This window comes from Dyadobacter jiangsuensis, from assembly GCF_003014695.1.
In the GTDB taxonomy this organism is placed as follows: Bacteria; Bacteroidota; Bacteroidia; order Cytophagales; family Spirosomataceae; genus Dyadobacter; species Dyadobacter jiangsuensis.
On record NZ_PYAS01000011.1, the window covers coordinates 115,344 to 230,686 of the forward strand.

Here is a 115,343-nt window from a genome sequence, read left to right on the forward strand (position 1 = left end):
TTTCAATGCGTGTCAGTTGCCGTTGGGAAACGGCCTTTTCCTGATGGCTGAGGTATTCGAATGCCGTCACAGTCCCCATCCATGTCCGGAAATCTTTGGCTGAAAAATTGGCGCCCGTGTGCCGGCGGATGTAGTCGTTTACTTGCTGGGCATTCAGAGAGCACCTTCCGCCTGTTTCGGTGACGTATTGAAAAAGCCTTTTTCCGGGCATTTCCTTGCATTGCTTGACCAGCCTCGCCAATTGCTTGTCGCGCAGGGTTATGTCCTGCCGGATTCCTTTTTTACCCTTGAATGCAAACCGGATGCGGCTGCCGGTGACGGTCGCGCAGCGCGCGTCGAGCGTGGTGATGCCCGACGACCCGTGCAAAACCTTGTAACGTTGGTTCCCTACCCGCATGCAGGTTTTGTCCATCAGTTTAATCACCAATGCAATGGCTTTGGAGAGGTCGAAATCACGTTTTCGGAGATCGTGCTCCACCTGCTCCCGTAATGCGGGCAAAGCTTCCGAAAACATGAGTAACTTATAATACTTGGCCTGGTTCCTGACGAGGTTCCAGAACGGATGATAACGATATTGCTTCCGCCCGGCGGCGTCGATGCCCGTGGCTTGCAAATGAGCGTCGGGATCGGCGCTGATCCAGACGTCGGTCCAGGCGGGCGGAAGTACGAGCGACTTAATTCGTTTGATAGCCTGAGGATCCTTGCAGCGCTGGCCGTGGTTGTCGGTATAGTAGAACCTGGGTGCTTTTCCCTTGCGGGTGTAGCCTGGTGCGTCCGCAGATTGGACGTAGTGAAGACCGGCCGCTTCGGCTGTCAATGCAGGATTCTTTCTTAGTTTTTTGAATTGCCGGGCCGTAAGTACAGGCTCGTCGGAGGTTATTTCAAGAGCTGCGGCTGCTGACATGTGGTTTACTATTAGTTGTTCCGCAAGTCATAACAATTTAATACCAATCCACAGCATGCCATCAAAACGCATAAAAAATCCCCAGCCCTGCCGGATGAGCAGCTGAGCTGAGGAACAATATACTCAGGGGATCCGGCCGTTACGCAACGGGAAAGTACAGAGTGAATACCGAACCCTCCCCAAATACGGATTTCGCACCGATAAACCCTTTATGGTTCTCCATGATCTTCTTGCATATCGCCAGGCCAATGCCGGTTCCCGGGTACTTATGGGCGGGATGCAGGCGCTGGAAAATGTCGAATATCCTGCTTTCATATTCAGCCTCGAAACCGATGCCATTATCGTGGAAGGCAATGGCATGGTAGTGACCCACAGCATTCTTTTCGGTCGGAATGGCTGCCGCGTCGACCATGCTTGCGGTTATGCTGATGTCCGGGCGTTCATCGGCTTTCACGAATTTAAGTGCATTGCTGATCAGGTTAATAAAAAGCTGATGTACCTGGAACGGGATGATTTCCAGGGAAGGCAGTTTCCCCGCACGGAGCACAGCACCTTTTTCATCGATATTATCCTGTAATTCAGCAATTACATCCCGCAGCACTTCATTCAGGTCGGTCAGTACGAACACCTTGTCCATGCTGCCGGCTTTCGAATAGGTGAGTATATCCTCGATGAGCATTTGCATCTTTTCGGCAGCGAAACGCATTCTTTCGACGGAATCTTTCACCTGAACGGACAGGTCCGGATCTTCACGGTCGAGCACTTTGGAAGCGAAAATCTGAATTTTCCGCAGCGGTTCCTTCAAATCGTGGGTCGAAATCCAGTTCAGGTTCGAGAGCTCTTTGTTTGCGAGGCGCAGCTCTTCGTTGAGGCTCCTGTTTTGATCTTCCTGTGCCCTGATCACACGGTAATTGATGTGCTTCTGCAATGCATACGAAAAGCTAGAAGCTGCATTAATCTCTGATTTTCGCCATGGCGAGCTTTTATCCTTCACAATCTCCATCCAGAGCTCGAACGACTTGCGCGGGGAAAGCCGGACGCCGTCTTCATTCTGCAAAACAGCCTTGTCGGGATTGCCTGCCCAGTTGATTGTCTCGATTTTCTCCTGTCTCAGCCATAGTATACCGTCATGTTCGCCAGACACCATCGAGTGGTAGATCACTCCCGCGGCATATTTGGAAATGTCTTTCGCAGAAGGATAAACGTCGGAAAGATGATCGGTTTCAAACGTCTGGTTGGGGTACGCATTGGACAGAAATGCAAACAGTTCGATCAGCTCGGCATCCGAAGGAACCAGGCCATTGGTATACAATATGCCCTCATGGTAAATAGCGGCGCCTGTGGCATTCGCAAGTTTCAGCAACCATGGTGACTGATGGCTCGCTTCCGTGAAATTTTCGGTCTCGTGCAGAAGCGTGAGCGCTTCCGTGAGGGCCTTATCGACCTCTTCGCTGATGTTATACTCCTCTGCAACTTCACGCACCGCGATTTGGGATGTCAGGAAATGTCCCTGTAACAATGCGGAAAGACGCGTATAGTGCGGCAATAGCTTGGGCGCATAGTGATGGCAGGCTATGAGCCCCCACAGCTTTTGGTTTTGCAGCAGCGATATAGTCAGCGTGGCGCCAACACCCATATTTTTCAAATATTCGATATGCATGGGTGATACGCTCCGCAGGATCGACAGGCTCAGATCGAGGGAATGATTACTTTTATCGGCCGAATCGTCGATTGTGAGCAATGGTACCGGCGTGTAATTAATGTCCGCGATCATCCGGAGCGGATTGCGGATGTAGAGCTCACGCGCCTGCGCGGGGATGTCGGTATGCGGATATTTCTGGTTGGCAAAAGAAACCAGGTCTTCGCGCCGGCTTTCTGCGATTACTTCTCCATTATATTGTTCGTCGAACCGGTAGATCATCACCCGGTCGTAGCCGGTAATGCTGCGGGTTTCGTCGGCGATTTCCTGGCAGAGATCGAGCAAACCGCTCGATTTCTCCATGATCGACACGAAGTTGCGCGTCTGGTTGTATAAGTTGGGCAAATGCAATGTCCCGTCCGGGAACGGTTCGAGTTCCAGGATTACATTACTGCCGCTTCCGTGAACGGTGGTATTGAACGAGACGCCGTTTAATGTAAACACAAACGGCTTCGCGGAATCGATGGCTTCCGCGCCTGCGTACAACGCAAAGCGCGAGGCCTGTTCTTCCGGGAAAACATCGGAGATTTGTTTGCCCAATAGCTTATCCGGGGCAATACCGATAAAATCAGCGCTGTTTGCACTGCAGAACTCGATTCTGGAAGCTCCTTTTTGTATCCCCAGCAAAAAGCCGTGGGGCTGGATGCTGCCGGGTATGTGTATGGGTTCACTTTCGCAATTTGTCAGATTGACAATGTCGCGGTTCACAATGTCCTTGATATTCATTCCTGCTGACCAGTTACGACCGGCCGGTTTGTCCGAGCCAGTTGTCAATGATGGTAAAAGTTTTTTTTGCGCTGCCGATCACACCGTCCCGCTCCTCCCGCTCGTCGACAAATTGGGTAAGGGAGGAGATGAAACTTTTCCACAGATTTCCGGTTTGCGCGCCATATCCCCAGAAATAGGAAGCACCTTTTTCGGGCGTGAGGCCGAGCACTTCATGAACGTGCCGGTACAGAATTTTCCCTCCCAGCGTGGAGCCTTCCAGCACGTACATGATTCCCAGGGCCTCGGCAACGGTCGAAAATTCGAAACGGTATACCGGCAACGCATCTATTTCAGCTTCCGAAAGGCCGGTGGCCAGGAGGTCATCGATAATCAGCCGCGATTTGTAACGGTCTGGCAAATCTGTGATAACGTGTGAAATAGCAGGGAATACGTGATCTTCGCAGGCAATGGTCACCCCGAAAAGGGCAGCCAGGTAGGTCTGATAGTCCTTAACCGAAACGCACGGGGAGAGTATCGCTTTCGAAAGCGGATTATCTTCCAGTTTCTGGTGGCTTTCCGCCGTTTCTTGCCTTAATCGTTTGAAAAATAATTCTTGCTCTGTGTCGAAAGCAGTTACTTCACTCATACTGAATGCGAATTGAAACCTGTAAGACTAGTTGGTTATCAAAAATTGTTCCACCCCCTCGGGCGTCGCCGTACCTGCCCTGTCGAGCAGGCATTTTTTAAGGATTTCTATCAGGCTATTAAAGCTGTTCGGTTTCTGAATATACAGGTTGGCCCCATTGCGGTAGGCCGATTCCCACAGATGTTGTGAGACCGAGGTCGACAATATCACAATCGGTACCTGCTCGTATCTGGCCGTTCCCCGGATTTCTTCCAGGCATTCGAGCCCGTTTTTGACGGGCATATTCATGTCCAGGAATATGATGTCGGGCCTGTTGTCCGTGTCTTTTAATATTTGGAGAAGTTCCACCCCATTTTCAGCGATAGAGAGGTCTGTTTCCAGAGGGATTTGTTCCAACGCTTCCCGAAAAAGAAAGGTATCGTCATGGTCGTCGTCGGCCAGCATGATCCGCAAAGGGGCAAAAGGGCTCATTAAATAGGGATAGAGGTAGGTTTGGAAAATGGCAGAACAACCCGAAAGACGCTGCTTTTGTCGACGGATAACTACAAAAATATCCGTTTTTCTGTCGCGATGGCATAGTTTTTTAATTTTTACGGCTCAAATCATCAAAAAATGAAAACCTATTATGAAAAAGATCGCATGGAGTATCCTCATGGCAGCCACTGTGGTGACGTTTACGAATTGTAACAACACCAAGACGGAGGATAGTAAAGAAGTTGCAGAAGAGCAGAATGAAGCGAAACTCGATACCACAGCATTGGAAGACGATTCCGAGTTTGCAGTAGCCGCCGCCGATGGCGGACTAATGGAAGTGCAACTCGGGGAGCTGGCACAAAAAAACGCTGCGAGCGCCGATGTTAAAAAATTCGGGGAAATGATGATGAAAGATCATTCGAAGGCCGGCGAAGAATTGAAAACGCTCGCCGCTCAGAAAAACATCACGCTTCCCGCGATGCTGAGCGACGATAAGCAGAAAAAGTATGATGACCTTGCAGGCAAGAAGGGCAAAGATTTTGACAAGGCCTATATCTCTTTTATGGTAGACGACCACAAAGAGGACATCAGCGAATTTGAAGAAGCTGCGAAAGATGCCAAAGATCCCGATGTAAAAGCGTGGGCGGAAGGAAAACTTCCGACTTTGAAACACCATCTGGAAATGGCGCAGGCCATTGATAAGAAAACCAAATAACCTGAACGGTACAGTCGGAGAGCCCGGGGCGAAGTATTTGCTCCGGGCTTTTTTGCTTTTAAAACACAGGATAGTGAAAACAAATCATCAATTTGTAATTTTAAACCCGGCGGAAAACCGGTATTGCAAAGTAATTCCGGTCAAACGCTTGCGAATTGACTTCGCATAAGTTTATTTTGTCTACCTATTATATAGAGTATTTCATGTTTGCTATTCTTACCCATCCTGCGAAGTTGACTTTAAAGGCCTTATGCGGCCTGATTGTGCTGGTTTTGTCGGTTACGACGAGCCAAGCCCAGACAGCCCAGAGACCGAACATCATTTTCATTTTTTCCGATGACCACGCTTACCAGGGTATCGGAGCTTATGGAAACCAGATTGTTAAAACGCCAAATATCGACCGCATTGCCCGGGAAGGTGCGTTGCTGACCAATAACCTGGTGACCAATTCGATATGCGGCCCGAGCCGTGCGACATTGCTTACCGGCAAGTACAGCCACCTGAATGGTTACAAACGCAATGACCGGACGAAGTTCGATACGAGTCAGACATTGCTGTCCGAAAAGCTGCGCAACAATGGCTACCAGACGGCCTGGATCGGTAAAATGCACCTGAATAGCCTGCCGGCGGGCTTCGATTACTGGAATGTGTTGCCCGATCAGGGACATTATTATAACCCGGAATTCATCGGTCAACCGAACGACACGACCAAATACACCGGCTATGTTTCAGACCTCATTACCCAGTTTGCGACCGGCTGGCTCGAAAAACGAGACGATAGCAAGCCCTTTTTCCTGATCGTCGGCCACAAAGCCACCCACCGCGAGTGGATGCCTGATTTGCAGGACCTGGGTGCATACGATAATGTGACTTTTCCGCTGCCATCGACATTTTATGACGATTACAAAGGCAGAAAGGCTGCTGCCGACCAGGATATGACCATCGACAAAACCATGCGCATGAAGTTCGATTTGAAAGTGGGTGTGGATTATGAAAAGGATTTCCTCTACAACCGACTCAATGCGGAGCAGAAAAAGGTTTTCAAGGCCTATTACGACAAAGTATCCAAAGAAGTAACGGATAAAAACCTGAGCGGGAAGGCATTGGTAGAGTGGAAGTTCCAGCGTTACCTGCGCGATTACTTCTCGACTGCCAATTCCCTGGACCGGAACATTGGCAAGCTCCTCGATTACCTGGATAAAAGCGGTTTGTCCAAAAATACGGTCGTGATTTATGCCTCCGACCAGGGCTTTTACCTCGGCGAGCACGGCTGGTTCGACAAGCGGTTTATTTATGAAGAATCACTGAAAACGCCGTTTGTGATCCGCTATCCGGGCGTAATCAAGCCGGGTACGAAAGTGAACGACCTCGTTGTGAATATCGACTGGGCGCCGACGGTACTGAATATCGCGGGTGTGAAAACGCCAGCCGATATGCAGGGCAAATCGTTCCTGCCTTTGCTGAAAGGCCCCCAAGTTGCCGCGAAGACACCTTGGAGAAAAGAAGCATATTACCATTATTACGAATTCCCGCAGCCGCACCACGTATATCCACATTTCGGATTGAGAACGAACCGTTATAAGCTGGTCTATTTCTATAATGGTGCCGATTCGTGGGAGTTGTATGATTTGCAGAAAGACCCGAAAGAGGTTTCCAATATATACGGAGCAAAAGGAACAGAAAAGCTCGCCGCTGATCTCAAAATCAAGCTGAAAGCTTTGATGGACGAATATAAGGACGACGAGGCACTGAAAATCCTCGCGACTGCGAAACCCTGATCAGTGTGGCAGATATCCGAAATCCCGAATACGATGCAATAGTGGTTGGTTCCGGCCCGAACGGGCTTGCAGCCGCTATTACTTTACAGGAATCGGGACTCTCGGTGTTGCTCATCGAAGGGAAGAAGACAATAGGAGGCGGTATGCGCACAGCGGAACTAACGCTACCGGGTTACCGCCACGACATTTGCTCGGCAGTGCATCCAATGGCTTTAATGTCGCCGTTCTTTGAAAGGTTGCCGCTGGCCGATTTTGGATTGGAATTTGTTCAGCCCACGCACGATGCCGCGCACCCGCTGGATGGTGGTCGCGTGGCGGTACTGGACCGGTCTGTGGAGTCGACCGCCCTGCAACTGGGTGCGGATGGAGATACCTATCGCAACTGGATGGGTAGTTTGCTGGAATCCGTTCCCAGGCTGCTGCCCGATTTGCTCGGTCCATTACAATGGCCGGGAGAACCTTTCCGGCTCGCGGGCTTCGGGTTGCAGGCACTGCCACCCGCCACCTGGACGGCCGGAAAATTTAAAACAGCGGAGGGACGGGCATTGTGGGCCGGAATGGCCGCGCATTCGATCCAGCCGCTGAGCAATATCGCGACATCGGCCTTCGGTATTATGCTCATGGCGGCGGCGCACATTAAAGGATGGGTGATCCCGGTGGGCGGCAGCCAGCGCATTGCGGATGCATTGGTGGCTTATTACCAATCGCTCGGAGGTAAGATCCAGACGGGCTGGATGGTCGGCTCGGTGAACGAACTGCCTTCCGCCAAAGCGATTTTAATGGATGTGACGCCAAAACAGCTCGTGCGCATTGCTGGCGATCGGCTGAGTTCTTCCTACAAAAGACGTTTGGAAGCCTACCGGCAGGGACCGGGGATTTTCAAGGTCGACTGGGCACTGGATGAGCCGATCCCGTTTCAGCGCGAAGAATGCCGGGGAGCGGGTACGGTGCATTTGGGCAACACATTCGAAGAGATCGTGCGGTACGAACGGAATGTGGGGAATGGAAAGCGGGGCGAGAAACCCTTTGCATTGGTAGCGCAGCAAAGCCTTTTCGACAAAACCCGGGCACCCGAGGGCAAGCATACGGCATGGGCCTATTGCCACGTGCCGAATGGCGACGACCGCGACATGACCGACGCCCTCGAAAGCCAGATCGAGCGGTATGCACCGGGTTTCCGGGATGTGATCAAGGCCAAACACATTACGAATGCGAGCGCATTTGAACAATATAACCCCAACTACATCGGGGGCGATATCAATGGTGGTATTCAGGATGTGTGGCAGCTGTATTCGCGGCCGGTGCTGAGCATTTCGCCTTACCGGACGTCAGCAAAGGGCATTTACATCTGTTCGTCGTCCACACCTCCGGGCGGGGGCGTACATGGGATGTGCGGGTACCACGCGGCGCGGCAGGCGTTGAAGGATGTTTTTAAAGTGAGTTAAAAAAAGCGTAATCGAGTTTTCAGGAATATGGAGTTTTCAATGAAAGGATTTTGCGGGTTGGCGGGCATATTAGCCGTGACTTTATGGAGCTGCGGAAGCAAACAAACCGCCGAGGAGAAACGCAAAGCCGACAGCCTCGCGGCCTGCATTGCCGACGGCATGCCGTCACGCGCATCCGCGATCCGTAATGCAAGCCTGGTGACGGAAGGTGCCGGCGACAGTACAGGAATGGTGTGGATACCCGGCGGCAAGTTCCTGATGGGCGCCGACGAGTTCCCCGACTCCCGTCCGATGCACGAAGTGACCGTGAATGGCTATTATATCGATGCCCACGAAGTGACTAATGCCGAATTTGCGGCGTTCGTGAAAGCAACCAATTACAAAACCGTTGCCGAACGCCCATTGAACCCGGCCGATTACCCCGGAGTACCAGCCGACAAGCTCGTTCCCGGCTCGGCGGTGTTCACGCCTACGCCTGCACGCGTGAGCCTCGATAACCCCCTGCAATGGTGGAATTACGTGCCGGGCGCCAACTGGGCGCATCCGGAAGGTCCATCGAGTTCGACCAAAGGCCGTGAAAACTACCCGGTCGTGCATGTGTCGTACGAGGATGCCGCCGCTTATGCGAAATGGGCTGGCAAAAGGCTTCCTACCGAGGCAGAATGGGAGTTTGCGGCACAAGGAGGGAAAGGGAACCATACCTATTATTGGGGTGACCAGCTGAAACCGGGCGGGAAATGGGTGGCCAACATTTACCAGGGCAGCTTCCCTGACAGGAATACCAAAGAGGATGGCTATCTTACCGCCGCACCGATCAAATCTTTCCCAGCCAATCCCTATGGGTTGTATGATATGGATGGAAACGTGTGGGAATGGTGCGAGGACCTTTATCGTCCGGATTACTACCAGAAAAGCCCCGCTGCGAACCCCAAAGGACCTTCGGATAGCTATGATCCCGACGAGCCGGGCGCTGTGAAACGCGTTCAGCGCGGGGGCTCTTTCCTTTGCAGCGACGACTATTGCATTCGCTACAAAGCCGGCAGCCGTGGCAAAGGAGAAGTGACCAGCGGGAGCAACAATCTCGGTTTCCGGTGTGTAATGGACAAAAAATAATATGATTACCAAATCGATACTATTATGAGTGTGCGCTTTCTGACCGTACCGGGGCTGGCGAGCTCAGGCCCGCAGCATTGGCAGACTATCTGGGAAGAGCAATATCCCGACCGTTTCGACCGCGTGCAGCAGGCAAACTGGGACTGGCCCGTGAAGCAGGACTGGGTGGCTCAGCTGCAAAAGCAGATCAGCGAGCTGACCGAACCGACCATTCTCATTGCGCACAGCCTGGGATGCATTACCGTGGCGCATTGGGCACAGGAGCACAGTTCCGAGCTGATCAAAGGTGCATTGCTGGTGGCCCCGGCGGATGCGGAGCTTTCCAAACGGTTGAATTTTGTGGTTGGCTTTACGCCCATACCTGTGCGTACGATCCCTTTCAAAACGATTGTGGTAGCGAGTACGAACGACATTTATGCTACCATCGGCCGATCGAAAGTGTTTGCCGCCAACTGGGGAAGCGATTTTGTGAATGTGGGTAAAAAGGGTCATATCAATGCCGTGTCGGGGTTGGAAGATTGGGTCGATGGCAAGAAGATATTGGAGCAGTTCGAAGGGGTGAAATTGCTGGAAGGCGAAGCAACGCGCTCCTGACAACCGACGTATGGGATTGTTAAAGCCTGTTAATGATTTGTTAAGTGCTTTTTATTCTTTATATCTTTCAAAACAATTCTTCTACACTTTAAACGATTGAAATTATTATGAAAAGAATGTTTGTACTCGCAGCAGCTGGTTTGCTTTTCAATGTTGCGGCTATTGCCAACGGTCCTGGAAAGAATGCTGCCGACAAAACGCTGAAGGTGGATCCCAAAGCAAGTACCATCAACTGGGGCGCTAAGAAAGTAACAGGAACACACGCGGGAACTGTACCTCTGGAAAGCGGTACGCTCGTGGTGGATAACGACAAGCTCAAAGGAGGAAGTTTTGTAGCCGATATCAAATCCCTGGTGGTAACCGACGTAACCGACAAGGAAATGAATGGTAAACTGACCAATCACCTCAAAAGCGATGACTTTTTCTCGGTAGAAAAACATCCGCAGGCGAAACTGGTGATTTCTTCTGTAACACCGAAGGGCGGCAATGCCTACGACGTAACCGGCAAGCTGACAATCAAAGGAATCACACAGGATGTGAAATTCCCTGCGACTATAACAGCTGATGCCAAGAAGGTAACTGCTAATGCAAAAGTGGCTATCGACCGTACCAAATACGACATCAAATTCCGTTCGACCAACTTCTTCGAAAACCTTGGAGACAAGGCGATCGACAACGACTTTACACTCGATGTGAGCCTGGTAGCGAACAAATAATCAGCGAATATTTAGAAGATATAAAATCCGGTCTGAGCAATCAGGTCGGATTTTTTTGTGTGGTGGAGAATGCCTTGCCACGAAGATTCTATCAATGCGTAAATAATCTATATTTGAAACCATGATTTGATAACTGATAGAAAATCTATGAAAAATTTCATCGCGGGCCTCGCTATATGCACATCGATCTTCACCGGACAAGCATTTGCCCAAACTGAAAACAAGTTGCCCGAATGGGCATTCGGCGGTTTTAAACGGCCTGCCGGTGTGAACCCGGTCATTTCCCCCGACAGTACTTCCCGGTTTTTCTGCCCCATGAACAAGCGGCGCGTCGACTGGGAATCGAACGATACTTTTAACCCAGCCGCGACCATGAAAAACGGCAAGATCGTGGTGCTGTACCGCGCCGAAGACAAGGCCGGCAAGGCGATCGGCATGCGCACCTCGCGCCTGGGTTACGCCGAGAGCGAAGACGGGATCCGCTTCAAAAGGAGGAAGGAGCCCGTGCTATTCCCTGCTGAGGATAGCCAGAAAGCCAACGAATGGCCCGGCGGCTGCGAAGACCCGCGTGTGGCAGTAACCGAGGATGGCCTGTACGTAGTTGTTTACACGCAATGGAACAAAGACAAGGCGCGGCTGGGAGTAGCCACCTCCCGGGATTTGCTCAGATGGGAAAAATACGGTCCGGTTTTCAGGGAAGCTTATCATGGTAAATTCAATAATATATGGACAAAATCGGGCTCCATTGTGACCAAATTGGTGGGAGATAAGCAGGTGATCGCAAAAATCAATGGAAAATACTGGCTCTATTTCGGCGAAGCCAACGTCAATATCGCTACCTCCACAGACCTCATCAACTGGGAACCGGTGGTGGATAGCAAGGGCGAACTGGTCAATCTGATCTCTCCCCGAAAAGGCTATTTCGACAGTAACCTCACCGAATGCGGTCCGCCGGCCATTCTCACAGACAATGGCATTGTATTACTTTACAATGGCAAGAACGACAAAGGCGAAGACGGCGACAAGCGCTTCACGCCCAATAGCTACTGCGCCGGACAGGTGTTGTTTGATAAAAACGATCCCACCAAAGTTCTTGCCCGCCTCGATACCCCCTTCTTCCGCCCGATGGAGCCGTTTGAAAAGAGCGGGCAATATGTAGCAGGAACCGTTTTCATCGAAGGAATGGTGTATCATAAGAAAAAATGGCTGCTCTACTACGGCTGCGCCGATTCGCGTGTAGGGGTGGCTGTTTACGATCCCGCGCAAAAAGTACCGGGTGATCCGTTGCCATAGCAGGTTAGTACAGGATAGTGTACCAGATATTTTTAGGAATTTTTGGATATTAATTTCTGCTTTTTTAAGAGAAGTTAATGTCCAAATTGCCCTTGCAATAAGGGAAATCAGTTGTTCAGGAGTCACTAAACCTATAAATGCGATCAAAATGAGTTTCAGATTTATTAAGGCCGGAATGCTCATGGCCGCCGTGATGACCCTCACCAGCCAGGTCGACACTTTTGCCCAAAAAAGTGAAAAAGGCTTCAAATCCATCTTCGATGGGAAAACACTCAAAGGCTGGGACGGCGATCCGAAATACTGGCGCGTTGAAAACGGCTCGCTCGTCGGCGAAATCACTCCTGAAACACTTTTGAAAACCAACTCATTTATTATTTGGCGCGGAGGTGAACCTGGCGATTTTGAGCTGAAAGGTTCCTTCAAGATTGCAACAGCAGGCAATTCGGGTATCAACTACCGCAGCGAGCAACTTACCGACGTCCCTTTCGCACTGAAAGGCTACCAGGCCGATATCGATGGTAAAAACAACTACACCGGCCAGAATTACGAAGAACGCAAACGCACCACTTTGGCCTACCGCGGCCAGAAAACGGTCATTAAAGAATACACTGGCGAAAAAACACCGGAAGGGGTGCGCAAAAATGTATCCAAGAACGCCTGGACCGGTTTTGAAGTGGTAGGGTCCCTCGGTTCTTCCGATTCTTTGAAGACATTGATCAAAAGCGAAGACTGGAATACATTCCACCTCATTGTGAAGGGAAATCACCTGCAGCACTACATCAATGGCGTCCTGATGAGCGATGTTACCGACAACGACACGGTAAATGGCGCCAAAAAAGGCCTTTTAGGGGTACAGGTACACGTAGGCCCGCCTATGAAAGTGGAATACAAGGACCTGCGCATCAAACAATACTAGTTCACCAAACATCGGCGGTCGGCGGTCGGCCGTCCGCTTAATGCCCATTATGAATAAAATCGGATTTAATGTGCTGGCCTGGACGGCGGCAGTTTCGGACGACTTGTTTCCGATCATCGAAAGACTGAAAACGATTGGATACGACGGTGTCGAGTTCTATTTAGGCCCCCAGGAAGCTACGGCTTACCAGCGGATGGGCAGTTTTGTAAAAGACCTTGGCCTCGAAACCACGGCGGTAATGACGCTCGGTGCCGACGAAAACCCGGTGAATGAATCCGCCGAAGTACGCGGAAGGGCATTGGACAAAATCAAATGGGCCGTGGATCGTGCGTATGACCTCAATTCGAAAGTCATTTGCGGGCCGTTCCACTCGGCGCATACCGTTTTCGTGAACCGTCCGGCCGACGACCGCGAATACGCATTGGCAGGGGAGGTATTGCATGCAGCTGCCGACTATGCCGCGCAAGCCAATATCACATTTGCATTAGAAGCACTTAACCGATTCGAATGCTACCTGTGCAATACGATGGAGCAGCTGCTCAAACTCGTCAAAGCGGCCGATCACCCGAATGTACGTGCGATGTTTGATACGCACCATTCCAATATCGAGGAGAAAAGTTACCTGGGTGCGTTGCAGACCATCGCACCCGTGCTCGCACACGTGCACATCAGCGAGAACGACCGCGGTACGCCGGGAACGGGCCAGGTAAAGTGGGACGATGCCTTCGCCGCATTGGCGGCCATCAAATACGATGGCTGGCTGACGATCGAGGCATTCTCGCGTAACGATCCCGGTTTTGCGAATGCGATCGGCGTTTGGCGGGAGTTCAACGAGCCGTGGGACATTGCCGAAAACGGCTACAAGTTTATCCGCGAAATGAGCCTGAAACACGGCCTCTGATCAATCCACCTTTTTCAGTCCGCGTTTATGAAAAATCTTTTGAAATCAATGCTGGCGATCGGCATTGCGCTGATCACTTTCGGCTCCAAAGCACAGGACGATCCTGCGAAACACCGCGTCGTGTACAAGGGCGACAAGGGGCCGGGTGTGGGTAAGAATATTGTTTTTATTGCCACCGACCACGAGTACCGCGGCGAGGAATCGCTGCCCGCACTGGCGCGCATTATGGCCAAGCGTTACGGGTTCACATGTACGGTCGTGTATGCGCTCGACTCCAACGGCTACATTTACCCCGGCAGTTCGAATGTGAAAGGCCTGGATGTGCTCGATAAAGCCGACCTGATGGTGCTTTTCATGCGTTTCGCGCATTTCAAGGACCAGGAAATGCAGCATTTCGAGAAATACCTCAAACGCGGCGGGCCTATCGTGGCATTCCGGACTTCGACCCACGCATTTGATATTAAAAATGACCCGAAATGGGAGCATTATACCTGGAACTACAAAGGCCCTAAAACAGCCTGGAAAGATGGTTTCGGCGAGTATATCCTGGGTGAAACCTGGGTATCCCATTACGGAACGAACCACAAGCAATCTTCCAGAATCGTCATCGACGAGGCGCAAAAGAACCACCCGATTATGCGGGGCGTAAAAGATATGTGGGTTCAATCGGGCGGCTATACCGCTGCTCCCAAAGGAACTGTACTCGCAAAAGGCCAGGTGCTGAATGGTATGACGGCCGATTCACCTGCTGATCCGACGAAAGAGTTGCTGCCCGTTGCGTGGATCCGCGACTATCAGATGGAGGGCGGCAAGAAAGGCCGTGCATTCACCACAACGCATGGTGCTTCCGAGGATTTGCTCAATGAAGGTTTCAGAAGAATGGTCGTGAATGCGATGTTCTGGGGTTTGGGGCTTGAAAGCGCTATTAAACCGACCAACGACATTGCCTTCGTAGGACCCTACAAACCTACCACGTTCAATTTCAGCGGCTATAAAGCGAATGTGAAACCGTCTGATCTGGCCGGCTGGGATTCGCTGATCATGCCGGGCGAGGTCGTTAAGAAGAAGAAGTCGAAGTGATTTTTATATAATTGAAAATAAACTTTTTAATGTCTCAGCAACTTCCATTTCGCTTTGGATCAGAGGTTTACACCTGGTTCATGAGCAACAGCGGCCAAACACACCAGGGCCGGTTAGGACACATGATCGAAGTCATCGCGAAAGCGGGTTTTACCGGGATCCAGCCAATTTTCACCTGGATGGGTGATCTCCAAGATCCCGATAAACTCGAAGCCAAGCTCAAAGAGCAGGGCATAGAGCTCGCCGCATTGGCGCTTGCACTGGACTGGAACGAAGCCGAAGAGACAGAACGCGAACGCGAAGTGGCCGACCACGCCATTCGTGTGGCGCAGCGCTTCCCGGGCGCGGTACTCAACACCGTGCAAATCCCGACGGGCAGACATAACATCGAGGAACGCCAGAAGCGCCTCGTCAATATCGTCAACACGGTTTCGCGCCGCGCGGCTGAGAAGGGTGTGCCTTGCAGCTACCATCCCAACTCCCCGCATTCGTCGATCATCCGCACCGAGGAAGATTACAAAATCGTACTCGAAGGCCTGGACGCGTCCGTGACCGGTTGGACGCCTGATGTTGGCCACATCATCAACGGTGGCATGGATCCGCTCGCGAAAATGAAGGAATACCAGTCGCTGATCAACCACGTGCATTACAAGGACTGGGACGGCAATCCTGAATTCACCTTGATGGGTAAAGGCAAAGTAGATCTGCTAGGCGTAACTCAATGGCTCAAAGACATTAATTATAAAGGCTGGATCATCTGCGAAGACGAAGGCGAAGAAGCCCTCTCAGAACCCGATTTCGTGACATTACACGACGGGAAGTGGATTCAGGAGGATTTGATTCCGGCGTTGAAGTGATGATGACCGCCGACGGCCGACCGCGGACTGCCGATGGGTTGGACGGTAAAGAGACTGTATAAAAGATTAAAGAAATTGACCACCGCCGGCCGACCGCGGACAGCCGATGGGGGGTAATGTAAAGAGCCCGTTCAAAGAATTAAGCAATAAACAATCGGCGGTCGGCCGTCAGCGGTCGTCGGTCAGCAAACAAACGAAGCATTCCAGTAACATGCCAACCATCAAAACCAACGGTATCAACTTTTACTACGAAGAACGCGGTTCCGGGGAGCCTTTGCTGCTCATTATGGGCATTACTGCGCCCGGAGCGGTGTGGAATGTGCATGTAGCCGACTGGAAACACCATTTCCGGTGCATTATCGGCGATAACCGCGGCGTAGGGCTTACCGACAAACCTGCCGGACCGTATTCGACCGAGCAAATGGCGGATGATTACGCCGGCTTGCTGGATTCGCTCGGTTTGGAGAATGTCAATGTGGTTGGTTGTTCGATGGGCAGTACCATTGCCCAGCAGCTCGCGATCCGGCATCCGAAAAAGGTGAAATCGCTGGTGCTAATGTGTCCGTGGGCGCGTTGTGATAACTACGCCAAGGGCCTTTTTCAGCACATTATGAATGCGAAGGCCCGTTTCCGGCCGGAGGAATTCAGTTTGTACATCCAATTGCTGATTTTTTCGAAATCGTCGTGGGACGATGCAAAACAGCACGAAGATCTGGAAAATGGCAGGCGGATCGACGCATTCAATCCGTTTCCACAGCCGCTGCACGGATTGGAAGGGCAGGCTGCTGCCTGCATTAATCACAATGCATTACCCGATCTCGGCAAGATCAGTGTGCCTACATTGGTGATAGGAGGCAGGGAGGATATTTTCACGCCGGTATGGATGGCCGAAGAGGTCGCCAACGGCATTCCGGGCGCCGAACTCTTTTTGTACGATAAGCTAGGACATGCATTCCATTTTGAAAATACAGAGGATTTCAATGCGCGTGTAAGAAACTGGCTGGCAGCCGTCCCGGTAGCCTGATTCCGCATTTTTGGAGTTAAAAGCATTAAAATGAGGCATTTTGCGCCTTTTTCAGGTTTAGATAATTACGAGTTTAATTAAGATATAATGGAGACCGGCAATTCGAAACGGACCGAACAACAGGCCACAGACTGGAAAACAAAAGTGTCGAACCACGTTCAGGTGGGAGGCATTGAAACCTCCGTGCTGGATAATGGTGCCGGGCGTGGTACCCGCATTGCGTGGATCAACACAGGCGGTGGTTTGCGCTTTAAAGTCGTGATAGACCGGGCGATGGATATTGCCGAGGCTTTTTACAATGAGCACAGTCTGGCGTGGATCAGCCACGGTGGCGTTACTTCCCCGCAGCCATTCTCGGATAAAGGCATCGACTGGCTCCGCACATTCGGCGGCGGCTTGCTCACTACCTGCGGCCTCTCGCATGCGGGCGGGCCCGAGTCGGACAGCTTCGGCGACCGCGGTCTGCATGGGTTAATCGGTAACCAGCCTGCGGAAATCGTTTCGATCATTCAACCCGACCTGCGCGCCGGTAAATACGAGATGAGCATTACCGGTATTATCCGCGAAACACGGCCATTCGGCCCCAGTTTGGAATTAAAAAGAACCATTTCGGCGACTTTGGGAGAAGCAAAACTGCGCATTCATGATGAGGTGATTAATAAAGCCAATACTGCTGCACCGCATATGCTGCTGTACCATTTCAACTTCGGCTGGCCGATCGTCGATGAGGGCACCGACATTCTGTGGAATGGCCAATGGCGTCCGCGGTTCGAGGAGAATGCGAAGATTTTCAAGGAAGGTAATGCATTCAAAAAGGCCCCGGCGCCGCTGGAAAGCCACTTGGGGAGCGGAGAAGAAGTAGCACTGATCGACGTGGACGCGGACATTTTCGGGGATAGCATTTGCGGTTTGCATAACGAGAAACTGGGTCTGGCCGTCGCATTGAAATTTAAAAAGGAGCAATTACCCTGGCTCGCCAACTGGCAGCATTGGGGCAAAGGCGAATATGTGACCGGCATCGAGCCGAGTACGCACCCGCTGTCGGGGCAGGCAAAGGCGCGCGAAGACGGAACTTTGATTTTCCTTCAACCGGAGGAAACCAAAGAATATGACCTCGAATTGAGCGTATTGACGGCGAAAGAGGAGATCGAAGAATTTGAATTAAAGGTGAATGTATCGTAGGAAAAAACGATTCTTGCGGTGCGCTGGACCAGGCAAAATCGTCAAGGTGCAGTGCACCGCAAGATTTGTAACGAAAATAACCGGTGCGACGCACCACCATATTTATAACCAAAACCAATTCTTTAATACAAAAACAATGGGACTTTCAAGTATAGCTGAGAAGGCGTTGGAGCAGGGGAGGGGAATTTTGCGCTTAGCACCGACATGGGTGCCGCGTTCATTTTGCGTTCCCGGCCGCAGGATCAAATTGCACCCCGACGATTACTACATACTGGGTGGAGAGCGCGGCGGTATCGATGAGCGTTGGTTGTCATCTACAACTCCTGCGGAAAATGGACCGCTTACAGGCGAAAATGAAGGTTTGAGCCAAATCGTTTTGGAAGATGAGTCAGGGGTTCAAAAAGTGACATTGCGGGACGCGGTAGCAGAGTTGAAAGGTCAGATCATAGGCGACAGACTTTGGGATCAATACAAGAGCTGGCCTATGTACTCCAAGTTTTTTGACAATATGGGGCCGCTTCCGCATCATATTCACCACAGAGATGAGCACGCCGCCATGGTGGGCCAGAATGGAAAGCCGGAAGCCTACTATTTCCCGCCGCAATTGAACAACCACGGTGGTGATTTTCCATATACATTCATTGGTATTGCTCCCGGTACGACCAAAGAGCAGATCAAAGAATGTCTGATGAACTTCACCAAGGGCGATAATAAGATTACCAATTACTCCCAGGCGTTCCGTCTGGAGCCAGGAACAGGCTGGGATGTGCCTCCCGGCATGTTGCACGCGCCAGGCAGCTTGTGTACCTATGAGCCGCAAAAAGCATCAGATATTTTTGCGATGTACCAATCTCTTGTTAACGAGGCGGTTATTCCGGAGGAATTGCTTTGGAAAGGAACGCCGAAAGACAGAATCGGCGACTATGACTTGCTGATGGAAGTGATCGACTGGGATTTGAATGTGAATCCTAATTTGATGGAAAAACATTTCATGCGCCCGAAACCGGTAAAAGATGTTGCTGAAATGGCGGCAGAAGGATACAGCGAAAACTGGATTTGCTACAAAAACGAGGCTTACAGCGCCAAGGAATTGACGGTTTTCCCAGGTCAGACTGTAACCATTAAAGATGGTGGCGCATACGGAATGATTGTGATGCAGGGCCACGGCAAATTCGGTGTGTGGGATATCGAAACCCCTGCATTGATCCGCTACGGACAGCTCACCAACGATGAGTATTTTGTAACTGAAAAAGCGGCGACCGAAGGGGTAGTAATCAGCAACCCGTCGAAAACCGATCCGATCGTGATCCTGAAACACTTCGGTCCAGGTAACCCTGATTTGATATTGTAAAAAATCTAAAATTCTTAAACCATGCCTGAAAATAATTTCCCCAAGCTTCACAACGCCACATGGCCTGGCATCGTGGGCAAAGGTTCTGATTCAGAGCCGATCATTCCTTTTGATACACTTTTGGAAAAAACCGCTGCTGCGGAAGTGGATGGTGTGAAATTCGACGGTGTCGACATCGGCCTTTTCGATGAGCACATCGGTGAATACCTGAACGGTGCAGATGGCGGCAAGCGCCTGGCTGATAAGCTGGCAGGTTATAATCTTGAAGCAGGCAGCCTCGTAGCCAATGTATGGGCAGGTTCGGCCATGGGTAGCAAGGATGCCCGCGATACATTTGTGGAGCAGGTACGCAAGGCATGTGAATTCGGCAAGCAATTGCGTGATGCGGGTATCCGCCATGGTGGTGTGATCCGGATCGATTCGGCAGCTTCGCCGGAAGCGTGGTCGGCTGATCCGAAAGGCAATACCAAACAAATTGCCGAGACTTTCAGACGTGCTGCTGACGTCGCCGCCGATTTCGGTGAAAGACTGGCTGCCGAAGGTGAGATTTGCTGGGGCGGTATGCACAGCTGGAAAGCGATGATCGATACGCTCGAAGCGACCGATCGTCCTAATGTAGGTTTCCAGGCTGATATGTCGCATACATTCCTGTATTTGCTGGGCTACAATGCGCCGGAAGACCGCATTCTGCCAGCCGATTTCCAATGGGACGACCGCGCGACTTTGGATGAAGCTTTCAAGAAAATGACCGCCGCGCTGCGCCCCTGGACCATCGATTTCCACGTAGCACAAAATGACGGAACCGTTCACGGAACTGGTTCACACGATAAAACCGGTCGTCACTGCCTTGCAACTGATCCTAATGGCAAGCTCGATATCGTACATCATGCCGGCTTCTGGCTGCGTGACGAAAAAGGTGAGCTTACGAGAGCATTCCGTCACATCTGCTGGGACGGCTGTATGTTCCCGAACGAGGTAATGTACAAGCAGCAAACCTGGAACGATATCCTCGCAGCGCTCGTGAAAGTGCGCAATGCGCATGGGTGGGTGGCGTAATGACCGCTGACCACCGACGGCCGACGGCCGATCGCTTATGTTGGCAGCATAGTATTAACTGCTACCAAGCTAACAATACCGCGATCGGCGGTCGGTAGTCAGCCGTCGGTGGCCAAAAAATATTCCAAAAACCTAAGGCTCGAAGCAATTCGCGGCGAGCCCCAACCAACAAAACCTTATGTCAGAAAAAAAGCAAGTTCGCGTCGCCCTGATCGGTTCCGGTTTGATGGGCCGTACGCATACCAATGGTTATAAAAGAATCGGGGACTTTTTCCCTGAGCTCGAATACCGCCCGGTGCTGGCGGCTGTTTGCTCCCGCAACGAGGAGAAAGTGAAGGCTTTCGCCGAGCAGTGGGGCTACGAGTCGTACGAAACCGACTGGCGTAAAATCATCGAACGCGACGATATCGATGCGGTGGATATTTGTACACCCAACGATACGCACGCTGAGATCGCATTGGCAGCTGCTGCAAAAGGCAAAATGATCCTTTGCGAAAAGCCCCTCGCACGTACGCTTGCGGAGGCGAAAACGATGGTGGATGCCATTGAAGCTGCCGGTGTGAAAAACACGGTTTGGTACAACTACCGTCGCGTGCCTGCTGTGACTTTGGCGAAACAAATCGTGGATTCAGGTAAGCTGGGCCGTATTTTCCATTACCGTGCCAACTTCCTCCAGGACTGGACGATCAGTCCGGATGTACCACAGGGTGGAACCGCTACCTGGCGCCTCGACGTAGACGCTGCGGGTTCGGGCGTAACCGGCGACTTGCTCGCGCACTGTATCGACACCGCGATGTGGATCAATGGCGGCATTAAGGATGTGTCGGCCGTGGCTGAGACATTCATCAAAGAGCGCAAGCATGCTGGTACCGGCGAAGTGCAAAAAGTGGGTATCGACGACGCTTGTATCTTCCACTGCCATTTCGATAACGGCTCACTGGGCCTCTTCGAGTCTACCCGTTATGCTCGCGGGCACAAGGCGCTTTATACTTTTGAAATCAACGGCGAGCATGCTTCCATTCGTTGGGACCTGCATGATCTGAACCGTCTGGAATACTTCGACCACAGCGACGATTCGATCGTTCGCGGATGGCGTTCGATTCTGGTAACCGACGGCGACCAGCCCTATATGAAGCGCTGGTGGATCCCCGGAACCAGCATTGGATACGAGCATTCGTTCGTACACCAGGCGGCGGATTTCTTCGAAAGCCTGCAAACCGGCAAACCTTGCTCACCGACTTTCCGCGATGCCTACGAAACGCAGAAAGTATGCGAAGCGGTGCTGGAATCGGCAGCTTCCAAAAGCTGGAAAGATACCGGCGTACATTGGGAAGGTTAATCCAATAATGCATTTATAATCTGAGGCTTTAACCGGATCCTGCGTAGTGGGTGAGGTTAAAGCCTCAGTTTCGATACTGCTATGTCCGATTATATTCTGAGGGTTAAGGGAATTTCCAAGTCGTTCTCCGGCGTCAAAGCGCTGGACAATATTCATTTTGACCTCAAAAAAGGCGAAGTGCATGCCTTAATGGGTGAAAATGGGGCTGGGAAATCGACTTTCATGAAAATCCTGATCGGGCTTGTCGTGCCGGATTCCGGGGAGGTTTTGCTGGAAGGTGAGAACCTGAGCGGGAGCCACGTGACTGAAACCTTGAAAAAGGGCATTTCCATGATCCACCAGGAAATTCTCATCATTCCCGAACTGACCGTAGCGCAGAATATATTCCTGGGACGAGAGCGGGAGGTTTCCGGCAAAGGAGGGATTCTTTCCGGTTGGCTGAACGACTCGGAGATCAACCGGCAGGCCGCTGCATTGCTGGATCGGATGGGCGTCAATATCGCTCCGAAGGCGAAGATGAAACACCTCAGCGTGGCGCAAATGCAAATGGTCGAGATTGCGAAGGCTATTTCGAACAATGCGAAGGTGATCATCATGGACGAGCCGACTTCGGCGATTTCGGAGAAGGAAGTGGCGACATTATTCCAGATCATCCGCGATCTGAAAGCGCAGGGCGTAAGCATTATCTATATTTCCCACAAAATGGACGAGATATTCCAGATTTCTGACACTATAACGGTGCTTCGAGACGGGAAATATATTGGTACAAAACGCGCTGCCGAGCTCGATCAGAATGCATTGATCGCCATGATGGTCGGGCGGGAAATAGACCAGATGTTTCCCGAAGCGACGCAGCCGGTCGGACACGAATTGCTTTCGGTGAAGAACCTGGGCAGAGCGGGCAAGTTTGCCAATATCACTTTCAATGTAAAATCCGGCGAAATACTGGGATTGGCAGGCCTAATGGGCGCCGGGAGGACTGAAATAGCCAGGGCTATTTTTGGTTTGGATCACTGGGATGAAGGAGAAATCAGCATCAAACAAACACCGATTCGCGCGCGTACACCACGCGAGGCGATCGACCGGGGAATCGGGTATGTAAGTGAGGATAGAAAGGGGTTGGGGTTTATTCCGAGAATGTCGGTCAAGGATAATATCACGCTTTCGAGCATGAACAATCACCGCAAAGGCGGCTTTATCAACACACACAGCGAACAGTCGGTTACTGAGCAAATGATCGCCGATTTAAAGATCAAAACAGCAGGTACGGGCCAGCATGTCACCTATTTAAGTGGGGGAAACCAGCAGAAAGTCGTCATCGGCAGAGTACTGCTTGCTTCACCCGAGATTATCATGCTCGACGAGCCGACGCGCGGCGTCGACGTCGGAGCAAAATTTGAGATTTACAAACTGATCCGCAGCCTCGCCGACCGGGGCATGGCGATCATCATGATATCATCCGAACTACCGGAAATCCTGGGACTCAGCGACCGGATACTGGTATTGTCCAAAGGCAAACAAACCGCGCTGCTTTCCAAAGCGGAAGCGACGCAGGAGTTGATTATGCGGTATGCGGTGGCGTGAGAAATGCTGACCGTCGACCGCCGACCGCCGACCGCCGATTATGAGTAACAAAGAAATACGAATTGCAATTTAAAGAAGCTTGCGGCGGTCAGCGGTCGGCCGTCGGCGGTCAAACAGAACTATGTTCCAAGACCTAACAAACGAATGAACAGATTCTCCAAATTCGGCCAGTACGGCATCTTCCTCGCATTTGCATTGATATGCCTGGTGCTGGCATTGAGTACGCCCAAGTTTTTTACGATTTCCAATCTGCTGATTATCGGGAACCAGGTATCGATCAATGCATTGCTGGCATTCGGGGTCACTTTTGTGATCATTACCGGCGGTATCGACCTGTCGCTGGGTTCGATGGTGGCGGTAACGGGCGTGGCGGCTGCGAGTTTTGCACATCCTGATACTTATCCGCTGGTGGTGCCATTGCTGGTTGGTTTGGGCGCAGGTTCGGCTATGGGCGCTTTTAATGGTTTGGTGATTACGAAGAGCAAAGTGCCGCCATTTATTGTCACGCTGGGAACGATGACGATCGGGCGCGGACTTGCATTGATCCTTAGTAAAGGACGACCGGTTTCAAATCTTTCGGACGAGTTCAATTTCATCGGCGGAGGGAATATTGCTGGTATTCCGTTTCCTATTATCATTCTGCTGATCGCATTCGCCGTTTGCTCGGTAGTTCTGAACAAAACCATTCTCGGGCGCTACATGTACGCGGTCGGGGGCAACGAGCCTGCCGCGCGTGCGTCGGGCATACGCGTGAGTCGTGTAAAAATGTGGGTATATACCATTTGCGGGTTGCTTTCTGCATTGGGCGGTATCTTGCTGACGTCGCGCATCACCACCGGGCAGCCTAATGCGGGAGCAGGTTTCGAGCTCGATGCGATCGCCGCCGCAATTATCGGCGGCACGAGCACTTCGGGCGGCACGGGAACCATGACCGGCACGCTGATCGGCGCGTTGCTGATTGGCGTGATCAGCAATAGTCTCGATCTGCTGAATGTGACTTCTTACTATCAGCAGGTCGTGATGGGGGTGATTATCATCGGCGCCGTGGTGCTCGATGGTGTGGGGAAGAAGGATTGATTTATGGAGAAAGGAGGATGGAGGAAAGGGAAGAGGGGAGTCGATTTTGAAATACTAGAACACAAATGGCCGATAGCCGAAAGTCAATAATCTATGAGATACAACGCAATTTTTGCAGCACTTATCGCCGCAACACTTTTGGCAGGCTGTAACCAATCCTCTAATAAGGAATCCGCTGACGGCGGTGGGAAAAAGCTCGTGATCGGGGCTACGATGCTGAGTATGCAAAACGAGTTTATCGTGAATGTGAGCGACGCCATGGAAGCGAAAGCGAAGGAAATGGGCGTGGAGCTGATCACCGTGGACGCTGAGCGTTCGGCATTGAAACAGGTAGAACAGGTGGAGAGTTTTATCGGTCAGGGGGTAGACGCGATCATTATGAACCCTTGTGAAGTGGAAGCGAGTTCACCGGCGATCAAACTGGCCATGGACGCGAAGATTCCCATCATTAATGTCAATTCAGAGACCTCTGCCAAGCCTACGGCATTTGTAGGGTCGGACGATACCGAATCGGCACGCATTGCGATGAGATACATTGCTGAAAAGCTCGGGGGCAAGGGTAATGTGCTGATGATGCACGGTTTCATGGGCCAGGCCGCGCAAATCCGGCGCGATAACGGGGCGAAGGAGATCCTGAAAGCTAATCCAGGTCTCAAACTGCTTGCCGAACAAACCGGTGAATGGGACCGCGCCAAAGGCATGTCGCTTACCGAAAACTGGATACAATCTTACGGCGACAAGATCAACGCCATTTTTGCACAAAACGACGAAATGGGCATGGGGGCCGTGAAAGCGCTGGAAGCTGCGGGTTTGAAAGGGAAGGTGCTGGTGGTAAGCGTGGACGCTATCCCGGACGCATTACAGGCGGTGAAAAAGGGGACATTAGATGCGACGGTTTTCCAGAATGCCAAAGAGCAGGGCGGAAAAGCAATTGAAACGGCAGTGAAGGCGGCTAAGAAAGAGGCGTTTGAGAAGGACGTACTTATTCCTTTTCAGCTGGTGACGAAGGAGAATGTGGGGAATTTTTTGAAATAGGAATCAATGAAATGAAATCACACACATTTGATGATAATGGTTATCTTCTCCCGGACGAGGTTACAGATATTACCTGGGATAATTTTGAAGAGATTTTCATATTCAATCATCAGAGGGCGGAATTGGCGTTAGAGCTGAAAGAATTTGTTTCCACAGTAACCGATTGGAGAACGGACACATTGCAAATCTGGGTTGACGGATCCTTCGTTACGCTCAAACCACATCCGAACGATATCGATCTGATTTGTTTTGTTGATAATGTCTTTTACGAATCTAATCTGACTACTTTAAGCTCGATCAAAGCAGCTTTTTCAAAGCTAGACATCTATTTTATTAAAAACTACCCTAAAGAACATCCCAGATACTTTTTGACTAACTTTGATAAACTTGATTGGTTGCATTTTCTTACTAGAGACCGTCAAAACAGAAGAAAGGGGATCGTTAACTTGTTATTGTCATGAAACCTTTTGAGCAACTTCAGGCCGAAATTCAGACCACGCTGGAGAAAATTGTTCGTGTAAATGCCTCCATTGCCAGGCATGAAGCTCAGGAGCATCCTGATGAACTTGCTGTGGCCCAGTTTGAAGAAATCAAATTGCAATTCACACAACACCTGTTGCAGCTTCTGTCCGAAATGGATATCAAACTTAGAGTCGCTGCATAGGTTATTTAAAGTGTTGTTCAGCTCATTGCCCGTTCCCGGCAAATGTAAAATAATCCCCCCTTAAAAGTAAAACGCCACGCTCCCCGCGCTTTTACCCCCGAATGGCATTTGCCAGTTTTCCTAAAACCAATCAACATCACGAATGAACACTTTCAATATCAACCGCCGTAGTTTCCTCCACGGGGCCACGGCTGCATTGGCACTTTCCACTTTTGGAGCGCAGGGAATGGACCTGATCAATCCGGCTAAAACATGGCGCGTAGGATTAATTGGTACAGGTTGGTACGGTAAAAGTGATCTTTTCAGATTGATTCAGGTGGCGCCTGTGGAGGTGATCGCGCTTTGTGATGTGGATAAAAATCAGTTGAACGAAGCGGGTAATCTGGTGAGCCAGCGGCAAAAATCTGGCAAGACGCCGAAGTTGTACGGCGACTACCAGAAAATGCTTGCGGAAAATGAAATGGATATTGTCCTGATCGGCTCGCCCGACCATTGGCATGCTCTGCAGATGATCGACGCTGTGAAGGCCGGTGCCCACGTGTATGTGCAGAAGCCGATCAGCGTGGACGTATTGGAAGGTGAAGCGATGGTTGCTGCGGCACGCAAATACAAAAAAGTAGTGCAAGTAGGAACGCAACGCAAAAGCACGCCACATTTGATCGATGCCAAGAAGAATATCGTCGATGCAGGCTTGTTGGGCAAGATTTCGCATGTTGAAATGTGCTGCTATTACCACATGCGGGCAAATGGGAACCCGCCGGTGGAGGCCGTGCCCGATTATCTCGACTACGAAAAATGGACGGGCCCCGCACCCCTACGCCCCTACGACGGCTCGCCGCACGTGCGCTGGTGGCGGACGTTCATGGAATATGGCAATGGTATCACAGGCGATATGTGCGTGCACATGTTCGACACGGTGCGCTGGATGCTGAAATTGGGCTGGCCGAAAAAAATCACTTCGACCGGTGGTATTTATGTGCAGAAAGAGGGTAAGTCTAACATATCCGACACGCAATCAGCGATTTTTGAATACGATGGGCTGAACTGCGTATGGCAGCACCGCACCTGGGGTACCCCTAACAACCCGGATTATCCGTGGTCGTTTACGCTTTACGGCGAAAAAGGGACGCTTTGGGCAAGCACGATGGCTTATGATTTTATCCCGCAAGGCAAAGGGGAGAAGATCCACAAGGACGTTGTTTATGAAAAAGAAAAGTATCCCGAAGACCTGAAAGAAGACAAGATTGAGCTCAATGCAGCACCCGCTACGCGCCTGCACATGCTCGACTTCCTGGCCGCGATCGAGAACAATGGCCGGCCGGTTGCCGACATCGAAGAAGGACATATTTCGACAGCAAGCTGCATTTTGGCAAATCTTTCTATGAAAACAGGCCGTTCGATTGTTTATGACCCAATAAAACGCGAAATTGTGGGAGATAGAGAAGCGAATGCGTTACTGGCCCGCGCCTACCGGGCTCCTTACAAACATCCTGACTATAAACACGTCTAGGATAGGTCATTAAAGTTCGTGGTCCCTTATATATTCCCAGTACATCGCGTCCGGCAAAATCCGGGCGCGTTTTTGTTTTTGGCGCACTTTTTCAACGCGTCCGGTGCAACAGAAAAGGAGGTATGCAGGTAATGGTAAATAGCGGTGCAGAAGGTTAATGCAAACGTTTGAAACAGCTCATAATAAGTAATTCTGCTGATCTATATATCAATTTTATTTGTTTATAAGTTTAATAGATGTTTCATAGGTATTTAAACCATTTACCCTCTGAAACTGTCAGACTAGCATAACAATAACCAAACGTTCCAAAACACAATGAAAACCATAGTGAAGTTGATAAAATCCGCTGGTATGGCGGTTGTGGCGGGTGTATTCATAATGGCATGCAGTAATGCCCTTCAAGTAAGTTACGATTACGACTCCGCAGTGAATCTGAAACAGTTCAAAACATTTAAAGTGGAGGCTGAGCACAATATCGAGCAGGACCCGTTGCTGGGTAGCGAACTGAACAGGCGCCGGCTGGGCGATGCCGTGGTAGAGGTAATGGAGGCCAAAGGCTACAAAATGGATCAGCAGAATCCCGAGATTATCGTGCGATTTATGACGGATGTGAAAGATCGTCAGCAAGTGCGTTCCAACAATATGTATTCGCCCTATATGTGGTGGTACGGAGGTGGCAATAATATCTCCACTTACAACTACCAGGAAAGCCGATTCATCCTCAACATTTACCAGAAAACCACCGAGCGGATGATCTGGCAGGGTTGGGCTTCGGGAAAAGTGAAAGCGCCAACCAAGAAAGAAGATCAGAATACGATGATCAAAAACACGATGGCCGACATCCTCCGTTCTTTCCCGCAAGCAACGCTGGATACTTACAGCAGGAAGTAATTTTAAAAAGTCGAATAGTAAAAATGCCGGGCTGACGTCCGGCATTTTTACTATATATCAGGCAATTTACAAATCCTGCCCGTTGCGATATTCTTCCGATGCCTTCTTCACAATCGCGTCGCCATCGTGTAAATCACCGAATACCTCAACCAGCGTATCTACCACGACACCGCGTTTTACGGGTACCCATTCTGCTTTTTTGCCTTTGTCGCGGATCACAAATACCTGCTCGCTGGAATTGACGACGGCGGTTGTTGGTACAAACAGGGTATTGCCGGTGCGCTCGGTGTTGAGCTGCACCTGCGCATACATGCCGGCTTTGAGCTCGTTGGAGCGGTTATTGACGTCGAATTCCGTCATCATGGAGCGGTTTTCTTCGGACAATGTACGGGAGCTGCGGGCGTAAACGGCTTTGTAGATTTTTTCGGGGCTAGCCGAAACGGTGAAACTCACCTCGCCCTTGTTCGGAATGGCGCTCGACATGTTTTCGGGGATCGCGAGCGTCAAACGGAGTTTCGTATTGTCTTCCAGGATGAACAACGGCTTTGCACCGCCTTCACCGGGTCCCACGAGGGCGCCCGGGCTGATATTCCGCTCGGTAATAATGCCGTCGAATGGTGCAGTCACCGTCAGGTAGCGCGAAAGCTCTGTTTTTGTTTCCATGAATGATTTCGCGGCTTGTACATTACCTTTTGCCACGGCCATTGCAGAACTGTCGGCAGCGGCACGCGCCTTCGCAAGGTCGAGCTCATTAAGTGATACAGCTCCCTCCGTGCGGTTGGTTTTTTGCAGACGACTATATGTCAGTGCGCTGGCTTGGTAACGCGTGGTGGTTTGCTGAAATGAGGCTTCGGCGGCAATCAGCTGGGCTTTGGCCTGGCTGAGCTCCGAGATGACCTCCGGTGCTTCTAATACTGACAATACCTGACCTTTCCTGACAAAAGTCCCGCGGTCGACATTTACCGTTTTGACGAACCCCTTCACTTTCGGATGAATGCTGACCTTGTTCCACGGCTTCAACTCGCCCGGTAATGCGATCTGCTTGGCTGGCTTCATGCTTTTTACATAGGCCATTTCCACAGCTGCCGGCTCTTTGGCGGCGGTTTCCGCGGGGGCGGTTTTGGCCTCGTGGCTTTCGCTGGTTTCGGCGGTGCTGCTGCATGCGCTCATACCGGCCGCAACGGTGATGAGTATCAGAATGGATTTCAGGGTATTCATGGAAACGGATGTTTGGAGTTTTTTACGAAAGAAATTGCTTTCAGGATCCTCAGGATCAAGGGATACCGAGTTGACGGACGCTTTACGCTGAACAAGGGTAAATACCGCCGGTAAAATGAGCAGCGACGCCAGCGTAGAGGCGATCAGCCCGCCGATTACCGCTTGTCCAAGCGGTGCGATCTGGTCGCCGCCCTCGCCGAGGCCGGACGCCATCGGGATCATACCGGCGATCATCGCGATACTCGTCATAAGAATCGGGCGGATCCGGCTGCCGGCGGCGAGTGTTACGGCTTTGTGTGCATCCTGCAATTTGAGGCGCAGGTTTTCGGCGTTAGTTACCATCAGGATCGCATTCGCGACCGATACCCCGACGGACATGATCAATCCCATGTAGGATTGCAGGTTCAGCGTTGCGCCGGTGAGCAATAGCAGACCAATCGAGCCTACTACCACGGCCGGGATGGTCGAAAGTACCACCAATGACAGTTTGAAGGATTGATAAGTAGCCGCCAACAAGAGGAACATGATCACGACGGCGATCAGCAGGCCGGTCTGCAAGCTGCTCAGGGTTTCGGTCAGCAATTCGGTTTGACCTTTCAGCTCCACAATTACCCCGCGTGGCGGCTCGCCTGCATTCTTAATCGCTTTCTGAACGGCGGTAGTGGCCGCTCCAAGATCTTTTTTGTGAATGTTGGCCGTTACTGTGACCAGTCGGTTCGGGCCGGCGCGGTCGTATTCGCCAGGGGCGGTTTTTTCGGAGAAGGTGGCCACGTCGGCGAGCAGCGGGTTGCTTACGCCGGTTTTCAAAGGAATCGTACCAATATCTTCTACGGATGTCATCTGGTATTCCGGAATCTGCACCTGCACCTGATAGGCAAGTCCCTTAGCGTCGTCGAGCCAGAGGTTTTTATCGGTAAAACGGCTGGAAGATGTAGCTGCTACCATCGAACGGGCCACTTGTGTGGAGGTAATGCCCAGTTGCCCGGCCCGCTCTCGGTCGATTTTCACGTCCAGGATTGGGTATTGCAGTGGCTGTGCAATCTGTACATCGCGGAGGAATGCGATCTGCTGCATTTCCTTCTGAATTTTGCGTGCAAACCTTCCGGCTTCTTCCACGTCTTTGGCAGCGACGCTTACCTCGATCGGTGTCGACGCGCCCTGGCTCATGATTTTGTCGACGAGCTCGATCGGTTCGAATGAAATGGCCAGATTGGGAATTTCTTTGGCTATTCTGGCCCGCAGTTTTTCTTTCAATGCATCCATTCTCACAGGAAACTCTTCTTTCAAAGAAACCTGCAAAACCGCCTCATGCGGGCCGCTGTTGAACACGAAAATATTGGAAGTACCATAGCTGGATGGGACGGTACCCACATAAGCCGAGGATATTTCTACGTTCTCCTTTCCTACCTCCGATTTAATCAGGTTCAGAACCTTCAATGTGGCCTCTTCCGTGCGCTCCACACGTGTACCGTCGGGTACCCGCATGCGCATCTGGAACTGGTGGCTGTTGGCTTTCGGGAGAATATCCGTCCCGATGAGGAAGAACCCGCCGACGATCAATGCAATGCTGCCGACGAGGTATACCGGCACGATCAGGCGCTTGCCCATAATGCCGCCGAGTACATTCAGGTATTTCAGTTTAAACTTTTCAAAACCGGTAGGCGGCAGCGACGGGTGCGCTCCTTCTTCGATCACATCGTCGATTTCCTGAGCGTCTAATGCCAATGTCGGCGCCTCGTGATGCGGGTGATCTTTTAGCAGCCAGTTGGAAAGTACCGGTACCAATGTCTGCGAAAGCAAAAACGAAGCGATCATCGCGAAACCTACGGCCAGTGAAAGCGGCAGGAACATCGATCTTGGAATACCACTCATGACGAACGACGGCGCAAAAACGGCCAGAATCGCGAGCAAAATCAGGAATTCGGGGAATGCGATTTCTTTACAAGCGTCCCAAATGGCCTGCTCTTTCGGTTTGCCCATTTCCTGGTGCTGGTGAATGTTTTCAATGGTCACCGTCGCCTGATCGACGAGTACCCCGATCGCCAAAGCAAGCCCGCTCAATGTCATGATATTGATGGTTTGACCAAACAAATTCATCAGTATCACGGCTGAAAGAATGGAAATAGGAATAGTCACAATGACGATAATCACGCTGCGCCAGTCTCTGAGGAAGAGGAGTACCATCAAACCGGTCAGTAATGCCCCCAGGATACCCTCGGTGATAAGGCTTTTCAACGAGTTGGTCACATACACCGACTGGTCGAATTCATAGGAGATTTTCACGTCCTCGGGTACGGCATTGCGCAATTGCGGCAATGCAGCGCGGATATTGTTCACCACGTCCAGCGTCGAGGCGTCAGATTTTTTAACCACAGGAATATAAACCGCGCGGCGGCCGTTGATCAGCGCGTAGCTCACGGTCACGTCGGCCCCATCTTCCACCACACCCACGTCGCGGATGAACACGGTGGGCCCTGCCCCGACGCGGATCGGGATATTCAGGAAGTCTTCGGGTTTCTTAATGAGCGAGTTGACGGGCGTCATCAGCGTTTTGTCGCCCATGCGGATGTTACCTGCCGGTGAAGGCTGGTTGTTGGCAATAATGGATTTGATAACTTCCTCGGGCGTCAAATGATAGCTTCTGATGCGTTCCGGGTCTACGCGCACGACGATCGTGCGCTGGTTACCTCCAAATGGCGGCGGGCTGGAAACGCCCTCGATGCGGCTGAACATCGGCCGTACGCGGGAGGAAGCGAAATCCTGGATTTCGTTGAGCGAGCGCGAAGCACTTTCGAATACCATCTGGCCGATAGGCACCGAGCTGGCATCGAAGCGGACTACTTGCGGAGGTACGGTGCCCTCGGGCATGTAGGCCTTCGCGCGGGAGACGTTGTTGGCAACTTCCGCAGCGGCTTGTGCCATATCCGTGCCGGGGTAGAACGAGAGTTTGATCAATGACAACCCCTGGATCGTCTTCACATCCACATCGCGGATACCCGATACATACAGGAAGTGGTCCTGGTAGCGGGTGGCGATGAAGCCGTCCATCTGGTCGGGCGCCATACCACCATAGGGCTGCACCACATAAATGGTAGGTAAATCGAGGTTGGGGAAAATGTCGACGGGAATGCTCCGTATCGACAGAATCGAGAAAAATAGGATGCCTATCACGACCACCACGATGGAAATGGGCTGTCGGAGGGCAGTTCTGATGAGTTGATACATGCTGTTTGGGTTTGATTTGTCATGCTGAGCGGAGTCGAAGCATCTTGCAAGATGCTTCGACTCCGCTCAGCATGACCGTTTGCGTATCATTGAGCTATTTGATTTAAGAACACACTTAGGTCACCCGCAGCGGCGGCTTTCAGCAGGAGCGAGCGCCATGCGTTGCCGTTGGTGACGAACTTGTCGACTTCGGCGCGGTTCAATGCATTTACACTTTGTGCCAGTGTAAAAAGATCCGTCAAACCGCTCTGGTAGCGCGCCTCTGCCTGGTTGAATGCGGTACGTGCGGCTGCGAGCTGCACGGGTGTGAGGCGTGCCTGCGCGAGCGAGAGCTGAAACTGGATTTCGGATTCGCGCGACTGGCGATCGAGTTGCAGCTGCTGGGTTTGATACAATGACTTGAAACGCTCGGCCTGGAATTGCTCGGCGTGATAATCGTTTCTGACCTTGAAAATGTTGGTCAGGTTCCAGCGGGTGGAAATGCCGAAAAGGTAGTTGTAGACCTGGTATTTCACTCCGCTGCCGAAATCGGTACGGAAGGAATCATCTTTGTTCGAGACACCCGAACCGCGTCCCCAACCGGCACCTACCAACGAAACGGAGGGCAAATAGGAACGTTTTATAGCCAGACTTCGCGCGACAGAGGCGTCGATTTGGCTCTGGGAAAAACGTAATGCAGGGTTTTTGAGGAACGACGCGATTTCAGCAGAAGGCACGGGCAATTGGGCGTAGAAACCCATCGTGTCGACCTGAATGCTATCGCGCAATTCGCCGGTCAGTTCCGAAAACCGGAGGCGCTGAGCCTTTTCCGACCGCTGGCTTTCCAAAAGGAGTAATTGCGCTTTGGCATATTCCGCGGCAGCCAGCGAGCTATCTACACCCGGGCGCATGCCGGAGGTGACGGCGGCATCCGTCACGCGTTTGAAAACGGCGGCGCGTTCCAGGTTTTGCCGCTGTGCATCTACCAGTTTCTGGTTAATCAGCAGGAGCAGGTAAGCGTCGATGATTTTGACCTGATGCTGAAAAAGTTCGTTCTCATAGTCGGCCTGGCTGCGGGCGAGGTCGGCTTTGGCAGCGTTGACGTTGGCATTCACTTTGCCAAAATTGAATACCTTCCAATCGACCATAGCCGTGGTGAAACTGCCGAATGTGGCCGTGTAAATGTTTTCCGGACGGATACCACCGGAAGGCGATAATGCGCTACCCTCGTTGGGCAGGAATGCACCCGCCACGCTGTTGCTGGTGGCATAGGTATATTGGTCCTGCACGATGAATGCGGGCAGGTAGTCGGTTTTAACGGACTTAATGCGGCTTTCGGCGCTGTGTATTTCGGCCTGTTTGGCTCTCAGAAAGGGAAAACTGCCTTTGCCTTGTTCCAGGGCCTCGTGCAATTTGATATGCTGGGCGTTTGCCTGTACACACGCGAATGCGACGAAAAGGAATGCGAGCCATCGGTTTTTGATTTTGAAGATCCGGGGTGCCGGCGAATGCGCATTTCCCGGCGGAAAAAAGCGGGAAACGGAATGATACTGGGAGTGCTTCATAATTCGGGTTAAAGATATTTTTAGCCGAAATTAGAGCTCAATTCTGGAAACATTTGGGAAACGGAACCGTGCAAGGAGCTGTTTATTACGCGATTATCCTTCCTAAATGTTTCCAACTTCAGGGTGTATTTTTGTAAAGTATCTTTTGAAAGAGGAATGAAAATTTTAGTTGTCGAGGACGAAAAAGGGCTTGCAGAAAGTATCACCGATTACCTTTCCCGCGAGGGGTTTATTTGTGAGGTAGCCAACACATTCTGGCAGGCCGATGAAAAGATCAGCCTCTACCAGTACGATTGCACGATTGTGGACCTGACGTTGCCCGATGGCAATGGTTTCGACATTATCCAGACATTGAAAAAGATCGCCGCAGCGACGGGTATTATCATTATTTCGGCGCGTAACACATTGGAAGACAAGTTGAAAGGGTTGGAGATAGGCTCAGACGATTACATGACCAAGCCATTTCACCTTTCGGAACTGAATGCCCGCGTAAAATCGCTGATCCGGCGCAGGAATTTCGGCGGTAACAACGATATGATTTGGAAAGATATCCGGGTCAACCTGCCTGCCCGAAAGGTTTTTATTAAGGATATTGAAACCACATTGTCCAAAAAGGAGTACGATCTGCTGCTCTATTTCCTTTCCAATATCGACGTCGCGTTGACCAAAGAATCTATTGCTGAGCATCTCTGGGGCGATAATATGGATTCAGCCGATTCGCTGGATATGGTGTATTCCCATATCAAAAACCTTCGCCGGAAGATCGTAGAGAAGGGAGGAAAGGACTATATTCAATCGATTTACGGGATAGGATACAAATTCACCGCACCTTGAAACTGCTCGAAAAAGCCAGCCGCATTTACCTGCTCGCCTCGCTGCTGATTTATGTAGCGGTAGGGGTAGCCTTTTTCTGGATCATCAAATTCATGATTTACGATGAAGTGGAGAGCAGGCTGATGGTGGAGAAGCAGGATTTCGAGACCTACATCCGAAGCAACGACACTTGGAGCAACAATTCCTACTTTGTCGAGAATAAAATCGAGGTGGTACCGGTATTCGGCCGATTCGATAATAAGGTCGCATTCACAGACACGCTCATCAGCAACCGCTACGACGAAACCGCCGACCCGTTCCGTCAGCTCACATTCTACACCTTAATCGGCGGCTCACCTTACCGCGTTGCGATCCGGAAGTCGATGATCGAATCCTATAAGCTGATCGAGGCTATTTCGGCAGCGATGATCGCGTTTCTGGGGCTGCTGCTGGTGAGTACTTTTCTTTTTCACCGTGTTTTGTCGGGTAAATTGTGGAAACCGTTTTATGATTCGCTGGCCAGGATCAAGGACTTTGACTGGACGAAGAATAAGCCGCTGGAAACCGTCCGAAGCGAAATCACCGAATTCAACGAACTGGGGGATGTGATGGAGAAGATGGCGTCGAAAATGCAGCACGATTACCGGAGCCTGCGCGAGTTTACTGAAAATGCTTCTCACGAAATCCAGACGCCCCTCGCGCTCATCAATGCGCGGGTGGAGCAATTTATCCAGTCGAAGGATTTGGGCGAAAACCATACGTACTGGATCGAGGAGATTTACCACGCTGCGCGCCGGATGTCGCGGCTTAACCAGGGATTGTTATTGCTGGCTAAAATTGAAAACCAGCAGTTTACCGAGCAGGAGGACCTGGATCTTTCGGAGCTCGCATTGAACAAGCTGAAAGATTTCGAAGATATTTTGCAGCATAAAGAAATCGGCTTGACGGTACAATCGACCGGAAGTTTCAGGAAGGTTATGTCTCCCGCATTGGCGGATATTCTTTTGACAAACCTGATCAGCAATGCGATCCGGCACAACTACACCGGCGGAGAGCTGCGGCTGGAATCCGGTGCCGACTATGTTCAGGTGAGTAATACCGGCAATCCGTTGAAGAGTGACCCGGAGCGGTTGTTCGAACGGTTCAAAAAGGAATCGGCGGGCGCGGAATCGCTGGGGCTCGGGCTCGCGATCGTGAAGGAGATTTGTGATAATTGCGAGCTGGGGATTTCCTACCAGTACGAGGAGCCGATCCATTCGATCAGAATCACAGGGTAGTGCGACGCTCCTGCTTCGCACTATCCTGTGGAGGCCTCTGGCCGACTTTGCAAGATGTCGCATTTTGGACCGGCCGGAGGCCTGCGAATAGTAGGCGCGAAGCGGGAGCTTCGCGCCAGCTTGTGAGCTTCGCGCCATTATTTCGCGACTTTCTGCAACTCAGCTTCGAGCGTTTTATTGTTCGGGAATTCCTGCGGAATCCAGCGGTTCACGATCTTGCCTGCACCGTCGATCACCAGGAACGGGTACCGGATATCAATGCCGTATTTCTCCTTCAAAACCTCGATATTCTCGTCAGAAGCCCACAAATGCTTCGCGGTCGGCCGCGTTTTTACATATTGTTTCCAGGTCGAAAGCGGGATACCCGTTGCAACGGAAATGTAAGCGAAAGTCACCTTGTCGGCATATTTATCTTCCAAAACCTTTAATCCCGGCTCATGCTGGCCGATGCTGAATGAGAAGACCATCAGAACCGGCTTACCTTGCAATGAGGAAACCGTTACGGCAGCGCTGTCGGTGTTGAGCAGGGTGACGTCCGGAATGGCGGCGCCCGGTTGCAGCGATTCTTTGGTTTGGATCAGCTTGGAAATGTACGCTGTGTAGGGCGATTGCGAGAATGTCGCTTTGTAATCTGCCAGCAGCGTTTTGGCGGTTTCGATGCCCGGGATGGCCGTAGCCGCGTAATTGAGCCAGTAGGTAGCCAGGTACTCTTTCTGTTTCGGATAATTGGCCAGCTTGTCCTTGCTGAATGAATATACATCCTTCAATGCATCCGGGCTGATCTCATAACGTGTTTCCGATTCGAGGGGAAATTTGCGCGTCGAGGGAATGAGCGCCCAGTAGCGGAGCTCGTCGCGGTAGGCCTGGCTGAGCAATGCATCGTCTGGCTGGATTTTGAAATCCGTCAATGTAAAATCTTCCAGTTCCTTACGTTGCGTGGCGTCAAGTTTCGCTACCCGGTTGCGGCGCATGATTTTCTCCTGAATAAGCTGGCGGGTCAGCGATGGCTCGGTCGCCGTGGTAGCCAGCACGTATGCTTCGAATGGAGGGACCACCGGATTGGCCATTTTAAATTTCTCAAACGCATCCAACCGTACTTTTTTCAGACTGTCGCTTTGCTGTACCACGCTTTTGTTATCGATTTGCGAAGGTTTGTAGCCAAAAACGGGCAGGTACTGGTATTGGTTTTCCAGGAAATAGTTTTTCAGAAATGTCTGATAACCTGCATTCTTACCGGCGAAAGTCACGTCGGCCTTGTCGGCGAAGCTGATCGTCAGGTCGTCGCCGGGTTGCAGGAACAGCATCCAGGTTTTATTCATGCCGTTGCCGCTGTATTGCAGGCGCATCATTTTGGGCTCATTGAGTTGAATAACTGCTTTTTCACTGGTCTTGTCTGCAAAATTCACCGAGGCCACGGCGTCAAGCTTCGCGTCGGCAAGGCCTGTGCCCAGATTGGGGTGAAAATGTACATCTTCGAGCACCAGCGTAACGGTCACAGGAGCTTGTTTGGATGCTGTGAGCGTAATGTTGGCCGTATTTTGCGCATATGCAGCCCAGCTGAGAGCAGAACTGAATAGTGTGAGGATCAGAATGTTTATGTGTTTCATCGGTTCGAAAGGGAAGCTGTTTTTACCAAAAACAGGAGGTGTAAAAATTGTGCCAATATACGTAACTCATGCCGGTATCTGTTCCGGCGGCTTATTCAGCGTAGTCCGGGAGCATATTAATGCAGTTTTTAAAAGCATTAATAAGTCAACTGACTTAAATTCGCTTTTTGATTATCGATTGTTCCCATGACCCGCGTTTCACAATTCCAGTTCAATACCCTCCGCGCCCGGTTTGAGGGTGAGTTGTATTTCGACAATTCCACGCTACATGCAGCACAGCGCACAGTTTACGCCACCGATGCGTCCGTTTATCAGGAAATGCCGGTCGCGGTGGCTTTGCCGAAAACCGTGGAGGATATCCGCGCGCTGATCGATTTTGCCAAAGCCAACCAGGTGACATTGATTCCCAGGGCAGCGGGCACATCGCTGGCCGGGCAGGTGGTAGGGCAAGGCATTGTGGTCGATATTTCGAAGCATTTCAGAAAAATTATCGAGGTGAATGCCGACGAGAAGTGGGTACGCGTGCAGCCGGGTGTGATCCGGGATGACCTGAACAAGCACCTTGCGCCTTACGGGCTGCTTTTCGGGCCTGAAACTTCCACGGCCAGCCGCGCGATGATCGGGGGGATGATCGGCAACAATTCCTGCGGGCTGCATTCCATTACCTGGGGCGCCACGCGTGACCATTTGCTGGAAGTGAAAGTGTTGCTTTCCGACGGTTCGGAGGCTGTTTTCAGCGAGCAGAGCATCGCCGATTTTACGAAAGAAATCCGCGAAAAGCAGATCAAAGGCCAGCGCCTGCAATCCATTCTGGCAGGCATGTTCGGGCTCATATCCAATCCTATTGATCAGGATTTAATCAAAAAACAGTTTCCGAAACCAACCGTTACCCGCCGCAACTCCGGTTATGCGCTGGATGCGTTGGTCCGAAATTTTGAAAATGGAAATATTAACCTCTGTAACCTCATTGCCGGTTCCGAGGGCACATTGTGCTTTGTTACAGAAGCTAAAATAGCGTTGGTCGACGCCCCGCCCGCTGCTGTGGGCGTCGTGTGCGTACATACGGGCTCGCTCTCGGAAGCGCTGCACGCGAACCGCGTAGCGATGGAGCATGATCCGAAGGCTTCTGAACTGGTCGATAAATACATTATGGATTTCACCAAAAACCATAATGTGTATTCCCAAAACCGGTTTTTCATGCAGGGCGACCCGGCTGCAATGCTAATGGTGGAGTTCTGGGGTGTCGCGAAAGAGGAAGTAGAGCAAAAAGCGGCCGCATTGGTTGCGCAATTGAAGGCCGAAAACCTGGGCTACGCCTATCCGTTGTTGTTCGGCGATGATGCCAATAAGGCCTGGGATATTCGAAAGGCCGGTTTGGGGCTGATCCGTAACCTGCCGGGTGACACGCAGCCCGTGAACCTCATCGAAGACTGTGCCGTAGCCGTAGAGGATTTACCTGCTTACATTGAAGAATTGGAGGTTTTGCTGGAAAAACACGGCTTGCGCGCGTCGTACTACGCGCATGCGGGGGCAGGCGAGCTGCACGTGGAGCCGATGATCAACCTCAAAACGAGCGAGGGAAAACAGCAATTCCGCGAGGTGTTGGCCGATACAGCCGTACTCGTGAAGAAATACAATGGTGCATTGTCGGGCGAGCATGGCGATGGCCGCCTGCGAGGGGAGTTTATCCCTTATATGATGGGAGAGGAGGTGTACGAAATGTTCAGGCAGGTGAAGCGGATCTGGGACCCGGATGGCGTTTTCAATGCCAATAAAATCGTGGATACGCCGCCGATGAACGAGTTCCTGCGCTATGGGCAGGACAAACCAAACCCGCAAATCGATACAGTGTTCGACTTTTCGCGGCAGGAGGGTATTCTCCGCCTGGCCGAAAAGTGCAGCGGCTCGGGCGATTGCCGCAAAACGGAATTGACCGGCGGTACGATGTGCCCCAGCTACATGGCCACGCGCAGCGAGCGCGATACCACGCGGGCCCGTGCCAACATCCTGCGCCAGTACCTCACGCCCGAAACCGCCCCGACGACGAGCCAGGAAATGGTGAAGGAGGTGCTCGACCTTTGTCTCTCCTGCAAAGGCTGTAAATCCGAATGTCCTTCCAGTGTGGATATCGGCAAGATGAAGGCCGAATTCACGCAACAATATTATGAAAGCCACGGCGTGCCGATGCGCAGCAAGCTGATCGCCGGTTTTTCTAACCAAATGAAACTTGCCTCGATTGCGCCCTGGGCATTCAACGGCGTATTCGGAACGCCGGCGTTGCGACGGATCGCCAATAAAATGGTAGGTTTCCACCCCGAACGCTCCATGCCGAAGCTGGATAGCGAAACGCTGAAAAGCTGGTGGGAGAAGCATCAGCGCAACAAGCCGGCGGTTGCACCGCATTCGCGCAGGATATATTTGTTTTGTGACGAGTTTACTAACTATAATGACGCCGAGGTTGGTAAAAAGGCCGTATTGCTGCTTGAAAAACTGGGATACGAGGTCATTATTCCGGAGCATTTGGAATCGGGGCGTTCGTATTTATCCAAAGGTTTTGTGAAAGAAGCGCAGAAACTGGCGATCAGGAATGTGGCTTTGTTGAAAGATAAAATCACCTATGATGCGCCGTTGGTAGGGATTGAACCGTCGGCAATTCTGTCGTTTCGGGACGAGTACGTGGACTTGGTGGGTGAAAATGAAAGGGGCAATGCGCAGAAAATCGCAGAGAATGCATTGCTTTTCGAGGAATTCATCGCCCGTGAAATTGATGCGAAGCGCATTCGGAAAAATGCATTTGTGGGTAAAAATCAGCTGATCAAGCTGCACGGACATTGCCACCAGAAAGCACTATCCACATTGACGGCTTCTAAAAAAGCATTGCAACTGCCGGAAAACTATCACGTTCAGCTGATCCCGTCGGGTTGCTGTGGAATGGCGGGCTCATTTGGTTATGAGGAAGAGCATTTCGAGGTGTCGATGCAGATCGGAGAACTGGTGCTGTTCCCAACTGTCCGGCAGCAGCCCGAGGATGTGATCATCGCGGCTGCCGGGACGAGTTGTCGCCATCAGATTAAGGACGGCACAGGGCGTAAAGCGATGCACCCTGTCGAGATTTTATATGACGCACTGATCAAGTAGCATCCTATTGGGTGCCACGGACGTGCTCATAAACCGTATCGGAACGCAGCGGCGTACCGGCGGTATCGGAAGCAATGCTGTCGACAGCCGTTGTGCCCTGATCAGCCGGGTTATCGGCCTGTCCTGACAGGTTTCTATCGTGGTTAAAGAAGCCGCCAAACCAGGCGATCAGCGAAAGAACGATACCGATGCCGACGATCCACTTCCAGACGTTCTTCACGTTCTTGGTGGCCCTTGCTTCCTTATCTGTTTCTTGCCTGTTCATGGGTTGAATGATTTAGTTTGAAATAACCCCTACCATTTCCATACCAGCACGGATTCGGCACTTTTCGAGCGATTTATATAACATTGTGTTGATAAAATTTCCCCAAACTAAGTCGTGAAATCAAAATGTAATAAATCGGGGATGTTTCATGTTACCTTAGCTGGAAATTTCGTTTCACGTACTAGTTCTTCTCACAAACCAGCCATATTCATGAAAATCCGCCAACGTTTCTCTATCTCTCTTTTTGCACTTTTCTTATTTGCGCAGTTCGGTGTGCAGGCGCAGAATGATAACCGTTCCTTCTTTTCGGTTACTGCCGGGTACAGCTTGCCGGTAGGAGAGCTTGCAAGGGAAAAGCTGAACGACCCTTTCGCAGGTCTGACGGGCTCAGGATATTATGGTCAGGTGAATTATGATTTCCGCATCGCGCGCTGGTTTGGATTGAAGTTTTCCGGAAGCATGAACAAGAACACGACGCGCCCTCAGCCGATCGTCGATATTGCGGACCTCCGTGTAGAAGAAATCAAAGGCTTTATCAACGAAACCACCTCGCATACGTGGGACACGCGCGTGTCGCGCTGGAAATTTAATGCGATCATGGCCGGTCCCGCTATTTTTCTCAATTTTAACCGGGTACAGATCGAAGGGCACATACAGGGAGGATATGTAAAAGTTACTTCTCCTACTGTGGATATGACAGGTACTTTCCAATCTGGTCAAAACCAGATTCTCGTGCATTTGAGCCCGGCTTCTACGAGCGGTTTCGGGGTAGGTGCAGGAGCGAGTTTACGCCTGCCTATTGCCGGTCCATTATATTTCCACCTTTCCGGTGATTTTCTCGCCACCGAAGCCGAGCTAAAAAACGTTGCCGTGAATGTGCGTGTGGGTAATATTCCCGAAGTAGGTATTCCTATCAATGAAAAGCGGTTTGTTGGAGTCGCCAATATCGGTGCGGGACTGGGGCTTTCATTTTAATACATAAAATACCAAAAAGAAAACGGGTCGGATGCCGCACGCATCTGACCCGTTTTGCTTTTTTAACAGGTTTGGGTATGCATTATTTTGCAAACCAAAGCTTCATTTTCATATCATTCTTGCCTCCCTGGGCGGTGAGGGCCGCTGAAAAATTCTCATAGTTCAGCGATTCTTCCGAGTTCGGGTAAGGCAGCCGCGTTGGAATGACGTTTTGATTGGTATTCAGTACAGGAGGTTTCAAATCGGGTATGCCGGTTCTGCGGAATTCGGTCCAGGCTTCGAGGCCCTGGCCGTACAACGCAATCCACTTTTGCTCCATAATCTGCGTAAAACCCGCAGCGCCGGCCTTCAAAGCATTTGCAGTGAGGTATTCGGGGGAAACGGTCAGTTTGTACTGCGCAAACGAGGCTGTAATGGCATCGGTGTAGTTTTTGGCTACGTCGCCGGCGGCCGCAATTCCCTTGTAGGCAAATTCGCTTTTGAGAAACAGCAGCTCCGCATAGCTCATAATGACGCCCGGTGCAGTAGGCCCGGTGAAATAGCTGCCGACCCGCGAAGTGCTGTCGAGGCCCAGTTTTCCGGCTTGCGAGGAAGATAGCCCGTTAGGAACGCCGGTGTATTCATCTTTTAACACCGGTTTGTTGGCGTAAATAGGAAGGCGTGCATCCTTCAAATCTTTCATTTTGTTTACCAAAGTGGCGCTTACGCGGTGGTCATCGCGTGTTTTCCGGTTCACATTCACAGGATTCTGGTTGTTGGTCGCGTCCAGGTAATTGAGCTGAATATTCTCGGATACCGAAGTAATGACGGGATACTTGGCAGGGTCGCTCAGAATCCGGGTGATTTCCGCCTTTACATCAATAGGCGAATCGGCTTTGTCGATCATCCGGCTCAGCACGCGCAGGCTCAGCGTATTGGCGAATTTCTTCCACTTTGTAAGATCATTATTGAAGAGAATATCGCCCGCGATCGCCATACTTTTGTCGGTGGCGTTGATCGACTCCCCGGCTGATTTAAGCTCGGCTACAATGCCGGCGTAAACATCCTTCTGCTTGTCATATTTCGGCAAAAGATTCCCTTCCAATCCCTGTAACGCATCGGTGTAGGGGATATCGCCGTACACATCGCTGAGCAGCGTGAATGCCCACGACCGCAATATCATCGCTACCGCCTGGTAATTAACGTTACCCGACTCCTTGCCGATTTTGTAGATGCGCTGGTAATCCGCGAGGGATTCTACATACAAACCTTGCCAGGCCGCGGTGTATACGTCGCTGGAAACCGTATATTGGTCAATGTCCGTGTACTGAATCCGTGCCCAATGCTGCGAGTAGCCGTCGCCGATATCCATTCCGAGAGAGCCCCCCCAGTAAATATCGACCGCACTCTGGATTCCGTGAGGCAGGAATAGATCGGCGGTGCCGGTAGCCGCGCTGTTATTGTTGGTGTTAATCGTGTCGAAATCGCCGGTGCAGCTCGTTGCGCAGATGATCGGGAAGGAGAGCAGCGCCGAAATGCCCATTGAATATATTTTCTTTTTCATCGTCTCGAAGAATTAGCCTATAAATTGAAACTGATATTGAAGCCCATGGTTTTGGTGGTCGGGATTTGTCCGTTTTCGATCCCCTGCAAATTACCGTCGTTGTAATAGCTGGTTTCGGGGTCGATATGCGGCAGGTTGCTCTTCAACAGCGCCAGGTTGCGTCCGACGATGGAGATAGCGATGTCGCGGAACGGCAGTTTGTTGAAAACCTTTCCGGAAATCATGTAGGTAAGCTTCACCTCCCGCAATTTGATGTAGCTCGCGTCGAAAATGGTGTTTTCGTTGTTGGTCAGCAGGTAATATTTGTGATGGTATTCCTCCGACGAAATACGCTTCTCGTTAGGCACATACTCAGGCGAGGCCGAAGTACCGATATTCACCACACCTTGTCCTACCACGCCGTCCTCGCGACCGAAGGTGGTTTCTTTCAATACGCCGGTATACCTGCCGATATTGATCGATTGCGAGAAAATGTCGCCGCCCTGTTTCATATCGATGAGGGTGCTGAGCGAGAATCCTTTATAGGTAAACGTATTGGAAATACCACCGATCCAATCGGGTGTGAAGCTGCCGAGCACCCTGCTTACCGGGTCGATCATCGGGTATCCCTGGCTGTCGTAGACGATCTGGCCGTCCGGGGCGCGCAAGAAGCCTTTGCCAAAGAAGGTACCATACGGCTGGCCTACCCGTGCTTCCACCGACAACCCTCTGAAACTATTGGTCGATGTCGCCTGGGTCAATGCATTATAGCTGGTGTTCAGCTGATAGGTAGTAAGCCCGCCATCCAACGCTACCACCTTGTTGTTGTTCTTAGCCCAGTTTATCCCGATATCCCATGAAAATTTGTCGAGCTTCACAGGCGTGGCGGTTAGTTGGATTTCGATTCCCGAGTTTTTGATCTTACCCGCATTCAGCAACTTGGAAAGAAATCCCGTCGCATTGGAAATATTGACGTCCAGGATTTGGTTTTTAGAAACCTTGTTGTAGTAAGTAACGTCGAGACCCACACGGTTTTGCCACAGCCGGATATCCGCACCAATTTCGTAGGAGGATGTGATTTCCGGTTTCAGGTTGGCATTCAGCATCGCGTTGTTCTCGGAGAGGCTTGGCGTACTTCCCCACGCGTTTTCGTATTTGTACGTGCTCACCAAGCGATACGGATCGGTATCATTTCCTACCTGGGCCACGCCTGCGCGCAGTTTTGCAAAAGATAGAACCGACGATTTGATATCAAACATATCCGTCACGATCGCGCTCACCGCCGCGGAAGGGTAGAAATAGGAACGGTTATTGGACGGCAATGTGCTCGACCAGTCGTTGCGAGCGGTCAGATCCAGGAAAAGGTAATTCCGGAAGCCAAGGTTAGCGGCTGCATAAAGGCTGTTAACGGTCTTTTTGATATAACTGTTTTCACCCACGAGCTTCTGACGGGAGTTTCCGAAGTTGTATACGCGCGGAATGGCTAGCTCAGTCGCACCCATGTAGTTGCGCTGCGCGTAGTTGGTGCGATGGTTTCCACCGATGTTAGCCGTAATATCGAACTCCCCGAATTTATGGGTGGCATTGAGCAGGAAGTCCGAGTTGGACTCGCGGACGAATATCTGCTCCTCATTATAAGCGTCGTAAAGCGCTGAGGTACCGATGATCGCCTGGCGCGCTGCGCTTTTGGTCTTGCGGCGGTCTTCGTAGAAATCGGTACCGGTGCGTGCGGTGAGCGAAAGCCAACCGGTGAACTTGTAGGTGGCCGAGAAATTGCCGTAAAGCCGGTCTTTTTCATTGGCCCGGGTGCTTTCGTTGAGCAGGTAGTAAGGGTTTGTCCAGTAGTTGTCGTTCCAGTTGTATTGGTAAATGCTGCCCGGCTTTTTGTAGGATTTCAGCTTATCCATATCCACCTGGCGACCAAACCATATGAAGTAGAGGCCGAAGTTGTTACGGTTATCGGAGCCGTCCTTGACATAATTCCCTGTTGCACGGATACTTAGTTTGCTCGTAAGGTTCCAGCCTGCATTCAGGGAAACAGTCCGCCGCTTGTAGTTGGTATTAGGCAAAATACCGGTTTGATCCAGGTTTGTAAATGCGAGCCGGAAATCGGCTTTGTCGTTCGAACCCGTTACGGCAACGCTGTTGGTGAATGTCCTGCCGGTTTCAAAAAACTTGTCCACATTATCGGGGTGCGCAATCCAGGGTGTGGGAGTTCTGGTACCGTCCGCCGCGATGGGCGAGTCGAATTGCGCGATCAGACGCCCGTCGAGTCTGGGTCCCCAGCTTTCGTCCACACCGTCGCCCTTGCCGCCGCCTTTGCCATCCACGTAAGTAAACTGCCCCGCAGCGCCCTGGCCGTATTCGTTTTGCCATTCAGGCAATCTGAAAGGGCTTTCGAACGCCGTGTTGGAATTGACCGAAACCCCAATCCCTTTCGTGCCCTTACCGCTTTTGGTCGTGATCAAAACCACGCCATTCGCCCCGCGCGAGCCGTAAAGTGCCGCGGCGCTGGGGCCTTTCAGCACGTTGATCGACTCCACATCGTCCGGGTTGATCGCCGCCGCCGCATTGCCGTAATCGATACCGGTACCCGAGCCGAAATTGCTGTTATCCACCGGCACGCCGTCCACGACGAACAGCGGCTGGTTGTTGCTGCCGATAGAGCTCGCACCGCGGATGATCATCCGCGACGAGGAGCCCGGTGCACCATTGGAATTGGTCACCTGCACCCCTGCCAACCGGCCCGAGAGCGAGTTGACCAGGTTCGTCTCCCGCGCTTGCGTGAGTGTTTTGCCGCTTACTTCCTGCACCGCATAGCCCAGCGCCTTCTTTTCACGGGCGATACCGAGGGCCGTTACGACGATCTCGTTGAACTGCGTCGCGTCGTTTTCGAGCATAATGTCGAAGACGGTTTTCGACCCGACGGGGATTTCCAGTGTTTTGTAGCCGATAAACGAAATAACAAGGGTTGCGTTGGCCGGCGCGCTGAGGGTGAAGTCGCCGTTGGAGTCCGTAGTGCTGCCGCGGCTGGTGCCCTTGATCAGGATGCTGGCACCGGGAAGGTACCCGTCGGCCGACTGCACTTTGCCTTTGATGCTCAGGTCTTGTGCAAAGCCTGTTCCGGCGAGGAACAGCAAGACCCATAAGAAGCCTAATGTAAAGACTTTCTTCATAATTGATTAAGTAATGGAGTGAAACAGTTAGGTAATATTATCAAAACAGAAGAATCTTCTATTTTTAATTAATTTCAAAAAATATCTGATTGAGAAAAAATGTTTTAATAAAATATTCATCGATTAAAGTGATTTTATTTAAAATTTAATATTTTAAAAAGAGATGTTTATATGAAGTTACACGGTGCAGCAACTGACTGAATGTGAGGGATGCCGGCGGAGACCGCATTCGGCTGTCGGCCGAATTCACCGGGGCGGTCTGCATTTAGGGGTATTATTGAAAGTAAGCGGCGTTTGAATTGCTATATTTGCATTCTGTTCAAAATGAGCGGCCCTGTGCCGTTCACATTCGCATATTTCGAATATAGCTTTAAATGAAGGTTCTTAAATTTGGCGGCACCTCTGTCGGATCGGTCGACAGTATCAAAACGGTAATCAGTATCCTCGAAGAAAATCTGTCAAAAGGCGAGCGTATAACGGTCGTTTTTTCAGCCATGGGCGGTGTCACGAACAGGCTCATTGAAATCGGGAAAATGGCAGCCGCCGGCAATACGGAATATGTCGAATTTTTGAAAGGCGTGGAGGAAAGGCATTTCGCGGTGGTGCGCGGGCTGATCCCCGTGAAGAACCAGAGCAGCACATTTGCGGCTGTGCGCGGCCTTTTCAATGAGCTGGAAGACATTCTCCGCGGCGTTTCGTGGATCCGCGAGTTGTCCGAACGCACGCTCGACCTCATTATGAGCTTCGGGGAGCGCCTCTCGACGCTGGTTATCACCGAAATCCTTAAAAGCAAGGGCGTCGCGGCCGAATTCTGCGACGCGCGCCAGGTGATCCGCACCAATGCCAGCTATGGCATGGGCGATGTCAATTTTGAAGTTACCAATCATTTAATATTAGAGCATTTCGCGAAAAGCCCGGCGCTGCAATGCGTAACGGGCTTCATCGCATCCACGGCGGAGGGCGTCACCACGACACTCGGCCGCGGCGGCTCCGATTACACGGCGTCCATCCTGGGCGCGGCGCTCGAAGCCGATTCGATCGAGATCTGGACGGACGTCGACGGCATGATGACCGCCGACCCGCGCAAGGTCGCGAATGCATTCACGATCCCATCCATTTCCTATGCGGAAGCGATGGAATTGTCGCATTTCGGTGCAAAGGTGATTTATCCGCCGAGCTTGCAGCCGGCATTTGCCAAGAACATCACGCTGAAAGTACTCAACACGTTCAATACCGATTTTGAAGGAACGTATGTTCAGAAATCTGCTAACGGTAAGGAGTATGTGATTACGGGGATTTCGTCGATTGACGAGATTGCGCTCGTGAATATCCAGGGCAGCGGGATGATCGGCGTGGCCGGTATTTCCGGTCGTTTGTTTACCGCGTTATCCAACAATGCGATCAGCGTGATCCTCATTTCGCAGGCATCGTCGGAGCATTCGATCTGCTTCTCGATCGACCCGAAAAATGCGCAGAAAGCGATCGATGTGCTGGAAAAGGAATTTGCTACCGAGATCGGTTTGGGGCATATCGATGGTATTTCCGTTGAGAAAAACCTCTCGATCGTCGCTATCGTGGGCGAAGGCATGAAGAAAAATACCGGTATTTCGGGCAAGTTGTTTTCGGCTTTGGGTAAAAACGGTATCAACGTGGTAGCTACTGCGCAGGGTTCTTCCGAGCTGAATATTTCGGTGGTTATCTCAAAAAGCGATCTTTCCAAAGCATTGAATGCGATTCACGGCGTATTCTTCCAGTCGGAAACGCGTTCGCTCAACCTGTTTATTGTGGGGGTTGGGCTGATCGGCAGCACGCTGATCGAGCAAATCCGCAACCAGACCCAGTACCTGCGGGAGGAGAAGCTGCTGAACCTGAATATCGCCGGTTTGTCCAATACCAAAAAAATGCTGCTCGATCCGGACGGTATCAAACCCGAAAATTGGCGCGACCGCGTGATGGACGAAGGCGTGAAAACGAGCCTGCCCGCATTCGTGCAGCGCATGATCGAGCTCAACCTGCCGAACAGCGTTTTTGTGGATTGTACTTCCGACAAGGACATTGTCCAGTACTACCATATGCTGCTCGACGCGAGTATCAGCGTCGTGACGCCCAATAAGGTCGCCAACTCCGGCAGCTACTCCGAATACATCGCATTGCAGCGTACCGCATTGCAGCGCGGCGTGAAATTCCTGTACGAAACCAACGTAGGCGCCGGTTTGCCCATCATTAATACCATTCAGGGGCTAATGGCGAGCGGCGATAAATTCCTGAAAATTGAAGCGATCCTTTCCGGAACGCTATCCTATATATTCAACAATTTTGGCGGCGATAAACGCTTCGTGGACGTGGTGAAAGAGGCCAAAGCCAAAGGTTTCACCGAGCCCGACCCGCGCGATGACCTCAGTGGCGCCGACGTAGGCCGCAAAATCCTGATCCTTTCGCGGGAGGTAGGGGTGCCCTTGGAGCCGGAAGAAGTGAAAATCTCGCAAATCCTGCCCGCCAACTGTCTGGCCGCACCTACTGTGGATGCTTTCTTCGGCGAACTGGAAATTTCCAATGCTTACTTCGCCGATATGCAGGCAGCAGCGGAAGCGAAAGGCGAAAAGCTGCGTTACATCGCGACACTCGAAAACGGGAAAGCCACCATCGAGCTGAAAACCGTTGACGCCTCGCATCCGTTTTACACGCTTTCGGGCAGCGACAACATTGTTTCCTTCACCACGGAACGTTACAAAGACCGCCCGCTTGTGATCAAAGGCCCGGGCGCCGGCGCGGAAGTGACCGCCTCCGGCGTGTTCGCGGATATTATGAGTATCAGTAGCTATTTGGGATAGAAAACAACCATTTACAGTGAATTCAGTAAAAGCTTTTGCGCCGGCGACAGTCGCTAATGTGTCGTGTGGGTTTGATATTTTCGGGTTTGCCATTCAGGAGCCGGGGGATACCGTTGAGTTGTACAAGCGGGATGAGCCGGGCATTGTCATTACGGAAATTACGGGCGACGAAGGCCGGTTGCCGCGCCAGGCAGATAAGAACTCGGTGACGGTGGTGATGCTGGCTTTACTGAAACACCTGGGTATCAAAGACTTGGGCTGCGAAGTGGTTTTGCGGAAGAATATGCCTTTGGGCAGCGGAATGGGGTCCAGCGCGGCCAGCGCAGTAGCCGGTGTGGTAGCGATGAACGAATTGCTCGGTAACCCATTGAGCCGTAAAGAATTGTTGCCTTTCGCAATGGAAGGCGAGCGTATCGCTTCGGGCTCGGCGCATGCGGATAATGTAGGCCCGTCGCTTTTGGGCGGTTTTGTGGTGATCCGTAGCTATAACCCATTGGATATCTTTACAATACCGGTGCCCGATGATCTTTACTGCACACTCGTGCATCCCGATATCGAGATCAATACCAAAGACGCCCGTTTCATTTTGCGCAACGAGGTTTCCCTGAAAAATACAATCGCTCAGATGGGCAATGTGGCTGGTCTGGTAGCAGGTCTGATGAAAGCGGACTATGACCTGATCAGCCGTTCGATGGTGGATGTGATTATCGAACCTGTTCGCTCGATCTTGATCCCTGAGTTCAAAGACGTCAAACAGGCGGCAATTTCGAATGGCGCGTTGGGATGCAGTATTTCAGGTGCCGGGCCGTCGATGTTTGCGCTGAGCCGCGGTATCGAAAATGCTCAGAATGCCGGGAAAGCCATGCAGGAACGGTTTGCAAGTGCAGGGATTGAGTCGGCGGTGCATGTTTCGGGGATTAACCAGGGTGGGGCGGTTGTTTTGTAATGAGTGAATGATTGAATGACCGACTGAGTGAATGGGCCTGGAATAATAGACCTGAAAAATGCCGTTAGGCATGAAACATTGGTAGCAAAATGGCATTTCAAAATCCCCCAAAATGCCGATAGGCATGTAACAACAACGCAACGGTAGGGCCTACGCGGCATCTGTTGTTGCATCCCTGACGGGATTTTGACAACGCGGTATGACTTTTCTGACTACCAATGTTGCATCGCTACGCGATTTTTTCTGAAATCACTATCTGCCATGGGAAATGAATACTAGAATGACGGAACGAGCTGTTGGAACGGGAAATTGGGCGTTTTGTGTCAAAATGTGAACTTTCAGGTTCCGTAAAAACGTTAAGATTGGCAGAGATAAAAACATTAGAAAAATGGTTACGGTAAGCGATACAGCCAAAAACAAAATTGTAGAACTCCGCAAGGCTGACGGTTTTGACGAAGATTATCAGATTCGTGTGGGCGTGTTAGGCGGCGGTTGTTCGGGCCTCACGTACAATCTCGAATTCAACTCTGAGTCGAAGCCGAACGATATGGTTTTTGAAGATAAAGGAGTGAAGATTATCGTAGACAAAAAGAGCCTGCTGTACCTGGCCGGAACGACCCTGGATTTCAGCGACGGGTTGAACGGGAAAGGCTTTCAGTTCATCAATCCCAACGCTACCCGCACCTGCGGATGCGGCGAGAGCTTCGCGGTATAATTAAATTATTAAAATATTTTATTTTGAAAAAACGCGCTCCGAAACCCGGAACGCGTTTTTTTTATCGTTTTGAATGGGTTTATTTTGAACTGTCTTTTACACACCGCATTAAAGGAACGTTTAAATCCATTTGAATGAAACCAACTCTTTTGATTTTGGCTGCCGGAATCGGTAGCAGGTACGGAGGTATCAAGCAGCTCGACCAGTTCGGTCCCAACGGAGAAACCATCATCGATTATTCTTTATACGACGCCATTCGCGCAGGTTTTGGAAAAGTAGTATTTATCGTACGCCAGGAGATCAAGGACAGCGCCGAAGCGATTTTCGCCCCCAAACTCAAAGGCAAGATCGATTTTGACTTTGCAATACAGGGTGTTCAATCCTACGTTCCCGAAGACCTCGGTGCTGTGGAGCGCACCAAACCATGGGGTACAGGCCACGCTACCCTTTGCGCGTGGGAGCAAACCGACACGCCATTTGCAGTGATCAATGCCGACGATTTCTACGGTCGCGATGCATTCGAAACCATGGCCAAGTTCCTGCAAACCGATACCAACGAGAAGCAGCACGCGATGATCGGCTACGAGCTGAAACGCACGCTATCTGAAAACGGGACCGTTTCCCGCGGCGTATGCGTAGAGCGTGAGGACCATAACCTCGAATCCGTAGTGGAACGCACCAAGATCTTTGAAGAAAACGATGTAATCTATTTCGAAGAAGGCGAAACCCGCACGGAGCTGGCACCGGAAACGCCGGTTTCGATGAACTTCTGGGGCTTCAAACCCTCGATGTTCCCCATCACCAAAGAACTTTTTGAAAAATACGCCCGCGAAAATATCCATACGCCTAAGGCAGAGTTCTATATCCCGACCGTGATGACCCACATCATCAAAAGCGGCCTGGGCGACTGCCGGGTGTTCCGCATTGCTTCCGACTGGTTTGGGGTTACCTACCCTGAGGACAAGCCATCCGTACAGGCTTCCCTGAATGCACTACACGAGGCAGGAGCTTATCCTTCGAAGTTGTGGGATTAGTTACTATTGAAAGCTGAGCCAAGCTCAATAAAAAAGCGTTCACGAATCACTCGTGAACGCTTTTTGCATTACAACTAAACCTTATTTATGAGTTCTTCTGCATTATCTGCGTATTTCAACACGGGTCGTACTATTATTTTCTGATCAAAACCTTATGAGAAGTTTTGGAGCCGTCCTTCCGGTTAATCACCAGAATATAAGATCCAGCGGCAAGGTGCCTTACATCCACTTCGCTTTGGGGCTTGGCAGATGTGAACGCCATTGTTCCGTTGGCTGAAATCAATTGCAGCGACGTTACCTGATCCATGTTGGTGGATTGGATAAACAGGCGGTCGGCTACCGGGTTGGGGTATACGGAGACGAGGTCTTTGTATTCCGGTGTGGCGTCAGCTATTACTGCTTTTTCGAATTCTTCGCCTGCCAATACTGGCGGACTACCGGCAGGAAAGTACAGGAGATATTCGGGTACAGTGCGCCACGGTCCATATACTTGACCCGTTAAAGCGGTGGCGAGCTCATGTTTAAACCGTACACGCAATCGTGTCGCTGTCCAGAGTTTTATGATACCGGCTTTAACCTCTGTGCCTGAAAGTGTGCCGAATGAATTCTGAGCATCATCTGTGATAGTACTAGTGGTGATTGGATTGTTGGGCACCTTTGAAAAACTGGTTCCGTTTTGCGTATAATCCCATGCCAACCGACCATTGTTACGACCGAGAAAAGATGTGGCGTGGATACCCACAACGACCGAATTTTGAATACACTGTGAGTAAGTCATTGGAGTGAGATTCGTATTATACAATCGAGTGCTGTTCCGCTTGTTTTTACCCGCATAACCGTCGTTGCCGAAATAGGCTCTAACCCCTCCGTTATTTGTCATACCACTTTGGTCCATACCCGGTATACCAACGACTATATCGCTATACCCGTCCCCATTCAAATCGCCTCCGCCGGAAACGGCTTGCCCAAAGTGATCCTCTACTTGTTCTCCTTTCAATGAGAAACTGCTGGTGGTATTGAGTCCATTATACGACCCATGGAAGATCCAGACGCCACCACCGTTGGCAACAGCATCGTCATAATAGGGTGCCCCAACGATCACATCGTCGTAGCCATCACCGTTTACATCGCCTGCGCTTGCAACCGAGGTCCCGAACGCAGCCTCTGCCTGGTTAACTTCAATCAGCGTGTTAAAAGGTGATGCAATTCCATTCGAGGATCCGTAGTAGACCCTTGCAACTCCCTCATTGTTCTGGCCGTTTGTGATACCTGGCGCCCCGATAATAATATCGCCGAAACCATCGCCATTCACATCCCCGGCGTTGGATACCGAAGCACCGAAGTTTGCGTTAGGTGTGTTAGACTTAACTTCAATCTTGGACAACGTACCGGTAGGAATTCCGCCTCCACCACCATGCCATACATAAAAGGAACCCTCGCCTCCACTTGACAATCCAGCTCCGGCAATGATATCCATGAATCCGTCACCGTTCACATCCGCGGTAGCTAAGCTGCTTCCCAGTTTTGTCCCGGCGCTAGGCCCATACACGAGGGTATAATTTGCATTGGTTACTCCGTTGCCAGATCCGGGAAAAATGGCGATTAGACCTCTTTCGGACTTTAAGTCATTTGTTACAAGCGGCGCACTTACGATAATATCTGTAAAGCCATCACGGTTAATATCGCCGCTGCCTACGCTTGTACCGAACAGTTTATTCGAAACTTGATAAAGCGGGGTACCGCCCGAAAAGTTGCCTTGTGCATTACCATTATAAACATATGCTACTCCGGTGTTTCCGCCAAATATACCTCCAGTGGCCCCGATAACGAGGTCGTCGAACCCGTCGCCGTTATGGTCACCTGCACCGGAGACGGAACATCCCAACTTTGCGTTCTGTTGGTCGGACTCCAACTTTTTCATCGAATTTGTCCCTGTGGCCGCGTCCCCAAATGAAAGGAATACCGCTCCTTCACCCACCTGACCGCCATCGAAGTTAGGTGCGCCAGCCAGAATGTCATTCAGCCCGTCCCCATTGTAATCGCCAATGATGCTTACGGATGAACCAAGCAATGCTCCCGATGTTGTGCCGGTTGAAACGCCTCTCGGTGTTAATCCAATTGTTCCGGCACTGCCATGAAACACAAACACCTGCCCTTCATCCGTCTGCCCATGGTCAAATGCGTAGCTACCAACCAGAATATCGCTGTAACCATCCCCATTCACGTCCCCTGCCGAGCTTACCTTGTTGCCCATGGCGGCATTGTATTGGTTGCCCTGTATGATTGTGGGACCACTCAATTGACCATTGCTACTGCCATGGTAAATAAAAGTAGCTCCCTCTCCTTCCTGACCCTGCCCGTTGGTGTACCAGCGTGCACCTATGATGAGATCGCTGTATCCATCCGCATCAATATCGCCTGCAGGAGCGATTGAGTAGCCGAATTGCGCGTTGGGCTGGTTGATTTGGAGCGTTATGGACGCAGCAGAATTTAGGTCAGCATTGGCATTCCCGTATTTTACCAAAACACTTCCCTCTTTGCTTTCTCCATTTGTATTCTGGCTTGCCGCAATTAAAATGTCGCTGAGCCCATTGCCATCGATATCGCCAGCGGTCGCTACATTAATTCCCATTAACGCCCCGGCATGCCCACTGCCAATACCATACCCAGTAATTGCCGAACTAAAAAATGTACTGGAACCAAGATAGAGGTTTGCCCGTCCTTCATCGACGGCATCCTTATCATAATACGGAATCCCCACGATCACATCACTAAACCCATCGCCATTGAAGTCTCCGGCAGTCGATACAGAGTATCCCATTTTAGCACCAATCTGGTTAGATTGGAAGGTAACAGCTGTCGCGGTCAATCCGGATGGATCGCCTTTGTAGACAAATGCCCCTCCTTCGTTATCCTCTCCCAGGTCGTATTGTGGTGCGCCTACGATCACGTCGCTATAACCGTCCCCATTCACATCTCCTGCACTCGATACGGAAAAGCCCAGCCACATATAACTTTGGTCTATTTGAAGCACCTTGTTAGAATTCTGCGGCGTACCGTTGGTAATGATCGGATCAATAGTAACAGGATAGGCCGCAACTGCCACGTCCACGCTGATCTGAATGCGGTTATCCACATAAGCCAGTGTCGCGTTCAACGGCTTCTTGTTGCCGTCCCAGCATTTGAGATCGCTGTAAACGAGTTCGTTGCGAATACTGCCGTTGGCTGTTTTGGAAAAGAAATGTAGTTCGTTGCCGGAGCCTTGTTCTACTTCGAGGCCCTTGGCGGCCATTTTTACCTGCAATTGATGCGTACCTTCCGGGGCGTTTTCGATGATGAAGTTCTGGCGGACGCCTTCTTCATTGTTGATAAACTCCTCGGTGAATGCCTGGTGGCTGATCTGCACTTTGTTTTCGTGGTGCTCAGCCTTGGCGGCTATTTCCGGGGCGTAGAGGAGCTTGCCATCGGCGAAGACGCCTTCATTGACCAGCTCCATTTTAAAACCGTCGCCGGTAGTGTCTACGCGCGTCTGAACGGTGAGTTTGCCCGGCTCGTAGTACGCCCGGATGTTGTTCCTGCGGTTGGGGCTTTGCAGCTTTTTCTTTTGCTCGTCGTAGGAAATGTGGTATTCCTGCTTTTCCAACGAATTGCGGATGTCCGCCAATGTGGCTTCGGATATGCCTTTGGGTAATGCATCGGCCTTTTGTGTCACCGGTTTGGCAGGGACCGGACTTATCCGGTGGTGTTGGTGCCACAACCCCGCACCGAGGAGAGTCGTTCCGGCCAGGGCAATAGCCATGGCCCGTTGATAAATCTTTTTCATAAGACGTGTGTATTGGATGTTTTGGATTTACGGTAATATTCCCGCGCCCAAATTTTGTGAGCGTGGGAATCAAAAAGGCTAAGCGATTATTCTCAGGCGGAAACCGCTTAGCACGTGGTTCGTTGATCTCCGGAATGTCGCCGCCGGATAATTAACGCAGCACAATAGAATGGGTGCTTTTGGTGGCGTTGGAATAGCGGATGAGCAAGAGGTAGCGGCCCGGACGGATTCCGCTAATGTCCAGTTTATCGGCGCCGTCTGTCCACTTTCGGATGACCGAACCGTCGGAGGTGTGTAGTATCGTTTCGGCAATGGGATTCTGTTTTTCGGAATGAAGATATATGACGGACGCTGCCGGGTTCGGATATACGTAGGTTAATGCGAGGGGATTTCCGTTGGCGGTATGCCCGGGCATGAGTGGCACCGGTGCGCTCGCTGTACCGGCAGACGGGCCGGACACGTAGCGCCAGGGGCCGTAAATCTGCCCCGTCAAAGCAAGGGCAGCATTGTATTTGATTCTAACCCTTAGGTTCGTCGCGGATCCTGGTTTGTCGATCAGGCTCTTCAACTCGGAGCCCGTCAGGTTGTGATATCCTTTTTGAGATCCGGTGTAGGAAGTACTATGGGCAAGTTTGCCATTCGCGCCGGTCGTGAAGCCATTACCATTTGAAACTGCTTCCCATATCAATTTTCCTTTGTTTAGGCCCAGGAACGATTTGGCGGCCAATCCGATGCCAAAATTGCTCTTGGTGTGCTGCTGGTAATTCAGCAGGCTAACCAGATCCGAGTTGTACAGGCGGATGTTGTTCCGTAAACCCCGACCATTATTTCCATAATAAACAAAGGCAGCGTCCGCATCCGTCTGGCCGGAGCTGAAATTGGGTGAGCCCACGATCATATCGCTGTAACCGTCCGCATTTACGTCACCGGCGGCTGCCACTGCCCAACCGAAAAAATCGTAGGTGTCGTTGACATTGCCAATAATACGCTGGGGGCTTGTATTGATCCCCGCCGGTGATCCGTAATAGATCAGCGCCAGGCCGGTAGGTACCGAGGTGTTTTCATCGATAAACCACGGCTCGCCAATGATCACATCGCTGTAACCGTCGCCATCGAGATCGCCCGCACCCGCTACGGACTCACCCATGGCGGCGCCCATACCCGTTTCATGCGCGTACAGGTGTGCGGCGTTCGCCTGCGTAATGCCCGCAGGTGAGCCATAGTAAATGTGTGCGGCACCATCGCCGTTGTCATAAGCGTGTGCACCGACGATCAGGTCATGAAAGCCGTCGCCATTCACATCGCCGCCACCCGATACATCCCAGCCGAAATGCGCCTGATCCTGAGTACCCTTCATCCAGTCTATTGTAAGCGAGTCCAGTGAATGCGCTTTCCCATAACCGATTAAAATAGCCCCAGCATCGTAATCGCCCATGCTGTATGCGCCCGCGACGAGGTCGTCGTGGCCATCGCCATTCAAATCGCCGGCAGGGGATACCGCATTGCCGAGCCGGGTATCTTCCAGGTCGCTTTCGACGATCCGCAGCCCGGCGATGTCGGAGCCGTTGATCGAACCGGGAAATATGTAGAGCGCTCCTTCTTCGGACTGTCCATTGGAATAATTCATCGCTCCGATGATGATTTCGGAAAAACCATCGTCGTTGAGGTCGCCTGCGTGAGCTACGGCGCAACCGAACCATGCACCGGTTTTGTTGCTTTCGAGCTGGATGGGGGCGGAGTGGAGTCCTGCCGACGAGCCAAGGTAAACAAATGCGGCACCCTCTTCGTCTTCGCCGCCGTGATAATGCATGGCGCCGATGATAACATCACCATACCCGTTACCGTCGACGTCTCCCGCCGCGGAAACCGAGGTGCCGAATCCGGCATCCGCCTGATCGGTTTCAAGTATATGGGCGGGGATTTTGCCGATGCCGCCCGGTGTTCCTTTAAACAGAAATGCAACACCTTCTTCGGATTGGCCATTGTCATAATGCGGTGCGCCGACGATGATGTCATCGTAGCCATCCCCATCAACATCGCCCGCTCCCGATACCGCATATCCGAATTGAGATTCGGGTTGAATGGAATGCAGGGCCGTTGCGGTAGCGGTATCGGGTCCCGATGCACTGCCGTGCCAGACCATGATAGCCCCTTCGTTGCTCTCTCCCTGATCATAAAGATGGGCTCCGATAACAATGTCGCTGTAACCATCCCCATCGACATCGCCTGCGCTAGCAAGGGACTGGCCCAGGTATGCATGGGCCTGGGCACTTTTAAAAACGGACGCGGGCTTTTTACCAATCCCTGCCGGAATTCCGGAAAAAAGCATCACCACTCCTTCATTGGGCAGGTTCTTGCCCTGCATTTTGCTCGCAATCAGCACATCGGCATAGCCGTCTCCCTGCACATCGCCCGCACAGGCTACCGCACGCCCGAATTCCTCTTCCATTTGCTGTCCCACAAGCGTGATGGAAGCGTTGGCATTGATTCCATTTGCAGAACCAAGGTGAATTTTGACCAAACCCTGATCCGGATACGCCTTGTCGTAACGCGGTGCGCCGAGGATGATATCGGAAAAGCCATCACCATTCAAATCACCTGCGGATGCCAGCGACGTTCCCAGGTGCGCGTCGCTCTGGTCGCTTTGTATGATGGAAGGTACCAGCGATATCCCTTGCAAGCTGCCCAGGTATACAAGTGCAGCACCTTCGTTGGACTCTCCCTGGTCGTAAAACGGCGCACCGACAAGCACATCACCAAAACCATCGGCATTGACATCCCCGGCACCTGCTACGGAAGTCCCCATTCCCGAAATAGACTGGTTCATTTCCAGGATCGTAACCTTGTTAGGGTCTATGCCTGTTTTAAAACCATAGTAAACAAATGCCGCCCCTTCATTTAACTGCCCCTGGTCGAATTCGTTTGCACCCACAACGAGATCGCTGTAATTATCATTATTGATGTCGCCTGCCAATGCAACGGCTATACCAAATTGTGCTCCGGACTGGTTTCCTTTGAGCATCGTCACCGGGTTGGGCTTTATACCTTTGGGAGATCCCAAATAGACCAATACCACGCCCTCATTGGCTTGCCCATTATCGTAAAAAGGAGCGCCGATGGCAATGTCGCTGAACCCGTCCGCGTTGATGTCCCCGGCACCGGAAACCGAGTAACCCATTTCGGCGTGGGCCTGGTTGCTTTCCAAAAGCGTAGGTACCGGATTGAGCCCGTTGGCAGAACCATAGTAGAGCAATGCAGCCCCTTCGCTGTCTTGCCCATTGTCATAATGCGGTGCTCCGGCCAGTACATCACTAAAACCGTCGGCATTTACATCTCCCGCGCTAGCGACCGAAAACCCCAGCCAGGCATCTGCCTGATCCGATTGCAGCAGCGCATTTGCATTGACAGGATTGCCATTCACGACAATAGGGTCGATCGTTACGGGATATGTGGCGTTGCGGACATCCACGGTGATTTGAATTTGTTGCCCCACGGCGGTCAGGTGCGCGGTAAGCGGGTGGTTCTGCGCGTCCCAGCATTTGAGATCGCGGTAGATAAGCCGCGGATTGGTTTTGTCATTTTGGGCAAAAAACAGCAATTCATTCTCAGCACCATCCTGAATATTCAGGCCACAAGCAGCTAATTTTATTTGAAGGTCATGAGTACCTGCGGGTGCCTCGTGAACGATGAAATTCTGCCTGACGCCATCTGCATTGTTCACAAACTCCTCCGTGAATTTTGCATGGCGGATCAGTAGCCTGTTTTCCAGTATTTCAGGTTTGGCAGCCGGATCGGGCACGTCGATCAGGAGGCCGTCGGCGAAAATGCCTTCATTTTTCAGTGCAAACGAAAAATTATAACCCGAGGAATCGATGCGGTTCTGAATGGTAAGGTTCCCAGGCTCATAGTATGCCCGGAGATTGTGCTTTCGATTGGGGCTTTGGAGCCTGCGTTTGGTGCGGTCGTACGAAATGTGGTACTCGCGGGCGGCTATGGTTTCGGCGAGACCGGCAGGGAGATGGTTGGTGATGTGTTGGGCAGAAATTTGTGGACTGCTGTTGGCGGCTGAGTGCAAAGAAGCCGGAGAATAGCAGGTGTTAAATGCGTAAATAAACAGGGTGACGATAGATGCCGCGATGGACAATAGCAGGAGGTGCTGTTTCATGGATCAGAAGAGTTTAAGTTGAAGTGCAAAACCGAAGCGATAAGCTCCGACCTCAATTTTGTAGGAATCACAAACTCTTTTAAAATCCGATGATCAGGTAACGGGATGGGTTAGCGAACGGAAAACAGGTAAGTAAAAAGCCGGTCGCGGAAATAGTTTCCGGAACCGGCTTCAAGTAGTTATGCTATTTCAATGCATTATTTCTGCACCAACGCTTCCAGCATTTTCTCTGCCAGGAACTGGTTGCCTGCGTCTGTCAAATGTACGCGGTCGGTGGTGAGGATGCCTTTCTCCTTGTTTTCAGGATTGTTTTTGGCCAGATAGTCCTGGAAATGCTTGCGCAGGTCGAGCAATTGCAGGTTGTTGCGCGTCGCGATTTCGCGGATCAGTTTGGAATACTGGTTCAAATCGCCGTCCTGCTGATTGGAATTGTCATTGCGCTCGCCAATGACGGTAGGCGTACACACGATCACGCGGATATTCTGCGCTTTCAGTTTTTTGATCAACGCCTCGTAGAACTTCACATATTTGTCGGGATCGGTACCGGTGCCGGACGAGGCTTTGTGCCATACATCGTTGATACCCACGTAAATGAATACGACATCGGGCTTCTTGGCGAGCACGTCGTCTTCGAGTCTTAAATAGAGGTCATACACTTTATTGCCGCCGATTCCGGCGCCGATCAGCTCATATTGGCTGTCCTGGCCCTTCGCTTTCAGCATTTCGCCTACTTTGGTGATATAGCCGGTAGGGCTCACGCCGGCCTGGGTAATGGAATCGCCGAAGAAAACGACACGGAGCGGCTTATCGGCACGCATAGCGAGCAATGGAAGTGCGACAATGGCAATTTGAAGCAGTTTGAAAAGTACTTTCATGGATTGATTGTATGGATTTTTTGGTGAAAAGACGGTTGTGGGGGGAAGTTACCCTTTTGACCGCCGACCGCCGACCGCCGATTTCCGATGGTAGATCCGCTGATTTAAAATGTGACATCTGCTGATTTAAAATGCGATCGGCCGTCGGCGGTCAGCGGTCGGCCGTCAAGTTTTGAGAATGCGAACCTCCACATCGGCCCCGCTGTAATGCAACGTGAACTTGGTGCCTGGCTGTAATTGCACCCCCCAATGCGTCGGAACAGTGAATTGCCGGATCTTTCCGTCAACCCAGGCGTGGACGGTCAGCATTTCGGTGGTTCGTTCAAGCGTAAGCACTTCGCCGTAGATGAATAGCGCCTCTGTTTGATCCTTCAAATACACTTCGGCCGGCGATCCGATGCGGATTAACCTGCCGTTTTCCATGATGGCCACCTGATCGGCCAGCCTGAAAATCTCGCCCATATCGTGGGTTACGAGTATGACGGTAAATGGTCGCTCGCGGCGTAGTCTGAGCAGCAAATCCTGCAATTGCAGCTGCATATCGGGGTCGAGGGCGGCGAAAGGTTCGTCCATCAAAAGCAAGTCGGGTTCGCGTACGAGCGCGCGGGTGAGTGCGACGCGCTGCTGCTGCCCGCCCGAAAGCTGGTGCGGTTTGCGGTCGATGAGTTGGGTAAGGCCCGCGATTTCGAGCAGATGGCCGATCAGCTCCTGATTATGGTATTTGGGTAATGCGAATTCAAGATTTTGCATGACTGTCATGTTCGGGAACAATGCATAATCTTGAAAAACAAAACCGATATGGCGTTGCTGTGGCGGAACGTGAATGCCGTTTGCTGTGTCCAGCCAGGGATCTTTGCCAAAAGTGATCCTGCCGGATTCGGGCATGGCAAGTCCGGCGATTTGCCTCAGCAAGGTGGTCTTTCCCGCACCCGATGGCCCGGTGAGGGCGAGAATGCGGTGGCCGGTCACTGTGAGATCCACTTCCATCGGTAAAATCCCACCCGCGGTGTGTAATGTATGCCGGATATGGACTTCAAGCAGGTTGTCGGACACGGAGCAGGCGGTTGTTAATGGAATAGACCAGCAGCAAAATAACGAAAGTGATCGCAAAAAGCACCATCGCGTACGCATTGGCAGCGGGGTAGTTGAGCGCCTCCACCTCGTTGTAGATGGCTACGGACGCCACTTTGGTGACGCCGGGGATATTGCCGCCGATCATCAGTACCACGCCGAACTCGCCGACGGTATGGGCAAATGTGAGTACAAATGCCGTGAGAATGGCCGGTTTGCAATTGGGCAGGAGCACTTTCACGAACGTCTGCCATTCGCTTTTGCCGAGCGTATAGGAGGCTTCCCGTAACGACGCTGGCAGCGATTGCAGGCCGGCCCGGATAGGGTAGATCATGAATGGCAGGCTGTACAAAATGGAAGCGATCACCAGCCCCGGGAACGAAAAAACGAGCCTTATCCCCAGATATTCCTCGACCATTGCCCCAAACCAATGCGACGGGCTGAATGCCAGCAACAAATAAAACCCGATCACCGATGGCGGCAGCACGAGCGGCATGCCGATCAGCGCCTCCACCACGCCTCGCCCTTTGAACTTCCCGAAAACGAGCCAGTAGGCAATCGGCATGGCGATCACTAGCAGCAGAATTGAAGTGATGCTGGCGAGTTTGAAGGTTAGCAGGAGTGGCTGGGGGTCCAAGTAATTTTGAATGATTGAATGACCGGGTCGCCGGTGCGATGAATAGTCAGGTGTTGTTAAGTGTAGTCAGGTGTAGTCAGGTGTGGTCATGTGTAGTCATGTGTAGTCATGTATTGTCAATTATTGTTTACGTTTTCAATGATTATTCCTGACCACTTCTGACAACACTTGACTACATCCGACAACGTTATTTATAACCGTACCGTTTGAAAATAGCCTTCGCCTTAGCCGAATACAGGAACTGATAAAACTGTTCGCTGGAAGCTTTTTTGGGAGACGTTTCGCTGTGTTTCAATAAAATAGCTGCTTGTTGAATGGGTTTGTAAAGGGTTGAATCGACTAGCACATAATGTCCTTTTCCTTTCATTTCCGGGGATAATACAATGGATAATGCATTGAAACCCGCTTCCACGGAGCCGGTGGTAATGTATTGGGCTGTTTGCGCGATGCTTTCGCCGTAAACGAGCTTCTTTTCGGTTTGTTCGTAGAGCTTCAATGCATTCAATGCCTGCACGGCGGCTTCGCCATAGGGGGCCGTTTTGGGATTGGGGACGGCTATTTTTTTGACTTGATCCGTGGCTAATACCTCCGGTTTGAGCTCGGTTTCCGGGATGTCTTTCGACCAGAGTACCAATGCGCCGCTGGCATAAACTTCCGGTTTTAAATCGGAACCGCCGTTTTTGAAGATTTCTTCGGGATATTTGGTGTCGGCGGAAACGAATACGTCGAATGGCGCGCCCTCGCGGATCTGCGTGGTGAGTTTGCCGGATGATGCGACTACGATCTCGATCTTTTTGCCCGATTCTTTCTCGAATTCCTGCTGGATTTCCTTCATCACATATTGCACGTTGGCAGCGGTGGCGACGACGATTTTCTCCGACGGTTTGGAGCAACCGGCGAGAAATACAGCAAAAAGGGCGAGGATACGTAGTTTGTTCATGCCGCAATTTAAAATATTGTTTTGCAATAATAACCGCTTACAGGCTCCGCGGAGCGTCCCCTCGGGAAATTGTCGTAAATTGCGCCCCGTTTCGCCGGGCTGTTCCGGACGGACGATTTAACCGCTTATAGCCAATGGCTAAAAGCACAATTTAATCATTATAATGATCATAGAAACTGCACAGCGCACCAGGCAGACATCGGAATACTATTTTTCGGTGAAGCTGGCCGAAGTGCGCAAACTGATTGCCGAAGGGCATGACGTCATCAATCTCGGGATCGGAAACCCGGATATGATGCCCTCAGTAGAAACGCTGGAAGCATTGACAACCGCTGCCTATCAACCACAGGCGCATGGTTATCAGCCTTATACAGGCACCCCCGCTTTCAGAAAATCAGTGGCAGATTTTTATTATCGTACCTATGGCGTAACACTCGATCCGAATACTGAAATATTGCCGCTCATTGGTTCCAAAGAGGGCATTACCCACATATCGCTGACGTTCCTCGATTCGGGCGACGAGGTGCTGGTACCCGAGCTGGGTTACCCGGCCTACCGCGCCGTGAGCCAGATGGTCGGTGCGGTGGTGAAGGAGTATCCGCTGCGCGAAGACCACGGCTGGCAGCCCGACTGGCATGCGATGGAAAGCCTCATTACGCCGAAAACGAAGCTCATGTGGCTCAATTACCCGCATATGCCCACGGGTGCACCCGCTACGCAGGAGCTGTTCGAGGAGGCGGTTGCATTTGCCAAAAAGCATCGGATATTGCTTTGTCATGATAATCCTTACAGCTTGATCCTGAACAAGAAAGCGCCTATCAGCCTGCTTTCTGTGGAGGGAGCCAAAGAGGTGGCGATCGAGCTGAATTCGATGAGCAAGTCGCACAACATGGCGGGCTGGCGTATGGGCTGGCTGTCGGGTGCGAAGGAGTACATCAGCGCGGTGCTGACGATCAAGAGCAATGTCGATTCGGGCATGTTTTTCGCGATGCAGGAGGCTGGGGCGAAGGCATTAGGTAACTCGGCCGAATGGCACGCGGAGCGTAATGCAGTGTACCAGGGCCGCCTGGAAGCGTCGGAGGCGCTCTTGCGCACGCTGGGCTGTACATGGGACGACAAGCAGGAAGGCATGTTCCTCTGGGGCAAGCTGCCCGACTCCACAGAGTCGGCGGAAGCGCTGGTAAACAGCCTGCTGGTTGACAAGCATGTGTTCATCGCGCCGGGCTTCATTTTTGGTCCGAAAGGCCAGCGCTATATCCGGTTGTCACTATGCTTGCCCAAAGAGAGAATCTGGCAGGCAGTGGAGCGGATTAAAGGGTAATATTTCAGGATTTTCAAAATTTAAGATAATGATCATCAGTATCATAGGGGTTGGCCTGCTCGGCGGGTCGTTTGCCCTGGGACTGCGCGAGAAATACCCGCACGTGAAATTCGTGGGTGTGGATAACTCGGCGGTCAATCAGAAAATAGCATTGGCGAAAGGGATCGTAGACGAGATCCTGACGCTCGACGAGGCATTGCAGGTATCCGAGCTGAACGTGCTTGCGACGCCCGTGGACGCCATTACCAAGTTGTTGCCCTACATGCTCGATCACCTGCCCGACGGCCGGACGATCATGGACCTGGGTTCTACCAAGGAGCTGATCTGCAAACTGGCAGATAAGCATCCTAAACGCGGCCAGTTTGTGGCAGCACACCCGATGGCCGGGACCGAAAACTCGGGCCCTGGCGCGGCATTCCGGGAGCTTTTGATCGATAAAAACGTGATCATCTGTGACAAGGAAAAGAGTAGCCCTGATTCGGTGGGGTTGGTGGAAACGTTCCTGCGCGATGTGGGCATGAAAATCCATTACATGAAGCCCGTCGAGCACGATTTGCATTTGGCTTACGTATCGCATTTGAGCCATATCAGCTCTTTTGCATTGGGTATGACTGTGTTGGATAAGGAACGCGACGAGCGCGCGATCTTCGATATGGCGAGCACCGGTTTTTCTTCCACAGTACGTTTGGCCAAAAGCTCTCCGCAAATGTGGGCGCCTATTTTCGACCAGAACAAAAAGAATGTTTCCAAGGCATTGGGCGATTATATCGAGCTGCTGAAAAAGTTCAAAGAGGCGATCGATGGCCGCGATATGGACGCCAGCTTGTCTTATATGGCCCGGGCAAATGATATCGGGCGGGTTTTGGCGGGGATTGAGAAGAAGTAGTCAGGCGGTGGTCATGTATTGTCATTTTTTTGACCGCCGACGGCTGACAGCCGACCGCCGCATGGGGCAATGATAACTGTTCGGCGGTCAGCTGTCGGTGCTCAGCGGTCAGGTGTGGTTAAGAATTGTAGTTTTTAAGTTATTGATTATTAGTATATTGTAAATGGTTCTGAAATTTTTCGGAACCATTTGCGTTTTCAGGGCTGTTAAGTTGGGGTCGTTTAGCGACGCCCTTCTTGATTGATTTTGAAGCATATAGTCTCAACAAAACAATAGGAAATGACAAAAGCGCATGGGGTTTTGGCAGCGGTATTGATAGCAGCAGGCATTTCGTTAGGTGTGCACCGGGCCGACTCACTTTCCAATCATTCTACTCTAAAAACATCGCCGGTCGCGAAAACCGACTCGGTTGTTACCCGTTCCGAATGGATTTCATTGTATGACTCGCTTGGCCTGAAAAAGCAAGGCTTGTCGGAACGCGCATTCTATTGCGCCTGGTTCGGTTTTCAGAAAATCAAGCTCGATAACCCGATCATGGCGATCTGCGATTTTACGCAATCGTCGCGCAACAAGCGGTTGTACGTGATCGATCTGCTGAAAAAGAAGGTGCTTTACAATACTTATGTGGCGCATGGACGAAACTCGGGTAATGAGTTTGCCGAGCATTTTTCAAATGCGAATTCTTCCTTCCAATCGAGTTTGGGTTTTTACAAAACATTAGGCACCTACCAGGGCAAGCACGGGCTTTCCTTAAAGCTGGAAGGGCTTGAAAAGGGTATTAATGACCGTGCATTGGAACGTGCGATTGTGATGCACGGTGCGAATTACGTGAGCGAAACTTTTATTAAAAATACCGGTCGCCTCGGGCGCAGTCTCGGTTGCCCGGCCGTTTCGATCGCCGACTCTAAAAAGCTGATCAATATGCTCTACAATGGCGCGGGGCTTTTCATCTACTCCGGCGACCAGCATTATATTCAGAAATCGTCGTTACTGGCCGGAATGGAGGCTATTTCCGAAGTTCAGGCATTGGGCGCTTCGCGTTTGTAAACATCCGGGAAATACATCAGATCACCCTTTTCATTACAATCTGCCGGCAAATACAGCAAAAACACGGGTACGCGTACTTTCAGCTTGTGCCATTTCGGCGGGTGTGAGACGCTGTCGGGTTCGGTCATGAAGTCGCTGTCGAGGAGCTGGGTACCCGCCATGTAATTGGCCAGGTCGGTGGGGTGTTGCACGCGCACGCACCCGTGGCTGCGCCAGCGCTTGTCGCTTTTGAAAAGGTACCTGGCATTGGTATCGTGCAGGTAAATGGCCAGCGGGTTTTTGATCTCTACTTTTAACAAACCCAGTGAATTGTCCTCGCCGGTCTCCTGGCGGAAACGATACGGGAACTGATCGGCGGTAAGGTCGCCCCATTCCAATTCTTCGGGGTTGATAGCCTGCCCGTCCTTTCCAATCACCTGAATGCGGTTTCGGGTCAGGTATTCGGGATCGGCAGCCGCTTTGGGGAATATTTCCTTGATGGCAATGCTTTTAGGTACATTCCAGTAGGGGTGCGTCACAATGCTCGTCGCGTAGGTGTCGATCGTGGGCGTAGGTGTGTCGCGCTTGCCCACGACGGTACGCATGGTGAGCACGTTCTTGCCTGCGGAGTCCATGGCCGTGAGGTAAGCGCCGCGGATATTGACCATTACAAAACGCGGCGCGTGCTGGATCTGCCGGTGAATCCAGCGGTAGGCATTCAGCGTTTGGGCGACATAAGCGGCGCTGTCTTTCTTATTCGATTTGATCAATCGGTCGTAATGGATTTTCAGGTTGTGGTAAACCGGGAAAACCGGCTCCAATTGTTCCATTACCCGCTCAATCGATTCCCCTTTTGCCAGTTCTTCTGCCGCATTGCGGATCAACGCGGTATCGGCTTTCACCTTCTTTTGGGTAAACCGGATGGTGGGCTTATGTCCGAACGCGATTTCTTCCAGCAGCGCGAAAACCGGCGCAATGGTATCCTTCGTTTCAAATTTTTGGGTATTGATTCCCGCTTCGCCTGCCTGCGAAAGGAGTTCCTGGTAAATATCCTCGCTGCTGATGGCCTCTGCCAGTTCCTGGTCGGTCATGTCCTTCGGGTTCTTCCGGCACGACTGCATGATGGCGAGGGTAAAAAGTATCAGGAGGGGTACATAGCGGGCTTTGCCCAGACCGGACAGCATTTGCATTACGAACGATGATTTGGTGCTGCAAGATAACATGCAATTGTCATGCTAACTGAAAAAGGGCAAGGACAACCTGCCCGCAGCTCAAAAATGGGGAATTAAAGTGGCATCGCTGTACTTTAATTCCCTAAATCGATTATTCGTTGCGGAGGCTGCGGACCGGATCGGCCGTGGCGGCGCGGATCGCCTGAAAACTAACGGTACCAATCGTGACGGCCAATGCCATAGCGCCCGTCACCGCGAACACCCACCAATGGATCGTGGTCCGGTAAGGATAGCTTTCCAGCCATTTTTGCAGCGCATACCACGCCAGCGGCGAAGCTACCATGATGGCGATCACCACCAGTTTTACAAAATCTTTTGAAATCAATCCCACAATACCCGCCACCGACGCGCCCAACACTTTGCGGATACCGACTTCCTTGGCCCGTTGTTCGGCCGCCTGTACGACCAGTCCGAAAATGCCCAGCGCAGAAAGGAACATCGTAAGTCCGCTGAAAAAGAGGAAGAGCTGATGGAGTTTGGATTCAGCTTCGTATTGTTTGGCGAGTTTGTCTTCAATATTATGAATGCGCAGCAGCTTTTCCGGAAAGAAATGTTTCCAGAGCTTACGCACACCCGCACCAACCTGCATTTCAGTACCGGGCTGAATGCGGATGAGCATACTCGCATATTCAGGTGCTTTTTGTGCAAGAATGAGCGTGGGCTTCATGGGTTCATAAAGTGATTCGTTATGAAAATCCCCGACGACGCCCACCGGCACCGATTGTGCATCTTTGGCGTGCACATCCAGCTGTTTGATGCGGAGCATTTTCGCGGCAGAGGCAGTCATCAGCGAATTCTGGTTCATTTGCGCTTTTTCAAACTTGACGAAATCCTTTTCCCGCAGCGAGTCGGCATTGATTGCGTCGGCGAAACGGTTGCTGAACATGCGGCCCTTCACCAATTTCAATCCCAGCGTCGCAGGCAAATCCACATCACCGGCTATGTACCACACGCGCAGGCGGCGGCCGGCGTGTGCAGGATCATCAACCTCCCGCTGCATATAGCCGGCGCCCTCCGTAGGCATCCACATACTCAGGCTGCTGCGCATGACACCCGGTATCCTTTGCAGTTCGCTTTTGAATGCTTCGCCCTTGCCATTCCACGAAATCTGCTCGATGCCGATCAGGTTGTTTTTATCGTAGCCAAGTTCTTTGTTTTTCATCAGGTCAAATTGCTGCCATACCACGATGGTAGCGAGCAGCACGATGATCGAAATAGAGAACTGTGCTACCACAAGCGTTTTGCGAAGCCCTGTTTGGCCCAACGACGCTGTAAATATGCCGCGTAATGTGTTGGCCGGTTTAAAACCCGAAATAACCCAGGCCGGGTAAAGGCCTGTAAGCAGTGCGGTGAGGAAAAACATCAGCAGTGCGCCTCCCGCCATCAGGATATTGGAAGTAAACGTCAGTACCAGCCGGTGCCCAAGGAAGTTCTCGACCGGGTGCAATGTGAAGAAATAGGCGAAAACCGCAATACCGACTGAAATACCGAACAAAAGCAGGGTTTCGGTCAAAAGCTGCATCACTAGTTGCGTCCTCGACCCGCTGAGTACTTTCCGGACGCCAGCTTCTTTCACCCGTGCAAATGCCTTGGCGGTGCTGAGATTGACGAAGTTGACGCAGGCAATGAATAGCAGCAGCAATGCAACACCGCCAAAGATATAGATCGTCCGGATGTTCGCCTTTACTTCTTGTCCATCCGCGAAATCGGAGTGGAGGTAAATGTCTTTCAATGGTTGAAACTCGAATTGTTCCCGGCTATTGTTTTTCATAAACCGGGTATACCAGGTATTGACTTTCTTCGTGAATTGTGTGACATCCGTGCCGTGTTTCAGCAGTATATAATTGCGTCCGAAGGACATGATGCCATCATTGACAAGCGGTTCGGGCTTTGCGGCTTGAAATCGGATAGCATCGGCGCGCAGGTGGCTGTTGTAGGGCAAATCGTCGATCAGACCGGTAATTTCATAAGGAGTCGGCTCGGAACTGAAAGTAGGAATGTCGTAGATGATCTTTCCAACCGGGTCCTGACCGGGAAATATCCGGGCGGCATAGGCTCGTGTCACGAGCAAACTCCAATGCTTTTGCGTCGAATGTTTGAGACTTCCGGCGAGCAGCTTGATGTCCAATATGCGGCTGATCGACGTGTCGGCGGTCAGTAAATTGGTGCTGATGCCGTCGTTATCTTCCGGGCGGATTTTGAAATATTTCTCAAATGAATCTACCGTGGACCATGACTCAACTTCCGCATAATTTTTCTCCAACTCCGGCGCGAGGCCAATCGGAGATGAAGAATTGCGTTCGGAAAGGTCTTTGCCCATTTTGTTCACCGTGACAATCCTGTAAATATCATCCTTCCGGCTCCATTGCCGGTCGTACGAAAGGCTGTCGATCACCACGGTAGCCACCATCATACAGGCCCATAAGCCAATGGAAAGTCCGGTCAAATGGATCAGCGAATAGCCGCTGTTTTTCAGCAGGACGCGCGAGCCTATTTTGAAATAATTGCGCAGCATATCGCGGCTGAATGCCGACGGCGTGCCGTACGGGGATGGGTTTCTCCTCATAATCGAAGGGCGGCACAATGCGGCTACCTCGCGGAGGAAGAAGAAATTGGCCTTGCGTGTACCCGCGCGGCGATGGCGCAAGGCGTAGCGTTCGTGCAGGTCGCCGAGGAGCTCTTCGCGCAGGTGCGGCGCACATATGCGGGTGGCGAGCTTGTCCAGCCAGCGGGGAGGAAGTGGTGGTCGCATAGGTCAGCTGTTTGAAAAGTCGAGGCCCATTTTGGATAGTTCGGAAGGGGTAATGCGGTTCCAGAGGCTATTGCGGACGGTGCGCGCCTCATGGAGGACCTTTCCACCATAAGCGGTAACCGTAAACAGGCGCTTGCGACGTCCGCCGCGTTCCTGCGTGGCCTCGCCGAGGTGCGAGCTCAGGTAGCCCTTCTGTTCGAGCCGCTGCAACGCGGCATGTACGGCGCCGGTGCTCACAGTCTGCCCGGTTTCGCTTTCGAGTTCTTCGGCAATACTCACCGAGTAAGCTCCCGGCGCCAGCGCCGCCACGGCCAGTAATACGATTTCTTCAAATTCACCCAAATCGCTTCGTCTCATAGGAATGTGTCCGGATTTATTTCATCTATTTCTGTATGTAAAATATCTTGCCAGACTTTGAAAACAGCGCCCACATTCAATTTACGGGGATTTTATGAGAAAGCCCTGTTCGTTTTTGAACAAAGATCGTCCGGTGCTGTACGGGGTTTAAAAAGTTATCAGCAAAATTGAATGCAATAGAATCAGCCAAGTTTTTCCTTTATCAGATTTCAAGCATTTACATCAAAATCATCACACTATGGCGAAGCTGAGTAAAATCACGGTGGATAATGTCGACATATCTATCACCACCATCAACGACAATGACTACATCTGCCTTACCGACATGGTAAAGGGGAAAGAGGATGCAGGCAGGGCAGCGGATGTTATCAAAAACTGGATCAGAAATCGTGCTACCATCGAATTTCTGGGAACCTGGGAAGTGATCTACAATCCTGATTTTAAAGTGGTCGAATTCGACCACTTTAGGCGAGAGGCCGGAGTCCCGACTTTTACAATGAGTGTTTCGAACTGGATTGAGAATACAAATGCGATTGGGATGTTTTCTAAATCAGGCAGGTATGGAGGAACTTATGCGCATAAGGATATAGCATTCGAATTTGGGTCCGCGATTAATCCGATATTTAAGCTATATGTAATCAGGGAATACCAGCGGCTTAAAGAGAGTGAAAATAACCGGTATGGATTAGAATGGAACGTAAAGCGTATTCTATCCAAAGCAAACTACCAAATACACACAACGGCGGTGCGGGATTACCTCATTCCGAAAGCCGGTTACTCGCAGGCGAAAGAATGGCTGCTTTACGCGGATGAGGCCGATTTGCTCAACCTCGTGCTGTTTCGTTGTACAGCCAAACAATGGCGCGACGCGAATCCCCAGCGCCATCTGGCCGGGGAGAATATCCGGGATATGGCTAGCATTAATGAACTAACCATACTTTCAAATCTTGAAAACCTGAATTCTGTGTTAATTAAAACTGGGCTGGGCAAGCGGGAGCGCTTCAAAATATTGGACGAAACCTGTAATGACCAACGTAAAACACTGGTGCAACTTGACATTGTAAAGCCCATAAAGAGGGAAAACGAATCCTCATTTTCAGATTTTGAAAATAAGGAACTCAAATAGGCGGCTAGCCGCCGAATCTATTTCTTCCCAAAAAACTTCTGTTTGGGACTTTTCTTCTGCGCGTATTCCATCACTGCTTCCGCGGCTTCGATCGGCAGATCTGATTCGAGAATGGACGCGCCGTCACGGGCGATGGCCAGGTAAGCCGCTTTACGTTCTTCGGCGGTTTTCAGTTTGTCGTAGGAAGATGCGGCTGAGATCATGCACATCGTGCCTTTTTTGTTCAGTAATGCATATAATTCCTTGTTCTCGGGCTTCACATGCGGGCCTATGTAGGCGATCATCTGGGTGAAAGGCACACCGGCTTTTTCGTAATCCTCATACTCTTTCATGTTCCGGATGAATGCCGAGAATGTGTGGTTTTTGTTTTGGGATAAATAATAGGTCATTTCGGCGGCGCTGTGCACGGTGAGCATTACGAATGCATCTGCGTTGTGCTTTTTGATCAATGCGGCGGTCATGGCCAGAGGGACGTCCTTATGGTCGAGGTTGAGGACAGTTTTACCGCGCGCCCATTCGATCACCTCCGAAAGCGTCGGGATAGGAAAGTCGGTGACATTGCCCTCGGCGTCTTTGAGGCGGAATTTTTTGAGCTCTTCATAAGTGTAATCCGATAGCTTACCCTTGCCTGTGGTGGTGCGGTCGAGGGTGGCGTCGTGCATGAGCACCATCACGCTGTCTTTGGTCAATCGCGGATCGATTTCGAAGAAAGCCGGGGTGTGCTTCAATGTATTTTCAAAAGTAGCAATGGAGTTTTCGGGAAAGCCCTTCACCATTCCGCCCCGGTGCCCGGCGATCAGGATCGGATCGTTCCCGGTGAACTGGAAATAGGCATGCAAATCCTTTGCCGTTTTGATTTTCAGCACATTGAGCTTGCTCTGCGCGTGGCTGGTAAAATAGTTGCCAAGCGAAAGCAATGCAGTTAATATGAAGGGGTTAAGGAGTTTCTTTTTCATGATTATCTAAAAATTAAGAGCGGCAATTGAGTTTTAAAAGACTGAATTCGCCTTGCGGGTCCAGACTGAACAAGGTAACCGAAGAGTTCTCCTGGACGATCTGCCGGTAGTTTTTGAGCGGCATACCCAGCTTCCAGGCCATGTAAAACCGGTTTACAGCATTATGTGCAACCACGAGCACGGTCCCGTCGGGATGTTTTTGTAATACCTCATTGAAGAAATCGTCGACGCGCGTCACGATCTCGACGGCCGTCTCGCCGGTACCACCCGCACGTGCGTAATCGGGTTCGTGCGCCCACGCATCCCAGAGCTTGGGGTTTTCGGCAATAAATTCCGCCCGCGTTTTGCCTTCCCATTCACCAAACGAGGCTTCAATCAGCCGCTGGTCGACGGTAATGCCCGGGTGATTGCCCGAGGCGATGGTGGCGGTGTGGTGTGCGCGTTGGAGCGGCGAGGTATACACGGCGTCGAACGCAATGCCTTTCAGCAATTTCGCCGCCAAATGCGCCTGTTCGAGGCCTTTTTCAGTCAGCCCGATGTCTGTCGCGCCGCAGTAGCGGTTGCCGTCGGCGTTCCAGAATGTTTCTCCGTGGCGGAGCAGATATATGTGAAGCATGGTCAATGGATTACGGGCACAGGCCCTGCTATGAAACCTTTTTCGGTTAAAGTATGGATAAAACTCCGGTATTGTTGTGTGTATGCGGCGACCAATGACGGTACGGGGCGGATCGTCTTCTCAATGCGTGTCATGGCTTGTGCAGCCTCGGTGAGTGTCCCGTAATGCGAACCTGCCGCGGCGACGATCGCGGCACCGGCGGCGCCGGTCACATTCCCGCATTTGTGTACGGGGCGGTTGAGCACATTGGCGCGGATGGTCAGCCAGACGTCGCTGTTGCTGCCGCCGCCGGCCGTGTATACTGCATTCACCTCCTCGCCGGAAACGCCTTCGATCATTTCATAAGCATAGCGTTCCACAAATGCGACGCCTTCCATGTTTGCAGTGAATGTGCCCTCACGGCTGGCGTTTTCAGGTGCAAAACCCCGTGCCTGGGGCGCGATGAATGGAAAACGTTCCCCTTGTTGCAGCAAAGGATAGGCGATCAGGCCGGTGGGGATGAGGTTTGCGGCGGCCTCGGCTAATGCCGGAAGATCGTCCGCAAAGCCTGCCGAAACCCAGTCGGCACCGATATTCCCTGCGCCGCCGGGCATCCAGTAGCCTTCGGGGTGGCGGTGGCTGTATAAGCGGCCTTCCGGGTCGCGTACTTCGCGTGTGGTGACGCCCTTCACGACGAGCGTGGTGCCTATGGTGGTATTCCAATCTCCCGGTCGGACGGCACCGGAGGCTACCTGCGATGCGCATCCGTCGGTCATGCCTGCTATGACCTGAATTTGCGCCAACCCGAGTTGCTCGCTGAGTACCGGCAGCAGACGGCCGACTGGCGTGCCCGACGGGACCACCCTTTGCAGCCATTCTTTCCGTAACGGCAAGTGCTCGGTGAGGTAAAGTGGCCATTCGCCGGTACCGACGTCAAATCCCGATTTCAATGCATTGGTATAATCGGTCGTAGCAAAGTCGCCGCAGAGTTTCCCGATGATAAAATCTGTCGCATGAATCCAGGTTTTGATATCCGCTGCTTTTTCGGTGAAATGGTTGGAATACCACACCATTTTGGACAAACCGCTGGACGCATTGAAACCCGTGTAGCCTTGCGGGTGACTGCGCTCAGCAATTTCCCGGCAATACTTTCCTTCCCCGGTAGGGCGGGTGTCGGAGTACATCAAAGCATTGTGCAGCGGCTCGTTATCCGCGTCCAGGGGAATGACGGTGCCGGATGTAGATGTAACGGATACTGCCTTGATGTCCTTCAAATCAATGACTTCGCGGACGGATATGAGCAGATTTTCCAGACAGGCCATGACCGATTCCCACCACAGCGCCGGCGATTGCTCCTCGCGCGAATGCGGCGTGAGCGGGAAGACCTTCTCGCTACTGCCCATCGTGCGGCCCGTTTCATCGAGCAGTATCACACGCACGCCCTGTGTTCCGACGTCGATTCCTATGAAATATGAATGCATATTTAATTCAATGTTTCGGTTGAAAATAGATTATTACGGTGCGCTGCACCTCGCGATCTAACATTTCGGTGTCGGGTGCAGCGCACCGAAAGATTGGTGTTGAATGAAATTATTGGCGCGTAATCGATTTCAATGTGTTTCGTGCAGTTTTCCATTCATTGTACCATTCCTGATAAGTAACATCGCCATCCGGCTCCGTAACCTCTAACGTCTCCGGTGAATGGTTTGGAATACCCAATGCATTGTTGCAGATAGCTACCCCACCGGAGACCGAAGCCTGGCGGTAGTTGGTTCGTATGAGCACTTTTTTACCTAGTAAATTGGCGATAAACTGCCGCAGCAAGCCGCTTCGTACACCCCCGCCGCACATCCACACATAATCCTGCTCGTGGTTTGTTACTTCGCGGAGGACGTTATAGTTTTCCGAAATGCTGCAAGCAATATCCCAAAGCGTAGCCCACACGAAATGCGCCCTGCTAAGCTGGTGCGACACAGGTGTATTAAAAATGAACCCGCCACGGATCAACGGGGATTGCTCACCGGCGAGCAACGAGCCCAATGCACCCACGCAATGCGTATCACGGATGGCCGCTACCTCGGTTTCGATTAGCTCATAAGGCTCATTAGGATAGAAAATTTCTTTCAAACGCTGGTAATTCAGGCCGGTAACGCCTGCGTTGGCTTCGAGCAGGAATTTCGTATGATCGGTATGCCGGTTGGTCCAGGTGCGCTCCCGGGCATCGGTAATGTAATGGTCGGCTATTTTAATGATGGGTGTGGTGGTGCCCGAAACGATCACAATGTCTTCCACAGATGGTTCGATACTTAGGATCGCCAGTTGGGTATCCGAGCCGCCGACCACCACTTCGGCCGTATCGGAAATACCGAGTTCGGTTGCAATATCGGGTTGTATTCTCCCTAAAATAGTCCCCGAGTGCACCAGTTGCGGCAGAAGCGAGGTGTCGAGCTGATATTTTGCACAAAGCTCTTGTGACCATTGTCCCTTCTCAACATCGTAGAGCAACGTTTCCGACGCTTGCGAATGCTCGTATCCCTGCACCCCACTAAACATATATTGCGCCCAATCGCTGATGCTGAGGAATGTCGACACCTGCTGCCAGAGTTCCGGGCGCCGCTCACGGACCCCTACGAGTTTTAATGCTGAAAAAAGCGAAGTTGGGTAACGACCGGTTAGCTTGTAAACTTCGTGCTTGTCGGGGGTAATGTCCTCCCATTCGCGACCGCGGTGGTCTATGTTAGGCATGCCGATCAGCGACTTCCCCGTTTTGTCGAGCGCCACAATGCCTTCGCGCTGGCTGGTAGCGGTGATGGCCGTGATGGTTACCTCGCCTGCTTGTGCCAATGCCGTTTTAGCAAGGCCTTTTATCTGTTCCCAAAGTGTATCGGGATCGAAAAAGATGGATTCGGGGTAATGCTCGTCTTTCTGGTAACGCATATCGCCGCTCGCCACGCCGAGGATCGTGCCGGTGGGGTTGGCGATGGCTACACGTACATTGCCTGTGCCGATGTCGGCTACCAGGTATGCCTGTTTCAAAGTCATTGTTTTGGGATTAATGGGTTTTGACAGACAATACTTCGCGGTTCACCAACTGGCGGACGTTCCGGTTGCCTTCCACATAAAAGCTGCGGAGGGCCTTGTTCATAATGTCGGCGTGGTGATCTTCCACTTCGAAAGTAGCCCCGGCGATGTGTGGTGTGGCGAGTATATTTTTGTGATGGATCAATCTATAATCCAGTGCGTCAGGCGGTTCGTGGTCGAAAACATCCAGGATTGCACCGCGGATCGCATTGCTTTCTATGGCGGAAAGCAGCGCTTCGCGTTTCACAACCACCGCACGTGCCGTGTTCACGAAAATCGCGTCCTTTTTCATTAACCCGATCAGCTCTTCCCCGATCATCCCCTCCGTTTCCTTGTTTACCGGTAAATGAATGGACACCACGTCTGATAGATGAAATAGATCTTCCAGGCTGACCTTTTTGTAATCGGGATCATCGGAAGTAAAGAACGGATCGTAATACAGGATTTCGGCAGGGAAATGCCTCACGAGGTTTGCGATCGTTTGCCCGACAGCCCCGAAACCAACCATCCCGATCGTCTTTCCTGCAATTTCATTCCCTTTGAACTGCAAATAGGAAGTATGCGCGCCGGCCTCCCAATGCTCTCCTTCGAGCCAGGCGATGCCTTCCAGGGTGTTGCGCATGAGGTTGATGAGGTTCGCGATGAACATTTCCGCCACTGCCTGTGCATTACGGGCAGGGGTATTGAAAACCGGGATGCCTTTGGCCGTAGCAGTCGCCACAGCCACATTGGAAGGCGTCCCGCGGCACACGCCGATAAACTGTAAATCCGGGAACGCTTCGATTACCGCAGCCGTAACGTGATCGTGCTCGGTAATGAGGGCGCCGGCCGCGGTTTCAGTCAGCAATGCAATGAGCTCGGCCTCGTTATAGGCCCGCTCCTGCAACTTCCATGGCTTATAGATGATCTCTCCGAATTGTTCTTTTAACGCCTGCTGGGCCTTATCGTGGTAGGGGGCGGTGATTAGGATTTTCATGTTTGGTGTCGATACGGTTCTTTGATGTACGATGGTCATGTTGTCATTTGTGGTCAGGTTTTGTCATGTGTGGTCATGTGTGGTCATGAGTAGTCATGTGTGGTCAGGTTTTGTCATGTGTGGTCCGTTTTGTCAAGATTAGTCAGGCATATTCAGCATATCACAAGGAGAATCATGGCCATTCATGACAATACCTGACTAAAAATGACCACACATGACCACAAATGGCTATTCTTGACCACTCCTGACCATTTCCGTCTCGACGGCACTAGCCTGGGGCAACGTAATAAACCTCGTGAGCACGGTACTGACGAAGTACAAAATCGCCAGCGTCCAGGCGACGCCTTCGCTGCCGATGGAGCCGATGAACAGCCCTACGATGGCCGGGCCGATGAATACCGGCAGGCCAGCGCCGAGGTTCAGGATCGCCATAGCGGCACCTTTTTCTTCTTTTACCAATGACGGTACCAATGCGGAGAGCGGCACATAGCCGGCGAGTAGGCCGCCCCAGAGAATGCCTGGGATGAGGATCAGCCAGAAGTTGCCCTCGAAAAGGGCCGGCGAATAGTAAAAGAGCAGGGTGCTCACGCCGCAGCCGAAGCCGCCGAACCACATAATGGTATTCTGCCAGCCCAGGCGGTCGCCTACGAAGCCGAAAATGAGGTTGAAAATGATGTTACTGGTAAAAATGGTACCCCATATCCACAGCCATTCCTGCGTGGATAGCCCGTGCTCGGCCATGTACGTGGGCAGGAACACCGGGAATGCAAACTGGGCCGTGGTGTTGATAATGCGTACAATGCCGCCGATCAGCACTTTCGGTTCTTCGCGGATAATGGTGAAACCTTTGAGCAGCTCTTTGGCTTTACCAGTCGCCTCGCCGGTGGAATGGAACTGGTCTTTGTTTAAAACCAATGCAAAAAATGCGCCGACCGACACCCAGAAAATAGAGCTCCAAAGGGTGTTCTGATAGCCGATCCGCTCGATGGCCCAGCTGGAATAATAGGCACCGAATACATTGAGGCCCCCCGTAAACACAAACCAGAACCAGCCCACCGCCCGCCCGAGCGCGTTCTCCGGCGTGCGGTAGGTGATCCATACCAGGAACGAATAGGCAAACAACGGATACCCGAATCCTCTGACCGCATAGGTAAGCAGCATGACGGGGAAATTCAGCGATTCCATGCCCAATCCTACAAAACCGACCGTGCCGATCACATACAGCAAAATGCCCATCAGCATGGCCTTGCGCGGGCCATATCCTTCGGCCAGGACGCCCGAGAACCAGGACGAAATGGCGATGGTAATGCCGTACACCGTGAAAAGCGATGCGGATTGCTGGATCGTCATGCCGCGGTCGAGGAGGTAGGGGCTGAGCCAGCCTTGCTCCACGCCGTCGCCCATCATGAAGATCAGGATGCCCAGATACCCCCAGGCGAGGTGCCTGGGTAATCCGATGCGGTCAAAGGGTGTCGTTGGTGTCATTGTTGGATTGGTTTAGGAAAATGAAAAGGTCAGTTGAACGAATATCTCACACCCAGCTGAATGCGCCATGGCGTACCGCCGATCGGGCGGGTGGCGATATTTTGTACCGAATAGTTGTATTGCTGTTTCGCCTGGTCGAAGCCGGTGATGTTGAGCAGGTTGGTATTGCCTCGGTTGTAGTTGCGGCCCCATTCCTTGTTCAGGATGTTCAGGAAATTGAATGCGTCGGCTGAAAATTCGAGGTTATGGCCTTTGGCAATGCTGAATGCCTTGGTCAGGCGCAGGTCCACTGTGGTATAGAATGGGTTGGAGCCGCCGTTCCGCTTGGCTACCTGTCCAATGTTGGAATTGATGTAGTCCTTTACGCTTTGATCCGTCTCCGGGTTGCTGAGCAAGTCGCTGATGCCCTTGCGGATGTTTTCAGGTGTATTCGGGCTGTTGGGATCAAACACGTAAGCAAGGTCGTTGGTCAATACAAAATCACCATTCAAACTCGTGTTACCGCCCACCAGGAAACTGTAACGGCTGCCGCCGATGCCGATGAGCGTCGCGCCGAGCTGGAAGCCTTTCCAGGACGGCGCTGCGCCGTTGATGACGAGTTTGTTGCGGAATTGCTGGTCGGAATAGCCGTAGTTGAGGTTGCGCGGATCGTCTTTCACCGGTAGGAATGTGGAAGTATTCGCTACGCAGCAGTTATAGGAAGAGTTATCCTTCGCCGAGTTGATGGTGTAGCTCGCATTGACGTACCCGTCATTTCCAATGCGAATGCTCGCGTCTGCGACAAATGTCAGCTGGTTGGACTCGCCGGTAGAAATCAGTTCCAGTACCCGGCCCACATCCGCGGTTTTGCGCGATTGCAGCCAGTCGGTCACGCCTTTGGCCGAAATGGTCTTCGCGGGCACAAATACCCCACGGTTATCCTCATTGGCCAGCCTGAACGCCGGGTTGTCGGCCAGGTTACGATCCACATACACATAGTTGTGCACCGTGCGGCCCACGATCGCATTCAGTCCCACGCGGATACGGTCGCCGAAGAAGTGGTTGTAATTGATATTGGCCTTGTAGGTGGTCGGTACCTGGAAATCCTTGTTCACCGCATTGATCGTCGAAATGTAGTTCACGCCGTCGGGAATGCCGGGGATGGTGGACGGATCGTTGCGGTAGGCATTGAAATCGGGTTTCGGAACTGCCGCGCCGGTGACGTCGATGGCGCCTACCATCGTGCCGCTGTTCTGGATGTTGTTCACCTGCGCGTAGTAATGCGGCTGTGAAGAGAACATCCCGCCGCCGATTTTAAGAATATCCTTCTTGCGGCCTCCCATGTCCCATGTCACCTGGAAACGTGGCTGGATATTGTTCCAATCCTGCGGTTTAATGTCCGTACGGACACCCAACGTCTTGTCGACGGTCGCATTGTATTCGCCGTTGGTGAGGAATGCCGTGGCATCGTAGCGAACGCCGAGCACGACGTTCAGGTCGCGGATCGGGTTGTATTCAGCTTGCGCAAATGCGGAAATGTCGAGCACGGTTTGCTCCACGATCGGCGCGCCTTTCAACGGCACCTCGCGAGCGTAGCGGTACGGGCGCAATGCGGCCAGGTCGTTGAGGCTGTTGAAGAAGAAACGGCCATTCTGCTCGCTGGACAGGTAGGTTTCCATGTAAGTGAGCATATTGTCGGTACCGAAGGTGAAATTGACTTTGTCGGTATTCCAATAGGCTGTATTGCTCAAATGTACCTGCTTCATGCGGTTGGACTCGGGGCTGAAACGCTGCCCGCCGAACTGTACCGACTTTGTTTGCGTCGCATTCGGGTTGGCCTCCGTCGGGAAAGGGGAAGTTACATTCACGATCGCGCGCGGGATGTTCGAAAACGGCAGGTAGCTCTGCGGCGTTTTCGGTTTGTAGGAGTACATATATTGTACCTTGAACTCGTTGGTTAGCCTCGGATTGAGCGACGAGCGCAAAGCGGCCATTGCGGTGGTCGATACGTCCTTGAAATTGTTGTAGGATTCCAGCAGGTTGATATTCGAGTTATCGCCTTCGTTGAATGGCGAAACGTACCGGGTGGTGTTGCTGCGCAATGTCAGCTTGTGCTTCTGGTTGATCTGCCAGTCGAGGCGCACGAACGCCGTGTTGGTCGTGGTTTTGCGTGGAAACTGGCCGTATTGCTGGCCTTTCAACCCGTAAAGCTCGGAGGCAATGCGGATGAGCTTGTCGAGCGTGTCCTTGCGGATACCGTACCGCTGCTCGTCGTCGGCGCTTTTGATATCGGCGATTACGAGCGGCTGGCTGGCATCCTGGCGGTCGTAGGCGATGAAGAAATGCAGTTTATCCTTTATCAATGGACCTCCCAGGCTAAAACCCGACTGGTAATTGCTGAAATCTTGCTCGCGCTTCACGCCGCGGATGTCGTAGCCGCTGGATAGTGTGTTGTTCCTGAAATAGAGGAATGCCGAGCCTTCCAGTTTGTTAGTACCGCTTTTGGTCACTGCGCTGATCGCCCCGCCCGATTGCCGGCCCTGGGTGACGTCATAATCATTGGTAATCACCTTGTATTCACGGATCGCTTCGAGGGAAATGGCGTAAGGCCCTTCCGCGACGGTACCATTGGTCCATTGGTTCTTGGCATTCATCCCGTCGATCGTCACGTTCGCGCCGGTCGCACGCTGGCCGCCGAAACTGAAATTGTCGCCACCTTGCAAGGGAGACAGGTTATTAAGCCGTGTAAAGTTGCGGCCCTCATTAGGCAGACTTTTGATCTGCGCGGCGGTGATGGAAGTGGAAGCTCCGGCCTGCTGCACTTCCTTCGTAAATCCTTTTTCGGAAATGACTACCTCTTTTAAAGCGGTTTCGGAAGCGGAAAGGACGATGTCTACATTCAATTTGTCGCCGTAGTTGAGTGAATAGCCGGTCTGTTTCACCGTTTGGAGCCCAACAAAGGACGCGCTGATTGAATAGGGCTTGCCCAACGGCAGCTGGTGCAGAACGTACTCGCCTTTGGCATTGGTAATGGTATGGGTTTCAAAACCGGTTCCATCGTTACGGATCGTAATGGTGGCGCCGGGAAGCAGTTCATTGTTCGTGGCGTCTCTCACCGTGCCCGTAATCGAGGCATCGGTAGCCTGTGCATGCACGCTATGCGCTCCCGAAAGCAGCGCCAGCAGCAGCATGAAGGCTGTCAAATAAGTGTTGAAGGATTTCATAGGGGATTGAGTAGATCTAAATTTTACATTTTCATAATCATGTGTTAAAATTTATTTCACTTTTCGATCGGCATCCGGCGCCTTGGAGGCTTTTCGAATCACTTTTTGGTATAATTGGCATAAAAACCATGAAATATTATAGCCAAAGAGCAATGCAAACAAAGTGAAATTAAATTATTTAAACAAAATTAAAGTTTTTTAAAGTAAATGAAACTATTGCATCGGAATGATAACAATATGATAATACCGGCCCATGGTAGTAATCCGGGCGGTTTTTAGTCTTTATATTGTATTATTTTTATTTGAAAAATAAATCTGGCGGTATGATTGGGGCCGGGAGTGTGAGTGGGTTTCCGTGTTCGGGAAACTATGGTTATACTTGCTTTCAAAGTGTATCGAAATGACTATTACGGAAAGGCATCAATTCATTTTGCAGGAGCTGAAAAGGGCGGGTACGGTGAGTATCGTGCAACTCTCGGAGCAAATGCAGGTTTCCGGCGTGACGATCCGGAAGGATCTGAAACTCCTCGAAGACAAAAATCTGCTGTTCAGAACGCACGGCGGAGGTTCGCTCAATAATCCTTACGCGGTAGAGCGGCCGATTAATGAGAAGGAATTTATCAACTCCGACGAGAAGCAAAGCATCGCGCGTGAGGCATTAACGCTGATCCGGCAGACGGATTCGATCATGATCGGCTCGGGAACGACGGTGTTCGAGCTGGCGCGCTGCCTGCATCCGACCAAGCAGATCACGGTGATCACGCCGGCTGTGAAGGTGACATTGGAGCTCAGCAACCGGCCGAATGTGGAGGTGCTGCAACTAGGCGGGCTGATTCGCCAGAACTCGTCGTCGGTGGCTGGTTCTTATGCCGAGTATATTCTCGATCATATTTCGTGCGGCGTGCTTTTTATCGGCGTCGACGGGATAGACTTCGATTTCGGGCTGTCGATCAGCAACCTGACGGAGGCGGGTTTAAACCAAAAAATGATCAGCACCGCGCAGATTGTGGTGGTACTGGCCGATCACACAAAGTTTGGCAAGCGGGGGATTGGGAAAATTTGCGACCTCGACCAGGTGCAGTACATCGTGACCGATGCCGGCGTGTCGGACGAGGCCGTCAAATCCCTGGAAGACCGAGGCGTGAAGGTGCTGGTCGCAGGAAGATAGGTGAGGGTTTAGGTATGTAAGTCTGCTCTTTAATCCATTTTATCCGCCAACTCGTAGCTTAATTTGAGCTGCTTCCGGGTTGATGCGGTGAGTTCGCGTTTGGCCAATGCGTGGCATTCGTAAGTAGCATCCGCGAACATCATCTGTTGCGGCGGCGTTTTTTGCGTAGCCGCCGACGGGCCGCGCAATGCGCCCACAAGCCCCATCTCGCGTGCCACGTATACATAGCGTATGGCGTCGATCACCACACCTGCCGAGTTGGGTGAGTCTTGTACAGAAAGTTGTGCGTCGAGCGTCACCGGCGAGCCCATGAAGCCTTCCAGTTCCAGCCGGAAATTGGCTACTTTGTTGTCGCCGTAAAATGCGATGTATTCCGATGGCCCGGCGTGCAGGAAACTGTCGGTGGTAGAAATGCCGCGGATGTCGTTTTGGGCGCGGATCACATTCTCTTTCGAGATTTTCTTCGATTTCAGGCGGTTCTTGTCTTCCATGTTCAGGAAGTCGGTATTGCCGCCGACGTTACGCTGAATGTGTGCTTTTACATGGTGGCCGCGCTCGAAGGCCAGTTCCTGCAACATTTGCGACAATATACTCGCTCCAAACTGGCTCCGCATGTCGTCGCCGATGAGCGGAATACCCGCGTTAATAAATTTCTGCTCCCATTCCGGATCCGATGCAATGAATACCGGAATGCAGTTCACCAGCGAAATGCCGAGTTCAAGACAGATTTCGGCGTAAAACTCCGTTGCCAGCTGCGAACCGACCGGCAGGTAGTTGATCAGCACTTCGGCTTCGTGTGCTTGCAGGTGCGTGACGATTTCCTGGCGGATGCTGGCGGTCAATGCTTCGTTATAGGCTTCGCCGCTCGTCAGCAAATCCGTAGATTTCAATTCTTCCTTTACTACAAAACGATTGTCGGCCGGGTAGGCGAGCATTTGCGGCGAAACGCCGTCGAGTACCGGTGATCGGTAAACCGGTGCTTCGGTGGTAATGTCGGTGTAGAGTTCGATTGCGCAATTGGGTTTTGTGAAAATGGCATCTTTCAGTTTCAACCCGATTTTACGCTCGTCGACCTCGAAGCCGCAGACGAATTCGATGTTTGCGGCGCGGTAGCCACCGATATTGTCGGCCATTAATCCCGAGGTTTTTTCGGAGTAGCGTGTATAGTATTCAACGCCTTGTACGAGCGAGCTGGCGCAGTTTCCTACGCCCACAATCGCCACTTTTATCTTTTGATCAATATTTGACATTTCCAATAATCTAAGTTTATGATGAAAATTTATTTTTAAAATATTTTAAAATACATAAAATGCTTGAATTTGAATCAAAATAAAGCATTGATTACTGGAAATGCAACTGTAAGTAGATATTTATGCAAACGTTTGCATAAAGTAAAATGTGTTTGATTTTAGATATATTGACAATGCGGTAAAACTCGTTACAAATACTTTTGCATATAACGTACAAACATCTTCCAATCCTCCGGCAGCACCGTATGGCCTCCCTCGTGCATGTAGTACCCGAGTTGGTTCATGAGTAACGAAGTATCCCCCGCAGCCGGCATCACAGTCGAATCCGACGGTGCCGTTTTCCCGAAAAGCCGGTAAACAGGTGCGGCGGCAATCGCCGAGAGGAATTCGCCCTTCGGATCGGACCAGTAATCCGTGCTTCCTGTTTGCAGTAACAACGGCCGTGGGGCCATGAGCGCTACCAGCATATGCGCGTCGATGGGCATCGCATTTACCTTGTCGGCCCAGGCGTGATAGTTGGGGGCAAACTGGTACAAATACCGCGACGGATCCGAAATATGCCGGATCGTCTCGCCATAATTCCGGCGTGCCAATGCGGCACCGCCTTCCCCGGAAATGCTGGCGATCACCATTTTGAAGCGTTGATCGTGAATGCCCGCCCAAAGCACCGTTTTACCGAGCCTCGAAGCGCCTTGCAGTGCAATGCGTTTGCTGTCGATTTGCTTATCAGTTTCGAAATAGTCCATCGCGCGACTGAGCCCCCAGCCCCAGGCCGCGATCGCTCCCCATTCGTTGGCAGCCGGCTCCGACTGCCCTGGTTTCAAATAGGTTTTGCGGATGCCGTAAGGCAGCCCGTCCTTGAAATCGGGTTCGATATCTCCGTAATACACCGTCGCGAAGCCAAAGCCTGCGTCTATGAACTGCTCGACATTCAGTTTCCCGAATGGCGTAGGCTTGTCGGCCTTTACTTTTTTGCCCTCCTTGTTCCAGATCTCGCCCACGCGCAGGCCACTGTCTTCGATCATCTGGTTGTAAGCCGCGAAGGAAATGTTCATCAAAAGTGGCGTCGGTTTGCTCGCTTTCGCCGGGAGGTATATCAGCAGGTTCATCTTATGATCCGACGTGTCTTTCGTGAAATACACCGTCACCTGCTTGCGAATCGCCTTTCCATTGAATGCGGGCGTGCCCTCGTCGAAAATGTGGAATGCCAGATCTTTCGGTCTGGGCGGCATTTTGCCGAACTGGTTTTCTTCCACAAGGCGCAGCAGTTCCGGACGACGCTTCTCGTTCCACTGCCTAGCTGTCGCGACAGGCTTACCGTCGGTAGTTTTCAGGAGTTCGGGTAATGTGTAAGTTCCGACGGAATCTTCATTGTAATTAACAGGAAAACCGGCTACGACCGTTGGGCGGTTTGCTACTTGCTGCTGCGCGAATGCGCCCGACGAGGCGGCGAGAAGGAGCGCCGGTAAGAGTTTTATTTTCATGGGATTAGGAGCTTGGTTATGTTAAAGCGTCCTAATAAGTCGTGGGGCGAGGAAGGTTACTTGCTTTGTTTTTAGAGAGTAGCGGTAAAAGTAAAAAGCCAGACTTGGAGCCTGGCTTGGGGAGCATATGATGCGTTTTAGTACCTAAAATTCGTCATCAACCTTTTGCTTAAGAAGAACTATGCGTTCGGCAATTTCCAGGCATTCGTCTTTGGACATCTGGCCTATCGTGTTTTTAACCGCATTCATCATTACCCTGCCCTCGTCGTCATAGGCGATACCCGACCGCGTTACCGTATTGCAAAGGTCGTCCCATTCAGGTGCAAGTTTGTCGGAGAACATCCTGGATGGGATAATCTTGAAGTAGGCGTGCATGGATAACAGGTCGGCCCGGCACCGGTTAGGGTCGAGGGTCAGGCCTTCGACGAATTTTGAAAGTTCGACGTAAGCAAAGAGATTAGAATGTTTCATGAATGGAGGGATGGATTTGAAATAGCATAACCTATTGATTGTAAATGTATCTTTTTACGCGTTACAGGCCAAATAGGGCTATTTTCGAGGAGTCGGTCGCTGGCGCAGCGGATTTTATAGTTGCCTAATTTTTAGATAATTAGTAACTAATTCTACAAAAACCGTTTATGAAGAAAATGAGGGTAACTTATTTAACGGTAAGGATGTCCTTGCATTACCATTGAAGCGACCAGCAGGGAAATTCCGGCAAGCAAGCCGACTTCCCATTTCGAATTATGGTATTTGATATTCAGCACTCGATTATAAATCCAGTGGCTTTTTGTACAGATACATTTCTCCAAGATAAGCCAATCCACTTCTGCAGATGACCGCTATTTCTTTGAGTTGTCCTAGGTTCTTCGTCGTAACAAGAATTCTCTGTTTGTACTCTCTATCTTCAGGAATTTCAATTTTCTCGATCACCCTGCCCTCATGGTCATACAGTATTATTTCGCACAAGCCTATTGGTTCGGCTTTTTGAGAATACGCGCTTGCAAAAAAAAGTATCTGTGCGATATCATGGTAGAACGAAACATCCAAGGTTACTTTTGAGCCAGGATACAAGGTAATAGAGGATTGACTTTCGGGCCTTGGATTTTCACATTGCTGGAAATCGGGGGACTCCGTTGTAGTCGCGGCTTGAACGCTGATCTTAACGTTTGATAATATTTGCTCCTCTCCACATTTGAGCGGGGTAGACAGCCTAAAATATAAAGGGCTATGGGGTGTGGGATATGGACTCAAATCAATAGCGATCCCCTCGCCGGGTAATAAATGAGGGTCAGCTTCCTTCTTTTTGCAGGAAAGCAACAGGGCAACGACCGTCAGTGAGTAAAGTACTTTCATGCCGTGGTATAGCTCCTGCAATAGATGATTCCGTTGTCCATTCTTCGAGTTTTACGGTAGGTTAAATGTATGAGACTATTTGTTGCGGATGCTGTGGCGGACAAACCGAAGAATTATAAAAATTACTCCGCCGGCCAGTAAGGTACCGCCGAAGGCCTCCAATTTCTGAGAACCTATTTTGTCCGACAGGAGAACGACCCCAATATTCCCGATGATAACGATCCACAAGAAAAAGAAGGAAACTTTTAGGATAACGTTTCGAATAGAATGGTTGAGTTCTTTAAGATCCATGGCGGCTTGGTGTTAGTTACGTGAGGATACTAATTTACATACAAGATTTGAAAAATTCCTGTTCTGTCCAGAATACAAAACAATTATGAATTGGGGGAATTCACCCACGCGCATGAAAGTCGTTTTAATTAGAAACCAATCTATCAAACGACATGGCAGTAGTAGAATTCCCCCAGCTCATAGCCCGGTCTGTGGCCTGGACTGATTGGAACATTTCCATCGCTTGGTCCTGTTAAAATAGCGGTACTTGGATATTTCTTCATTTTGATGATGAGCTCCGCGATTAGCTATGCTATTTATCGCTTAGTTGAAAAGCCGTTCATCGCATATGGTAGATCGCGAATTAATAAAATCGGGGCCAATGATGTGCCTAGTCGAATGCGGAGATGTTCTGGCAATCAGTTATTATTGCGGGAAATCCTCTCTCAATCTAACCTCTATGATTCGTACTTTACTTTTGTCGGCATTCTTGTTTTGTGCTATCACGTCTTTTGCCCAGGTAGGAATTGGGACGACGACGCCCGATCCATCCGCTCAGTTAGATGTCGTTTCGACCAACAAAGGGCTTCTCTTTCCAAGGGTTGCCAGTACCGCAGATGTCATCTCCCCAACTAAGGGGTTGGTTGTTTACCAGATCTCGGGATCGGAGGGCCTTTATGTTTACGATGGTGGATCGTGGCAAAGATTAGTTGTTACAAGTGGAGTTCCAAGTGCCACTTACGCGACGGGTTACAATTCCGACACCAGATCCTATTACTCCTCAAATTCTTTTGATACGTTCAGTAATGTCCAGCTCTCAGGATTTTTAATGCCAAATTCGTCAACTTTTTCTCCCATCAATGCAGGCACATATCTCATAAGTTACAGAGTTAACCTCGGTCCCGGAGCTCTGATAGCAGTCCAGGTTAACGTCGATGGTGGAATTCTTCCAGGTTCATACTTTCAGAAGGTAGGGACAATACCTTTCATTGCTATTGACGCGATTGGGGAGCTTACTCCTTCTTCGCAGGTTAAACTTCAGTACGTTTGCGGAGGACCTACTCAGATATCCTACGCATCAATAACATTTACTCGACTCAAGTAGCTTCCACTGGAGCCGCAAGAACCGCAAAAATCCATATAAACCAATTATGTCAATTAGAGGGCAACTATGTATTATGATTCTATGTGGCTACTCCCTAATTAGAAAAACGTTAGTTCCAGAGTCGCAACAATTTTAAGCCTTAACAGCAAAATCATCAGAGGGGCCCTATTCCCTGGTTCGCATTTACAACTGGGGAAATAATACGTACACATTCGATAAACAGAAAACAGCAATGCTTATCAAGCAGTATGTCTCGTACGTTGAAATTCAGGAGTGTATAGGGAAAAAGGGCTTGCTAAAAAATGTGTTTGGACATTTGCCCAACGAAGCGTTTTTCACAGTCATGCTGGCGGTGCTAGTTGCCGTAGGAAGTGTGGCCTACTCGCTAGGACAAAAAGAAGGAAGGCTTGCGGGTGCTTTTGAGATTAGAACAAAGCAGATCAAAATTGACAGTTTAGCGAAACTAAATGAGGAGTTGAATTCCAGGATCGCATATTTTCAACTCCAAGAACAATTGTGGCAAAGAAGAAAATTGAAAGATGAGGGAGCAGGAGCAACGCCCACTCAAAAATAGTACTTTGATATCACTCCATCTCATTCAGGGTGCCGGAGCTATATCAAACGGGTATCATAAAATCCGCAAAGCTTTGCTACTAATTGTCAAAGCTGCATTAGCAGATTTTATTTGCCTGCATCAAAACCGACAAAAACACGGTTTTGGCCGTGTTTCTGGGGATTCTTGGTGACCGCGACGGGAATGCTAAGAGTGTTGATTTTGTGCTCGTTAAATTGCTCTTACGGCCTCGGTAGCAATTTGGTAGCAAAAAAGATAGATATATGGAAAGGAGGAATATTTATCACACTGCTTTAATGATTCGATTAGTACCCTATATCATCTTTCTGGATAGATACATTTGTCAGATAATTTAAAAACCCTCAAATAACGTCAACACTCATGAATATCTTTAATAAGAAACTGAAGTCACAGGAAAATACACAGCTCCCAATAGATCCAATAGAATTATATCAAACCTGTCAATATGTTGAGGGCTATGGATATTTACGTGGAATTCAGGAGGAAGTCCTTCGAGCTTGGCATCAGAGTCGAGATGTGAAGGATGTGATTTGCAAGATGAATACTGGATCAGGGAAGACCTTAACAGCTCTCCTAATGCTATATTCTAAAATGATTGAGAAAGAGAAGCCGGTCGTATATCTATGTCCGGACAAGCAGTTGGTGTCACAGACCCTGGATCAAGCAAAACTGTATGGTATCCCTGTTATCGACTTTCCACCAAACGCACCTCTTCCAACCGAATTCCTTAACGCACGTAAAATACTGGTATGTACATTTCAACGGCTATTCAATGGAAAGTCGGTTTTTAATCGTGACGAGGTAAAATTAGGCGCGTTGGCCATTGATGACGCCCATAGATGCGTTGACATCGCAAGAGACCAAACTTCATTAAAGCTGTTAAGGAGCCATGACATATCGAGAAGCTTGTTTCGATTGTTTACTGAGAGCCTTAAAGAGCAACTACCTGGAAGTTTCCAACGCCTAGAAGATGATGACCCTTATATGGTTATGAAGGTGCCCTACTGGGCGTGGATGGACAGTCATTCTAAGGTGTTGGAAATATTGAGTAGTTATATCAAAGAAAACCCTACGGAAAGTCTCAATGTCTCGGATTCTTTGATAATGAAGTGGAATTTTCTTGCAGATAATTTGATGTCTTACGATTGTGTAATCAGTGGAGAGACTTTGGAGTTGAATCCTATTCAGGCTCCCTATCACGAAATTCACTCTTTCAACGGAGCGGAACATCGATTTATACTATCAGCTACTTTTGAAGATGACTTTGATCTGGTAAAGGACTTAGGAATTAATATAGATAGCATCCTGAATCCCACTGTTCCTAAGGATCGGAAAGACATTGGGCGGAGATTGATCTTGGCTCCGAATCGGCTAGATCCAAATTTATCTAGCTCAGAGCTTCGAAAGTTTATCTCCGGGTACGTGAAGGAGAATATTAATGTCGCTGTCTTAGCTCCGTCCAAACAGCAAGCAAAGCAATGGGAGAGCCTAGGGGCAACGTTGGTAGATAGAGATAACATCGAGAAGGTGTTATCAACGTTGGACGGCGCTCAGGGTAAATTTTTGGTTTTTGCCAACAGATACGATGGAATTGACTTGAATGGCAATAACTGCCGTATTCTTGTCGTAGACGGCTTACCTGTTTCGGGGTCTGCCCAGGAGATGTACCTCGAAACTCGACTAGATACTTTAAAATCAGGACGAAAGGCGCAAATAATTGAACAAGGATTGGGGCGTGCCGTAAGATCTGGAAGTGATTTCTGTGTGGTGTTTCTTATGGGTACTGATTTAATCAACTTCATAGGTATTGATAAAAACCTAAAATATTTTACGCCAGTTACTCGCGCTCAGCTGAAAATGGGGCTGACTCTATTGGATGATGAGGAATCAGAAGATTCTCTAAGCCTTGTTAAGGATACTGCTAGCCTATGTTTGTCTCAGCATCCAGACTGGATCAGATTTCACGGACAAGAATTGTCTGGCGTCGAGGCAGATAAGTTAGATGATCGTAAAAAAATTAGACTGGAAATCGCGGAGGCAGAGCGCAGAGCACTGATTGAATTTAGAAAAAGAGATTATTCTAAGGCAAGTAACCTCATCTTGGACGAAATAGTTAATAAGCTTGAAATTAGCGATAAGGAAAAAGCATGGTACTACCAATTGGCGGCACAACTAATTTATCAAAAAGATAGAACGCAATCCAACAGCTTACAGATAAAAGCGTGTTCGTTTGCCAATAATATGTTCCACCCCCTTATTGGCGATGTTGATTTTAAGATGCTTAGGAAGAAGACAGATCAGCCCTTTCTTGTTCAGAAGAATATTGCCGAGTTCGACCGCCCTCAGGATGTCGTGATGTATATAAAATCAATTCTAGAAGGCCTACAATATATACCAGAAGTTGACTACAATACTTTTGAGGAGAAGCTTTATTTGCTTGGGGGATTCCTGGGGTTTGCATCGCAACGACCAGAAAAGGAATTAGGCAATGGGCCAGATGTTTTGTGGTGTCTGAATGACGGCCATTATCTGATTTTGGAAGCTAAATCTGAATCGACGCACTTGGCAATATCTAGGGATAACATTAAACAACTATATCACTCGATAGAGTGGTTCAAAAGACAATATGGTGAATCCGCCAAGTATACCGGTGTCACTCTGCAAGCTCCCGGCAAAAAGGAGGCGACGGTGGTAATTAACGACAGTGTCAAAGTAGTGGATCAACAAGCATTAGACTTACTGCGTGAAAACTTAAAGCAGTTCGGTCACTCGCTTCAAAGTACAAGCACAAAGTCTCACAGAGTTGAAAATATCGCTGCATTATTAGAAGCTTACTATTTTACACCTGGTCTTTTTGTGCAGAAATATCTAAATAATATAGGGTAGTCTTAAATGTGGCATTGTGATTTTTTAGAATTTGGCTAATTGTTGCTGTGGTGAGTACGAGGTAAGTAGGTAGAGGTATGAGGCGTCTCAGATCCTAAATCTTTTGTAGCTTCTCGTGAAAACCTAGCCGCTAATATACGGGTTGTTGGACTGTTGGATTATTTACATATTTTTTAGTATCTTGATAATGAGTGTGTTGATTTCTTCTTCTGCTTTGTCAATTCCGAGTAATCTCGGAAAATTAGCTTGAGGCGTTATGTGTCGAGGCGACGGAGGTATATGTTGATTAGAACAAATGAGGTAAATCCTCTATACTTGTGAGTAAAATGCGCATTGGTGTACTTGTTCAATGGCTTTGATACAGCGTCTATGGATTTTAACTTAAAAGAGATCAGTTACTTAGCAAAAAGCTACAACCCGCTAGACTACTCGGGGCAGCTCGTCGAGAGGCTGTCGAGGGTCTATCCGGACACTAATTTGCTATCACTGACTAAATTTGACCTACACTGCCTACTTAACGAAACGCTGATTACCAGATACAAAGGCGAACATGTATACAAGTATGAGTTATTTCGGCGATTCTTCAAGCGCCGTGTCGTTGCAGCCTTTGAAATCAAGATAAACAAAAGTCGACTGGATTTTTTGACAATTGGCCAGTACAGTACCGCGTTTGAAATAAAATCTGAGTTCGATAATCTCTCAAAATTGACGAAGCAGATGGCTGACTATCTATTGGCGTTCGAATTTAACTACTTGGTTGTAGATAAATGCCACGTTAGCAAGGCGCTCGACATATTACCACATTCGTTCGGGCTATGGTATTTCGACGATGGGAAATATTTCAAATATAGAGTCGCTTCGAAGAACGATAGTATCGACCCAGAGTATCAGTTGAAACTGTTGACCAAGAAGGAGCTAATTAAGGGCTTTCGCAGTGCTGAGGGAGATGTAGAGCGTATTTTGAATGAGTTTTCTAAGGAGGTGATAAACAAGAGCTTTAAAGAGATCCTTTCGGAAAGATACCGAGAGCGCTGGACGTTTATTACAGCCCACAAGGGGAGTATCCTTCCGGTCGATGTACAGTTTTTCTTCAACACCAACATTCAACCCCAGTATGTGTATCACTGATCAATTAAAATCTCCATTATCTATTCTACTTTTTAAGCAGTGCAGGTAGTGCTCCATTCCAATTTTTTTAAATTTTCCTGCATTTTGGCCTGACTCTAAATTATTACTAATTCGGTTTATGGTTTGCCATCCGACATTGGTGCCTCCTAGAAAATCGATCTCACTTTCAAGCATTCTTGCTGTTGCTTCCGAGGAAAGGATAGCAGGAATTATGATTGTCTCAAACTCATATAATTCCTGATTAACTCCTTTATATCCATAAAACTTGTTAGTGACGGCGTCGTAGTATATAAATCCGGGGCTTATCCTTCCCCCCTTGCCCAAGTTATGTTTTTTTATTCCACAGAAATCGGAAAAGCAATGTGCACCGAGTCCTTTATAGGCATTAATCAAGCTATTATCTATGGTGTCAATAACTTCACCGTGATCCAGCCCTGTATTAGTAATATCACTTGGAACAGCACTCTTATGAATGACGATTGTGCAGTTGAGTTCTCGTAGACTTTCGATTATTTCAGAATGTTGGCTAATTTTATTTAGTAATGGAAGATCTTCCCAATCTAAAATCAAATAATCATTTGGCAAAACCTGCGACTTAATTTGATTAAGATCTCTTGAAAATGAGTCATAGGATGTCCGAAAAGCCAGATTCTCGAAATGCCGTCTGAGTTCAGTTGCTTGTAAAATAATAGAATTCGCTTCAGCCGTTCGAGCATAGTAGGAAGAAATAACTGGAATGACTTTTTTGCTAAGCGGGCTCAATTTTTTCATAAAATCGGTTCGATTCGCTCTGTTCGCAACGACGGTTTGCAAGAAGGTGAGAACTTCAGGCTTCATGTCGCGACGTGATTTTATATGTACAGGTAGATCCACGAATACTCTACGCGCCTTTATGTTCCTGATGATTGGAATATAAACGTGCTCAAAAGTTTTCGGTGGTGTCACTTTCTTTGCTGTGCGTTCGGGATTTTTTCGAATCGACGGTTTTCTGTCGACTTCCTTGATGATTTCCAAGTAGGGATAAATTCTGTCTTGAAAATCAAACGATTGCAAGACCTTCTGTTCTTCCTGGAGGCTTTTGAAAACAGGAACGTAGATGAGCTGGTGATCCATGATAGAATTCTAGTTTGGGGTGTTAAACATATCTGAAAGTGATACCTTAATTTTTAGGCTATTACCAAAGGAGTAAGAAACGAGCCCCAAATGTTGAAGTCTTCCTATGACCATAGCAGGATGCGTATTGACTTTTCTGGCAACACGACGTACCTCCGACTCCGTAATCTTACCGGTAAAATCGGGGACAATGTCTTCCAAAAATATCAATTTGTTGGCTAAGGCATCTGCTTCTTCCTCTTTCTGATTATCTAGACTAACTCCTTCAAAGTCTTCTATAAAAACATCTTTCTTTCCGTGAAGAAGGATATGGCTGCTTTCGTGATAAAATGTAAACCAAAAATGATCATTTGATTTGTGTCTATCGGTAAGTTGTATCAGAGGATTGCCTCTCAGCCACCGTACAGCCCCGCTAATGGGAGCTTTGGGAATAGAGATGGTGAAAACAACTCCAACCCCTACGCTATGACAAACCTGCTGAAGCTGTGATGCATAGTTCTCAGGATGGTCTTTTACGAGCTTTCTAATTTCCAGAAGGGCTTGTTTAAATGCATCTTTATCATAAGCAGGAAGCGTAAGCTTCTGCATTTCGATTTCACCAATTCTAAGCCAAGCTGCCATGCTCGCTAATTCTGCTGAATGAGCACTACTTTTTCGAAAATTGGTTGAGGCGTACTGGTCCACATACATAGATTGCCATTGATTTGTGGATGCAACTCCATAGAATTTCAAGCATTCTTCAATCATAGAAGCATCGGCTTTTTCGGATTTTAAATACCCATATTTTTTCAGCTCACGTAGTGGTTGAAAGTTTAACCACCCCTTGTACTCATCCAAAGTTTGTTCTTGAACAATTCTAGATAACTTTTCTCGGTAAAGCGTTTCTCGGTTTAGCCAAAATTGTGCGTCTATCCCTAGTACTTTTTCAAGCTGGAGGGCTGTAGTGACGGTTATAGGTTCTTTTCCGGATATTATATCATTTATTTTTGATGGAGTTTTACCCATTCTTTGAGCCAGTTCCGCTTGGCTCATTTTGTAATACTCCAAAGTTTCTACTATTGTATCGCCTGGCTTTGAGAGTAGTTCCTTTTCAGCTTCCAATTCTTTCTTATTCATAATTTGATTGTCAGCGGTTTAGTGATAATCGACGGTCTCAACGATGACGATTTCCGTAACCAATATTGTATTTACGGAATTATCGTTGGTCTTTGGGATAGGACTATTTCCAATTTCAAAAATTAGCCTATGATTAGGTGAAATATTTACTGCCCACTCGCCCTGTCGCTTGCCCTTTAGCGGGTGACAATTTGCCGCCGGGATTGTTATTAGTACGGCCAAGTTTGGGGCAGCCAGTATGTCATCTAGCCGTGCCGCTACCTTTTTTGCATTAACACCGAACGCTTTTTGTATCTCGGAGGCATTGCTAAGTTGCTTCTTAATCTTATTATTGGCGTAACTAATCTCCATGCAAAGATAAATTTAATTACCGAAAAAGGGTAAGATCTTCAAAGATAATTTATTTTTCACAATTTATTCTTTTTATGAGGAAAAATTGAATTAAATCAGGGGTGTCCTTAGTAATGAATCCAGTCCCCGCTTTTAAGAGCAGCAATTACTTGATTTCGCTGCTCCAAGAAGGAAATGGTTGATATGATGATGGTTTCACATCGCTCGCCATGAAGACTGCGGTGGCTCAGCCAAGTCACTGTGGAGACAGACTGAGTCCATATGGCATTCGTGTTCTTAGATGCCGTTAGCCATCATGAGAGGAAATCGTGTTGTTGCTTTCGTTAAAAAGTGGCTACTTTCAGTACAACGAATCATAAAATATGGAAACGGTCAAAGTAATTATCGGGAAGGGCAAAGGTTTGTACGGCGCTTATAGTGAAAATGCTCCCGGGATTTGGGGCGAGGGTTCGAGCGTTGCGGAAGTAAAGCGTTCGTTTAAAGAAGCTATCGAACTTTATATTGAGTACAACGAGCCGGGAAAGGTACCTGCGATCTTAAGCGGCGAATACGATCTTAAATGGGAATTCGAGGAAGAAGGGACAATTAGTGGCTAAAAGGATCTTTTGTCGGGGCATTCACTTTGGACTAGCTTGTATAAAGGCAATATTTACGAATTTTGCACCATGCCTGAACTTTCATAATTTGATTAACTCTTAGACATTATTCAACAGAACCAACGAGCGGTTAACCAACCTTTATGATTTACAAAGAAGTTCCAGAGTTCTATTCTGATACGCAAAATGGCCTTGATAGCAATGATCCGGACGTGGTGCTATCGGCACTCCTTTCGACGGTTATGAAAGGCAGTAGCTATGACCTCTCAGTATCCACTACTAGCCGGTTTCTTTCGCATCCTGATAAATACATTCGGGGAGCAGCCGTTGAATGTATTTCCCACATTGCCAGAATATGGAATATAGTGCCTGTAGATTTTTTATCTCACGTAAATCTTGCGTTGAATGATTCCGACGGGTGGGTAAAGGGTAAGGCTGAAAACGCAGTTGATGACCTTGAAGTGTTTATCAAGGGTTATAAACGCCCTAAGACAGTTTAGCTTTACATATTACTACTGGCCGATAGGCCGGACTAAACTCTAACATTGGTTTAGCCCGGCGTGGGAGGTGAGAATGTAAGGCGACCCGCGCTTACTTACTCGTTCGGAAGAACGATTTTATTCCCATCTTCGTCATACTTATAGGTTATCCGTCTCACGCGCAGAATGCCATTCTCGTCATGATACCGCTCCGAGTCAATCCATGTCATACTTGACACGATTTTGGCCTTTGGTTCGTCCGGATCACGTTGCTTCACCTTTCTGAAATTCCCCTTTTTGTAGGTGCCGATTCCAGGCATAAAGCCCCATTCGTCATTGTCATTTCCGTACGCGTTGGTTCTTGTCGATTCATCAACAAATTTGCTCATTGTTATTCACGTTTAGTGGTTATAGTGTTTGAAAGTGGTGTGCGTATCCGCGATTGAACACGCACACTGGTGTTTTAAGGTTATACGGCTTGCCTTGATTTGAGAAATGTAAGCATTGCTCTCTCGTTGTACGTCAAGATTCCCTTCGCTTCTTTTGATTGCAGGGTTTGAAGTTGAGATAAATTTTTAGGGTCGCCTAAAAATATTTCATTATCAATTGAACTGTTTGGTGTGGGTTTCTCGACGCTCGCATTTTTAGCCGCCTGTCCGGATTTTACTTTGCTTTCGATGTGTTTCACGAGATCAACAAAGTAATTGTGGCCGGTGATGTCTATGATTTTTGTTCCGGGATTTCCGTTAACTTCGATCACATAAGATCTGCCTTCTCTGTCGGTCATTATATCGACACCGGCAAATTCTAGTCCTAAGACTTTGGCAGATTGAACGCACATTTTCTCTTGGTCGGCAGTCAGTGTGATCTTTGTTCCGGAGCCCCCTTGCGAGATGTTGGCTCGGAAGTCTTTGCTGCCGGTTCGTTCCATAGCTACCACCACCTTATCGCCGACAACAATGGCTCTGACATCCTTACTGCCGGTATCGATGTACCGTTGAAGCATTATGTCAATATCATGACCCCAAAAGGACTCGAGAGTCGTATTCGTCTGCTCCTTGTCCTTACAAATCATAACGCCCATACCCTGTGAGCCTTTGAGTACTTTGGCAATGACAGGCAGATCTCCCAGCTTCTTCATGATAAAGTCAACGTGAGAAGCTTTCTGAGCAAAAACAGTGAGAGGGGCTCGAATGCTTTCGGCGCTTAACCGCATGACCGTTTTCATTTTGTCCTGCGCAAGAAGCAAGCCGTGGGCGCTTTGCGGACAGTAGATCCCCAGGTTCTCGGTAATGTGCTGCAAGATGGTAGCGCCAAAGGTGAGGTTGCTACCGATGCGACTGATGACGGCGTCAAAGCCGCGTACATGAAGGCGCTCCGGTGTGGATAAGTCGGCCTTGCCGTTGTAGATACGGTCGTAGCCATTGACGCTCTCGGATACGTAAAGATAGAGGTCGCCGGGGTTGTGGCGTTCAAACTGATGCTCCTTGAGAGCTTCGACAAGGTGGCGAGAGGGTGTCCCGGTGGACAAGATGAGCATTCGCATTAGTGTGTTGTGTTAAATTAAAGAATGTGTCAAAATTCGGTTTGGACGTTGGAAAAGCAAAGGACAGGTTTTTCTAGGGTGGTTTTTGAGTCGTCACAGATATTCGGAATTATTAAATTGGAAATTTCTAAAATGTCAAAGGGCGGGATCAAGAGAGAGATTTTCGCCTTAAAAAATGTCTTTCAAAAATGTAATTACTTGATTTTGAAATGTTTGATAGGGAATTCGTGGCAAAAAAGGTGCAACTTTTTGAAAATAACATAGTTTGCTGATTTTCAGTAACTTATTTGGTTGAGTTGGTGGGTGCTTCGCGCTTCGAGCTGATCATTTCGGAAAAGTCCGTAAATCCTGTGTAGACACTCGCCCGATCAAGAAATGGAAATTTCCATTTTTCAATCTGTTGCATGGCCTTTTTGCCCGTAGCGTCGTGATCAAGGAAAGTATATATTTTCTGATAGCTAGAAAGGATTTGCTTTGCGGCGCTGAGATTGGCCGTCGAGTTCAGGACTAGCACGTCGTGCCTGGGTTTAGGCACATCGTAGTAGACCAATGCTGATAGGAAATCAAAGAAGCCCTCGAATAAAGACAACGCACTGCTATCGGTTCCCCGGATCAAAGTAGTGGCCTTAGAGCCAATACAAGATTTAAAATCCTTTCCTCCGATTTTGTTGCGCAGCTCGTAGCCACCCTTGTCACTTTTGAACCCTAATGCATAATATTGCTTGCCCTTGTTTTGGTAATGTACCTCGCAGCAATATCGAGCCGCTAAAAGAAAAGGAATGGATCTGCTTTGGGCGTATCGTATCAGTGAGGGGCTTTGAAGCTTAACGACTTTAACCAGGCGTCGATTTTCCGGTGCTGGGAGATTGTATTTTGCCTGCCGATCAGTTTGCCTGCCATAGGCTTCAAACTGTTCATGAACACTTGGCTCACCATTCCAGGCTGACAGATGTCGGCAAGCTTCGAGATACCCAACGTTCCTAAGCAAACTCACCAACCGAATAATATCTCCTTTTTCGCCTGCGAAATCGTTGAATACGTTTTTCAGACGGTTGACGAAAAATGACGGGGTTTGCTCCTGCCTGATGGGGGAAAAGTATTGAAGTTCGTGGCCTGTCTGATGGACGGGGAAGAAGCCTAATGAGCCGAGATATTCCCAAATCGGTATGGCTTTTATTTCCGCTTTTGATTTTTCAATGAGCATCTCCTTTTTCTTTTAGCGGTAAACTTGGAAAAGTATACTCAGTACCGAACGCGACAAACTGTTATGTGCAGCTAGCGGCATGAGATTTAAAATTATGGTTACCTGCTTACCTAAATTAATTTTCTAAGTATTTAACTAGTTGATAATTAGTCTATTAGTTTGTTATTTCTTAGGTAGGTAGGCAATAGTTATGGTTACCTGAATTTGCCGTGCCTACCTATACCGTGTTTCAGGTAAGCAGGTAAGTAGAGACAATGGTTACCTACTTGAAAATTGTCGATATAATTCATTGATTATTAGTTATTTGAAATTTTTTAGGTAAGCAGGTAACCAATTTTTAATGTAGTGTTTGAATGTAATATCCCTTCACGGACATTTTATGATCCGTATATCCTGAGACGCGTTGAAAGCCAAGCATGGTCATTGCTCGGCCTATCTGATTGGTATAAAGCTTTATAGAAGTCTTTCCGTTAAGATATTCTCTTATCTGCGTAGGGGTCTTGAATTCGGCATTCATGTCCCCTTTATGGGAGGGCTTCATGTATCTGCTTATAATGTCGACTTCGTCCGAAACTTTTATAAAGTTCTTGTTGATTATCTCCTGCTGTTGTATTTCGGACTTAGACAATTGGTGGTTAAAGCCGGATTTGAAAAGGGCATATGCTTGTGCCCATATCTTGTTAATGTCTAATTTTGAGTAACCGTTCGAGCCTCCGTTGTCATGGTTTATCGAGTTCACGATGAACGGCAGCCAACGAACATTCCCGGTCTCGTCTGTCAAAAACTCAACTTGGTTGGTAGAAGCTACAAAGCTTGCACGTCGCTGGAACGTCGCCTCGTAGTTCGCAAACTTAGGAGTGTATCGGATTGTGGATTCGGATAGGACGGATTTGAATTCATTATTGAGCTCTTTCTTTTCAAAGGACGCGAGCTCGTCCAGGTTGATAATGAAGTTTTGAACTAATGCAATAAGCCCCTCTTTCTTACCAAAATCGAAGCCTTTCCGAGCATATTCCTTCAAGGCGGGAGGTATGAGAAAGTCCAAGAATCTAGTTTTGCCGTCGTTTTGCTTCCCAACGAGAGTCAGACATTGCTTGTTAAATCCCGATTCGCCGGTTGCTTGTGCTACACAGCGCACGAGGTGCATTTTAAACATATGCTTCCACCAGTCCGGATTGTCCGTTTCAACATAGGACGCGAGTTCTTCGATGTAATCCGGGTCAGTCTCTTTCCAGGCCGGAAGTTTCTCGAAATAGTGCTTAAAAGGATCAAAGCGCTGTATTCTTGAAGAACCGAGAAGCGCTTTTAACTCATCTTTGAATTTCGTGAAGCCATATTCATATAGCTCATAGATTAAATTATTCTCGTCGATAGGAGAGAAGTAATCATTGGTGCCTGTGAGGCGGCTTTCTATTTTTTGAGTTACGCAGTTGATGCGGAGCTCGTACCGCGAGTTTAGAAACTCTTGAATTTCTAGTATCCGAGGCTTTCTCCCGCTCGTATTTCTTGTTAAGGGGCTATTATTCATTTTGTTGTATGTAAGTGTTGCTGTCTTATGACGAATCGGGGTTAAGGCTCGGTATCGTCCGAGCCTTCTTGATTCCTACGGGCCAAATGATCGTTGTTGAATCAGTTTGAGAAAGCTACCTTTTCCTGTTTTCCGACTTCGCTTTGCTCAAAGCACTTTCGAGTTCAACCAGTTTTTTAAGCATAGATAGCTCCGTCGCGAACTGGTCAGAGGCTAAGTTGAAGAGCTTTGTTTGCTGGCTTTTGTAGAACTCATTTTCAGACTGTAAGCCTTCAAGTCTTATCCTTAATGCCTCATTTTGTAGCGTAAGGATCTTTATTTTAGATCGTTTATTTTTCATCATTGTGCCATTGATAGTGGGGTGATCGCTTGGATGTCTCTGATAACTCTTTCTGGTCGTGTGACTGAATAATGCCGCTGCGTGGTTTTCGTATTCGTATGCCCCAACATTGCCGAAACGGATTCTAATGGTGCTCCTTTTGTCAAAAAGAGTGTAGCGGCAGTACGGCGCGCGACATGTGATGTGAGCGTTTTATTTAAGCCTACCAACCCAGCCAGTTGTTTTAAATGGACGTTGTATTTCTGGTTGCTGATCATGGGTATTAACAGCCCCTTCTCCTTTCTAACTGGGTGGTCTGCGAACGAGTTAATGATTTTTCTCGCTTCCATTGTAAGGGGAATAATGGACTCCGTTCCCGTCTTGGAGCGATCTATTTTGAGATATTCAGCGCCCGTTTTTTCGTCGGCTATGATATTGGATTCGGAGACGCGAACCAATTCCGCATAGGGTAGGCCAGTGTAGCATTGGAAAATGAAAGCAGTTCGGATGTGGTCGACCGCCGGAGCAAAAATTGCAGCTGTTCTTAATTTGTCAACTTCGGCCTCTGTTAGGCGCTCTGTTTGTAGTTTGTCAAATTTGCGGCGATAGTTCATAAACGGATTGCGGACAATCCATTCATTTTCAACGGCGAAATTGAGCATTCGCTTGAAATGCTCAACAACCATGCAAGCATAATTGTTGGAGTGGTTGAACCGCTTTTGCAGCCAAAGCAAGAAGCGGTGTGCATCTGCCGGCTTAACATTTTGGATCTCCCCGTCCTTCCCGTACGACTCAGCAGAAAATAAGTTTATCAGCTTGTTCCAAGTAGCCATTTTCTTGAACGTGGCCAGCGAGGTTCGACCGAGTTCGTATTCTTCGGTTCTTTGTTTGTGAAACCGATCGATGCAGTGTAGCAGGTTGCTTTGCTGTTTTTTAGGGCTAATGCCATTGGCCAGCATCCACAGCTCTTCAAGTTTAATTGAGCGGCCAGCTAAACGGAAATCAGCCTGCGCTGAATGAACGCGAGCTACAATATCATTTAATATCGTGTTGAAAGCGTGGTTGTTAGTAAATCGCTGTGTCTGAGTGTCAAACTCGCCTTTCGAGCATTTTAGACCGGTTGAGCGATCGTAACGCTTGCCGTTACATGTAAGTCTGCAATAAATCACAGTACTTTTACTAGTATGCTGCCAAAAAAGAACGGAAACTCTACCAGCCGCTTTTGAATCGTAAGTGAGTTGCGGAATGGGGATTTTTTGGATTTTTGCTAATTTTGCCACGATCATAAATGTTTAGTTTTGAGGAATTGGACATGAAGATATTGAGCCCGATGTCTGCCAGGACGCGGGCTTTTTGCTGTTCAGGAAATTGACGGATAGGGATTTTTTAGCGTTTAGTCGCTGAAAATGAGTGTCGGTATGAAAGTGAGAATGTTTGACTGCTACCGCAGCATTTTTGAAAAGAAGCCTGAAATATCAGACGAAGCTACATATACGCATCCTCCAACTTTATGTGTAGGGAAAAGGCCTGATCGCTTGTAAGCTTCAAACTTTGCTCGAGATATGCCTAGCAGTTTGCAAGCCTCGGTGGGCCGATACCACTCTTTTTTGGGGATTTCGCTGTTTGATTTGATTTTGCTGGCGAGATAGTCGACTCTACGAGTGAGATTGTCGATTTGCAGTTGCATTTCTGCGTTGTTCGAAGGTTTTAACGGACTGTTCATATTGCGTGGTTATGATTACATATAACTTCTGCAATACTACGAAAAATGCTATCAAAAAAGTGTTAGCAGTTAAAAATTAATAACACTTTTTTAATGGTCGAGATCGTATATGGCCTTAAGTGTCTGTAGGTCAGTTGATATATCTTCTCCAGTTTGAGCGTAAGTTTCGAGGATTTTGTTGCTTACGTACTCATTGAAGAAAATAAAGTCTGCAAGAAGTTCTCCGGCAGGGCCATGCATGGCGTTCAAAACCGGGTTTACCCAGCGTTCTAGGTGTCTGAAAAAGAATGCAGAAACTTTGGACTTGCTGGAGATTGCAGTAATTATTTGATCAAGACCTTCTACACCGACACATTTCAGGATTTTGGCCAGTGCTAAAGAGTCTGCTAGTTTTGATTGATGGGGAACGAGGCTCTTAAATGCTTTGTAATCAACACCTTTATTCCGGATAAGATTGATATGAAAGTCTCGATTGACATAGTTCTCGACAATGTCAGGGAAAGATCTCAATGAGAGAAACTCTTTAAAATCGATTAGCCAATCGGTAATACGAAAATAGTCTCCAAATTTGTCAATGTAATTTCCCAAGTGCTCTTTGATAAGGCTGGTTTCTTGCTCGACAAATAGGGTAATCAGTGGATCTTGGATAATCTCATCAATTTTGTTTGAACCAAACCAAAGGGGGATTTGGCTTCTGAAGTAGCTTTGTTGTTTTTTTGCCCTGACGCGAATATAAAGAGGGTTTGTCAAGCCTTCTTGTTGCTTTTTACTAGAATACAACTCATAAGCAACGGAGATTTTATATTCCGTTTTATGCTTTTTATAAGGGCCTCTTGCTCTTGGTTGTGCTTCCATAGGTGACTAGTTAATACCAGTTTTTAACTTCTTCAAGCGATCTATTTCGCTCTGCATTAGAAAGATGTAGGTAACCCATTGTTGTGGCGAGAGTTGAGTGCTGTAACACATCCTTTGCCGTCAAGACACCGGCAGTTCTGGCTAGTATCGTTCCTGCCGTATGGCGCGAAACATGAAAGTGTAAGTGCTTTTTTATTCCAGCTAATACGGCAAGTCGCTTCAATGCACGGTTAGTGAAAGCGTTGTTCAGGTTTGGAAAGAGCTTCCCTGCTTCAAGGTATGGCCAATGTTTAAGAACGAGTGCCTGGCCTTTTCCTTCGAACATCAACCAAAGGGGGAGTTGAAACAACTTTTCCGTTTTTGATGCCTTGATGTTTAGTACTATGCCGCTATCCGTTTTGATCAGATTTTGCCGGGTAAGCTTGAAAACATCGCTCCACCTAAGCCCGGTGTAAGTAGCAAATAGAAACATGTCTCGAACGCGTTCAAGCCTTCCATGCGGTTCCGGAAAAGTGAGATCTTCTAACGCCCGCAGCTCACTTCCGAGAAGCGCGAGCTTATTGACAACAGGGGCTGGGATTTTAAACTTATCGTAAGGGTTTTTATCCAACATTTCCAGTTTAATCGCTTTGGCTATGTAGGATCTGATAATCTTGTGGCGCTTGTTCGATGTGCTGTTACAGTGTCCCTTTTTAACCATGAATTGATGAAGGGCATCGATGGTTCTGTATTTCAGGTCCTCGAATGAAATTGTCGGATCGAATTCATTCAGGATGTTCAGACAAGAGGTTTGTTGTCGATAAGTATTCCACTTCAGTTCCTTGTCTCGAGCCTTTATTTGCGCTGCAAAGAATTCGTTAAATGTCTGCTTTGGTTCCGGAGCTACAACTTCGCTCGGTGAGCTGGTTGCTTTGAAGTCTTTAATCGAAAATAGTCCGCCATTGTGAAGTCTAACTTCCCTTTCGATTTTTTCGTAATACGCAATCGCATCGCGTACCTGCTTAGCTTGAAACGGGTCTTTGGGCTCATGTCGCTTTGAATTCCATTGATCAGGAGAGAGATAAATCCCCGTGGAAAAGTAACTTCGGTTCCCATTTTGGTAAGCTTCGATCTGCACCACGGCTTTTCCTTTTTTAGCGGCCTGCTTCTTCCTGTCATAGATAACTTTATACCTTACAATCTGATCTTTGAACATTGTTTGTTGCATTTAATATGCCGCAAACGTATTTCAAAAGGCCTTTTGAATTGCTGGTATCAAACGGGTAGCATGAAATTGAACAAGCATAACTACAACTTATCAAACCGCACCTTCTAATCTTTATCAGAACCCGTTTAAAACCGACAAAAACACGGTTTTGGCCGTGTTCTTGTGGATTCTTGGTGACCGCGACGGGAATCGAACCCATATCTAGAGTTTAGGAAACTCCTATTCTATCCGTTGAACTACGCAGTCAATATTTATAAAGAACGTAACATTTCACTTTTGCAACCGCGAAGGAAATCGGTCGATCGCGACCCCGGGTTGAATGCGACTCCAACCATATCCAGAGTTTAGGAAACTCCTATCGGGCGGCGGGCCGCTCTATTCGTTGAACTACGCAGTCAATATTTTGCACCCAAAAAAGGGATTTGGGGTGCAAAACTGGGAAAAATTCGTTTGAATTACAAATGATTATTCCTCCGTTTCCACTGGCGTGTAACCGAGATCCAACCAGTTGGGGTAAATAGAGAAGTGTTTCTCCTTTACCAGCGAGAATAATGTCCGCTTCAATTCGTCGATGTTTTCCTTTTGCTGGGCCGAGATGAAGACGACATGGTCGGCTTTTTCCGAGATGTAGCTTCGTTTCAGCTGATTGAGCACATCCTGCGTCGATGGAGCCGGATTCTCTTCTTCCTCGTCGTCGTTGTACGATGGTTTGTACAAATCTATTTTGTTGAAAACCAGTATGGAAGGTTTGTTGGCAGCGCCGATTTCTTCCAGCGTTTTGTTCACAACGTCGAGGTGCTCTTCAAACGAAGCGTGTGAAATATCCACTACGTGCATCAGGATATCCGCTTCACGTACTTCATCGAGGGTCGATTTGAACGATTCGATGAGCGTTGTAGGCAATTTGCGGATAAAACCTACGGTGTCGGTAAGCAGGAAAGGGATATTCTCCATATTCACTTTCCGAACGGTAGAGTCGACCGTGGCAAACAACTTGTTTTCGGCAAAAACGTCGGCTTTCGAGAGGTTGCGCATCAAGGTTGATTTACCGACGTTGGTATAACCCACAATGGCCACGCGCACAAGGCGATCGCGCTCTTTACGGCGGGTAACGCTTTGTTTGTCCACTTTTTCCAGCTTCTCTTTCAGGAACGCGATCCGGTCTTTGACGATCCGGCGGTCGGTTTCAAGCTCGGTTTCACCCGGGCCTCGCATACCCACGCCCGCACCCGACTGGCGGCTAAGGTGCGTCCACATGCGTGTGAGTCGCGGGTACATATATTGGTACTGCGCGAGCTCCACCTGCAATTTTGCCTGGGCGGTTTGGGCACGCATGGCGAAAATGGCGAGGATCAGCAAGCTGCGGTCAATCACCTTGATATCCTTGAAAACGGCTTCGAGGTTCCGGACCTGCGATGGCGTAAGGTCGTCGTCGTAAATGATCATGTCCACCGGATTCGCGGTGACGTAAATCAGGATTTCTTCGAGTTTCCCTTTTCCGGTGTAAGTGCGGATATCGGTGCGTTCGAGATTTTGCGTGAAAGTCTGGACCGTCTCCACCCCCAGCGTAGTCGCCAGGAACGCAAGTTCTTCCAGGTATTCCTTCGTTTTTTCGGTGTTTTGTTTTTGGGTGCTTACAGCAACCAGAACGGCTGTTTCCTTTTTGGCAGCTGTCGAATATAATTTCTTCTTATCAATCATGCACTGGTGTTTTATGTCTTGGTTCCGGCTCAAAATTCTGCGATAGCATACCCACATGCCGGAAAAGGGGCAGAGTTGCAACGGTTTGCCAGCCGCAAAAGTTCACCGCAGGAATTTGTGAAATTACATTTAGCATTTAACAAATCCATTTTTTTATTTGATTGTTCGAAAAAGACTTTTGTATCTTTGCCGAAATTCTTAACGCCTATGTTGGTGCTCATCTTCGGCTAATGCCTAGCCACAATTCAGTCTCCGCCTTTTAACAGGCACTTTTTTACGACCCATTGCCGGTCGCACAATTTCTATTTATCCATTATTGCAAATTTTTATTATCCATGAAAAAGTGGTTTACACTGCTTCGTGAGGCTATTCGTGGCTCCGAAGAAAGTTTTACCGAAGGAAGCATCAACCGTGCCATTTTCTTACTGTCAGTACCCATGATTCTCGAAATGGTCATGGAATCGCTGTTCGCGGTGGTTGATATTTTCTTTGTTTCAAAAGTAAGTACCGAGGCCGTCGCAACGGTCGGCCTGACCGAATCTGTGATCACGCTGGTTTATTCCCTGGCGATTGGTCTGAGTACGGCGGCTACGGCCACCATTGCCCGGCGGACAGGTGAAGGTAACCTGGGCCAGGCGCGGCATGCGGTGGGGCAGGTGATATTCATTTCGCTGGCGATCTCTTCCGTGACTGCGGTGGCGGGATACCTGCTCGCGGGCGACATTCTTCGCATGATGGGCGCCGATCCTAAGGTGATCGAAACGGGTACCAATTTTGCCCGGATTCAGTTTCTGAGCAGTCCGGTGGTGGTATTGCTGTACTCGCTGAGCGGCGCATTACGCGGAGCCGGCGCGGCAGCAACGGCCATGCGTTCGCTGATGATCGCCAACGGGTTCAATATGCTTCTTGGGCCGATCCTGATTTTCGGCATCGGGCCTTTTCCGGAGCTTGGCGTAACAGGCGCGGCTTTGGCCACAGCCACGGGACGTTCCATCGGCGTTGCTTATCAGTTGTTTTCATTAACCAAGGGCAAAAAGGCACTGGGTCTGTTGTGGGAAGATCTCAAACCCAACCCTGAAACGATCAGGGCGATCGTCAAAATTGCTACCGGCGGTACGGTGCAATTCCTGATAGGCTCTGCGAGCTGGATTTTCCTGACGCGTATCCTCTCCGAGTTCGGCAGTGACGTGGTAGCAGGTTATACCATCGCTATCCGTGTGATTATGTTCACATTATTGCCTGCGTGGGGACTTGCCAATGCCGCGGCGACGCTGGTGGGGCAGAACCTGGGTGCCGAGAAACCCGAAAGAGCCGAAGCGTCGGTATGGAAGTGTGCTTCTTTTAACCTGATATTCCTGGGTGTGCTGGCGGTCGTCATGTTTATCGGCGCGGAAGGCATTATAAGCCTGTTTAGCAGTCAGCCGCATGTGGTTGAAACGGGCAAGCTGGCATTGCGCGTGCTATGTATGGGCTACGGGTTTTACGCTTATGGGATGGTGGTGATCCAGTCGCTGAATGGGGCGGGTGATACCAAAACGCCGACAGTCCTGAACCTGATCGCGTTCTGGGCTGTGCAAATCCCGACTGCGTATGTGCTGGCCGTTATCCTGGATTTCGGGCCGGTTGGAGTTTTTGCCGCGGTACCCATTGCGGAATCCGTCCTGGCTATGCTGGGCATATGGCGATTCCGTCTCGGGGGATGGAAGGTCGTTAAAGTTTAAATATGCCTGGAATTATTCGGGGAAGTCATATAGTGTTGGGCTTGGTCAGGGGTTTTCTGATCGTGGTGCGGTATTGCCTGGTGTTTGTACGGCGCAGGTAGGTTTCGCTATATTTTGTTAAGAATGGTCATTTGTTGGCAGGAATGGTCAGGAGTTGTCATGTTTAGTCAGGAGTTGTCAGGTGTGGTTACTGATGGTCAGTTGTTGTCATGTTTAGTCTGGGGTTGTCATTTGTTGTATGGATGGGAGGAGTTTAGGGAACTGTCAGGAGTTGTCAGTTGTAATTAGGAAGTGCTTGGAGCGGTCCTGACTATGTCTGACAACAAATGACAATTCTTGACCATTCCTGACTAAACTTAACCGCACCTGACTAAAACTGACCTCCACCAACACGTTACATACACGTACAGATGATATGAAAATAGAACAAATATATACCGGTTGCCTGGCGCAGGGCGCTTATTTTATTGTTTCAAATGGCGAGGCTGCGGTGATCGATCCGTTGCGCGAAGTAGCTCCTTACATTCAGAAAGCCGAGAAAATCGGCGCCAAAATCCGGTATGTTTTTGAAACTCATTTTCATGCGGACTTCGTTTCCGGCCATATTGATCTGGCCGAAAAGACCGGCGCAGAAATTGTGTACGGTCCGGGAGCTCAAACGGGTTTCAAAGCCCATATCGCCCGTGATGGGGAGGAATTCAAGCTGGGTAATGTGGTTATGCGTGCATTGCACACGCCAGGGCATACGATGGAATCGACGAGTTACCTGCTACTTGATCCGTCAGGCAAGCCTGCGGCATTGTTCAGTGGGGATACGTTGTTTATAGGAGATGTGGGCCGTCCGGATCTGGCGCAAAAAGGTGATCTGACCATGGATGATCTCGCAGGAATCCTTTACGATAGTCTGCGTTCGAAAATTATGCCCCTGCCGGACGATGTAATCGTTTACCCTGCGCATGGTGCGGGGTCTGCTTGCGGCAAGAATATGAGCAAGGAAACATCCGATACGCTGGGCAACCAGAAGCGCTTCAACTACGCTTTACGCGCGGATATGACGAAAGAGGAGTTTAAAAGAGAAGTAACAACCGGACTGACCGAGCCTCCCCAGTATTTTCCTGAAAACGTGAAAATGAACCGCGATGGTTACGAAAGCATCGACGACGTGCTCGAACGAGGGCATCAGGCATTGTCACCAGACGCCTTTGAAGCAAAAGCGAATAATACCGGCGCATTGATCCTCGATACACGCAAGCCGGCGGATTTCGCAGCAGGTTTTATTCCCAACTCCATTAATATCGGTATCGACGGCAGCTTTGCTCCCTGGGTAGGTGCATTGATTCCCGATTTGAAACAGTTGCTGCTCATTGTAACAGAGCCCGGCAGGGAAGAGGAAGTAGTCACACGGCTCGCGCGGGTGGGATATGACTACACGATCGGCTACCTCAATGGTGGTTTCGAGAGCTGGAAACAAGCCGGTAAGGAGATTGATACCGTCGAATCGGTCAGTGCTGAGGAATTTGCGCGCCGTTTTGAATCCGGCGATCTGGAAGTGATTGATGTTCGCAAGCCGGACGAATTTGCTTCCGGGCATATCGAAGGGGCACGAAACCTGCCTTTGGATTACATCAACGACCTCATGCCAGAATTTCCGAAAGACCGCAAATTACACATTCATTGCGCAGGAGGCTATCGCTCCATGGTTGCCGCCTCGATCCTGAAATCCCGTGGCGTCGACGACGTAGTCAATATCGAAGGAGGCTACGGCGCGGTTGCGAAAACCAACGTGCCTGTATCAACCACGGTGTGATTATTTGGTTGATTATTTGTAGTTTAGGGAAAATCAATTGATCGGATATGGAAACGTTGATTGTTGAGCTTACTCATAAAAATGCATTACAATTGCTGAGAGATTTGGAGGCAATGGATATTATTCGTTTGCATAGTGGGAAAGAGGCTCCCCAAAAAAAGCTGTCTGAAAAATACAAGGGAGTGCTGCCGAAAGAGGCAGGAGAGGATCTTGTCAGTCACGTAAATCAGATGCGAAGCGAATGGGGCAATATTTAATTGATACAAATATTGTTTCGAAATATTTGGCTGGATTATTGCCGTTGGAAGGTGAACGTTTGCTGGATTCTGTCATTGATTCGATACCTCAATTGTCAGTAATCACCCAAATCGAATTGTTGTCATGGAAAAGCGGGTTTGAGACGCGGGTGACAGAATTTGTCAATGACAGTTCAATATTCACATTGACAGAGGAGATTGTCGGGATGTGTGTGAAGTTGAGGAGGGACAGGAAATGCGAACACCCGATGCAACAATAGCAGCGACGGCAATTGTTAATGATTTCATTTTGCTAACAGATAACGAAGTGGATTTCTCAGGCGTTCCCCAATTAAGGGTGATTAATCCGAATAGGCGCTGACAATGTAAGTCATGTCTTTTTAGTATATAAAATCTATATAATTAATATTTAAATGAATATCATCGAACTTCTCAAAAGCCCCTGGCCGTGGTACGTTGCCGGGCCGTTGATTGGATTGACCGTGCCGGTATTGTTGTTGCTGGGCAATAAGTCGTTTGGTATATCGTCGTCGTTGCGGCATATCTGCGCAGCGGTGATTCCGGCGGGTTTGCCTTTTTTTAAATACAACTGGCGGAAGGAGGCATGGAACCTGTTTTTTGTAACGGGCATCGTGATCGGCGGGTTTGTTGGAAACTTCTGGCTGGGTAATCCAGATGCCATAGTGGTGGCCGATGATACCCGGCAAACGCTCTCTGCCTTGGGTGTAACCGACTTCTCTGGTCTGATGCCGGCGGATATTTTCGCGGTAAGTAATGTATTCACCTTGAAAGGCTTGATATTCCTCGTGTTTGGCGGCTTTTTGGTCGGTTTTGGAACGCGGTATGCGGGAGGGTGTACTTCCGGACATGCGATTATGGGACTATCCAATCTGCAATGGCCTTCGCTCGTGGCTACGCTGAGTTTTATGATCGGCGGGTTTGCTTGTACACATTTGCTGCTGCCTTTCTTCCTCCATTTTGTCCTATAAATCTCGATTCACCATGGAAAAGATACAGCAGCATTCCCCGCTCTCAGAACCCGTCGATGCGGAGTTTGACAACATCAGGATTGATGGCTGCGACGGCGCGAACCGGCAACAATCGGTCGAGAGCTTTACGGGAAACCTCAAATACCTGCTCGTAGGGGTGATATTCGGGATCGTTTTTGTGAAAGCCGAGATTGTTTCATGGTTCCGTATCCAGGAAATGTTCCGATTCGATTCTTTTCACATGTACGGTGTGATCGGTTCGGCGGTTGCAGTGGGCCTGGTGTCCATTTGGCTGATCAAGCGGTTCAACATCAAAACAATATCCGGGGAAACAGTCAGCATCGCCGACAAGGTTTTCGATCAAGGCCAGATTTACGGCGGACTGCTGTTCGGCATAGGCTGGGCCATTACCGGCGCTTGCCCGGGGCCGTTGTTTGCACAAATCGGTGCGGGTTACCTGGCCGTGGCCGTTACATTACTGAGCGCCATTGCGGGAACCTGGGTGTACGGGTATGTCCGTGCGAAGCTCCCGCATTGATCATTGCTTGCGGGCTACCAGGTACAACTGTTCATCACCGAGCATGAAAGGATCGGCTTCGAGGTTGCTGAATGTGCCTACTACGAGTAACCCGGCCAGTTCGAACATATAGGTGAGCTCGCCGAGCGTGTAAATGTGCTGGCGAACGCTATGGGTCACTTTTTCGGAGCCGGAAATGAAGGTTTGCTCGGCTTCGATATAGCCGCCTTCGGCGCGGTATTCGTTTTCCGCGAGGTAAACAATGTCGTCTTGGACCGGCATCCAGTTGCGTGCCTGGAAGTTAGGCAGAATGCTTTCGGCCAGGTTTTCGGTGTGGATCGCGACGTGTGCGTCCGGTTTCAATGCTGCGGCAATCTGATTGATAAACTGCTGCATATCACCCCGTGGAAAGAAACTGAAACTGTTTCCGAAACAATATGCGGCATCAAATGAAGCTTCGGGGAGGGCGTAGTTCAGTACATCCGCGCAAATGACTTCCACCGGCAGTTGCTGTTTGCTGCCAATATCCTGTAACTCTTCGCAATACTCCTGTGAAATATCGATGCAGGTCAATGACGTACCCTGTTCGGCCAGTGGAATAGCGTGCCGACCGTAACCGGCAAGCACATCAAGCACCTTACTATCCGACTTTATTTCTAACACATCCCGTAGAAAATCGACCTCGTAATCAGTGTATTCTTCGTCCTGGTTGAGTTTCCAGGCGCGTTGCGGAAGTCCTTTGAAATAGGTATGATACCAGGCCACGGTGTATTTGGATTTAAATTGAAACCCAAAACTACTAAAAAAGCCTGCTTACATACGCATGCGCCCGAAGGTAATGCGTAGGCAAGCAGGCCTGGTTTGTTGAGAAGTGTAATGAAAGAGTCGTTAATGCGCTGCGGCGGTTTTACGGCAACAGCTCGGCAGCTTGTCGTGTGCCTTTTCGTTGGCAGGCAGCTCGTCGGCATCATAGCCGGTTTTGTTGATCGTCGCCTTGATGGCCTCCGCGGTGGTTTTGTCCGGGTTATATTTCACGGTAATCACTTTGTTGGAAAGGTCGAGATTCGATTCTTTCACGCCTTTCGAAAGGCCCAGGTTGCGCTCGATGCGTGCCTTGCACATTTCGCAAATGGCCGAGGTTTTGATTTTTACCTCTTTGGTGCCGTCGGCGTAGGCGATATTCAGGCCCAGGAACAGAGCAGTTATAATGCTCAAAATGGTCGTTTTCATAATCTGATCAGTTTAAAATCAATGCTGGTGTGCTGTTGTATCAGCTTCTGCCATGGCTACTTCCTCTAATTCCATTTTGCAAACCGGGCATTTGCCGGCCTCTGCGTAGGTTTTTTCGCCTTCGCATTTCATCGGGCATGCGTACTTTTTCTCGCTTACCGCGTGTGTTTCAGTAGTCGTCGCGTCCTTTTCAGATTTGTTTCCCGAACAGGCCACGGATAAGAACAGCAGGGAAGCAACAATGATTTTGTTCATACAATGGAAAATTTATAAGTTCTTGATAATGTTTGTTTTATGGTGTTTTGGGCGCTCGCTATTGTCCGACCTGGTCAAGCGCTGTCCTTTGTAATGTACCTTTTTTGAACTCCCCGGGTGTCATGCCAGTCACTTTTTTGAACTGGTTGCTCAAATGCGCCGTGCTGCTGTAAGAGAGCCGCCATGCTATTTCGCTCAATGTGAGCTCGTTGTAGGAAAGCCATTCCTTTACTTTCTCCACT

93 protein-coding genes and 1 tRNA gene (2 of these 94 cut by a window edge) are annotated in these 115,343 nt (G+C 49.9%); 47 read left to right on the forward strand and 47 right to left on the reverse strand.

Features of this window, described 5'->3' with window-relative positions:
• From CLV60_RS21995 to CLV60_RS22010, 4 genes are all read right to left on the reverse strand, one after another.
• Window positions 1-904, reverse strand: partial view of a DNA topoisomerase IB gene (locus CLV60_RS21995; protein ID WP_106597540.1) — the 5' portion only. Its footprint begins 197 nt before the window's first position; the window shows 904 of its 1,101 coding nt (coding positions 1-904); it begins with the start codon at window positions 902-904; the stop codon falls past the left edge of the window.
• Window positions 905-1,043: 139 nt separating this feature from the next.
• Window positions 1,044-3,329 (reverse strand): ATP-binding protein, encoded by a 2,286-nt coding sequence (locus CLV60_RS22000; RefSeq protein WP_106597541.1) that lies wholly within the window; start codon window positions 3,327-3,329, stop codon window positions 1,044-1,046.
• A 13-nt stretch (window positions 3,330-3,342) separates the two neighbouring features.
• Complete coding sequence (locus CLV60_RS22005; protein WP_106597542.1) at window positions 3,343-3,957, reverse strand: biliverdin-producing heme oxygenase; 615 nt, start codon at window positions 3,955-3,957, stop codon at window positions 3,343-3,345.
• Between the two features lie 27 nt (window positions 3,958-3,984).
• On the reverse strand, window positions 3,985-4,428 hold the full coding sequence (locus tag CLV60_RS22010; RefSeq protein ID WP_106597543.1) for a response regulator: 444 nt from the start codon (window positions 4,426-4,428) through the stop codon (window positions 3,985-3,987).
• A 154-nt stretch (window positions 4,429-4,582) separates the two neighbouring features.
• Here CLV60_RS22010 and CLV60_RS22015 point away from each other — a divergent pair, with 154 nt between their 5' ends.
• From CLV60_RS22015 to CLV60_RS22125, 23 genes are all read left to right on the forward strand, one after another.
• Window positions 4,583-5,146, forward strand: coding sequence for a DUF4142 domain-containing protein (locus tag CLV60_RS22015; protein WP_106597544.1), 564 nt, complete (start codon window positions 4,583-4,585; stop codon window positions 5,144-5,146).
• Window positions 5,147-5,349: 203 nt separating this feature from the next.
• Window positions 5,350-6,924 (forward strand): sulfatase family protein, encoded by a 1,575-nt coding sequence (locus tag CLV60_RS22020; protein WP_106597696.1) that lies wholly within the window; start codon window positions 5,350-5,352, stop codon window positions 6,922-6,924.
• A 14-nt stretch (window positions 6,925-6,938) separates the two neighbouring features.
• Window positions 6,939-8,369 (forward strand): phytoene desaturase family protein, encoded by a 1,431-nt coding sequence (locus tag CLV60_RS22025; protein WP_106597697.1) that lies wholly within the window; start codon window positions 6,939-6,941, stop codon window positions 8,367-8,369.
• Between the two features lie 39 nt (window positions 8,370-8,408).
• Complete coding sequence (locus CLV60_RS22030) at window positions 8,409-9,482, forward strand: formylglycine-generating enzyme family protein (protein ID WP_229211087.1); 1,074 nt, start codon at window positions 8,409-8,411, stop codon at window positions 9,480-9,482.
• Between the two features lie 24 nt (window positions 9,483-9,506).
• The gene (locus CLV60_RS22035) at window positions 9,507-10,076 is read left to right on the forward strand and encodes an RBBP9/YdeN family alpha/beta hydrolase (protein ID WP_106597546.1); all 570 of its coding nucleotides are present in this window, start codon (window positions 9,507-9,509) and stop codon (window positions 10,074-10,076) included.
• Window positions 10,077-10,192: 116 nt separating this feature from the next.
• Entirely contained in the window at window positions 10,193-10,792 is a 600-nt protein-coding gene (locus CLV60_RS22040) for a YceI family protein (RefSeq protein ID WP_106597547.1), read from the forward strand.
• Window positions 10,793-10,939: 147 nt separating this feature from the next.
• Window positions 10,940-12,085: a beta-1,2-mannosidase gene (locus CLV60_RS22045; protein ID WP_106597548.1), complete on the forward strand. Its 1,146-nt coding sequence runs from the start codon at window positions 10,940-10,942 to the stop codon at window positions 12,083-12,085.
• Window positions 12,086-12,260: 175 nt separating this feature from the next.
• Window positions 12,261-13,001, forward strand: a complete 741-nt coding sequence (locus CLV60_RS22050) for a 3-keto-disaccharide hydrolase (RefSeq protein WP_106597698.1) — start codon at window positions 12,261-12,263, stop codon at window positions 12,999-13,001.
• A 49-nt stretch (window positions 13,002-13,050) separates the two neighbouring features.
• Window positions 13,051-13,902, forward strand: coding sequence for a sugar phosphate isomerase/epimerase family protein (locus CLV60_RS22055; protein ID WP_106597699.1), 852 nt, complete (start codon window positions 13,051-13,053; stop codon window positions 13,900-13,902).
• 27 nt (window positions 13,903-13,929) lie between these two features.
• A complete protein-coding gene (locus tag CLV60_RS22060) occupies window positions 13,930-14,982 on the forward strand; it encodes a ThuA domain-containing protein (RefSeq protein WP_106597549.1) in 1,053 nt (350 codons plus the stop codon).
• A 29-nt stretch (window positions 14,983-15,011) separates the two neighbouring features.
• A complete protein-coding gene (locus tag CLV60_RS22065) occupies window positions 15,012-15,839 on the forward strand; it encodes a sugar phosphate isomerase/epimerase family protein (RefSeq protein WP_106597550.1) in 828 nt (275 codons plus the stop codon).
• Window positions 15,840-16,050: 211 nt separating this feature from the next.
• Complete coding sequence (locus CLV60_RS22070) at window positions 16,051-16,863, forward strand: alpha/beta fold hydrolase (protein WP_106597700.1); 813 nt, start codon at window positions 16,051-16,053, stop codon at window positions 16,861-16,863.
• 87 nt (window positions 16,864-16,950) lie between these two features.
• The gene (locus CLV60_RS22075) at window positions 16,951-18,045 is read left to right on the forward strand and encodes an aldose 1-epimerase family protein (RefSeq protein ID WP_106597551.1); all 1,095 of its coding nucleotides are present in this window, start codon (window positions 16,951-16,953) and stop codon (window positions 18,043-18,045) included.
• Window positions 18,046-18,181: 136 nt separating this feature from the next.
• Window positions 18,182-19,396: a hypothetical protein gene (locus tag CLV60_RS22080; RefSeq protein ID WP_106597552.1), complete on the forward strand. Its 1,215-nt coding sequence runs from the start codon at window positions 18,182-18,184 to the stop codon at window positions 19,394-19,396.
• Between the two features lie 21 nt (window positions 19,397-19,417).
• Entirely contained in the window at window positions 19,418-20,452 is a 1,035-nt protein-coding gene (locus tag CLV60_RS22085; protein ID WP_106597553.1) for a sugar phosphate isomerase/epimerase family protein, read from the forward strand.
• A gap of 178 nt (window positions 20,453-20,630) precedes the next feature.
• Window positions 20,631-21,791, forward strand: coding sequence for a Gfo/Idh/MocA family protein (locus CLV60_RS22090; RefSeq protein WP_106597554.1), 1,161 nt, complete (start codon window positions 20,631-20,633; stop codon window positions 21,789-21,791).
• Between the two features lie 81 nt (window positions 21,792-21,872).
• A complete protein-coding gene (locus CLV60_RS22095; RefSeq protein ID WP_106597555.1) occupies window positions 21,873-23,375 on the forward strand; it encodes a sugar ABC transporter ATP-binding protein in 1,503 nt (500 codons plus the stop codon).
• Window positions 23,376-23,519: 144 nt separating this feature from the next.
• Entirely contained in the window at window positions 23,520-24,452 is a 933-nt protein-coding gene (locus CLV60_RS22100) for an ABC transporter permease (protein ID WP_106597556.1), read from the forward strand.
• 93 nt (window positions 24,453-24,545) lie between these two features.
• Window positions 24,546-25,487: a sugar ABC transporter substrate-binding protein gene (locus CLV60_RS22105; RefSeq protein ID WP_106597557.1), complete on the forward strand. Its 942-nt coding sequence runs from the start codon at window positions 24,546-24,548 to the stop codon at window positions 25,485-25,487.
• Between the two features lie 11 nt (window positions 25,488-25,498).
• Window positions 25,499-25,948 carry a DUF6932 family protein gene (locus tag CLV60_RS22110; RefSeq protein WP_106597558.1) on the forward strand — a complete coding sequence of 150 codons (450 nt, stop codon included), beginning with the start codon at window positions 25,499-25,501 and terminating at the stop codon, window positions 25,946-25,948.
• On the forward strand, window positions 25,945-26,151 hold the full coding sequence (locus CLV60_RS22115; protein ID WP_106597559.1) for a hypothetical protein: 207 nt from the start codon (window positions 25,945-25,947) through the stop codon (window positions 26,149-26,151). Before CLV60_RS22110 ends, CLV60_RS22115 begins: the two co-directional genes overlap by 4 nt.
• A gap of 142 nt (window positions 26,152-26,293) precedes the next feature.
• Window positions 26,294-27,661: a Gfo/Idh/MocA family protein gene (locus CLV60_RS22120; protein ID WP_106597560.1), complete on the forward strand. Its 1,368-nt coding sequence runs from the start codon at window positions 26,294-26,296 to the stop codon at window positions 27,659-27,661.
• Window positions 27,662-27,976: 315 nt separating this feature from the next.
• The gene (locus CLV60_RS22125; protein ID WP_106597561.1) at window positions 27,977-28,552 is read left to right on the forward strand and encodes a DUF4136 domain-containing protein; all 576 of its coding nucleotides are present in this window, start codon (window positions 27,977-27,979) and stop codon (window positions 28,550-28,552) included.
• A gap of 66 nt (window positions 28,553-28,618) precedes the next feature.
• On the opposite strand, the gene CLV60_RS22130 is transcribed toward CLV60_RS22125, so the two are convergent.
• Window positions 28,619-32,995 (reverse strand): efflux RND transporter permease subunit, encoded by a 4,377-nt coding sequence (locus CLV60_RS22130; RefSeq protein WP_106597562.1) that lies wholly within the window; start codon window positions 32,993-32,995, stop codon window positions 28,619-28,621.
• A gap of 86 nt (window positions 32,996-33,081) precedes the next feature.
• Window positions 33,082-34,539, reverse strand: coding sequence for a TolC family protein (locus tag CLV60_RS22135; protein ID WP_106597563.1), 1,458 nt, complete (start codon window positions 34,537-34,539; stop codon window positions 33,082-33,084).
• A 156-nt stretch (window positions 34,540-34,695) separates the two neighbouring features.
• Between CLV60_RS22135 and CLV60_RS22140 the strand changes: the two genes are divergently transcribed.
• Window positions 34,696-35,373 (forward strand): response regulator transcription factor, encoded by a 678-nt coding sequence (locus tag CLV60_RS22140; RefSeq protein WP_106597564.1) that lies wholly within the window; start codon window positions 34,696-34,698, stop codon window positions 35,371-35,373.
• Window positions 35,370-36,629, forward strand: coding sequence for a sensor histidine kinase (locus tag CLV60_RS22145; protein ID WP_106597565.1), 1,260 nt, complete (start codon window positions 35,370-35,372; stop codon window positions 36,627-36,629). The genes CLV60_RS22140 and CLV60_RS22145 overlap by 4 nt, the downstream gene beginning before the upstream one ends.
• A 137-nt stretch (window positions 36,630-36,766) precedes the next feature.
• On the opposite strand, the gene CLV60_RS22150 is transcribed toward CLV60_RS22145, so the two are convergent.
• Window positions 36,767-38,236 (reverse strand): TlpA family protein disulfide reductase, encoded by a 1,470-nt coding sequence (locus CLV60_RS22150; RefSeq protein WP_106597566.1) that lies wholly within the window; start codon window positions 38,234-38,236, stop codon window positions 36,767-36,769.
• A 186-nt stretch (window positions 38,237-38,422) separates the two neighbouring features.
• Here CLV60_RS22150 and CLV60_RS22155 point away from each other — a divergent pair, with 186 nt between their 5' ends.
• The gene (locus tag CLV60_RS22155) at window positions 38,423-41,374 is read left to right on the forward strand and encodes an FAD-binding and (Fe-S)-binding domain-containing protein (protein WP_106597567.1); all 2,952 of its coding nucleotides are present in this window, start codon (window positions 38,423-38,425) and stop codon (window positions 41,372-41,374) included.
• 4 nt (window positions 41,375-41,378) lie between these two features.
• Here CLV60_RS22155 and CLV60_RS22160 read toward each other — a convergent pair whose 3' ends face one another.
• Entirely contained in the window at window positions 41,379-41,639 is a 261-nt protein-coding gene (locus CLV60_RS22160) for a hypothetical protein (RefSeq protein ID WP_106597568.1), read from the reverse strand.
• Between the two features lie 210 nt (window positions 41,640-41,849).
• Between CLV60_RS22160 and CLV60_RS22165 the strand changes: the two genes are divergently transcribed.
• Window positions 41,850-42,614, forward strand: a complete 765-nt coding sequence (locus CLV60_RS22165) for a hypothetical protein (protein ID WP_106597569.1) — start codon at window positions 41,850-41,852, stop codon at window positions 42,612-42,614.
• A gap of 82 nt (window positions 42,615-42,696) precedes the next feature.
• On the opposite strand, the gene CLV60_RS22170 is transcribed toward CLV60_RS22165, so the two are convergent.
• Both CLV60_RS22170 and CLV60_RS22175 read right to left on the reverse strand, forming a co-directional pair.
• Window positions 42,697-44,157, reverse strand: a complete 1,461-nt coding sequence (locus CLV60_RS22170) for a SusD/RagB family nutrient-binding outer membrane lipoprotein (protein WP_106597570.1) — start codon at window positions 44,155-44,157, stop codon at window positions 42,697-42,699.
• Window positions 44,158-44,174: 17 nt separating this feature from the next.
• Complete coding sequence (locus tag CLV60_RS22175) at window positions 44,175-47,312, reverse strand: SusC/RagA family TonB-linked outer membrane protein (protein ID WP_106597571.1); 3,138 nt, start codon at window positions 47,310-47,312, stop codon at window positions 44,175-44,177.
• 374 nt (window positions 47,313-47,686) lie between these two features.
• Here CLV60_RS22175 and thrA point away from each other — a divergent pair, with 374 nt between their 5' ends.
• The 4 genes from thrA to CLV60_RS22195 all read left to right on the forward strand — a co-directional run bounded on the left by thrA (window position 47,687) and on the right by CLV60_RS22195 (window position 52,838).
• Window positions 47,687-50,143 (forward strand): bifunctional aspartate kinase/homoserine dehydrogenase I, encoded by a 2,457-nt coding sequence (thrA, locus tag CLV60_RS22180; RefSeq protein ID WP_106597572.1) that lies wholly within the window; start codon window positions 47,687-47,689, stop codon window positions 50,141-50,143.
• A 16-nt stretch (window positions 50,144-50,159) separates the two neighbouring features.
• Complete coding sequence (locus tag CLV60_RS22185; protein ID WP_106597573.1) at window positions 50,160-51,089, forward strand: homoserine kinase; 930 nt, start codon at window positions 50,160-50,162, stop codon at window positions 51,087-51,089.
• A 388-nt stretch (window positions 51,090-51,477) separates the two neighbouring features.
• Window positions 51,478-51,804 carry a HesB/IscA family protein gene (locus CLV60_RS22190; RefSeq protein WP_106597574.1) on the forward strand — a complete coding sequence of 109 codons (327 nt, stop codon included), beginning with the start codon at window positions 51,478-51,480 and terminating at the stop codon, window positions 51,802-51,804.
• Between the two features lie 134 nt (window positions 51,805-51,938).
• Window positions 51,939-52,838 (forward strand): nucleotidyltransferase family protein, encoded by a 900-nt coding sequence (locus CLV60_RS22195; protein ID WP_106597575.1) that lies wholly within the window; start codon window positions 51,939-51,941, stop codon window positions 52,836-52,838.
• Window positions 52,839-52,971: 133 nt separating this feature from the next.
• Here the strand turns inward: CLV60_RS22195 and CLV60_RS22200 are convergent, their stop codons facing one another.
• From CLV60_RS22200 to modA, 6 genes are all read right to left on the reverse strand, one after another.
• The gene (locus CLV60_RS22200) at window positions 52,972-56,661 is read right to left on the reverse strand and encodes an FG-GAP-like repeat-containing protein (protein WP_106597576.1); all 3,690 of its coding nucleotides are present in this window, start codon (window positions 56,659-56,661) and stop codon (window positions 52,972-52,974) included.
• A gap of 151 nt (window positions 56,662-56,812) precedes the next feature.
• Window positions 56,813-60,826 (reverse strand): FG-GAP-like repeat-containing protein, encoded by a 4,014-nt coding sequence (locus CLV60_RS22205; protein WP_106597577.1) that lies wholly within the window; start codon window positions 60,824-60,826, stop codon window positions 56,813-56,815.
• 197 nt (window positions 60,827-61,023) lie between these two features.
• Complete coding sequence (locus tag CLV60_RS22210; protein WP_106597578.1) at window positions 61,024-61,701, reverse strand: SGNH/GDSL hydrolase family protein; 678 nt, start codon at window positions 61,699-61,701, stop codon at window positions 61,024-61,026.
• 165 nt (window positions 61,702-61,866) lie between these two features.
• A complete protein-coding gene (locus CLV60_RS22215) occupies window positions 61,867-62,754 on the reverse strand; it encodes a sulfate/molybdate ABC transporter ATP-binding protein (protein WP_229211089.1) in 888 nt (295 codons plus the stop codon).
• Window positions 62,735-63,409: a molybdate ABC transporter permease subunit gene (modB, locus tag CLV60_RS22220; protein WP_106597579.1), complete on the reverse strand. Its 675-nt coding sequence runs from the start codon at window positions 63,407-63,409 to the stop codon at window positions 62,735-62,737. The genes CLV60_RS22215 and modB overlap by 20 nt, the downstream gene beginning before the upstream one ends.
• 187 nt (window positions 63,410-63,596) lie before the next feature.
• A complete protein-coding gene (gene modA / locus CLV60_RS22225; RefSeq protein ID WP_106597580.1) occupies window positions 63,597-64,349 on the reverse strand; it encodes a molybdate ABC transporter substrate-binding protein in 753 nt (250 codons plus the stop codon).
• A gap of 163 nt (window positions 64,350-64,512) precedes the next feature.
• Between modA and CLV60_RS22230 the strand changes: the two genes are divergently transcribed.
• The 3 genes from CLV60_RS22230 to CLV60_RS22240 all read left to right on the forward strand — a co-directional run bounded on the left by CLV60_RS22230 (window position 64,513) and on the right by CLV60_RS22240 (window position 67,603).
• Window positions 64,513-65,670 (forward strand): pyridoxal phosphate-dependent aminotransferase, encoded by a 1,158-nt coding sequence (locus CLV60_RS22230; protein ID WP_106597581.1) that lies wholly within the window; start codon window positions 64,513-64,515, stop codon window positions 65,668-65,670.
• 28 nt (window positions 65,671-65,698) lie between these two features.
• Window positions 65,699-66,556: a prephenate dehydrogenase gene (locus CLV60_RS22235; protein WP_106597582.1), complete on the forward strand. Its 858-nt coding sequence runs from the start codon at window positions 65,699-65,701 to the stop codon at window positions 66,554-66,556.
• A gap of 279 nt (window positions 66,557-66,835) precedes the next feature.
• Window positions 66,836-67,603: a murein L,D-transpeptidase catalytic domain family protein gene (locus tag CLV60_RS22240; protein ID WP_106597583.1), complete on the forward strand. Its 768-nt coding sequence runs from the start codon at window positions 66,836-66,838 to the stop codon at window positions 67,601-67,603.
• Here CLV60_RS22240 and CLV60_RS22245 read toward each other — a convergent pair.
• The 3 genes from CLV60_RS22245 to CLV60_RS22255 form a co-directional block, all read right to left on the reverse strand.
• Window positions 67,576-68,772, reverse strand: a complete 1,197-nt coding sequence (locus CLV60_RS22245) for a L,D-transpeptidase family protein (protein ID WP_106597584.1) — start codon at window positions 68,770-68,772, stop codon at window positions 67,576-67,578. The two genes, CLV60_RS22240 and CLV60_RS22245, sit on opposite strands and share 28 nt — an antisense overlap.
• Before the next feature lie 133 nt (window positions 68,773-68,905).
• On the reverse strand, window positions 68,906-71,566 hold the full coding sequence (locus tag CLV60_RS22250; RefSeq protein ID WP_106597585.1) for a permease prefix domain 2-containing transporter: 2,661 nt from the start codon (window positions 71,564-71,566) through the stop codon (window positions 68,906-68,908).
• A 3-nt stretch (window positions 71,567-71,569) separates the two neighbouring features.
• Complete coding sequence (locus CLV60_RS22255) at window positions 71,570-71,923, reverse strand: PadR family transcriptional regulator (RefSeq protein ID WP_106597586.1); 354 nt, start codon at window positions 71,921-71,923, stop codon at window positions 71,570-71,572.
• A gap of 238 nt (window positions 71,924-72,161) precedes the next feature.
• On the opposite strand from CLV60_RS22255, the gene CLV60_RS22260 reads away from it, so the two are divergent.
• Entirely contained in the window at window positions 72,162-73,049 is an 888-nt protein-coding gene (locus CLV60_RS22260) for a KilA-N domain-containing protein (protein WP_106597587.1), read from the forward strand.
• A 17-nt stretch (window positions 73,050-73,066) separates the two neighbouring features.
• On the opposite strand, the gene CLV60_RS22265 is transcribed toward CLV60_RS22260, so the two are convergent.
• From CLV60_RS22265 to CLV60_RS22295, 7 genes are all read right to left on the reverse strand, one after another.
• A complete protein-coding gene (locus CLV60_RS22265; protein WP_106597588.1) occupies window positions 73,067-74,005 on the reverse strand; it encodes a glycerophosphodiester phosphodiesterase family protein in 939 nt (312 codons plus the stop codon).
• A gap of 13 nt (window positions 74,006-74,018) precedes the next feature.
• Complete coding sequence (locus CLV60_RS22270) at window positions 74,019-74,621, reverse strand: histidine phosphatase family protein (RefSeq protein ID WP_106597702.1); 603 nt, start codon at window positions 74,619-74,621, stop codon at window positions 74,019-74,021.
• 2 nt (window positions 74,622-74,623) lie between these two features.
• Window positions 74,624-76,081: an FGGY-family carbohydrate kinase gene (locus CLV60_RS22275; protein WP_106597589.1), complete on the reverse strand. Its 1,458-nt coding sequence runs from the start codon at window positions 76,079-76,081 to the stop codon at window positions 74,624-74,626.
• Window positions 76,082-76,190: 109 nt separating this feature from the next.
• Entirely contained in the window at window positions 76,191-77,642 is a 1,452-nt protein-coding gene (locus CLV60_RS22280; RefSeq protein WP_106597590.1) for an FGGY-family carbohydrate kinase, read from the reverse strand.
• Between the two features lie 10 nt (window positions 77,643-77,652).
• Complete coding sequence (locus CLV60_RS22285) at window positions 77,653-78,657, reverse strand: 2-hydroxyacid dehydrogenase (RefSeq protein ID WP_106597591.1); 1,005 nt, start codon at window positions 78,655-78,657, stop codon at window positions 77,653-77,655.
• A 228-nt stretch (window positions 78,658-78,885) separates the two neighbouring features.
• Complete coding sequence (locus CLV60_RS22290) at window positions 78,886-80,142, reverse strand: MFS transporter (RefSeq protein WP_106597592.1); 1,257 nt, start codon at window positions 80,140-80,142, stop codon at window positions 78,886-78,888.
• Between the two features lie 29 nt (window positions 80,143-80,171).
• Complete coding sequence (locus tag CLV60_RS22295) at window positions 80,172-83,345, reverse strand: TonB-dependent receptor (RefSeq protein WP_106597593.1); 3,174 nt, start codon at window positions 83,343-83,345, stop codon at window positions 80,172-80,174.
• A 400-nt stretch (window positions 83,346-83,745) separates the two neighbouring features.
• Between CLV60_RS22295 and CLV60_RS22300 the strand changes: the two genes are divergently transcribed.
• The gene (locus tag CLV60_RS22300) at window positions 83,746-84,513 is read left to right on the forward strand and encodes a DeoR/GlpR family DNA-binding transcription regulator (protein WP_106597594.1); all 768 of its coding nucleotides are present in this window, start codon (window positions 83,746-83,748) and stop codon (window positions 84,511-84,513) included.
• A 29-nt stretch (window positions 84,514-84,542) separates the two neighbouring features.
• Here the strand turns inward: CLV60_RS22300 and CLV60_RS22305 are convergent, their stop codons facing one another.
• From CLV60_RS22305 to CLV60_RS22320, 4 genes are all read right to left on the reverse strand, one after another.
• Window positions 84,543-85,763: an inositol-3-phosphate synthase gene (locus CLV60_RS22305; RefSeq protein ID WP_106597595.1), complete on the reverse strand. Its 1,221-nt coding sequence runs from the start codon at window positions 85,761-85,763 to the stop codon at window positions 84,543-84,545.
• A 188-nt stretch (window positions 85,764-85,951) separates the two neighbouring features.
• Window positions 85,952-87,247: a glucuronyl esterase domain-containing protein gene (locus CLV60_RS22310; protein ID WP_106597596.1), complete on the reverse strand. Its 1,296-nt coding sequence runs from the start codon at window positions 87,245-87,247 to the stop codon at window positions 85,952-85,954.
• A gap of 144 nt (window positions 87,248-87,391) precedes the next feature.
• Window positions 87,392-87,718, reverse strand: coding sequence for a hypothetical protein (locus CLV60_RS22315; protein ID WP_106597597.1), 327 nt, complete (start codon window positions 87,716-87,718; stop codon window positions 87,392-87,394).
• 300 nt (window positions 87,719-88,018) lie between these two features.
• On the reverse strand, window positions 88,019-88,603 hold the full coding sequence (locus CLV60_RS22320; RefSeq protein ID WP_146151583.1) for a hypothetical protein: 585 nt from the start codon (window positions 88,601-88,603) through the stop codon (window positions 88,019-88,021).
• Window positions 88,604-89,333: 730 nt separating this feature from the next.
• Here CLV60_RS22320 and CLV60_RS35200 point away from each other — a divergent pair.
• The 4 genes from CLV60_RS35200 to CLV60_RS22345 all read left to right on the forward strand — a co-directional run bounded on the left by CLV60_RS35200 (window position 89,334) and on the right by CLV60_RS22345 (window position 94,587).
• Entirely contained in the window at window positions 89,334-89,978 is a 645-nt protein-coding gene (locus CLV60_RS35200) for a phage tail-like protein (RefSeq protein ID WP_510185975.1), read from the forward strand.
• Between the two features lie 232 nt (window positions 89,979-90,210).
• On the forward strand, window positions 90,211-90,552 hold the full coding sequence (locus CLV60_RS22335; RefSeq protein ID WP_106597601.1) for a hypothetical protein: 342 nt from the start codon (window positions 90,211-90,213) through the stop codon (window positions 90,550-90,552).
• A gap of 381 nt (window positions 90,553-90,933) precedes the next feature.
• Window positions 90,934-93,459, forward strand: coding sequence for a DEAD/DEAH box helicase (locus tag CLV60_RS22340; protein WP_106597602.1), 2,526 nt, complete (start codon window positions 90,934-90,936; stop codon window positions 93,457-93,459).
• A 369-nt stretch (window positions 93,460-93,828) separates the two neighbouring features.
• Complete coding sequence (locus CLV60_RS22345) at window positions 93,829-94,587, forward strand: sce7726 family protein (protein WP_106597603.1); 759 nt, start codon at window positions 93,829-93,831, stop codon at window positions 94,585-94,587.
• Here the strand turns inward: CLV60_RS22345 and CLV60_RS22350 are convergent, their stop codons facing one another.
• Genes CLV60_RS22350 through CLV60_RS22360 form a run of 3 tightly spaced genes read right to left on the reverse strand, consistent with a single transcriptional unit; the run spans window position 94,588 to window position 97,167 of the window.
• The gene (locus CLV60_RS22350) at window positions 94,588-95,700 is read right to left on the reverse strand and encodes a beta family protein (protein WP_106597604.1); all 1,113 of its coding nucleotides are present in this window, start codon (window positions 95,698-95,700) and stop codon (window positions 94,588-94,590) included.
• 9 nt (window positions 95,701-95,709) lie between these two features.
• Entirely contained in the window at window positions 95,710-96,816 is a 1,107-nt protein-coding gene (locus tag CLV60_RS22355) for a HigA family addiction module antitoxin (RefSeq protein ID WP_106597605.1), read from the reverse strand.
• 18 nt (window positions 96,817-96,834) lie between these two features.
• The gene (locus CLV60_RS22360; RefSeq protein ID WP_106597606.1) at window positions 96,835-97,167 is read right to left on the reverse strand and encodes a type II toxin-antitoxin system RelE/ParE family toxin; all 333 of its coding nucleotides are present in this window, start codon (window positions 97,165-97,167) and stop codon (window positions 96,835-96,837) included.
• 362 nt (window positions 97,168-97,529) lie between these two features.
• Here CLV60_RS22360 and CLV60_RS22365 point away from each other — a divergent pair, with 362 nt between their 5' ends.
• Complete coding sequence (locus CLV60_RS22365) at window positions 97,530-97,763, forward strand: hypothetical protein (RefSeq protein ID WP_106597607.1); 234 nt, start codon at window positions 97,530-97,532, stop codon at window positions 97,761-97,763.
• Between the two features lie 143 nt (window positions 97,764-97,906).
• Window positions 97,907-98,263: a hypothetical protein gene (locus tag CLV60_RS22370; protein WP_106597608.1), complete on the forward strand. Its 357-nt coding sequence runs from the start codon at window positions 97,907-97,909 to the stop codon at window positions 98,261-98,263.
• 95 nt (window positions 98,264-98,358) lie between these two features.
• Here the strand turns inward: CLV60_RS22370 and CLV60_RS22375 are convergent, their stop codons facing one another.
• The 10 genes from CLV60_RS22375 to hflX form a co-directional block, all read right to left on the reverse strand.
• Window positions 98,359-98,631 (reverse strand): hypothetical protein, encoded by a 273-nt coding sequence (locus tag CLV60_RS22375; RefSeq protein ID WP_106597609.1) that lies wholly within the window; start codon window positions 98,629-98,631, stop codon window positions 98,359-98,361.
• Window positions 98,632-98,711: 80 nt separating this feature from the next.
• The gene (locus CLV60_RS22380; protein ID WP_170118840.1) at window positions 98,712-99,782 is read right to left on the reverse strand and encodes an ATP-grasp domain-containing protein; all 1,071 of its coding nucleotides are present in this window, start codon (window positions 99,780-99,782) and stop codon (window positions 98,712-98,714) included.
• 289 nt (window positions 99,783-100,071) lie between these two features.
• The gene (locus CLV60_RS22390) at window positions 100,072-100,992 is read right to left on the reverse strand and encodes a DUF8464 domain-containing protein (protein ID WP_106597612.1); all 921 of its coding nucleotides are present in this window, start codon (window positions 100,990-100,992) and stop codon (window positions 100,072-100,074) included.
• A 337-nt stretch (window positions 100,993-101,329) separates the two neighbouring features.
• A complete protein-coding gene (locus tag CLV60_RS22395; protein WP_106597613.1) occupies window positions 101,330-102,520 on the reverse strand; it encodes a VapE domain-containing protein in 1,191 nt (396 codons plus the stop codon).
• A 339-nt stretch (window positions 102,521-102,859) separates the two neighbouring features.
• Entirely contained in the window at window positions 102,860-104,125 is a 1,266-nt protein-coding gene (locus tag CLV60_RS22405) for a site-specific integrase (RefSeq protein ID WP_106597615.1), read from the reverse strand.
• Between the two features lie 155 nt (window positions 104,126-104,280).
• Window positions 104,281-104,562: a helix-turn-helix domain-containing protein gene (locus CLV60_RS35030; protein ID WP_106597616.1), complete on the reverse strand. Its 282-nt coding sequence runs from the start codon at window positions 104,560-104,562 to the stop codon at window positions 104,281-104,283.
• 90 nt (window positions 104,563-104,652) lie between these two features.
• Window positions 104,653-105,417, reverse strand: coding sequence for a hypothetical protein (locus CLV60_RS22415; RefSeq protein WP_106597617.1), 765 nt, complete (start codon window positions 105,415-105,417; stop codon window positions 104,653-104,655).
• Window positions 105,418-105,427: 10 nt separating this feature from the next.
• Entirely contained in the window at window positions 105,428-106,612 is a 1,185-nt protein-coding gene (locus CLV60_RS22420; RefSeq protein ID WP_170118841.1) for a site-specific integrase, read from the reverse strand.
• 183 nt (window positions 106,613-106,795) lie between these two features.
• Window positions 106,796-106,870: transfer RNA gene (locus CLV60_RS22425), tRNA-Arg, on the reverse strand.
• A gap of 219 nt (window positions 106,871-107,089) precedes the next feature.
• Window positions 107,090-108,325: a GTPase HflX gene (gene hflX, locus CLV60_RS22430; protein WP_106597619.1), complete on the reverse strand. Its 1,236-nt coding sequence runs from the start codon at window positions 108,323-108,325 to the stop codon at window positions 107,090-107,092.
• 335 nt (window positions 108,326-108,660) lie between these two features.
• Here hflX and CLV60_RS22440 point away from each other — a divergent pair, with 335 nt between their 5' ends.
• The 5 genes from CLV60_RS22440 (at window position 108,661) to CLV60_RS22465 (ending at window position 113,637) form a co-directional block, all read left to right on the forward strand.
• Complete coding sequence (locus CLV60_RS22440; protein ID WP_106597621.1) at window positions 108,661-110,046, forward strand: MATE family efflux transporter; 1,386 nt, start codon at window positions 108,661-108,663, stop codon at window positions 110,044-110,046.
• A 415-nt stretch (window positions 110,047-110,461) separates the two neighbouring features.
• Window positions 110,462-111,853: an MBL fold metallo-hydrolase gene (locus CLV60_RS22445; RefSeq protein ID WP_106597622.1), complete on the forward strand. Its 1,392-nt coding sequence runs from the start codon at window positions 110,462-110,464 to the stop codon at window positions 111,851-111,853.
• 47 nt (window positions 111,854-111,900) lie between these two features.
• On the forward strand, window positions 111,901-112,110 hold the full coding sequence (locus CLV60_RS22450) for a hypothetical protein (protein WP_106597623.1): 210 nt from the start codon (window positions 111,901-111,903) through the stop codon (window positions 112,108-112,110).
• Between the two features lie 413 nt (window positions 112,111-112,523).
• On the forward strand, window positions 112,524-113,099 hold the full coding sequence (locus CLV60_RS22460) for a YeeE/YedE family protein (RefSeq protein ID WP_106597625.1): 576 nt from the start codon (window positions 112,524-112,526) through the stop codon (window positions 113,097-113,099).
• A 13-nt stretch (window positions 113,100-113,112) separates the two neighbouring features.
• Window positions 113,113-113,637, forward strand: coding sequence for a YeeE/YedE family protein (locus CLV60_RS22465; RefSeq protein ID WP_106597626.1), 525 nt, complete (start codon window positions 113,113-113,115; stop codon window positions 113,635-113,637).
• Here the strand turns inward: CLV60_RS22465 and CLV60_RS22470 are convergent, their stop codons facing one another.
• The 4 genes from CLV60_RS22470 to CLV60_RS22485 form a co-directional block, all read right to left on the reverse strand.
• A complete protein-coding gene (locus CLV60_RS22470) occupies window positions 113,638-114,381 on the reverse strand; it encodes a class I SAM-dependent methyltransferase (protein WP_106597627.1) in 744 nt (247 codons plus the stop codon).
• Between the two features lie 123 nt (window positions 114,382-114,504).
• Window positions 114,505-114,846, reverse strand: coding sequence for a heavy-metal-associated domain-containing protein (locus CLV60_RS22475; protein WP_106597628.1), 342 nt, complete (start codon window positions 114,844-114,846; stop codon window positions 114,505-114,507).
• An 18-nt stretch (window positions 114,847-114,864) separates the two neighbouring features.
• A complete protein-coding gene (locus tag CLV60_RS22480) occupies window positions 114,865-115,101 on the reverse strand; it encodes a heavy metal-binding domain-containing protein (RefSeq protein WP_106597629.1) in 237 nt (78 codons plus the stop codon).
• A gap of 58 nt (window positions 115,102-115,159) precedes the next feature.
• A protein-coding gene (locus CLV60_RS22485; RefSeq protein ID WP_106597630.1) for a helix-turn-helix transcriptional regulator crosses the window boundary here: on the reverse strand, window positions 115,160-115,343 show its end. The gene runs 386 nt beyond the window's last position; the window shows 184 of its 570 coding nt (coding positions 387-570); its start codon lies off the right edge, out of view — the gene reads right to left on this strand; its stop codon occupies window positions 115,160-115,162.

Coding starts and splice junctions, on each gene's coding strand:
- CLV60_RS22035 (WP_106597546.1), top strand. CDS start 9,507: ATGAGTGTGCGCTTTCTGACCGTACCGGGGCTGGCGAGCTCAGGCCCG.
- CLV60_RS35030 (WP_106597616.1), bottom strand. CDS start 104,562: ATGAACAGTCCGTTAAAACCTTCGAACAACGCAGAAATGCAACTGCAA.
- CLV60_RS22210 (WP_106597578.1), bottom strand. CDS start 61,701: ATGAAAGTACTTTTCAAACTGCTTCAAATTGCCATTGTCGCACTTCCA.
- modA (WP_106597580.1), bottom strand. CDS start 64,349: ATGAACAAACTACGTATCCTCGCCCTTTTTGCTGTATTTCTCGCCGGT.
- CLV60_RS22070 (WP_106597700.1), top strand. CDS start 16,051: ATGCCAACCATCAAAACCAACGGTATCAACTTTTACTACGAAGAACGC.
- CLV60_RS22405 (WP_106597615.1), bottom strand. CDS start 104,125: ATGATCGTGGCAAAATTAGCAAAAATCCAAAAAATCCCCATTCCGCAA.
- CLV60_RS22165 (WP_106597569.1), top strand. CDS start 41,850: ATGAAAATCCGCCAACGTTTCTCTATCTCTCTTTTTGCACTTTTCTTA.
- CLV60_RS22305 (WP_106597595.1), bottom strand. CDS start 85,763: ATGTCAAATATTGATCAAAAGATAAAAGTGGCGATTGTGGGCGTAGGA.
- CLV60_RS22075 (WP_106597551.1), top strand. CDS start 16,951: ATGGAGACCGGCAATTCGAAACGGACCGAACAACAGGCCACAGACTGG.
- CLV60_RS22085 (WP_106597553.1), top strand. CDS start 19,418: ATGCCTGAAAATAATTTCCCCAAGCTTCACAACGCCACATGGCCTGGC.
- CLV60_RS22460 (WP_106597625.1), top strand. CDS start 112,524: ATGAATATCATCGAACTTCTCAAAAGCCCCTGGCCGTGGTACGTTGCC.
- CLV60_RS22255 (WP_106597586.1), bottom strand. CDS start 71,923: ATGAGACGAAGCGATTTGGGTGAATTTGAAGAAATCGTATTACTGGCC.
- CLV60_RS22440 (WP_106597621.1), top strand. CDS start 108,661: ATGAAAAAGTGGTTTACACTGCTTCGTGAGGCTATTCGTGGCTCCGAA.
- CLV60_RS22280 (WP_106597590.1), bottom strand. CDS start 77,642: ATGACTTTGAAACAGGCATACCTGGTAGCCGACATCGGCACAGGCAAT.
- CLV60_RS22265 (WP_106597588.1), bottom strand. CDS start 74,005: ATGAAAAAGAAACTCCTTAACCCCTTCATATTAACTGCATTGCTTTCG.
- CLV60_RS22135 (WP_106597563.1), bottom strand. CDS start 34,539: ATGAAGCACTCCCAGTATCATTCCGTTTCCCGCTTTTTTCCGCCGGGA.
- CLV60_RS22195 (WP_106597575.1), top strand. CDS start 51,939: ATGAAACCAACTCTTTTGATTTTGGCTGCCGGAATCGGTAGCAGGTAC.
- CLV60_RS22110 (WP_106597558.1), top strand. CDS start 25,499: ATGAAATCACACACATTTGATGATAATGGTTATCTTCTCCCGGACGAG.
- CLV60_RS22050 (WP_106597698.1), top strand. CDS start 12,261: ATGCTCATGGCCGCCGTGATGACCCTCACCAGCCAGGTCGACACTTTT.
- CLV60_RS22345 (WP_106597603.1), top strand. CDS start 93,829: ATGGATTTTAACTTAAAAGAGATCAGTTACTTAGCAAAAAGCTACAAC.
- CLV60_RS22160 (WP_106597568.1), bottom strand. CDS start 41,639: ATGAACAGGCAAGAAACAGATAAGGAAGCAAGGGCCACCAAGAACGTG.
- CLV60_RS22090 (WP_106597554.1), top strand. CDS start 20,631: ATGTCAGAAAAAAAGCAAGTTCGCGTCGCCCTGATCGGTTCCGGTTTG.
- CLV60_RS22095 (WP_106597555.1), top strand. CDS start 21,873: ATGTCCGATTATATTCTGAGGGTTAAGGGAATTTCCAAGTCGTTCTCC.
- CLV60_RS22120 (WP_106597560.1), top strand. CDS start 26,294: ATGAACACTTTCAATATCAACCGCCGTAGTTTCCTCCACGGGGCCACG.
- CLV60_RS22250 (WP_106597585.1), bottom strand. CDS start 71,566: ATGCGACCACCACTTCCTCCCCGCTGGCTGGACAAGCTCGCCACCCGC.
- CLV60_RS22100 (WP_106597556.1), top strand. CDS start 23,520: ATGAACAGATTCTCCAAATTCGGCCAGTACGGCATCTTCCTCGCATTT.
- CLV60_RS22055 (WP_106597699.1), top strand. CDS start 13,051: ATGAATAAAATCGGATTTAATGTGCTGGCCTGGACGGCGGCAGTTTCG.
- CLV60_RS22365 (WP_106597607.1), top strand. CDS start 97,530: ATGGAAACGGTCAAAGTAATTATCGGGAAGGGCAAAGGTTTGTACGGC.
- CLV60_RS22275 (WP_106597589.1), bottom strand. CDS start 76,081: ATGCATTCATATTTCATAGGAATCGACGTCGGAACACAGGGCGTGCGT.
- CLV60_RS22000 (WP_106597541.1), bottom strand. CDS start 3,329: ATGAATATCAAGGACATTGTGAACCGCGACATTGTCAATCTGACAAAT.
- CLV60_RS22150 (WP_106597566.1), bottom strand. CDS start 38,236: ATGAAACACATAAACATTCTGATCCTCACACTATTCAGTTCTGCTCTC.
- CLV60_RS22380 (WP_170118840.1), bottom strand. CDS start 99,782: ATGCTCATCTTGTCCACCGGGACACCCTCTCGCCACCTTGTCGAAGCT.
- CLV60_RS22465 (WP_106597626.1), top strand. CDS start 113,113: ATGGAAAAGATACAGCAGCATTCCCCGCTCTCAGAACCCGTCGATGCG.
- CLV60_RS22480 (WP_106597629.1), bottom strand. CDS start 115,101: ATGAACAAAATCATTGTTGCTTCCCTGCTGTTCTTATCCGTGGCCTGT.
- CLV60_RS22175 (WP_106597571.1), bottom strand. CDS start 47,312: ATGAAGAAAGTCTTTACATTAGGCTTCTTATGGGTCTTGCTGTTCCTC.
- CLV60_RS22020 (WP_106597696.1), top strand. CDS start 5,350: ATGTTTGCTATTCTTACCCATCCTGCGAAGTTGACTTTAAAGGCCTTA.
- CLV60_RS22395 (WP_106597613.1), bottom strand. CDS start 102,520: ATGAATAATAGCCCCTTAACAAGAAATACGAGCGGGAGAAAGCCTCGG.
- CLV60_RS22320 (WP_146151583.1), bottom strand. CDS start 88,603: ATGAAAGTACTTTACTCACTGACGGTCGTTGCCCTGTTGCTTTCCTGC.
- CLV60_RS22190 (WP_106597574.1), top strand. CDS start 51,478: ATGGTTACGGTAAGCGATACAGCCAAAAACAAAATTGTAGAACTCCGC.
- CLV60_RS22240 (WP_106597583.1), top strand. CDS start 66,836: ATGACAAAAGCGCATGGGGTTTTGGCAGCGGTATTGATAGCAGCAGGC.
- CLV60_RS22285 (WP_106597591.1), bottom strand. CDS start 78,657: ATGAAAATCCTAATCACCGCCCCCTACCACGATAAGGCCCAGCAGGCG.
- CLV60_RS22420 (WP_170118841.1), bottom strand. CDS start 106,612: ATGTTCAAAGATCAGATTGTAAGGTATAAAGTTATCTATGACAGGAAG.
- CLV60_RS22450 (WP_106597623.1), top strand. CDS start 111,901: ATGGAAACGTTGATTGTTGAGCTTACTCATAAAAATGCATTACAATTG.
- CLV60_RS22300 (WP_106597594.1), top strand. CDS start 83,746: ATGACTATTACGGAAAGGCATCAATTCATTTTGCAGGAGCTGAAAAGG.
- CLV60_RS22130 (WP_106597562.1), bottom strand. CDS start 32,995: ATGTATCAACTCATCAGAACTGCCCTCCGACAGCCCATTTCCATCGTG.
- CLV60_RS22015 (WP_106597544.1), top strand. CDS start 4,583: ATGAAAAAGATCGCATGGAGTATCCTCATGGCAGCCACTGTGGTGACG.
- CLV60_RS22155 (WP_106597567.1), top strand. CDS start 38,423: ATGACCCGCGTTTCACAATTCCAGTTCAATACCCTCCGCGCCCGGTTT.
- CLV60_RS22260 (WP_106597587.1), top strand. CDS start 72,162: ATGGCGAAGCTGAGTAAAATCACGGTGGATAATGTCGACATATCTATC.
- CLV60_RS22340 (WP_106597602.1), top strand. CDS start 90,934: ATGAATATCTTTAATAAGAAACTGAAGTCACAGGAAAATACACAGCTC.
- CLV60_RS22125 (WP_106597561.1), top strand. CDS start 27,977: ATGAAAACCATAGTGAAGTTGATAAAATCCGCTGGTATGGCGGTTGTG.
- CLV60_RS22040 (WP_106597547.1), top strand. CDS start 10,193: ATGTTTGTACTCGCAGCAGCTGGTTTGCTTTTCAATGTTGCGGCTATT.
- CLV60_RS22335 (WP_106597601.1), top strand. CDS start 90,211: ATGCTTATCAAGCAGTATGTCTCGTACGTTGAAATTCAGGAGTGTATA.
- CLV60_RS22205 (WP_106597577.1), bottom strand. CDS start 60,826: ATGAAACAGCACCTCCTGCTATTGTCCATCGCGGCATCTATCGTCACC.
- CLV60_RS22140 (WP_106597564.1), top strand. CDS start 34,696: ATGAAAATTTTAGTTGTCGAGGACGAAAAAGGGCTTGCAGAAAGTATC.
- CLV60_RS22230 (WP_106597581.1), top strand. CDS start 64,513: ATGATCATAGAAACTGCACAGCGCACCAGGCAGACATCGGAATACTAT.
- CLV60_RS22170 (WP_106597570.1), bottom strand. CDS start 44,157: ATGAAAAAGAAAATATATTCAATGGGCATTTCGGCGCTGCTCTCCTTC.
- CLV60_RS22415 (WP_106597617.1), bottom strand. CDS start 105,417: ATGGAAGCACAACCAAGAGCAAGAGGCCCTTATAAAAAGCATAAAACG.
- CLV60_RS22115 (WP_106597559.1), top strand. CDS start 25,945: ATGAAACCTTTTGAGCAACTTCAGGCCGAAATTCAGACCACGCTGGAG.
- CLV60_RS22375 (WP_106597609.1), bottom strand. CDS start 98,631: ATGAGCAAATTTGTTGATGAATCGACAAGAACCAACGCGTACGGAAAT.
- CLV60_RS22010 (WP_106597543.1), bottom strand. CDS start 4,428: ATGAGCCCTTTTGCCCCTTTGCGGATCATGCTGGCCGACGACGACCAT.
- hflX (WP_106597619.1), bottom strand. CDS start 108,325: ATGATTGATAAGAAGAAATTATATTCGACAGCTGCCAAAAAGGAAACA.
- CLV60_RS22290 (WP_106597592.1), bottom strand. CDS start 80,142: ATGACACCAACGACACCCTTTGACCGCATCGGATTACCCAGGCACCTC.
- CLV60_RS22390 (WP_106597612.1), bottom strand. CDS start 100,992: ATGCTCATTGAAAAATCAAAAGCGGAAATAAAAGCCATACCGATTTGG.
- CLV60_RS22295 (WP_106597593.1), bottom strand. CDS start 83,345: ATGAAATCCTTCAACACTTATTTGACAGCCTTCATGCTGCTGCTGGCG.
- CLV60_RS22445 (WP_106597622.1), top strand. CDS start 110,462: ATGAAAATAGAACAAATATATACCGGTTGCCTGGCGCAGGGCGCTTAT.
- CLV60_RS22030 (WP_229211087.1), top strand. CDS start 8,409: ATGAAAGGATTTTGCGGGTTGGCGGGCATATTAGCCGTGACTTTATGG.
- CLV60_RS22315 (WP_106597597.1), bottom strand. CDS start 87,718: ATGAAACATTCTAATCTCTTTGCTTACGTCGAACTTTCAAAATTCGTC.
- CLV60_RS22355 (WP_106597605.1), bottom strand. CDS start 96,816: ATGAATAAGAAAGAATTGGAAGCTGAAAAGGAACTACTCTCAAAGCCA.
- CLV60_RS35200 (WP_510185975.1), top strand. CDS start 89,334: ATGATTCGTACTTTACTTTTGTCGGCATTCTTGTTTTGTGCTATCACG.
- CLV60_RS22235 (WP_106597582.1), top strand. CDS start 65,699: ATGATCATCAGTATCATAGGGGTTGGCCTGCTCGGCGGGTCGTTTGCC.
- thrA (WP_106597572.1), top strand. CDS start 47,687: ATGAAGGTTCTTAAATTTGGCGGCACCTCTGTCGGATCGGTCGACAGT.
- CLV60_RS22370 (WP_106597608.1), top strand. CDS start 97,907: ATGATTTACAAAGAAGTTCCAGAGTTCTATTCTGATACGCAAAATGGC.
- CLV60_RS22045 (WP_106597548.1), top strand. CDS start 10,940: ATGAAAAATTTCATCGCGGGCCTCGCTATATGCACATCGATCTTCACC.
- CLV60_RS22310 (WP_106597596.1), bottom strand. CDS start 87,247: ATGAAAATAAAACTCTTACCGGCGCTCCTTCTCGCCGCCTCGTCGGGC.
- CLV60_RS22350 (WP_106597604.1), bottom strand. CDS start 95,700: ATGGATCACCAGCTCATCTACGTTCCTGTTTTCAAAAGCCTCCAGGAA.
- CLV60_RS22245 (WP_106597584.1), bottom strand. CDS start 68,772: ATGCAAATGCTGTCCGGTCTGGGCAAAGCCCGCTATGTACCCCTCCTG.
- CLV60_RS22060 (WP_106597549.1), top strand. CDS start 13,930: ATGAAAAATCTTTTGAAATCAATGCTGGCGATCGGCATTGCGCTGATC.
- CLV60_RS22475 (WP_106597628.1), bottom strand. CDS start 114,846: ATGAAAACGACCATTTTGAGCATTATAACTGCTCTGTTCCTGGGCCTG.
- CLV60_RS22360 (WP_106597606.1), bottom strand. CDS start 97,167: ATGGAGATTAGTTACGCCAATAATAAGATTAAGAAGCAACTTAGCAAT.
- CLV60_RS22200 (WP_106597576.1), bottom strand. CDS start 56,661: ATGAAAAAGATTTATCAACGGGCCATGGCTATTGCCCTGGCCGGAACG.
- CLV60_RS22005 (WP_106597542.1), bottom strand. CDS start 3,957: ATGAGTGAAGTAACTGCTTTCGACACAGAGCAAGAATTATTTTTCAAA.
- CLV60_RS22065 (WP_106597550.1), top strand. CDS start 15,012: ATGTCTCAGCAACTTCCATTTCGCTTTGGATCAGAGGTTTACACCTGG.
- CLV60_RS22270 (WP_106597702.1), bottom strand. CDS start 74,621: ATGCTTCACATATATCTGCTCCGCCACGGAGAAACATTCTGGAACGCC.
- CLV60_RS22080 (WP_106597552.1), top strand. CDS start 18,182: ATGGGACTTTCAAGTATAGCTGAGAAGGCGTTGGAGCAGGGGAGGGGA.
- CLV60_RS22105 (WP_106597557.1), top strand. CDS start 24,546: ATGAGATACAACGCAATTTTTGCAGCACTTATCGCCGCAACACTTTTG.